Annotated in this window: 99 protein-coding genes and 1 pseudogene (1 of these 100 running past the window's edge); 39 read left to right on the forward strand and 61 right to left on the reverse strand. The window is 38.1% G+C overall.

Annotated elements, in window-relative coordinates:
- From ACSZOX_RS17520 to ACSZOX_RS17540, 5 genes and pseudogenes are all read right to left on the reverse strand, one after another.
- Positions 1-281, reverse strand: a pseudogene (locus ACSZOX_RS17520) (hypothetical protein); the annotation flags it as partial.
- A gap of 85 nt (positions 282-366) precedes the next feature.
- Positions 367-1,095 carry a LytR/AlgR family response regulator transcription factor gene (locus ACSZOX_RS17525; protein ID WP_437921463.1) on the reverse strand — a complete coding sequence of 243 codons (729 nt, stop codon included), beginning with the start codon at positions 1,093-1,095 and terminating at the stop codon, positions 367-369.
- 11 nt (positions 1,096-1,106) lie between these two features.
- A complete protein-coding gene (locus ACSZOX_RS17530; RefSeq protein WP_437921465.1) occupies positions 1,107-2,147 on the reverse strand; it encodes a hypothetical protein in 1,041 nt (346 codons plus the stop codon).
- A 32-nt stretch (positions 2,148-2,179) separates the two neighbouring features.
- Positions 2,180-3,079 (reverse strand): hypothetical protein, encoded by a 900-nt coding sequence (locus tag ACSZOX_RS17535; RefSeq protein WP_437921467.1) that lies wholly within the window; start codon positions 3,077-3,079, stop codon positions 2,180-2,182.
- A gap of 96 nt (positions 3,080-3,175) precedes the next feature.
- The gene (locus tag ACSZOX_RS17540; protein WP_437921469.1) at positions 3,176-3,319 is read right to left on the reverse strand and encodes a hypothetical protein; all 144 of its coding nucleotides are present in this window, start codon (positions 3,317-3,319) and stop codon (positions 3,176-3,178) included.
- Between the two features lie 278 nt (positions 3,320-3,597).
- On the opposite strand from ACSZOX_RS17540, the gene ACSZOX_RS17545 reads away from it, so the two are divergent.
- From ACSZOX_RS17545 to ACSZOX_RS17555, 3 genes are all read left to right on the forward strand, one after another.
- A complete protein-coding gene (locus tag ACSZOX_RS17545) occupies positions 3,598-4,614 on the forward strand; it encodes a helix-turn-helix domain-containing protein (protein ID WP_437921471.1) in 1,017 nt (338 codons plus the stop codon).
- Between the two features lie 9 nt (positions 4,615-4,623).
- Positions 4,624-5,550 (forward strand): hypothetical protein, encoded by a 927-nt coding sequence (locus ACSZOX_RS17550; RefSeq protein WP_437921473.1) that lies wholly within the window; start codon positions 4,624-4,626, stop codon positions 5,548-5,550.
- 378 nt (positions 5,551-5,928) lie between these two features.
- Positions 5,929-6,285, forward strand: coding sequence for a hypothetical protein (locus ACSZOX_RS17555; protein WP_437921475.1), 357 nt, complete (start codon positions 5,929-5,931; stop codon positions 6,283-6,285).
- A gap of 45 nt (positions 6,286-6,330) precedes the next feature.
- Here ACSZOX_RS17555 and ACSZOX_RS17560 read toward each other — a convergent pair whose 3' ends face one another.
- The 3 genes from ACSZOX_RS17560 to ACSZOX_RS17570 are packed head-to-tail and all read right to left on the reverse strand — an operon-like array spanning position 6,331 to position 12,057.
- The gene (locus ACSZOX_RS17560; protein ID WP_437921477.1) at positions 6,331-7,584 is read right to left on the reverse strand and encodes a TlpA family protein disulfide reductase; all 1,254 of its coding nucleotides are present in this window, start codon (positions 7,582-7,584) and stop codon (positions 6,331-6,333) included.
- Entirely contained in the window at positions 7,574-8,950 is a 1,377-nt protein-coding gene (locus tag ACSZOX_RS17565) for a RagB/SusD family nutrient uptake outer membrane protein (RefSeq protein ID WP_437921479.1), read from the reverse strand. The genes ACSZOX_RS17560 and ACSZOX_RS17565 overlap by 11 nt, the downstream gene beginning before the upstream one ends.
- A gap of 5 nt (positions 8,951-8,955) precedes the next feature.
- Positions 8,956-12,057, reverse strand: coding sequence for a SusC/RagA family TonB-linked outer membrane protein (locus tag ACSZOX_RS17570; RefSeq protein ID WP_437921481.1), 3,102 nt, complete (start codon positions 12,055-12,057; stop codon positions 8,956-8,958).
- A gap of 1,040 nt (positions 12,058-13,097) precedes the next feature.
- On the opposite strand from ACSZOX_RS17570, the gene ACSZOX_RS17575 reads away from it, so the two are divergent.
- From ACSZOX_RS17575 to ACSZOX_RS17595, 5 genes are read left to right on the forward strand one after another with little or no spacing between them, the layout of a single operon-like run.
- A complete protein-coding gene (locus ACSZOX_RS17575; protein ID WP_437921483.1) occupies positions 13,098-13,571 on the forward strand; it encodes a hypothetical protein in 474 nt (157 codons plus the stop codon).
- 46 nt (positions 13,572-13,617) lie between these two features.
- Positions 13,618-13,968, forward strand: a complete 351-nt coding sequence (locus ACSZOX_RS17580; RefSeq protein ID WP_437921485.1) for a hypothetical protein — start codon at positions 13,618-13,620, stop codon at positions 13,966-13,968.
- A 3-nt stretch (positions 13,969-13,971) separates the two neighbouring features.
- A complete protein-coding gene (locus ACSZOX_RS17585) occupies positions 13,972-15,216 on the forward strand; it encodes a hypothetical protein (RefSeq protein ID WP_437921487.1) in 1,245 nt (414 codons plus the stop codon).
- On the forward strand, positions 15,206-16,609 hold the full coding sequence (locus ACSZOX_RS17590) for a hypothetical protein (RefSeq protein WP_437921489.1): 1,404 nt from the start codon (positions 15,206-15,208) through the stop codon (positions 16,607-16,609). The genes ACSZOX_RS17585 and ACSZOX_RS17590 overlap by 11 nt, the downstream gene beginning before the upstream one ends.
- A 4-nt stretch (positions 16,610-16,613) precedes the next feature.
- A complete protein-coding gene (locus ACSZOX_RS17595; protein ID WP_437921491.1) occupies positions 16,614-16,796 on the forward strand; it encodes a hypothetical protein in 183 nt (60 codons plus the stop codon).
- A 278-nt stretch (positions 16,797-17,074) separates the two neighbouring features.
- Here the strand turns inward: ACSZOX_RS17595 and ACSZOX_RS17600 are convergent, their stop codons facing one another.
- From ACSZOX_RS17600 to ACSZOX_RS17620, 5 genes are all read right to left on the reverse strand, one after another.
- On the reverse strand, positions 17,075-17,971 hold the full coding sequence (locus ACSZOX_RS17600) for a hypothetical protein (protein ID WP_437921493.1): 897 nt from the start codon (positions 17,969-17,971) through the stop codon (positions 17,075-17,077).
- 9 nt (positions 17,972-17,980) lie between these two features.
- Positions 17,981-19,117, reverse strand: a complete 1,137-nt coding sequence (locus tag ACSZOX_RS17605) for a DUF3696 domain-containing protein (RefSeq protein WP_437921495.1) — start codon at positions 19,115-19,117, stop codon at positions 17,981-17,983.
- Complete coding sequence (locus tag ACSZOX_RS17610; protein WP_437921497.1) at positions 19,110-20,846, reverse strand: DUF262 domain-containing protein; 1,737 nt, start codon at positions 20,844-20,846, stop codon at positions 19,110-19,112. The genes ACSZOX_RS17605 and ACSZOX_RS17610 overlap by 8 nt, the downstream gene beginning before the upstream one ends.
- A 50-nt stretch (positions 20,847-20,896) precedes the next feature.
- Positions 20,897-22,372 carry a DNA (cytosine-5-)-methyltransferase gene (gene dcm / locus ACSZOX_RS17615; RefSeq protein WP_437921499.1) on the reverse strand — a complete coding sequence of 492 codons (1,476 nt, stop codon included), beginning with the start codon at positions 22,370-22,372 and terminating at the stop codon, positions 20,897-20,899.
- A gap of 869 nt (positions 22,373-23,241) precedes the next feature.
- Positions 23,242-24,198, reverse strand: a complete 957-nt coding sequence (locus ACSZOX_RS17620; RefSeq protein ID WP_437921500.1) for an HNH endonuclease — start codon at positions 24,196-24,198, stop codon at positions 23,242-23,244.
- Between the two features lie 275 nt (positions 24,199-24,473).
- Between ACSZOX_RS17620 and ACSZOX_RS17625 the strand changes: the two genes are divergently transcribed.
- Positions 24,474-25,319 carry a restriction endonuclease gene (locus ACSZOX_RS17625; RefSeq protein WP_437921501.1) on the forward strand — a complete coding sequence of 282 codons (846 nt, stop codon included), beginning with the start codon at positions 24,474-24,476 and terminating at the stop codon, positions 25,317-25,319.
- A 54-nt stretch (positions 25,320-25,373) separates the two neighbouring features.
- Here ACSZOX_RS17625 and ACSZOX_RS17630 read toward each other — a convergent pair whose 3' ends face one another.
- The 7 genes from ACSZOX_RS17630 to ACSZOX_RS17660 all read right to left on the reverse strand — a co-directional run bounded on the left by ACSZOX_RS17630 (position 25,374) and on the right by ACSZOX_RS17660 (position 33,785).
- Positions 25,374-26,834, reverse strand: a complete 1,461-nt coding sequence (locus tag ACSZOX_RS17630) for a 5-methylcytosine restriction system specificity protein McrC (RefSeq protein WP_437921502.1) — start codon at positions 26,832-26,834, stop codon at positions 25,374-25,376.
- 11 nt (positions 26,835-26,845) lie between these two features.
- Complete coding sequence (locus ACSZOX_RS17635) at positions 26,846-29,134, reverse strand: AAA family ATPase (RefSeq protein ID WP_437921503.1); 2,289 nt, start codon at positions 29,132-29,134, stop codon at positions 26,846-26,848.
- A 194-nt stretch (positions 29,135-29,328) separates the two neighbouring features.
- A complete protein-coding gene (locus ACSZOX_RS17640; RefSeq protein WP_437921504.1) occupies positions 29,329-29,793 on the reverse strand; it encodes a hypothetical protein in 465 nt (154 codons plus the stop codon).
- Between the two features lie 217 nt (positions 29,794-30,010).
- Positions 30,011-30,997, reverse strand: coding sequence for an HNH endonuclease (locus ACSZOX_RS17645; RefSeq protein WP_437921505.1), 987 nt, complete (start codon positions 30,995-30,997; stop codon positions 30,011-30,013).
- A 10-nt stretch (positions 30,998-31,007) separates the two neighbouring features.
- Complete coding sequence (locus ACSZOX_RS17650; RefSeq protein ID WP_437921506.1) at positions 31,008-31,445, reverse strand: hypothetical protein; 438 nt, start codon at positions 31,443-31,445, stop codon at positions 31,008-31,010.
- Between the two features lie 29 nt (positions 31,446-31,474).
- The gene (locus ACSZOX_RS17655; protein WP_437921507.1) at positions 31,475-32,707 is read right to left on the reverse strand and encodes a DNA cytosine methyltransferase; all 1,233 of its coding nucleotides are present in this window, start codon (positions 32,705-32,707) and stop codon (positions 31,475-31,477) included.
- A 4-nt stretch (positions 32,708-32,711) separates the two neighbouring features.
- Positions 32,712-33,785 carry a DNA cytosine methyltransferase gene (locus ACSZOX_RS17660; protein WP_437921508.1) on the reverse strand — a complete coding sequence of 358 codons (1,074 nt, stop codon included), beginning with the start codon at positions 33,783-33,785 and terminating at the stop codon, positions 32,712-32,714.
- A gap of 311 nt (positions 33,786-34,096) precedes the next feature.
- On the opposite strand from ACSZOX_RS17660, the gene ACSZOX_RS17665 reads away from it, so the two are divergent.
- Together ACSZOX_RS17665 and ACSZOX_RS17670 are read left to right on the forward strand one after the other, a co-directional pair.
- Entirely contained in the window at positions 34,097-34,579 is a 483-nt protein-coding gene (locus ACSZOX_RS17665; RefSeq protein WP_437921509.1) for a very short patch repair endonuclease, read from the forward strand.
- 50 nt (positions 34,580-34,629) lie between these two features.
- Positions 34,630-34,974 (forward strand): hypothetical protein, encoded by a 345-nt coding sequence (locus ACSZOX_RS17670; protein WP_437921510.1) that lies wholly within the window; start codon positions 34,630-34,632, stop codon positions 34,972-34,974.
- Here ACSZOX_RS17670 and ACSZOX_RS17675 read toward each other — a convergent pair.
- Positions 34,923-35,360 (reverse strand): virulence RhuM family protein, encoded by a 438-nt coding sequence (locus ACSZOX_RS17675; protein ID WP_437921511.1) that lies wholly within the window; start codon positions 35,358-35,360, stop codon positions 34,923-34,925. The two genes, ACSZOX_RS17670 and ACSZOX_RS17675, sit on opposite strands and share 52 nt — an antisense overlap.
- Positions 35,361-35,363: 3 nt before the next feature.
- Positions 35,364-35,570, reverse strand: coding sequence for a hypothetical protein (locus tag ACSZOX_RS17680; RefSeq protein WP_437921512.1), 207 nt, complete (start codon positions 35,568-35,570; stop codon positions 35,364-35,366).
- 664 nt (positions 35,571-36,234) lie between these two features.
- Between ACSZOX_RS17680 and ACSZOX_RS17685 the strand changes: the two genes are divergently transcribed.
- Positions 36,235-37,140: an Abi family protein gene (locus ACSZOX_RS17685; protein ID WP_437921513.1), complete on the forward strand. Its 906-nt coding sequence runs from the start codon at positions 36,235-36,237 to the stop codon at positions 37,138-37,140.
- A 14-nt stretch (positions 37,141-37,154) separates the two neighbouring features.
- Here the strand turns inward: ACSZOX_RS17685 and ACSZOX_RS17690 are convergent, their stop codons facing one another.
- The 4 genes from ACSZOX_RS17690 to ACSZOX_RS17705 form a co-directional block, all read right to left on the reverse strand.
- Positions 37,155-38,114 (reverse strand): HNH endonuclease, encoded by a 960-nt coding sequence (locus ACSZOX_RS17690; RefSeq protein WP_437921514.1) that lies wholly within the window; start codon positions 38,112-38,114, stop codon positions 37,155-37,157.
- Positions 38,115-38,274: 160 nt separating this feature from the next.
- Positions 38,275-39,420, reverse strand: a complete 1,146-nt coding sequence (locus ACSZOX_RS17695; protein ID WP_437921515.1) for an AbiH family protein — start codon at positions 39,418-39,420, stop codon at positions 38,275-38,277.
- A gap of 82 nt (positions 39,421-39,502) precedes the next feature.
- Positions 39,503-40,267, reverse strand: coding sequence for a hypothetical protein (locus ACSZOX_RS17700; protein ID WP_437921516.1), 765 nt, complete (start codon positions 40,265-40,267; stop codon positions 39,503-39,505).
- A gap of 12 nt (positions 40,268-40,279) precedes the next feature.
- Complete coding sequence (locus ACSZOX_RS17705) at positions 40,280-41,260, reverse strand: hypothetical protein (RefSeq protein ID WP_437921517.1); 981 nt, start codon at positions 41,258-41,260, stop codon at positions 40,280-40,282.
- 482 nt (positions 41,261-41,742) lie between these two features.
- On the opposite strand from ACSZOX_RS17705, the gene ACSZOX_RS17710 reads away from it, so the two are divergent.
- The gene (locus ACSZOX_RS17710; protein WP_437921518.1) at positions 41,743-42,012 is read left to right on the forward strand and encodes a hypothetical protein; all 270 of its coding nucleotides are present in this window, start codon (positions 41,743-41,745) and stop codon (positions 42,010-42,012) included.
- Positions 42,013-42,014: 2 nt separating this feature from the next.
- On the forward strand, positions 42,015-42,995 hold the full coding sequence (locus ACSZOX_RS17715; RefSeq protein ID WP_437921519.1) for a hypothetical protein: 981 nt from the start codon (positions 42,015-42,017) through the stop codon (positions 42,993-42,995).
- 383 nt (positions 42,996-43,378) lie between these two features.
- Here the strand turns inward: ACSZOX_RS17715 and ACSZOX_RS17720 are convergent, their stop codons facing one another.
- Complete coding sequence (locus tag ACSZOX_RS17720) at positions 43,379-44,344, reverse strand: hypothetical protein (protein WP_437921520.1); 966 nt, start codon at positions 44,342-44,344, stop codon at positions 43,379-43,381.
- Positions 44,345-44,964: 620 nt separating this feature from the next.
- On the opposite strand from ACSZOX_RS17720, the gene ACSZOX_RS17725 reads away from it, so the two are divergent.
- A complete protein-coding gene (locus ACSZOX_RS17725; RefSeq protein ID WP_437921521.1) occupies positions 44,965-45,396 on the forward strand; it encodes a nuclear transport factor 2 family protein in 432 nt (143 codons plus the stop codon).
- Positions 45,397-45,628: 232 nt separating this feature from the next.
- On the opposite strand, the gene ACSZOX_RS17730 is transcribed toward ACSZOX_RS17725, so the two are convergent.
- Positions 45,629-46,858: a hypothetical protein gene (locus ACSZOX_RS17730; RefSeq protein WP_437921522.1), complete on the reverse strand. Its 1,230-nt coding sequence runs from the start codon at positions 46,856-46,858 to the stop codon at positions 45,629-45,631.
- A 253-nt stretch (positions 46,859-47,111) separates the two neighbouring features.
- Here ACSZOX_RS17730 and ACSZOX_RS17735 point away from each other — a divergent pair, with 253 nt between their 5' ends.
- On the forward strand, positions 47,112-47,543 hold the full coding sequence (locus ACSZOX_RS17735) for a nuclear transport factor 2 family protein (protein WP_437921523.1): 432 nt from the start codon (positions 47,112-47,114) through the stop codon (positions 47,541-47,543).
- A gap of 395 nt (positions 47,544-47,938) precedes the next feature.
- On the opposite strand, the gene darG is transcribed toward ACSZOX_RS17735, so the two are convergent.
- Entirely contained in the window at positions 47,939-48,985 is a 1,047-nt protein-coding gene (gene darG / locus ACSZOX_RS17740) for a type II toxin-antitoxin system antitoxin DNA ADP-ribosyl glycohydrolase DarG (RefSeq protein WP_437921524.1), read from the reverse strand.
- 2 nt (positions 48,986-48,987) lie between these two features.
- A complete protein-coding gene (darT, locus tag ACSZOX_RS17745; protein ID WP_437921525.1) occupies positions 48,988-49,626 on the reverse strand; it encodes a type II toxin-antitoxin system toxin DNA ADP-ribosyl transferase DarT in 639 nt (212 codons plus the stop codon).
- Between the two features lie 694 nt (positions 49,627-50,320).
- Here darT and ACSZOX_RS17750 point away from each other — a divergent pair.
- Together ACSZOX_RS17750 and ACSZOX_RS17755 are read left to right on the forward strand one after the other, a co-directional pair.
- Positions 50,321-50,752: a nuclear transport factor 2 family protein gene (locus tag ACSZOX_RS17750; protein ID WP_437921526.1), complete on the forward strand. Its 432-nt coding sequence runs from the start codon at positions 50,321-50,323 to the stop codon at positions 50,750-50,752.
- A gap of 521 nt (positions 50,753-51,273) precedes the next feature.
- Positions 51,274-52,395: an AI-2E family transporter gene (locus tag ACSZOX_RS17755; protein ID WP_437921527.1), complete on the forward strand. Its 1,122-nt coding sequence runs from the start codon at positions 51,274-51,276 to the stop codon at positions 52,393-52,395.
- 387 nt (positions 52,396-52,782) lie between these two features.
- Here the strand turns inward: ACSZOX_RS17755 and ACSZOX_RS17760 are convergent, their stop codons facing one another.
- On the reverse strand, positions 52,783-53,715 hold the full coding sequence (locus ACSZOX_RS17760) for a hypothetical protein (protein ID WP_437921528.1): 933 nt from the start codon (positions 53,713-53,715) through the stop codon (positions 52,783-52,785).
- Between the two features lie 721 nt (positions 53,716-54,436).
- On the opposite strand from ACSZOX_RS17760, the gene ACSZOX_RS17765 reads away from it, so the two are divergent.
- The 3 genes from ACSZOX_RS17765 (at position 54,437) to ACSZOX_RS17775 (ending at position 56,839) form a co-directional block, all read left to right on the forward strand.
- Positions 54,437-54,910: a hypothetical protein gene (locus ACSZOX_RS17765; protein WP_437921529.1), complete on the forward strand. Its 474-nt coding sequence runs from the start codon at positions 54,437-54,439 to the stop codon at positions 54,908-54,910.
- 298 nt (positions 54,911-55,208) lie between these two features.
- Positions 55,209-55,640 (forward strand): nuclear transport factor 2 family protein, encoded by a 432-nt coding sequence (locus ACSZOX_RS17770; RefSeq protein ID WP_437921530.1) that lies wholly within the window; start codon positions 55,209-55,211, stop codon positions 55,638-55,640.
- 212 nt (positions 55,641-55,852) lie between these two features.
- Positions 55,853-56,839, forward strand: a complete 987-nt coding sequence (locus ACSZOX_RS17775) for a DUF7003 family protein (RefSeq protein WP_437921531.1) — start codon at positions 55,853-55,855, stop codon at positions 56,837-56,839.
- Positions 56,840-57,064: 225 nt separating this feature from the next.
- Here ACSZOX_RS17775 and ACSZOX_RS17780 read toward each other — a convergent pair whose 3' ends face one another.
- The gene (locus ACSZOX_RS17780) at positions 57,065-58,264 is read right to left on the reverse strand and encodes a hypothetical protein (protein WP_437921532.1); all 1,200 of its coding nucleotides are present in this window, start codon (positions 58,262-58,264) and stop codon (positions 57,065-57,067) included.
- Between the two features lie 461 nt (positions 58,265-58,725).
- Between ACSZOX_RS17780 and ACSZOX_RS17785 the strand changes: the two genes are divergently transcribed.
- A complete protein-coding gene (locus ACSZOX_RS17785) occupies positions 58,726-61,485 on the forward strand; it encodes a UvrD-helicase domain-containing protein (RefSeq protein WP_437921533.1) in 2,760 nt (919 codons plus the stop codon).
- Positions 61,486-61,918: 433 nt separating this feature from the next.
- Positions 61,919-62,350 (forward strand): nuclear transport factor 2 family protein, encoded by a 432-nt coding sequence (locus tag ACSZOX_RS17790; RefSeq protein WP_437921534.1) that lies wholly within the window; start codon positions 61,919-61,921, stop codon positions 62,348-62,350.
- A gap of 73 nt (positions 62,351-62,423) precedes the next feature.
- Here ACSZOX_RS17790 and ACSZOX_RS17795 read toward each other — a convergent pair whose 3' ends face one another.
- Positions 62,424-63,338 carry a helix-turn-helix domain-containing protein gene (locus ACSZOX_RS17795; RefSeq protein ID WP_437921535.1) on the reverse strand — a complete coding sequence of 305 codons (915 nt, stop codon included), beginning with the start codon at positions 63,336-63,338 and terminating at the stop codon, positions 62,424-62,426.
- Between the two features lie 51 nt (positions 63,339-63,389).
- Positions 63,390-64,226: an SDR family NAD(P)-dependent oxidoreductase gene (locus ACSZOX_RS17800; protein WP_437921536.1), complete on the reverse strand. Its 837-nt coding sequence runs from the start codon at positions 64,224-64,226 to the stop codon at positions 63,390-63,392.
- A 411-nt stretch (positions 64,227-64,637) separates the two neighbouring features.
- Here ACSZOX_RS17800 and ACSZOX_RS17805 point away from each other — a divergent pair, with 411 nt between their 5' ends.
- Positions 64,638-64,829, forward strand: coding sequence for a hypothetical protein (locus ACSZOX_RS17805; protein ID WP_437921537.1), 192 nt, complete (start codon positions 64,638-64,640; stop codon positions 64,827-64,829).
- 129 nt (positions 64,830-64,958) lie between these two features.
- Here ACSZOX_RS17805 and ACSZOX_RS17810 read toward each other — a convergent pair whose 3' ends face one another.
- Positions 64,959-66,425, reverse strand: coding sequence for a magnesium chelatase (locus ACSZOX_RS17810; protein WP_437921538.1), 1,467 nt, complete (start codon positions 66,423-66,425; stop codon positions 64,959-64,961).
- Positions 66,426-66,571: 146 nt separating this feature from the next.
- On the reverse strand, positions 66,572-67,693 hold the full coding sequence (locus ACSZOX_RS17815) for a vWA domain-containing protein (RefSeq protein WP_437921539.1): 1,122 nt from the start codon (positions 67,691-67,693) through the stop codon (positions 66,572-66,574).
- Positions 67,694-67,983: 290 nt separating this feature from the next.
- Between ACSZOX_RS17815 and ACSZOX_RS17820 the strand changes: the two genes are divergently transcribed.
- Complete coding sequence (locus ACSZOX_RS17820) at positions 67,984-68,364, forward strand: (deoxy)nucleoside triphosphate pyrophosphohydrolase (protein WP_437921540.1); 381 nt, start codon at positions 67,984-67,986, stop codon at positions 68,362-68,364.
- A gap of 29 nt (positions 68,365-68,393) precedes the next feature.
- Here ACSZOX_RS17820 and ACSZOX_RS17825 read toward each other — a convergent pair whose 3' ends face one another.
- Together ACSZOX_RS17825 and ACSZOX_RS17830 are read right to left on the reverse strand one after the other, a co-directional pair.
- The gene (locus ACSZOX_RS17825) at positions 68,394-68,924 is read right to left on the reverse strand and encodes an SMI1/KNR4 family protein (protein WP_437921541.1); all 531 of its coding nucleotides are present in this window, start codon (positions 68,922-68,924) and stop codon (positions 68,394-68,396) included.
- Positions 68,925-69,270: 346 nt separating this feature from the next.
- Complete coding sequence (locus tag ACSZOX_RS17830; RefSeq protein WP_437921542.1) at positions 69,271-69,729, reverse strand: DUF2721 domain-containing protein; 459 nt, start codon at positions 69,727-69,729, stop codon at positions 69,271-69,273.
- A gap of 229 nt (positions 69,730-69,958) precedes the next feature.
- Between ACSZOX_RS17830 and ACSZOX_RS17835 the strand changes: the two genes are divergently transcribed.
- Positions 69,959-70,390 (forward strand): nuclear transport factor 2 family protein, encoded by a 432-nt coding sequence (locus ACSZOX_RS17835; RefSeq protein ID WP_437921543.1) that lies wholly within the window; start codon positions 69,959-69,961, stop codon positions 70,388-70,390.
- A 68-nt stretch (positions 70,391-70,458) separates the two neighbouring features.
- Here ACSZOX_RS17835 and ACSZOX_RS17840 read toward each other — a convergent pair whose 3' ends face one another.
- Together ACSZOX_RS17840 and ACSZOX_RS17845 are read right to left on the reverse strand one after the other, a co-directional pair.
- Positions 70,459-72,033 carry a RagB/SusD family nutrient uptake outer membrane protein gene (locus ACSZOX_RS17840; RefSeq protein WP_437921544.1) on the reverse strand — a complete coding sequence of 525 codons (1,575 nt, stop codon included), beginning with the start codon at positions 72,031-72,033 and terminating at the stop codon, positions 70,459-70,461.
- Between the two features lie 49 nt (positions 72,034-72,082).
- Positions 72,083-75,067, reverse strand: a complete 2,985-nt coding sequence (locus ACSZOX_RS17845) for a SusC/RagA family TonB-linked outer membrane protein (protein WP_437921545.1) — start codon at positions 75,065-75,067, stop codon at positions 72,083-72,085.
- A gap of 713 nt (positions 75,068-75,780) precedes the next feature.
- On the opposite strand from ACSZOX_RS17845, the gene ACSZOX_RS17850 reads away from it, so the two are divergent.
- Positions 75,781-76,653, forward strand: a complete 873-nt coding sequence (locus ACSZOX_RS17850) for a response regulator transcription factor (RefSeq protein WP_437921546.1) — start codon at positions 75,781-75,783, stop codon at positions 76,651-76,653.
- A gap of 309 nt (positions 76,654-76,962) precedes the next feature.
- Complete coding sequence (locus ACSZOX_RS17855; RefSeq protein WP_437921547.1) at positions 76,963-77,628, forward strand: hypothetical protein; 666 nt, start codon at positions 76,963-76,965, stop codon at positions 77,626-77,628.
- A gap of 195 nt (positions 77,629-77,823) precedes the next feature.
- On the opposite strand, the gene ACSZOX_RS17860 is transcribed toward ACSZOX_RS17855, so the two are convergent.
- Entirely contained in the window at positions 77,824-78,378 is a 555-nt protein-coding gene (locus ACSZOX_RS17860; RefSeq protein WP_437921548.1) for a DUF1572 family protein, read from the reverse strand.
- Between the two features lie 431 nt (positions 78,379-78,809).
- Here ACSZOX_RS17860 and ACSZOX_RS17865 point away from each other — a divergent pair, with 431 nt between their 5' ends.
- From ACSZOX_RS17865 to ACSZOX_RS17875, 3 genes are all read left to right on the forward strand, one after another.
- Positions 78,810-79,544: a phytanoyl-CoA dioxygenase family protein gene (locus ACSZOX_RS17865; protein WP_437921549.1), complete on the forward strand. Its 735-nt coding sequence runs from the start codon at positions 78,810-78,812 to the stop codon at positions 79,542-79,544.
- 137 nt (positions 79,545-79,681) lie between these two features.
- Complete coding sequence (locus tag ACSZOX_RS17870) at positions 79,682-82,375, forward strand: DEAD/DEAH box helicase family protein (RefSeq protein ID WP_437921550.1); 2,694 nt, start codon at positions 79,682-79,684, stop codon at positions 82,373-82,375.
- 115 nt (positions 82,376-82,490) lie between these two features.
- On the forward strand, positions 82,491-83,111 hold the full coding sequence (locus tag ACSZOX_RS17875; RefSeq protein WP_437921551.1) for a hypothetical protein: 621 nt from the start codon (positions 82,491-82,493) through the stop codon (positions 83,109-83,111).
- 230 nt (positions 83,112-83,341) lie between these two features.
- Here the strand turns inward: ACSZOX_RS17875 and ACSZOX_RS17880 are convergent, their stop codons facing one another.
- The 3 genes from ACSZOX_RS17880 to ACSZOX_RS17890 form a co-directional block, all read right to left on the reverse strand.
- Positions 83,342-84,439 (reverse strand): glycoside hydrolase family 88/105 protein, encoded by a 1,098-nt coding sequence (locus ACSZOX_RS17880; RefSeq protein WP_437921552.1) that lies wholly within the window; start codon positions 84,437-84,439, stop codon positions 83,342-83,344.
- Between the two features lie 421 nt (positions 84,440-84,860).
- Positions 84,861-86,051 (reverse strand): hypothetical protein, encoded by a 1,191-nt coding sequence (locus tag ACSZOX_RS17885; protein WP_437921553.1) that lies wholly within the window; start codon positions 86,049-86,051, stop codon positions 84,861-84,863.
- A gap of 245 nt (positions 86,052-86,296) precedes the next feature.
- Entirely contained in the window at positions 86,297-89,356 is a 3,060-nt protein-coding gene (locus ACSZOX_RS17890) for a beta-L-arabinofuranosidase domain-containing protein (protein WP_437921554.1), read from the reverse strand.
- Positions 89,357-89,647: 291 nt separating this feature from the next.
- Here ACSZOX_RS17890 and ACSZOX_RS17895 point away from each other — a divergent pair, with 291 nt between their 5' ends.
- Positions 89,648-90,343, forward strand: coding sequence for a DUF1905 domain-containing protein (locus tag ACSZOX_RS17895; RefSeq protein WP_437921555.1), 696 nt, complete (start codon positions 89,648-89,650; stop codon positions 90,341-90,343).
- On the opposite strand, the gene ACSZOX_RS17900 is transcribed toward ACSZOX_RS17895, so the two are convergent.
- The 10 genes from ACSZOX_RS17900 to ACSZOX_RS17945 form a co-directional block, all read right to left on the reverse strand.
- On the reverse strand, positions 90,333-91,934 hold the full coding sequence (locus ACSZOX_RS17900) for a DUF4139 domain-containing protein (RefSeq protein WP_437921556.1): 1,602 nt from the start codon (positions 91,932-91,934) through the stop codon (positions 90,333-90,335). The genes ACSZOX_RS17895 and ACSZOX_RS17900 overlap by 11 nt on opposite strands.
- 259 nt (positions 91,935-92,193) lie before the next feature.
- Positions 92,194-93,033 (reverse strand): glycine betaine ABC transporter substrate-binding protein, encoded by an 840-nt coding sequence (locus ACSZOX_RS17905; RefSeq protein ID WP_437921557.1) that lies wholly within the window; start codon positions 93,031-93,033, stop codon positions 92,194-92,196.
- Between the two features lie 12 nt (positions 93,034-93,045).
- On the reverse strand, positions 93,046-93,882 hold the full coding sequence (locus ACSZOX_RS17910; protein ID WP_437921558.1) for an ABC transporter permease: 837 nt from the start codon (positions 93,880-93,882) through the stop codon (positions 93,046-93,048).
- 6 nt (positions 93,883-93,888) lie between these two features.
- Positions 93,889-95,133, reverse strand: coding sequence for a quaternary amine ABC transporter ATP-binding protein (locus ACSZOX_RS17915; RefSeq protein ID WP_437921559.1), 1,245 nt, complete (start codon positions 95,131-95,133; stop codon positions 93,889-93,891).
- A gap of 501 nt (positions 95,134-95,634) precedes the next feature.
- The gene (locus ACSZOX_RS17920; protein WP_437921560.1) at positions 95,635-96,183 is read right to left on the reverse strand and encodes a YbhB/YbcL family Raf kinase inhibitor-like protein; all 549 of its coding nucleotides are present in this window, start codon (positions 96,181-96,183) and stop codon (positions 95,635-95,637) included.
- Between the two features lie 88 nt (positions 96,184-96,271).
- Complete coding sequence (locus tag ACSZOX_RS17925) at positions 96,272-97,108, reverse strand: helix-turn-helix transcriptional regulator (RefSeq protein ID WP_437921561.1); 837 nt, start codon at positions 97,106-97,108, stop codon at positions 96,272-96,274.
- 26 nt (positions 97,109-97,134) lie between these two features.
- Positions 97,135-97,470, reverse strand: coding sequence for a hypothetical protein (locus ACSZOX_RS17930; RefSeq protein WP_437921562.1), 336 nt, complete (start codon positions 97,468-97,470; stop codon positions 97,135-97,137).
- A gap of 154 nt (positions 97,471-97,624) precedes the next feature.
- Positions 97,625-97,921 carry a GNAT family N-acetyltransferase gene (locus ACSZOX_RS17935; protein WP_437921563.1) on the reverse strand — a complete coding sequence of 99 codons (297 nt, stop codon included), beginning with the start codon at positions 97,919-97,921 and terminating at the stop codon, positions 97,625-97,627.
- 29 nt (positions 97,922-97,950) lie between these two features.
- On the reverse strand, positions 97,951-98,742 hold the full coding sequence (locus ACSZOX_RS17940; protein WP_437921564.1) for a DUF3050 domain-containing protein: 792 nt from the start codon (positions 98,740-98,742) through the stop codon (positions 97,951-97,953).
- Positions 98,743-99,130: 388 nt separating this feature from the next.
- On the reverse strand, positions 99,131-99,517 hold the full coding sequence (locus ACSZOX_RS17945; protein WP_437921565.1) for a response regulator transcription factor: 387 nt from the start codon (positions 99,515-99,517) through the stop codon (positions 99,131-99,133).
- Positions 99,518-99,848: 331 nt separating this feature from the next.
- Here ACSZOX_RS17945 and tyrS point away from each other — a divergent pair, with 331 nt between their 5' ends.
- The 3 genes from tyrS to ACSZOX_RS17960 all read left to right on the forward strand — a co-directional run bounded on the left by tyrS (position 99,849) and on the right by ACSZOX_RS17960 (position 105,149).
- Positions 99,849-101,057, forward strand: coding sequence for a tyrosine--tRNA ligase (gene tyrS / locus ACSZOX_RS17950; protein ID WP_437921566.1), 1,209 nt, complete (start codon positions 99,849-99,851; stop codon positions 101,055-101,057).
- A 127-nt stretch (positions 101,058-101,184) separates the two neighbouring features.
- Positions 101,185-103,419, forward strand: coding sequence for an ATP-binding protein (locus tag ACSZOX_RS17955; protein WP_437921567.1), 2,235 nt, complete (start codon positions 101,185-101,187; stop codon positions 103,417-103,419).
- Between the two features lie 254 nt (positions 103,420-103,673).
- Positions 103,674-105,149 carry a PLP-dependent aminotransferase family protein gene (locus ACSZOX_RS17960; protein WP_437921568.1) on the forward strand — a complete coding sequence of 492 codons (1,476 nt, stop codon included), beginning with the start codon at positions 103,674-103,676 and terminating at the stop codon, positions 105,147-105,149.
- Here ACSZOX_RS17960 and ACSZOX_RS17965 read toward each other — a convergent pair.
- The 6 genes from ACSZOX_RS17965 to thrS all read right to left on the reverse strand — a co-directional run bounded on the left by ACSZOX_RS17965 (position 105,146) and on the right by thrS (position 109,554).
- Positions 105,146-105,733, reverse strand: coding sequence for a 2'-5' RNA ligase family protein (locus tag ACSZOX_RS17965; protein WP_437921569.1), 588 nt, complete (start codon positions 105,731-105,733; stop codon positions 105,146-105,148). The genes ACSZOX_RS17960 and ACSZOX_RS17965 overlap by 4 nt on opposite strands.
- A 55-nt stretch (positions 105,734-105,788) precedes the next feature.
- Positions 105,789-106,172 carry a DUF3060 domain-containing protein gene (locus ACSZOX_RS17970; RefSeq protein ID WP_437921570.1) on the reverse strand — a complete coding sequence of 128 codons (384 nt, stop codon included), beginning with the start codon at positions 106,170-106,172 and terminating at the stop codon, positions 105,789-105,791.
- A gap of 201 nt (positions 106,173-106,373) precedes the next feature.
- Complete coding sequence (gene rplT, locus ACSZOX_RS17975; RefSeq protein ID WP_437921571.1) at positions 106,374-106,718, reverse strand: 50S ribosomal protein L20; 345 nt, start codon at positions 106,716-106,718, stop codon at positions 106,374-106,376.
- A 100-nt stretch (positions 106,719-106,818) separates the two neighbouring features.
- Complete coding sequence (gene rpmI, locus ACSZOX_RS17980; RefSeq protein WP_172391125.1) at positions 106,819-107,019, reverse strand: 50S ribosomal protein L35; 201 nt, start codon at positions 107,017-107,019, stop codon at positions 106,819-106,821.
- A 37-nt stretch (positions 107,020-107,056) separates the two neighbouring features.
- Positions 107,057-107,581 (reverse strand): translation initiation factor IF-3, encoded by a 525-nt coding sequence (infC, locus tag ACSZOX_RS17985; RefSeq protein WP_437921723.1) that lies wholly within the window; start codon positions 107,579-107,581, stop codon positions 107,057-107,059.
- Positions 107,582-107,628: 47 nt separating this feature from the next.
- The gene (gene thrS, locus ACSZOX_RS17990; RefSeq protein WP_437921572.1) at positions 107,629-109,554 is read right to left on the reverse strand and encodes a threonine--tRNA ligase; all 1,926 of its coding nucleotides are present in this window, start codon (positions 109,552-109,554) and stop codon (positions 107,629-107,631) included.
- 422 nt (positions 109,555-109,976) lie between these two features.
- On the opposite strand from thrS, the gene ACSZOX_RS17995 reads away from it, so the two are divergent.
- Both ACSZOX_RS17995 and ACSZOX_RS18000 read left to right on the forward strand, forming a co-directional pair.
- Positions 109,977-110,600, forward strand: coding sequence for a 7-carboxy-7-deazaguanine synthase QueE (locus ACSZOX_RS17995; protein WP_437921573.1), 624 nt, complete (start codon positions 109,977-109,979; stop codon positions 110,598-110,600).
- Between the two features lie 60 nt (positions 110,601-110,660).
- Positions 110,661-112,556, forward strand: a complete 1,896-nt coding sequence (locus ACSZOX_RS18000; protein ID WP_437921574.1) for an OmpA family protein — start codon at positions 110,661-110,663, stop codon at positions 112,554-112,556.
- A 30-nt stretch (positions 112,557-112,586) separates the two neighbouring features.
- On the opposite strand, the gene ACSZOX_RS18005 is transcribed toward ACSZOX_RS18000, so the two are convergent.
- The gene (locus tag ACSZOX_RS18005) at positions 112,587-113,657 is read right to left on the reverse strand and encodes a Gfo/Idh/MocA family protein (protein ID WP_437921575.1); all 1,071 of its coding nucleotides are present in this window, start codon (positions 113,655-113,657) and stop codon (positions 112,587-112,589) included.
- Between the two features lie 220 nt (positions 113,658-113,877).
- On the opposite strand from ACSZOX_RS18005, the gene ACSZOX_RS18010 reads away from it, so the two are divergent.
- Both ACSZOX_RS18010 and ACSZOX_RS18015 read left to right on the forward strand, forming a co-directional pair.
- On the forward strand, positions 113,878-115,143 hold the full coding sequence (locus tag ACSZOX_RS18010) for a DUF819 family protein (protein ID WP_437921576.1): 1,266 nt from the start codon (positions 113,878-113,880) through the stop codon (positions 115,141-115,143).
- A gap of 40 nt (positions 115,144-115,183) precedes the next feature.
- On the forward strand, positions 115,184-115,343 hold the 5' portion of the coding sequence (locus ACSZOX_RS18015; protein WP_437921577.1) for an acyl-CoA thioesterase. Its footprint extends 287 nt past the window's final position; the window shows 160 of its 447 coding nt (coding positions 1-160); the start codon lies at positions 115,184-115,186; its stop codon lies off the right edge, out of view.

Consider the following 115,343-nt stretch of genomic DNA (forward strand, 5'->3'; position numbering starts at 1 on the left):
TAGCATCTGCCCTTATTCCGGCTCTCTTCCATAGCCTTCAGAAGATCCTCTTCGAAGTAAACATCCGTCCCGTTCAAACGCATGGGATTGAGCAATCCCGAGCGGACATTCCGCTTATAGGTGCTTTCGCTCATACCCAATTTGTCAATCACTTCCTGTTTCGTCCATAGCTTTCTATCTTCCAGAGGCAAGAGTCTCCTTTCATAAGACGGCTTATTATCCTCCAGCGAATTGAAGATCTTATCCAGTACAATTAAAATATTCTGCATCCATATTTTCATAGCATAAATTGGTTTGTATAGTCAGAAAACAAGCACTTCACATAGGCAGGCCATCGTTATTCGTAACAATCATCACTCGAAGACATCACATCCCTGTTAACCAAGAATCAATCACCTCATATGCCGGTGGGTAGTGAATCTCCAAATGAATCTTTTTACCAGTATCTAACTTGATGGTCACCATATTTTTGTTGTAAGCCACGATAACATCACGCGAGATGATGTGTTTTGCAGAGATTCGAATAAAACGATACTTAGGAAGATCGTCATGTAACTTGCTTAACGACGATTGAACAGGCACCGTTTCGCCATCCCTTATGAAGACCGTAATATCCTTGTCCTCTATTTCCGCATAACCAAACTCATCAAGGTTTATAATTTGGTTCAATTTGGTCGCAAAGTTTTTTACGATGATATAAGAACGTTTATTTTCCATCAGCTCATCACGGAAATCGACCTCCCTTATTGCATTTTCCAAAGTGATCCTCACCTCCTCTCTGGCCGGCATTTTAGATAAGTATCCTTTAGCTTCGATTTCATTAGCACGGTAAGCCTCTTGATGTGCGCTTACAATAATAATTACAGGAGGATCTTTTAGAAGCTTTGCGAATTCCCAACCCATCGACTCGGGCATTTCCATATCCAAAAACAAGATATCAATCCTTTGATTTTGAAGAATCTGAAAAGCCTCCGTCATATTATCGATCCGATAGTCTATCCTGACAAAAGAAAATTCCTTCATCACCGATTCAAACCATTTGAGCGTATGCAGAAGATCATCTAATATCATTGCAGTATAGATCTTTTTCTTCATATTCGATATTACTAAATTTGGCCAGTCATTTTGAACACAAACATATCACCATCTTCGACAACCATTATACGAATAGGCAAGCTATCCAGCGAAATACGTTCTTTCATAAGTGCAATCCCCGTTTTGCCTGATACCATTCCTTCCCGTTTTTTGTGTGAGAACCGATTTATAATCGAGAAAGTCCATTGCTTATCTGTAGCCGTCAAACATATCCCTATCGGAGACCTCGACGAGATAGCACCATACTTAATCGCATTTTCCAATGGCATCAGTAACAAACCTATCGGTATACAAACCTCCAGTTCTTCTTTCCGCACATTCAATCGAATAGTATCCTTCCCATAGTACGCCCTCACCAAGTAAATCAACTTCTTAAAATAAGTCCACTCGATAGACCAAGCCTGACTTTTTGTACTATCCTGCATTTCGATTGCATACCGCATCAAATCAGCAAGATGCTGTAGATTATCAAAATATTCTTTTTGGTTTCCATGCGTCAACTGCCCCAAAGAAATGGCCATAATTCCTTCAATAAAATGGGGAGATATATATTTTGCATGCACTCTCTCTTGTAGTTCCCTTACACTATAAGCCAACTCCTGTCTTCTAAGTTCAGCCATCCGTAGTAACCCCCTATTTTGGAAAACACGTATCACAGCCACCATCCCTCCAGCAATTGTCAAAGTCGCTAGATAACCTCGCACCAGTCTTTGCTGAAAGACGAGGAGATTAAACTTTTTACCCGGGTAGTGAAAATCTATCCCAACCGCTGGCAACCATTTGTAAAACAAACTATATCCATAATACACGAGAAAAGCCACAGAAAAATAAAGGATCAATAGACCCAGCCCTACATTCCCTCCCACAAAAATCTTCCAGATTGCGATAAAGAGAACAATATAATAGAATCCAAAGAGCCCCCCAGAGGTAATAATATGTATAAAAGATATTGGAACCTCTGCAAAAAATGTATTAAGCACGTAGAAAATCAACGAAAATGCAACTACACTCAGCACATTCCAATACGACGCCTTGGTGAGGAGTTTATTCATAATTAGCTAGTAAAACTTCTAATATACATTTTTTAAATCTTTAAGGCAAGATTTAGGCGCTGCGTTGTATAAAACCTACGGTCAAAAACGCAATAACGATCTTCGAAGGGCAATATCAAGAAAGGTTCCTGTCGACGACCTAAATCTGCTGTCTCATCGCCCAATTTCAACATCCCATTCTGGTGTAAGTAAGCCCAGCACTCCCATCGTGGCAAATCATCTTCAAGCAAGATTTCCAATTCGCCGTACAACTGTTTTAATGCTCGGAACACATATTTCTCTCGATTTTCACATGATCGCTGCCGAATTGCCTCAATCCCGATAAGTCCCCATCCCATTTTGTCGGATCGATCCAATAGTGGGTATATAGGAACCCGAAATAGAAAGGACATATAAGGAATACCTTTTTTTAGGTGTAAATGGCCTTCAAAAAAAGAAATAGCCACGCGATCATCCTTTAGATCACACTTTGTTCCCGAGGCGCCATCCGCAAAGACCAAAAGATGTCGACCTTCATTCAGCGTGCTGCGCACCTTTGTCAGAATTGAACTGTCATCGCTAAACAAAAAGCGATGTTCCGTACCATGCGTTGCCATTTGTTGCTGCAAGTCTAAAAACAAGAAAGGAGCCCTGTTGTAGACTTCTCGATCTAAAATTACATCAAAGCTAATAGATAACCCTGCCAGCTCAATAGGCCATCTCATATGGTTACCCAAATGAAACATCACAAAAATACCCGGACTACGCTGTATGAGTTCCTCGGCCTGATATATATGAAAGCTCTTTTGAAGGCTTTCGTTATTCTGTTGATGCACATTTTTCCACTTTTGAAAAAGAATTTCATGTTGCTCCCACGACATCGCAGGAATGATTTGCTTCAGATTAGCGCTAAAGAAAGCGTAATCCCAATTACTTAAGATCGGTAAAAACATAATAGGTCTATACTATTAAATATGAAGAGTAGCTGTCCGCTATTGCTGTAGAGCACAAGCGCGAACAGACAGCCTACTCCTCAAGTTAACAATGCATTAAAAAGTCACAATCGGGCATTTCGCTTCCGGTTCCAAACTGTCCCATTCCAAAAAGTTGTTTAAACTTGCCAGCGTGATCACTTGGTCTTCCAGCATCATTGTCGGTTGATTAATCAACACCTCTTTTTTCCAATTTTTCATAATAATAAATTTAAATTTACAGTAGCATCTCAAACAAGGTATTGGCCAATTCCCTGGTTAAAGATCTTTTTGACAGTGACAAATTGCGACATATTTCCCCATCGCCAAAGGACAGTTCGTACGAAGGAAAAAAAACAACTTTACCCTCAAAAAAGATCCCGCAAATCCGTTCACGATAAAAAAGAGGCATTTACGAAAAAAAAGATATAACGTACGAAAAGCCCATTCAACATTCGCCCAAAGCCCATATATTAACCGCTTAACCATTATTACAAACAATGAGAAAAAGCCTATTTATGGATTTGGAAAGTATTTTTGGAACAGCGCTACCAAAAGAGCAGATCAAGAATTTAAAACCTCGATTACCTTTTCAGGAAGGTGTAATACGTTATTATCAAAATGCAGAGAAAACCTGTATAGAGCAAGAGTTCAAAGGAAGGCTCGGGTACTTGCAGCAATATGATATCGCGCTTAACGAACCAGTAGCCATTCCGATCAAGATAACCCAGCACGATCTCTATACCGCCTATGTTATGCAAGCGACAAAACCCATTTCGCTCGCCAATACAGAAAAAGACCTTCTGTTAAAGATCCCCGAGCGCAGGGCTTTCTACATCTACCTGCCCTCGGGCAACTACAGTTTGCAGCTCGCTGCCGGCAGCTATCAACTTTTCGGATTCTATTTTGATATCGGCATTTTTGACGACGGAGCAGACCGATCCTTTGATTTTCTCCAACCCCTATTGGAAGCCCATCGTACAAAACTGAACAGCCACTTAAAAAGCATAGACTTTATGATCGGACCGATCACGAAGAACCAGGTAAAGAAGCTCTGCAGTAGCCTCAAGAAAGGAGATCTGGACAGCCAGATCTACATCATCCAGCAACTAAAAGACCTCATCCAACTTTCAAAAATAAAAATCGCATGGGAGAAAGAAGGCATCAGTAAAGACGAATATTATGTACAGCTCTGCAAGAAACTTATCCAGGAAGGCGTCAAAGCAGAAGGGGTAACCTATCGTCTCAGCAGTCTAAGTGCAAGCCTCCCCTTTTCACGGGGGCATATGGAACGTATATTAAAAAAATCAACACAAATCCGTTTGCTTACCTTCCGAAACAACTGCATCATCGAGATCGCCAAAGAAGCACTGCAAGAAGGCCAATCCATCTGGCAGGTTTCGCTCTTGCTGAAATATGCCGAAGAACGCAGCTTTCGTCATTTTTTCAAAAAACAAACAGGAATAAGTCCTCAAGAATATCAGCAACAGTATAAAAATCAAACAAATAATTTGTAATTTAAGCCTATGGTCGGACCTTTTTTTTCAAACGATTATAACTTTAAGTTATTGCGCGAGCACCTGGTAAAAACCCTTGTGACCCTAGCACAACAGGCAGACGAAAACATCATCGAACTCAGCCCCGAAGGGTGGAGCTATTCTCCGTATTCAAACCTGCTCAACCTTCCCATGATCGACCATATGGAACACTACCTCGATGCACTGAGCAAACAGCGCTGGTATCCAATGGACTATAAGGATTACCTACGCGATGTATTAAAGACTCCACCGCCCCAAATAGTTTTAGTTAAGTATTTCGATTATCCCTTCGATCCAAAAGACGTAGAATCGACGATTCCTTTCTTAACACCGAGACAAGAGCTATTAGTTTGCTATAGCTGCTTATTATATTTACTCTACAAGCATCCCAGCTTAAACGTTTCATTTCAGTATCAATCTGATGACACAGCAAAAATTCTATCAAAAATCACGCTGCAAGTTCTTGAAGCAGCCCTACCTGAACTTGACCATACCTACCACAGAGAGAGCAAATTCTACCTTTATTTTATTAAGGTATTTTATTCCCGCTACCGAACCGCTTCTTTCTCATTCAAACCGCTTCTTAAACAGATTTTTAGTATAACCAAAACGTTTGATTTCCCTTGGAATTACAAGAGCTACATTTTGACCAAACTACATTACATAAAAAAAGAGCAACGCGTAGCAGCGCACTTTCCGAAAGACTCTGACATGCAAGCCAGGTTTCTTGAAATTATTCAGGATATGAAAGAAAATATCGATATCGATGGGAACGATAATCTGCTGGATGAGCACAGTATCTTTGGCATACTCTCCGCGCTTCATCCACCCGACACCGTCTTAACCTACCAAGAAGTGTACGGACAATGGCCTAAAGGATACCCCTTAAATCTGGACGACTACCAAACTCTTTGATACGTGCATTTAGGGGGATAGAAACCTGCACGTTTCTATCCCCCTAAATGCACGTTTCTATCCCCCGACGCAGCCCCTTTCCACCATACCTTTGTTTTGTTAGCCTGTCGCTAGCAAGATAAAGGTATTCGTCATGAAAAAGACACAGATTATAGTATACACGATCAGCGGCCTGATTATTCGGGAATGGTTTCCACGTAAATTCGCACTCTTCCCGGGCAGGCCGGTAGCGATGAAATAAACATACGTTCGCCGGATCAACGTCAAAAATCCGGTAACCTGTTCACTGTCCCCACAACAAAAGTTAAAGGACAATATTTTACTAACCAAAAGTTTTTTGAGGTAATCTTTTTTTGCTATTAATAAAAAGGCCACAGGATGAAAGCTATCAAATTCATCAAATCAAATATGCTTACTGCGATTGCTATCGCCGCAGTAGCCTCCATTATCGGTTTACAGTCTTTCCGTGACAGCAGCACAGTAACGCTCGACAACACGAAAGCAGAACCAGCACTGTATTGGTACGAAGTCGATCTTGTAAATAATGAACTGGGTCCGCAGAAGAACTCTTCACCACTTACCAAATCACAGGCCATGTCCAATCCTTCGATCACAAGCTGTAATGATGCAGCTTCGACGATCTGCTTAAGAGGTTACGAGACAGAACAGAATGAGGGCGATCCATTTACGGCAGCACCGACAAGTGACCACCGTATAAACAGGTCTAACCCCTAATTCCAAAAAAGAGGTGAGCGAATACGCTCACCTCCACTTACTCCTCTACTTTCTTCTTATCATGAGCACCGGCTGCTTTACAGTTTGCTCCTCAAGCTTCAGCCCATACCCTTCCAGCGCTTCCTGCAGCATATCCACGGAAAAAAAATCAAAAACCAGGTAATCAAAAGAAACATCCACATTCCCTACAAAATTTACAGTGTCACGGAAAGGAAGCTCCATGTTATTTTCCACCAGATTACGGACAGCGCGTGAAAACTTCTCGTAAGGCTGGTTGACAAGAACCCTGTTCGAAGTACCAAGGATAGTACCGCTGACGATACGCGGAGTAGCCCTAAAAGTATTTTTTGCCTTTCCACCTTTAGAACGGAGTTTTAGGGTCTTATCCGAACGCACGAGAACCATGGTCCTCAAAGGCACGGAATCTATTGTTGCAGATACGTAAAAGTAACGTTCCAGATCTTCTTTCATGCGATCGAAAGGATTTCCACGATCCCGGGACGAAAGCTTCATGGCGTAGTCGTATAAAATAGGGTGTCCATCTTCATTTATACGTCCTCCAATCGCACTGTCAGCATGCACATGCCATTTCCGCAATAGATCGTAGCGTCCATCTCCCTGGTACGCATAACGGAAGAGATCTTCCATGGAACTTCTGTTCACAACGATATCCTGTCGCAAGCTACCCCCACCGGCAGCACTTCCGATCGTCACCCTGTGCTGCGAACGCGAAATCATACTGAAAGCTTCCAGGTTATCCTCGTATTCCGTGTCAAAAAGCGAGCTGACATACCGGGGAGACACGTACTCCCCTTCTTTAAGAGAACCTCCGGCAAGCAGGCTACGGATATTATCCTCCTGGAGCTGTGAACCTTCGCTGAACGCCCGCACGGTAAGATCGCGATCAAGCCAAACAATAAACGGAAGACCAAAATATGCAAAACTTTCCAGGATAGCCGTATTTCCCGATATCAATGGAACAGACGGCCTGGTTATCCAATCGCGCGTATCGAAAAGTCTATCTGTAGAATCGGCCGGCTCACTGTTTACCAGCACAATATTCACCCTATCACCGAACAGCTCCTTCAACCTATTGATCTTGGGAAACGATGCGATACAGCTTCCGCAGGAATGGCTCCAAAAATCCAGAACCGTCAGTTCATAGCGATCGGGTACGATCACAGCATCCCGTTTCCATAGAAAATCAGGTAACCTATCCCCTATACCGAGCTTCTGACCGTAGCATAAGGATGCGAAACACAGCCCGCCGATCAGTCCGATCAAAAATCTAGTCCCCATAGCCCGGATTCTGTTCAAGAAAGACATTCCGCTGTATCTGATCGTAAGGTACCGGCATCAGTTCCGCATGAGCCGACCAGGTCGGTTTCACCGCAGACAGCACGGTCTGCAGCTTCCCCCAACGCTTGAGATCAAACCAGCGGTGCCCCCACTCCGCAAAGAATTCACGCCGTTTTTCGGCTTCGATATATGCCATGACCCCACCAGATAGGCCATCATCCAAAGCGGATAACCCTGAACGCATACGGACAGCATTGAGATCTTCCAGTGCCCCATCCGTATCCTGCAGACCATTTCTGGCCTCTGCCCTCATAAGATAGGCTTCGGCCAACCTGAATACAACATAATACTCCGTGACCGGTGTAGTGGTACTCCGGTTCTGGTATTTATAGGGATAGCAGTAGGTAACGCTACCGATCACGTTTCTACCTACCCATTTGGAAAGACGCAGATCCTCCGGGCCAAAAATTGACAACAGGCTCTCTGAGAGGTAAAACAGCGGGGTGCTGCTGCTGCTCGAAGGCACGAATGAACGCGCTTCCGCAACATTACGGTATTCATTGGTCAGTTGCCAGATCGACTCGCGGCTGCCTGTTTTAAATGCCGTATCCATATCTTCCAGAACAAAGCCACCCGCAGAGATCACCGTATCACAGGCCGCGGCCGCAGCTCCATAAGCCCCCAGTAGAAGTTCGGTCCTTGCACGTAGGATCTGTACCGCAAAATAATCGGGCATCGCCTTATCCGCCCGCGTATGCCTGCCGATCAGCAACGCTGCATCAGAAAGGTCACTACGTATCTGTGCAGCTACCGTTTCATAGGCCGTACGCGGCATTACGGCATTCTTCCGGTAATCCGTATCCAGTACCAGCGGCACATCGCCAAAAAGCTGTAGAAGATAGAAGTAATAAAAAGCCCTTGTAAACAGGGCCTGCCCCGTAAAATCAGCTGTCGTTTCCCTATCCAGAACACTGTTCGACTCGAGGTTTTCCAACAGAATATTTGCCCTGTATATACCATCGTACGCCAGCGACCAGAATCCCGACACCACCGAATTGTCCGACAGCAACGAATTCTGATAAAAAGCCTGGTAATTGACACTGGTAGACCGTGGCACAAGGTCGTCCGCGGCAAGCGCCATATAGAGTGAAAGACCTCCGCTGGTGAGCGAAAGATTGGTGAACAACATGTTCTGATAGATGCCACGTATAGCACCTTCATATCCGTCCTGCGTCGAGAAGAGTATCTCCGAATCGATCGCATAGGCAGGACTCTCTACCTCCACCAGCTTGTTACAGCCCTCCAGACCAAGCAACATCAACACGGGCAGAACGATCCTGCCCAGAAAAGTGTATATCTTTTTCATGAACGTTAAAAGTTAAGTTTTGCTCCCAGCATAAATGTCCGCATGGGAGGTGTTGTAAAAATGTACTGTATCTCCGGATCCGCACCCACATAACCACTTAGCGTCCATAGGTTCTGTGCACTGAGAAAAAGGTTCACGGACTCCGGTAAACCCACGCGGTGGAATATGTGCGTATAGGAAATATTGAGATTCCGGAGTTTCAGAAAAGATGCATCCGATACCGCTCCCTCCGAAGAGATAAAATGCTGCATGGCCGTGTACGCAGGATCCGAAACCGAGGCCACATAACGCTGGAACGTGGCCCGGTCTCCCGGCTGTTGCCACCTGTCGAGGACCGCGGCAGGCTGGTTGGTTACACCGTAGCCCGGAGCAGAAGTAAGTGAGGCCATATAAGAACTGCCCTTCTGTTTTTTGAAATCGAACAAAAAAGACAGCTGCCATTTTTTATAGCGGAAAGTATTGGTAAGCCCACCAAAAAACACAGGATCGAAATGGGTGATCACCGTTCTGTCATCACTGTTAAGCTCACCGTTGCCGTCCACATCTTCAAAGCTATAGATCCCCGTCTGCTCGTCCACTCCCTGATAGCGGTACCAACGTCTTACGCTCAGAGGCTCACCCAGCATCCAGGTGCCCGCATAGGACGACTCCTCCAGTCCCGGAAAACGCACAAGCCTGTTCTTTGGCATGGAAATATTGAACCTGACGTTCCATGAAAGATCCTGTTTGCTGATCACCCTGCCATCCACCGTCCACTCCCATCCCTCGTTGATGACCAGCGCATCCAGATTCCGGTTTATACTCGCAAAACCCGTCTGTACCGGAAGAGCATAGGCAATCAACTGGTTGCCGCTCCTATTCCGAAAAAAAGCCAGCCCCGTCAGTATACGGTCACCGAACAGCCCAAGGTCAATCGCCAGCTCCCACTTCCTGTTCTCCTCCCAGGAATAATCCGGGTTATAGAGCCCCGTTGGGTTAACCGGGAGCATATCCGCATAGCGTTCCGCTCCGCTCGTCCAGTTATCCATAAACTTATAGTCCCCTATCTGGTCATTTCCGGTGACGCCGTAGCTGCTCCTTATTTTGCCGTATGAAAGCAGCGGTCTGAGCCATTCCAAAAACTTTTCACCGGTGAAGATCCAGCCCGCACCGACCGAGTAAAAACCCGAGAAGCGACGCCCCGATCCGAACCGGCTCGATCCATCCCTGCGCAGTGCAAAATTCAGCAGGTACCTCTTATCATAGTTATAGCTTACACGGCCAAAAAGCGCGGCATACTTATAGGCAGATTCCATATAGGAAGGCACAACCGTTCCTGCGGAAGCGATATTGCGGAGTAGATTTTCATCCGTATAACCGTTTCCGGTCAGGCTTATCCCCTCATTAACGCTCTGCTGTATGCTTGCCCCCAGAAGCAGCCCCAGCGTATGCAGCCCAAAAGGAGCATCATAGCTTATCTGCGGTTCAACGATCCAGCTGCTGGCACTGCTTGTTCCCATACGCGCAGAAGGCAATGTGCCCGATGCCGGATTGATCCCCGCCGAAGGATACATCGCATATTCATCGCCCGTGTTGTGGGTATATCCCGTGGATACTTTTGCCCGCAGTTCATTCCATAAGCGATAGCTCAGCGATAGATTGGCAAAAAGACTCCTAAAATCCCCTTTATAGGAATTTTCCAGCTGTCCATAGGGATTTGTCAGCCCGACCGAACTGAAATTCTGTGGCCCGAGCATCCAGTTCAGGCTGCCATCCCCATTGTAGAGTACCGTGTGGGGCGGTAGCGCTAAAAAAGCGGAAGGATCAAATACGGTAAGGTCTGAACTGTTCTGCGAAAAATTCGCGGTCAGGTCAAGCAGAAAACGTTCGTTCGACGACCTGTGGCTCAAGCCCGTACCGAAACTGAACCGGCGGGAGTCCTGATCTGAATTCACCTGAAAATTCTCCCGGTAGAAACCCGCATTGATCCTGAAAGACGTTTCCCGCAGGCCGCCCCGGAGGGTAAGATTCATATTTTCCGTACTATTGGAAGAACCGCTCAGAAATTTTCTGAAGTCGGTATACCTCTCATCGCTCCAGTAGATAAGATCCGGAGCGTTGGCTTCATTAAGCTCCAGGCCACTGTTATCCAGCGCCTCTGTACGCATCATAAAATATTCCCGCGTATCCAGCATTTTCATCGTGCTGCCGGGCGAGGACACACCCGAACCCCAGGAGAAATCGATCTTGGTCCCCTGCTGTCCGTTTCTTTTCGTCGTGATCAGGATCACGCCATTGGCCCCCCTACTCCCGTATATAGCCGTGGCATCGGCATCTTTCAGCACTTCGATACTTTCAATATCCGCAGGATTGATACTATTGAAGATACTCAGTCCCGATGCGGCATTGGAAAGCATGGACACCTCCTGGCCGCTTACGGCAATAGGGTTACCATCAAGGAGCACCAATGGCTCACTTCCCTGGGTAAGGGAATTCGTCCCACGCACTTTAAGATCGACCAGTGCCCCATTTATCCCGCTGCTCGGCGTGACCTCCAGACCCGGAACCAGCCCCTGAAGGGCGAGCATAGGATTGGATACAGGCTGACGCCCGATCTCATCGGCAGTGACCTTCGTTATGGATCCCGTGGCCAGACGGCGCGTGGTGGAACCATAACCGATCACCACAGCCTCATCCAGTACATTTTCCAGCGTATCGAGCGCGATATGTATAGCATCGGTTCTATTGGACAATATGTACTCCTGGGTTTTATACCCTATCCGAGAAAAGCGTAACAACTCTATATCAGCGGAAACAGCAAAACTGAAATGGCCATTTCCATCCGTGCGACCGAGCACCAATCCCGACTTCGTACGAATGGATACATCCGCCAAGGGTAATTCCGATCTCGCCGAGATCACCTCTCCCTTCAATTGCCGTAACGTTTGCCGCCCATCGGCCCCGCTGTCCTTGCGGGGCTCCTGAGCAGTCAACTGATTACTAAACAACAAAACGAAACATACCCCGAAGCTGAACAGCGTCCGGCTCCGGTTATTCTTTGATTTAAACAGGTGGAATATCCAGTCGAAATAAGACATATCTCTCCCACCCTTATAAAAATTCTTCATTTTTTAAGGAATTTATGGTTTTTTAATGGCCTTAAAGAACTCGCAAGCGAGGTTTTTAAGATGTTGTGCGAATTGGCATAAGAATGGCAAAAAGCCCCTGCAGTGGCCTAAAACAGCCTATCCATTACCGCTTCGCGGTTAATAAATAAATGGAAAGGAATACGAAAGCAGCGGGTTTCACTGGAATCAATACGGTTATGCATGTTTCGTATTCTTAAAGAAACCGACCTCAGCATAATTCAAAAAGAAATATTTTGTACTAAACGAAAAGAAATATTTGCAAAGCAATAGAAGATTTCATAATTTTAAGCTGCAACACTTTTTACGTCGTGAAACCGATCTATTGACCAGGAAAAACCCATTTTGTTTTATACAAGCAGAGGTCGGTAACAGGCTGTTATTTTAAGAAGGAAGAGAAGGCAATCTTGTGGCCTTTCTGCCGAAACGACCGTATCCAGAATACCTTTGCCTGCGATCAGCTCGCATGCCCGGTTCTATGTCCGATCGATCAGAACTCCCCTTACTGTTAACACCTGTCGCTTATGCACGACCTATTCCGGTGGCGCAGACACGTTCTTTATCAGAAGTAAGCAAGAGAACCGATGACGCTGATCATTGATCGGGTCTTGGTGGGTTTCTGTAGTGTTTTTTAATCGTCTCATAATCATCTATTTTGGTTTATGAACGATGAAACTCGACAAAGCTTAGAAGGATACTAGTTGGTAGAAAATCCAACGGAGCGGGCTTCTAATGCTTCGTACATGGTACCGTCAAGAACCTTAATCAAATGATTAATTGCCACAAAGACTGAAATAGAAGTCCGCTCCACTGAATTATTCGTATACGAATATACAAAACTCAATGGAAAGCGAACTCCGATTCAACTTACAAGGCAAAATTTGACGGTTTCTGTTTGCAAGTGACATCGCTAGGAGTTACTAATCACTCCTTACTGTCGCTGTTAATATCAATACAAATATAACACAAAATGAAAACTTTGACAAATAAAATAAACAAAAGTTTTCAATAAATATCAAATAATGGGAACACCTTTAGGAAAGTACATAGACAGTTTAAAAGCCAATAAAAGTAAAATTGCTGATTTAAGTAATCTCAAGAGACAGAGAGTAAGCGATCTTTCCAATAAAGAAAATACTAAAGCTACACCTCTCGAGTTCTATAAAATTGTAATCACTGCAATACTTCTAAAAGACCTACCAGAGGAGGAATTTTATAATGCAATAAATGAAATATTCCCTAATAGACCTAAAGTAGACTTTCTAAATGAATTCGAACATCTTTCACCAGAAGTTAGATTTATACAGAAACACTGTCTAACACAAAAACGAATTGAGGACAATATTGGTATGTCTGACGGTAAAATCAGTAGACTAGGTAGCGAGGATGTTAAGGAAATTTTAGCGGTCGAACTAATTTGCTTTATCGAAGGATTGGGATTAGACGTATTAGAGACTTTCAAAGAAATTTATGGGGATGTAAAGGCGGGAGAATAATCGCGTAAGTAGATATTTTAAAATTATCTTTTATAAACCAAAAAATATGGATAAGAATTATGAAAACTTAAATTGGTCCCAATGGGAACAATTGCCATCTCCAGAAAACTGCAGACAAATTGACGGTCCAAAGGGACCAGGTGTATATCAAATCCGTAACTCCAAAACTAGACAGCTTATACTATTCGGTATAGGCATAAAATGTCGTAATCGCATGAAATCAATCTTCCCAAAACCTTATGGTACAGGAACTAGAAACAACGAAGATAAACGAAATTTTGTATTAGAAAATTGGTGGGATTTGGAATACAGGACACTAGAAACTGATACAAGAGATGAAGCATATGGAGTTGAAAATATCATTAAATCCTTTAGAGATCATCTGTTTAACACATAAAAAATGAAAGTAACCATATTAGATATTTTCAATGAGAATTCAGGTAGTGTTTGCTATTTATCAAAATCTACATTGGAAGAATACATTACTTCTTTACCGGAAGGTTACAACCAATACGATGTCCAAAGAGAAATTGTAGGCCATATCTATTTAGACAATCTAGTCTACTCACTTTTAGAAGGAAAGCATATTCCACCAATTGTATTGATAGATGAGAATGGATCGAGTTCATATGTGGGCAATGAAAGAATATTAGTTGATTTTAAAATACTTGATGGCCTACAAAGAACTTATCGTCTCAAATATTTATATGAAACCATTCAATTCTTTTTACAGAAGGATCTTGTTACCGATTTTCAAGGGAAAAATCGACTACAATTGTCTAAGCAGTTTAAGGCGGAACTTTTCAAAATAAACAGCAACGTCAACATCCTTGCGAAATTAATAGAATATGCTAATAAACATAAAAATTATAAGGAGTATTTCGAAACCTTGTTCCAAAGAAATCAATGGTTCGAAATTTGGCAAAATTTAACTCCTCAAGATGAGGTAAACAAAATGCTAATTCTTAATGCGGGACACAAAGCTGTTTCCTCTAAACATCAAATTGAATTGTTATTCAGTTACGCCTTACCAACATTAAAAAAACTTGCTGGTAATGGTAACTTATCCATAATCCGAGAAAAGGAGATGAATTCCATGAGATTTAGTAAAGAAAGACAAGAATCTCAATTCCATCTGTCCCATATGATTACCGGTCTACTCTCATATTATGAAGGAAAAATACTAACGTCCAATACCCAACTAATACAAAATCAGCAAAATGAAACTGATTACGCTCAAGAAGAAGTATTTTTGAACTCAGAGTTATTAAAATTATTTCTTGATACACTAATAAAATTAGACAAAAATCTAACAAAAAATTTCCCAAAACAAGGTGTTAAATGGTTAGGAAGGGAGATCTCTTTAGTTGGAATGTTTGGTGCATTAGGTCGATTTAGAATTACGAAAGAATTAAGCCACGAAAAGGCTTTTGAAGAATTTTCAACATTAATAGTTGGTAATGCTTATATTCTAAACATTGATGATTTTGAAATACAACGAAATAGTCAGGAACTTTCTAAAATAAACATCGGAATTGTAAATAAAAAAGCTGTTTTTAATGCTACATTAGACATATTAATTAATAGTTCCTCTAATAATATTGATTGGAAAAAGTACTTCAAAGGAGGCCAATATGATAATTAAAGATGTACTTTATAATAATCTTAAAAAACTCCTTTTAAATCTATCTACAGACTCTGACAATATAACACCTTACTCAGATAGTCTTGGAAACCCGGATAAAGAAGAAGAACTGACCAGTCTCGCGGAAAATATCGAAATACAACTTATCAAGAAACTCGAGGCATCCGAGAACGGAGGTACATTAATGTTAATAGATTCTTCTCATCTTGATCTAGTAAAAGATTATAAAAATAATTTCTCTCAATACCCGGAAGCTAGATTTGATGAGATTTTACTTTTATTGAGCCTAATCAACTCGCTTAATAATCTTCTGCAAGAAGAACTTGATTTTGGGTCTAATGTTGATAATTCTATATATTCACTGATTGATTTCGATAACGATAAATTTGGAACAACCGTATTTCACTATACGGATCCCGATCAGCCAAACAATAGTTTTATTTTCTTCAATTTTTCAGAAATTGAAAAAGTTGAAGAATATCTCCGAAATCCTAGTATTGCGATATCAACTGACCTAATTATTCAACTTATCTCCAATATAGGCAAAGAAGATAAAATGCTAGAGTCTAAATATTACGCATTAATATCCCACGACACTGCCCAAAACAAGCAAAAAAGTAAAGCATACGTAGCACTCAACTTAGTTTTAAATGGGAAAGTTTATCACGAACCTTATGAGTATACAGGAACTATGTCGCAGGATTCTCGTAGAGCAATATCTGTCTCAAACAATTATCATCAATTCAAGGATATACTTACTATATTAAGTGAATACAATTCTCAAAATGATATACTTGACAAATTCTTACGGCTATACCATGTTGTAGAAAATTTCATGTTTAAATCCCCTTTAGTCACTTTAGAGCGCAAACAACAGGGAAAACCATTTTCCTTTAGGGATTTTCAAAGGATACACAGCAATATCAGTCGGTCAGAAATAGATTCCTTAAAAAAACTAATTCAAAAGGTATTCGCTCTCAATCAACAAGCTGGTGTTACTTTTGAAACATATGCTATTAACAAATTAAATGATTTAATACTTACTCAAGCCTTAATCACAGAAGATAATTTCAACCACCTACTCTCCTACTTAGGCTTAGAAAAAAAGAACGGAGATAACTTAAAATTCGCTGACATACATAATGGTTTTCCTAAAGCATATACAGAAATCCTTTACGCTATTAGGTGCTCAATAGTACACAATAAAGAATCAGAGTTTCATCTAACCCACGATGTTCTATTTAACCATGACGTTATTGGAGATACCACAAAAGTTTTATTAAAAGAATTCCTGATAACTACAATGGAGGAAATTATTATTTTCCTTATAACTGAAAACGAAAATGATATCGTATGGTTTTCTAACCATAGTTTAATGTTATGGGAAAACTAAAACGATGTTATCAATCATACCCGGGGCTACTATTCGCAGAACAAGGCATTGGATTGAGAATACTTTCGACATGGCTTACCAACATATCTATTATCCATTGCGTGAGATGACTTTCTTCTCGCTTGAAGATCTTAACTGGGAAATTGGCTTTTTGTTGGAACATTGCAACAATACCACATTATCGTAATAAACTTCCGCCGATTTGCATACCAACATGAACAGAAGGGTGATGATTGGAGTGTAGGGTCTTTTTGCTTTGTTTTTTTAAGTTGGTACAGCTCTTTGCCACCTCAGAAACGAGGATGGCAATATGCTGCTGAGCTTTAGCAAAAAACAACGTAAAAAGTAGACAGTTGCAAAAGGCGGTAATGACACACTAGACAGACGAAGAGATAGCTTTGTCCGGTTGGGTCTGGCTAAAGCCGTATTTTGTTGTGTGTGTGGGGGGGGGAGAGCGTTAGTTTTTTAATTTAATCTTTTTCTATATTCAATAATTGCTATTACACGAGAAGTAATCCTTCCTACAGCTAATATATCTCGATTTTGATTATTATTGTGTAAAACAAGATGATAGGCATGATATTGATTTTGGGGATTGTCTCCTTCATATTCATACCATATATATTCATCCTTTTCATCATCAAAATTGACCAAATCATTTACATTATCATTTCTTCTTTTATCCCCCAAAGCATTCTTAAGAAGTTCAGAAGCTTTAGGTCTCGCTGCAATACCTCCTAATAATGGTGATTTCCCATGTATGTAATCAGGACTTCCTTGTATATGACGAGCATCAGTATTATTGAAATTTCTTTGTACTCGATTATTTTCTAACCAAGTATCTAATTCTGTAAAACTTGTAAAGTGTTCTATTTGAATTGGAGTAACAGAGGCCCCACAGTGTTTTAAAAGTAATATTGGATTTTGAGAAAAGAAAGCACTGAATAAATTCAAAATTATTTGTCTATCGGGTTCGACGGTATAAGCATGCTTTCTAACAATATCATAAAAAATCAATGGTAAATTATCAACAAAATAACCTCCATTGGCTTGGTAAGATCTAACTTCACACCCTTCAATTATACTTTCATTTACAGCATTCACTTCACCTTCATTAAATAGAGTATTAACGACTGTTTCAAAATCATAACTCCCAATCGTCATAAATTCTTCAAGAACTTGAATATTTCCGAAAAAATTATCCTTATTGGTTTTACTATAGTACAATTTTGAACCTTTTTCACAATCAGCTAAATCAATAGCCATCTGAAAATCTTTCAAAAGCTCCAATCCTCTTTCTCTAGACTGAATATCATCGTCTAGATTCTCAGGAAAATGTATATATGCGTGAATTGTCTGCATTCTAACAGTTTAAATAAGCTTTCTTAAATCCTTACCAATCTGATCAAAAAAACCTGTTGCTCTGTTTTTTAATCTTCCTCCTTCTTCAATCTCAATCGGAATAGCAACAGCTTTATGCTCTGATTCATCTCTGTTAAAGTGATATATCTTCACATTTGATTTATCAACACCTAAAGTTCCTGAGGTGTCTTCGAAAACTTTACACTGAACTAAAGTTCCATTAATTATATGATCTGAATGAGTTTCTACAATAATCTGAACACCTGCCTGAACTGCCAAACACATTAATTCTGACAGTTTTGCTACACCATAAGGATGGATATGTGCCTCCGGATTTTCGATTAAAATTATTGAACCTTCTTTGGCAGACAAGATTGCTACAATAACTGGTAAAACATACGAGAGGCCGAAACCAACATTTTTCTTTGAGAGTTCATCAACAGGTCCTAAAGAATTGTGAACATTAAAAGAATACCTGATATCGTGACTATCTCCGCTCTTTACAGGTATTACATTAACATTAGCACTAATCTCTCTTTCCCAGGCTGATACCTGACTAAGTAAAAAATCATCTGCCTCTGATTCATGTTTTAACCCTGGTAAAACTTTTATTTTATTTCCGAATTCACTTAAAAAATGTGCAACTAATTCACCTTTACCTTCATTTAATGAAATCTGCTTTTTCACCTCTACCTCATAGTCATCGGTTATATATTCAATATTTCTGTATGCACTTAAGTACTGAAAATCAGTTCCGAATAATGATAAATTTTCATATCCCTCACTATCACTTGTATCATTAGTTCTCTTAAGATATGTCGCGTTTTGATTACCTGCATCTTCAAAAATCCAGGAAAATTCTGTTTGAGCTTCATCTGCTAATACTACTCTTATCTGATTTTCAAATTCTTCATTGGGAAAACGATAAAGAACATCATTTGCACGTCCCACAAAACATAAAGGTCTGTTCAGTTCTAACACTTCATGTAAACGATGTTTCTCATGAGTTTGTCTGAGTAAAAGTAATGACTGAATAATTGAAGATTTACCAACTCCATTTTGTCCCGATAATATGGTTATATGACCTAAATCCAATAACGTATCCTTATGGGATTTGAAATTTACTAAACGTATTTTATTAATCATAAGTAATCGTTTCTTGAATGATTCTTTCTATTTCTTTAAATCTTTTAGACACATTATCCTTAATAGCTGTTCCCTGGGAGATGGCTCTTAGAAATAGCGGATCATGATGAATTTCTATGAATTTCTCTTTAAAACTTATCATCCTTGCTTTAAGTAAGTTTCTCTGTGTTTCAGACATTTTAGCGAAAGAAACACTCAATACTTCAAACAAAGCTTTATTTATAGGCTTTCTTCCGTCTTCTTCTGAAAATCTTTTGCGAAAAGCATCATTACCAAATATTTCATAGGCTAATTTCATAGAATTATAGAAATCATTTTTCAAGGTGCTGATCTGATCTGAATTCTGATTTCTTATGGCAGCCATCCCTTTATTCAGGAACGTATCCAAATTAGGCTCATAATCCTTATAATCAATCAAATAAAAAGAAACAAACCTTGTCACAAAATCTCTATCCTCCATTCTGAATGTACCAATTCTGTTGTCTGTTGCCTTAACGAATTCCCGTCCTTCACGAGTAGCCCGAAGCTCGATTATATGGTTGTCATGGTTTTTGCGTTTTCTTATCTGATTATTTTCATCAAAGTCATCTTCACCTCTTACTAAATCAGCAACTAATTCTGCAGGCAATCCCTGATTTATAGCATGTCTTATTTCCTGTTCAGTTAATTCAAGTCCTCCTGTATTTACCCTTTTAAAAATATTATATTTTACCTCATCCGGTGTACCTTTTTCAATAATATAAGTAGTTATAGGAAATGTTTTTATCCTTCTTTGAAAAGTAGAAGGAAGTGCAGAGTAGGAACTTCCATTATATTCTTTTAAAAACTCTAAATCTGATAGAACAAAGTTCTGATGAATAACAAAATTTTTTATGGTACTTATTCTTTGCAATCCATCTATCACTTCCAAATTATTCTCTTCTTTCTCGTTGAAATAGAATGCCGGAATAGGTAATTTCAATAATAGGGACTCGATAAATCTGCTCTTTTTAATATTATTCCATAGATTAGGAAGCCTTTGAAATTCAGTGTCAAGATCTATGAAATTATCCTCTAAATCATTAATAATTTGTCCAATACTAGATGGAGTCGTTCTTACTTTTATCTTATTGGGGTCAAAAGGAACCTTGATAGTTACTGTATCATTGAGTAGTTCTGATTCAACACCATTATCATCTGATCCGGGAATAAATTTTTCTATTTCTGAATTTTGTTCATCAGCTTCATTAATAGATGATTCTTTTTCAAGGAGATGTAATGTAAAATAATATAACAGTTTTGAATTGCTATTTTCAATTTTATAAATATCAATATACGATATAATCGGAAGTGGTAATTCTCTTAATAAAGCATAATTTAAGTGATCTGTTTTTTCTCCTGAGGCGTTTATATATACTCTAGGACCTTCTAACTGATTCTGATCTTTAACTTTAAAATTTATAAGAGCATCTTTATTATTAATATCATCATACCTTTTTTTCCACAGTTCAGGCAAATCAGTTTTTCTTCTATATTCCATAGAAGGCTCATTATATTCCCGAAAGGCAGTATCCAAATAGTTTTTCAAATTATATTTTGAAAGAACAGCATCAACTTCAAAACCTCTTTGTCCAAAAAAATCAGTTATTTCAACAGTGTTCTGACCAACATATAATTTAGCTTCTCCGTTGCCTCCACCTACTTTATTTGATGGGACAACAAAAGAGTCTGCTACTGAAATTTTCTCCATGACATCAATTATTTTGAATTCTTGATTATCAATAATTATCATATTATTCACTATTCCCCGAATTTAGTTATATCCATTTGTTTTAATAAGGCTATAAGTACGTCTACAACAATACTATTACCTGCCTGTTTGTACATTTGAGTGTCGCTGACTACCTGTTGAAAATCATCGGTAAACCCCATTAAACGTAAACATTCCTTAGGTGTCAATTTTCTGATTCTACCTGTATGTGTTACATAATTATCAACTCCTGCTCTGTGCATTTTATGCATAGATTGTAACAATGGTCTTGCAACAGGCAAATCTGTCTTAGTCGAAGTTTTAAAGTTTTTAGTACCGCCGGCTAAAACATAATCTCTTACTTTGTCCGAAAGGTAATATTTTTCTTCAACATCATTAACGTCAAAAATAAACTCATCGAAACGTTCTGTTTCATCTTCTTCAAAAACAAAATCACCATGCCAGTTAAACTGTTGATTCGCTTTCTGACACAAAGCAATTTCGCCATTAATCTGTGTATACCTTTTTTCTCTATTTTTAGAACTGGTAACGAATTTTATGCCCTTATCTTTCAGATAATATTTACTATCTGTATAATCTTCAAGGAAATCCTGCATCTGATGCTCTAGAGTAACTGGTTCAGGAAAAGAAAAGTTTACCGCATTATTCTTAAATCCGATAATGAAAATTCTTTCTCTATGTTGAGGAATACCATAATTTTTAGCATTCAGAACCTGACAATAATATTTATATCCTAATTCCTCAAATGTTGCCTTTATGGTTTCATAAGTATTACCTTTATCATGACTGATTAATCCTTTTACATTTTCGAAAATAAACACTTTAGGTTGGGATTCTTTGACAACTCTTGCAAATTCGTAAAAAAGTGTACCCCTAGTATCTTCAAATCCTCTTCTTTTCCCTACCATTGAAAATGACTGACAGGGGCTTCCCCCGACCAAGAGATCCAACTGATTTTTATATTTCAGACCATCAAGCTCCTTAACGTCATTGAACCAATCTTGTTCTTCAATATCATAATTTGCAAAGTAACTCTTTTTTACATAAGCATCAATATCACACGCAAATTGAATTTTTGTATTCAGGTTAAGCCTTTTAAAGGCATATTCAATTGCACCAATTCCTGAAAACATAGTTCCTATACGAATAGTAACATCAGGATTTGAAAACTCCTTTTCTCTCCAGTCTGAAATAAGATTTGTTTCTTTATGTGACAGATACAAATCCAATTGTTTTTTCACTATTTCCAGTACATCTTCATAGCCAGAATAATCTTTAATCTCATCTACTATCTTTTTTGAATAAAAATAATTTAAAAGGGTTTTTTTATCCGCTTCAAGAATAGAGGAAAACTTATCAATATATTCTATCTTTGAACCCCTTTCATCTTTTTCTATTTTACTAAGAGTAGATGTATCTATATCCAAAAAAGAAGCAACTTTTCTTAGAGGATACCCTAATTCATTTCTTTTCAGCCTAATATATTCCCCAAAAGTGAATTCCATATTTTTTGACAAAATTTTTATGACTATTTTTGTCCAAATAAACGGAATTTCATGGAATTATACAACTTTCATATAGGAAAAATCACTTTTAAAATATACTATAAATAGCTATTCAAAACACTTAATTTATTTTTACTTTTCCATAAGATTACTGGTTATTCTTTATAAAAGAACACTTAAACTATCTTCTCTATTTTTTAGCTTTCAGCTCGCATTCCCATATTTCAATCACATTCCAACACATTTTTTTTTGCAGTTCAAGATTTACTTTATGACCTCGAGATATATTAGTATCTATTTCTTCCATCTACCATTCAGTTCTTGTCTTAGTAGGAGTAATGAAACAAGTTGCTCCTTTTTCTTTTGGAATATTAAGTTAACTCGATTTATAATACAGCATTATCTTTTCAGATAATAGCTAATGGTGTTCATCTCTTTTGTGTTCACTCCTTTTGCTTACATTTATCTAATTGTAGATACAGGGATGAATACGACCTTTACGTAATGTTTTTGATTTCCGCTTCGAAACAACCAGTTGAACCGTCCTCTAATATTAACTTATCCCTTTAAAGATTCTAAGCATCAATTCTATTAGTCGATAAGTTTTTGCCACCATCTTTAATAATAACATTTTCGTCCCCATATTGCATTTGGCATCAGACCTTCTTAGTCGCGTTGTACCCATGGTCTATTAGGATAACAGATTCTAAGTTATAGACAATACTGTATTCTATACTTTTGTAATCGTCTGAAAGCTGTGTTTTTTGATTGAGATAATTGTCACACCTAAGTTTTCTTTTCTATTACTGTTATGCAACGGTATAGAGATAGCTAGACTACGAGATATTTACTTTTAAAGCTGTATTGTATTATACCTTAAATACCTCTTCCCTATGCCATTTCAGATTTTCTTGTGAGGGTTGATATTGAATCTGCTTCGGTAAAATAATAGGTTTCCCTGAAAGTTGATTCAAACTGTAGGGATGAGTCACATCTTCCTCGACATGCGAAGAAACCAAAATCCGATATTCGCTATCCACACTCACCAAACCACGATCGAATGCTCGGTGTAAATTTGGGCACAACGCGATACCGTTCGTAACTTTGTCGTCATGCGTCACCGCGAAAGGAACAATATGACAGGCATCAATAAAATTGTATTTGAAAGTTGACCGCATACGCATACCCGTCATAGCACAAGTATCTTGGTATAATTGTGGTATATAACGTTTAAATAAACCTGAACGAACAAAAACATCCTCCTCAGTTTGTATAGAAACGTGTTTGTAATGTACTTCGGGTTCGTTCAATACGAGCGATTGTACATCATGATAAAAGCCATCATTCAACTGCTTGTGGATATAATATTGTTCACATTGGTCTGGAAAATAATTGGCTAGTATTGCATCGCGAATAATATTGCGATTACTATCGACAATCATCAATTCAAACAGTTCCGTAGTGAAACTGCCATAAGCAACTGTTTCTGCTAGCGTCTGCACGCTTTTGATATGCGCATTGACCGAAAGACTAGAATAACAATGAAGCTTCCAAAATGGATGACCTTTCACTTTATCAGACTGCAGATAATAAAATGGTTGTGTGAAATCGGGCTGGTGTGCTGTATTTACTAGCAGACGCCAGTTCTCCTGAAACAAGCCAACGAGATCTACGTCAACTTTGAATCTATTATCGAGAACCAATCCTTTCTCAACTAACTCAATCAATGTTAAAAGTAAAACGGGCTTATGCGGAGCTAATCCATATTTAGTTACCCCGCGCTTTAGCCTACAAAAAGAGTGAATATAGTCTTGAATATACTGCATAGAATATTCAAGATAGAAAAGTTTTTTGACATGTATGGCTTAGAATGACATCATGTATAAAAATTGTGAAGGAGAAAGAAAGTAACCAGATATTGGGTTATTTATTTTCATAAATATGCACGATTGATTTAAATCATTAATGTCTGCTCAAAACTAATCCAAATACTATATTTTCTTCAGAAAAATATGCAAATCTTCCTGACTTGTTAATGTCTCTCGAAAATTGACTATCTTCCTTTCTTCAATCTAAAGAAAAGAACAGACCTTAATAACAAATGGAAAAATCAGATAGCATTGACTGGAAGATATATGAAGACATCACAAAATATATTTACGAGACATTGGGCAAAAGATCTGGAATCAAGATCGACGGCTATGGTGACAGCTGTAAAATAAAAGGAAAATCTGGCGTAAAGCATCAGATAGATGTCGTAACCTCGCAACCTGACGGAATAACTACGGCTATCGAATGCAAATATTGGAACAAAAAAGTAACTAAAGACACTGTGATGAAATTATCCTGTATTATACAGGACACTACAATAGATAAGGGCATTATCGTATCAAAAAGTGGATTTACAAAAGATGCTATGCACTTTGCACAACATCACAATATTGATATCGTAGAACTAAGAGAATATGATGAGAACAATAAAGAGACGATATCAAAGCAACATGAAATTGCAACAATTATCCCAATCATAAACTCTACTATTTGGCGTCCTGAAATATTGAAAATAGCAGTTCATCCGCCTGAAAAAGAAATAGAACTGACCGATATGTATCAAATACAAATCTCGATAGGTCCAACTATAAAATTTTCTCTACAAAGGTATATCGAAATATTTCAAGATAAACTGCGTAGACGAAATAAAACATCTGAAATAATGACAGAACGATATGATGTTAATGCATATTTAAGCCATTTCAAAGATGACTATCCGATAAAAATATCTGCACTATCGTTTACTGGTGTCTTAAGAAAAATAGAATCGCAATACAGACAAGAACTATCGCTAATAGAAAATGTATCACTAATCATGAAGTCAATATTTGAAGAGAGAACATTTAGCATTTCTGAAAACGGAATCATCATAGAACATTTAAACGAGGTAAAATAGATTTAATTTTACAGTCTCAATTTTACGCAGAAAGATCTTTCGAACTATTTTGTCTTAGACCTTCTCCAAGAGAACTGGCAACTTTACCCCTATCTTGTAAACTTTATGATAAGCTTTCACTTGATGTTCTGAGATTGCAAACAACCCGCGAACTATATTAAGTGCAAATTGTTCATGTATTTTTTTCTTAGTCCCTTCTAGATTTAATCCATCCACCATATCTGGATAGATAATCAAACAAGGCAGTAAGGTATCCCTATCAAACTCATTATTACCCATTGAAACTTCATGCAGAACCCTATTTAATCTAGCATATCCCGCTACCTGTCTTATATCTTCGTGCACAAGATGGGATTTATACTGTAGCTTGTATTTTGCATCGATGATCATGGAATTCTCCCCGTCCTTGACTAGAATATCCAAAGAATTACCATAAGTAGAATACTGATATTTGATCTTTTCGGTATTATGGCCGTTAGCTTGTAGCAGCTTTTGATAGACGTAAAGTTCAAATAAGCGAGGCATATCGATCCAGAATGGTGGTGTATCGACTCGCTCATTGGCAGTGGTACGGCTGATGTTATATCCGAATCGTTTGAGAATATATCCACCGATCCGAACTGCCTCTTTGTATTCCTTAAAGAATGGGTTATACTTAAAATACCGAAGGGTATCCTCATCTGCCAAATTGCTAATATGTTCAAATGATGGCCTTACATAGTTTATTAATTCTTCCAGATACTTTCCGTTACCTTGAAAGAGACTTTGATGGTTTCCGATATATGCACTGACAAAGTTTAGCACTTTCTTTAGAAAACGATTTTCGATGTTGTCTTCACCAAAAACTTGATACTCACAATAGGTTTTAGTGAATCTATTTTTCAAGATATTCTGTTTGACCTGCTGCCCTACAAGGATCTTCCCCTTCACACGGTTGTTGAGATTTTCGCGCTCTTTATAATATGATTTCTTCAGCCCCTTTCGGACTATCTGTCTTATCAGTTGCAGGAACTGTACCACTAAAAAAGGAGTAAGGCTGTCATCCTCTTGTTCGATGTTAATCGGTTGGTCTTCCCATTCAATCCTTACGAGGTCGGCACATTCTTTGGCAACGATAGGATCGGACATGGCATCGAGCAGCATCTTAAGATAATTGACCTGGATATTATTTGCCTCGTCATTTAGTTCTTCGGATTCATTAACATCGGTTTGCTCTTCCCTAGTACAATTTTCCGCAAACTTTTCAATTACATATTTATTTAGCTTAGGCTGGACATGAACATATTTCTCTCCAACAACCAACCAGTCTACTCCTATATGGTAATCTGCGGTGAGTTCTACTTTGTTTTTGGAACTGATCACATGAAAACAATTATACTCCTGCCCTCGTCTATCTTTATACATCCGCGGGACACAGGACGACCACTTCAACATTTCATCTGTGCTATTGAGGTTTCCGTCAGTATCGGATTCAAATAAAATATGCTTGACGTGTTCGTACAACGAGATCTTCATCTGCCTGTCTTTTATTTAACCTGAATTTCGTTTGGTAGTGCGAGAACGTGTGGACGTGCTTCTTCTTTGAGCACGCCGTCCTTGATATATTCGAGCAGGATAGGCTTGATCTCATATTCCAGCCGCATGTCCATTGTTGCACCTTCTTTTTCAATAAAGTACGAATGTCCCAACCATACATCTTCGGGACGAAATTCTGGAGAAAGGTAAATGCTATTCTTTAACAGATCTCTTTGTTCACTGTAATCAACTGTTGGATTATAATCTTTGACAAAGAGTTTAGCTACATTGTTAAACAGCTGCTGATCGAATCCATCTCCCAATTCCGAATTAAGATTGCGGGGCAATATGTCAACAAATGCAAAACGTCGCCGAATTGCATAATCTATATGTCCGACACTGCGATCGGCTGTATTCATGGTACCGATAATGTAAAGATTATCTGGAAGGCTGATCTTAGTAGAACCATCTACCTTGTACATTGATTCTACAGATTTGCACCGGTATTCTAGAGCGTAAATCAACTCTCCTAATACGGCAGAAAGATTCGCACGGTTGATTTCGTCTAATATGAGTATATAATTTTTTGACGGATTGATGATCGCCTCATTAGCCATGAGAACTAACTGTTTATTTTTGGCTACATAGGCCAATTTATCGTCCTTGATCTCTGTCTCGATGCCCCGAACGAAATCTTCATATGTGAAACTGGGGTGAAATTGCATAATACGCAGACGATCACTGCTTTTACTATTTTCATTTTGCTCCACCGCATCTATCTGCTCATAAATATATTTAGCAATCGCCGCTTCGTAGGGATCGTTTCCGTATTTAATAGTTCCTACTTTAGACCAGGTTTCGTCCTTGTAGTATTTAATAATGTTATTAAAACTGGCAGAATATTCTTTGCCCGTAGAGTGGGTTTTTACGGCAAAGCTTCCCCCCTTTACTTGGGTTATCTCGTAGTCGGTATAGTCTGTAACGCTTCGAAGTATCAACCCTTCTTTAACAAATAGCTTTATACTTTCAATTCCGATCTCTGTTGGCTTTTTTAGAACTGTTGTGTGACTACTATCAAACAGATTTTCGGCTATCTTTTCTGCCATTCTCGTTTTCCCTGTGCCAGGAGGCCCTTGAAGGATGATCTGCTTTTTATATTTTAAAAGTTCTGTTGCTTTATTTATATTTTTTTGATCCATTATTTCACTTTTTGTCGTGTAGGAAACAATCGGCGTCTGGCTACCTACGCTGGGGTATCCATATGTGCCTTGAAATTCAAAATCTGTATAATGTATCAGTGGTTCTGCCTTATAGAACTTATGCGCGAGGTAGACGATCTTTGCATTTTTGTTGTCATCATGGTAGTCTTCAAATTTATCGAAGTAATTAGTAATTTGACCGTACCGTTCCGGCCAACCAGCCTCTTCGAGTTCTTTCTGGCTCACGACAAAATCTACGACTTCAGCGATATATTGTACATTAAAGAGCGTTGTGTAATATATTTTGAAACTCCCATTTTCCTCTAAGGATTCTCTGAGTAATTTTATCGTTTTATCTGTTCCAGTTGGTCTTTTATGATTCCAACAAGTAACAAAATTGGATTCTTCTTTTCCTTTTATAATTTCCGCCTGCCATTCTGTTGAATCGGCAATCATCAATCCTATCAGATTTTCTTTCCACTCTTTGTCTATGAAATAGCAGATACGACTTAACAGATGTGTATAATTTTTCTGATTATTGACCTTGAAAGCAAAGGGGCGGAAGTATTCCAACAAGTCATCAACGACATTTGATTTTTGATATGTTTTCTCAAATAAACCTTTAACCAATTGATCACGATGGTTCTCACTAAGCATGGTAAAATTTGATATAGGATCCTGTAAGTATGTAATTGCATTCTTAGGTGACCCATCCGGAATAGTAAGATTAAATTTGAACGCCAGCAACTGTTCCACCCAATTATTCATTCGAACATAAGCTAGAGCGAGTACACGTTTGTCAGGATAGGCGTTGAGCTCCTGTTTACGATATGCATTGGCATCGCAATAGCTAACTATTGTAAATATTAGTGTGCCTATTTCTTTATACTCCCCATCTTGCTCAAAACGCTGCTTGAGAAGATTATAATTTTTGATATTTTCGTTCAAAAATGTCCTTTGACTTTCAGTTAATTCAAAAGCGAGGAAATCGTCTAATACGTCCTTTGCTTTTTGAAAATAAAACTCCTCACACTCAATGATACTTAGACATCTTTCATTGGTGTAGGCATTTTGTATTTTTTGTTTTATAGCGTCTGTCATCTTAATTGATCATGATCATCTTGATAAACCTGATGATGTCTCATTATAGCATAGTTAAAGCGATCTACTATTTGGAGACTTATCAAGAATTAATAGTTGTGCTAGATTAACCTTTATTTAAACAATGGTTTGTCATTTACTAAATTAGTATTTGTTTTATTGAAAGTCAACAACAAAACAAATAGTGTTGAATATTATCTTAATATTGCCATTCCACTTGCGGAATAGCCTACTAATACCATCGGTTGCCCTTGATTATTCCGTCCTGTTTCTGTAAAGCTCGATATCTTAAGATTAATAATTCCATTTGCACCAAGTTCTTGGGCTTTCTCATACAGTTTATCCAACGCTACCTGTGATGAAGCTTCAACAAAGTCTTTCATAATTAATGTTTGCTGTGTTGGAAGTTTCTTTGGTTTAATGGTTTCTACAGAGGCATCCTTACTCTCCGAATACCCTGACTTAACAACGGCTACTACCGACGAGACAGGCTTGTAGTCAAAGTTTACAGAATTTGACTCGGTAATAAAAAAACCTTTTTGTGTGTATGGCCTATAATCGACCGATGATGCGAATGCTGTATAAAGTGATTTCTGTGGACCACAACTTAAAAGCATGGATATAATGCCCATGCTGTAAGCGAAATATTTGATTTTCATTTTTACCGATTAATAATATATTATGAGCGGCAAATTTAGAATCAGCAATGTTATAAACTCTACGGGATCCCGTAAAATACAGAATAAGTTTTCTATTATATAAATCATCAAATGGGAAGAAGCCTTGATCGAAAAGATTTCTAATATTAAAATTTCCAAAGACTCTTATAAGACAAAAACTTGAGTTTTGACAAATGTCAGCATTTATATAGAACACTTAAAGTGATCTGATCATTCCCGAGTAAAGGAATAAGCCAAACACATTTACTCTATGATGTCTTAGAAACTTTTGCTCCGGTTGAAAATAAGCGTCGAATGGTATATTTAGCTTTTTTCCATGATATTCTCCAAGAAAAGAGTTATGTAATTCTTCATGTACGATAATATAATACTCTTCATTAATCGTGAACATCCCCTTGTCAAATGCCCAGTGCATGTCTCGAGACAAAGCTATTCCATTGCATGGCAAGAAAGTTCCTGTATGTGCTCTCGGTTGTATGTGAGCCGCTTCGAGATTATTTAGTTTTTTGTAAGAAATAACACTACCGGTTACTGCACATTTGTAACCATAAGCGTGCATCACAAAATCCCGAAAACTCACGGCGTTGAAAAGAGAAGCGCCTCTTATATCTTCAATTTCGTTCTCAACAATCTCCTCTTGTTGTTGCTTTACAATCTTTTCAACATCCTTCGGTATTACAACCCCAAGTTCATCTTCTTCTACAAGGTAGGAAGCTAGACCTAAAATTTCCCCATCTAGGATCGCATGGCCTCCTCTAGCAGGCGAATCCTCAACTAATTTATTTAGAGATATGTACAGAGGATCTTCGTTATTAAACCTATAAGTTTTATAAATAGGCATAACTTCTCCTGTATTAACTCTCTCAATTACTACAATATCATTCTGTTTAAAATAGTACTCAGGATCAATCTCCTGATTTAGATACAAACGAAATTCATCTCTAGTCCCCCCTTCTGTGTTCCACTTATCGTTATGATATACTAAAGCACAGTAAACTTTTTCATCTGCAAACGGAGGAACGATGGGAATTAACACATTATCATTCCTAATATTAACCGACAAAGGTGGAAAAAAATCTATAAATAACTTTGACAAATAAAAGTATCGGCCTCTAGCAACAGAACCGTCAGCTCTCAATCCTAATTCTTGTTTAGTTAGTCTTTTAATGTAATAAAGCCCCATTTAGAATTACTTATACGTGGAAATCTGCCGTATATTGATCCGGTCCAACTAAAACTAAATCAACATCCGTTCTTCCATAGTTGTTCAAATCGGCCAGTGTTATAAAATGCACAGCAGCTAGCCCCATTCTATTTCTCAAATAAAGTCCTAATGTATTTTTGTTTGGTGTAGAACTTATTTGCTTAGGATAAACCAAGTTTGTCCTAGAATCAGGTAGATTTCCCTCCAACAAACAGCTCATCACTGTGCCGTCATCCCAGGTAATCTGGATCCTATGCCCTCCGGCTCTTTTAGGAGGAATTAACCCAGCGTTTCGTCTTATAGTTGCAATATGTAAAGGTATGTATGCATCGAACGGAGTTGTGTGATTGGAAGAGTTCCCTCCCCAATTAACCCCTGCAGCATTATGTACAGTTCCCTTGGTTGTTAATAAAGTCAATTTTGCCATAGTAAACTACAATTAGGTTCTATATAAACCTAACAAAATTCTCGCATAAAATCAATAAGGGTCTCAGCTATAATATTTGATAGTTTCGGAGGGACAGCATTCCCAATCATTTTATACTGATCGGTCATACTTCCAGTAAACACATAATCATCATCAAAAGTCTGTAAACGGGCGGCTTCCCTAACAGTTATCGACCTTGCTTGATCAGGATCAGGGTGAATATGACGCAATCCATCCTTATAAAGGTGAGCGGGTATTGTATTACTCGGTTTATCCCATTGTAAAACGTGATATTTATGTATATTAGATTGCTTTCCTGTTAACTCGAAATAAAGTTGTTTTAAGGATTCAGCACTTAAATACTGCATCCTACCTGACAAAATATCATCTGCCAGTAATCGGAAAGTTTCAATATCTCTCTTGCTATGCAATCGAGGAATGTGATTTTCAACATTTGTATTGCCGATATGCCTAGTTTTTTTGCCTCCTTTTTTTACAACATCTTCGGTTGGATAAAATTTAGGAAGATCTTGTATAGCATCCGCTACAGTTTTACCTCCAGATCTTTTTTGGGAATTAAGTTTTTTATAAAATGCTTTGATTGCCTCTTCACTGCTGCCTTTTAACTGTCTGTCGTCAACTCCAATAATAATTAACCTTTTACGTTGTTGAGGGACACCAAAATCCGCACAATTAAATAGAGCATCTTTTTTCAGATCCTGAGATATTGTATAACCGATATCTTTAAATGCTTTCGTAATTCTATCAACAATTGATATCCCCCCCGGCTTGGCGCTTAGCAACCCCTGCACATTCTCAAATACAAAAACTTTAGGTCTGTAACGGTCGACAACTTTGACATAGGATTCGAAAAGATAATTTCTGTAATCATCATGCATTCCATTTACATCTCTAATTCTTCCTGCTACAGAATAGGCTTGACAAGGTGGACCTCCAATAACAATATCGACACTTTTATTACCAATAACAGCATCTAGACCTTTATGTTGCCCATATATAACGTCGTCAGACCAACCGTTAAACAATTCATCGGTACGTTGTATGTCAAATCTAAAAACTATATCAGATAAATTTTTATAACCATATTTATCTTTTAGTCGTTTCATCAGCGTATTACAGGGCTCTATCTCCCATTCGACACAAGCCAAAGACTCAAAATGCCCCGATAGCTCGAAGCCATCAGAAAGCCCCCCACAACCTGCAAACAGGTCTATTGCATTAAATTTTTTGAAAGAGGCCATCTTCTTATTCTCCTTTTTTATCCAAATAAGTTAATAATTTCTTGGCAATATGAAATCCTAACAATGGAGGAACAGCATTACCCACTTGTCTATATTGTTGAGTCTTTGTTCCCAAAAAACGGAAATTATCTGGAAATGACTGAAGTCTTGCATTTTCGCGAACGGTTGGCACTCTATTGTACTTATAGTGAAAATGGTTTCGATGTCCAGTGTCGATAGTCTTTGAAGGTTTATTACTATGATACCTAGTCCAAGCTTCGTTAAATTTCCGACTATCTCCTACACCGGGAGGAAGATCTCGATGATTCCCCCCCTCGGGAACCTGCGAAATAACATTTATTACCAAATCTGTATGTTTAGTCCCTACATGATTAAAGAGGACATCGTTCCCATTTCTCATCATCGTTTGATATTCCGATTCAGCAGGTTTATCATAAGAGTCGATTTCTTCACCTAAATCATCCAATCGAGAAGGTAGATCACCTATTGCTTTAAGGCAGGTATTGTATTTTCCTTCGGAAAGTATTTTTTCAGGAAAATCAAAAACACCTAACTCCTCAATCAAACCAACAAAGAAGATCCTACGCCTAATCTGAGGCACCTCATAATCAGGAGCATACAGAACCTTGAAATTTTTGGTAAGCCCCAAATTATCAAACTCCTCCAATATGGCCGTTTTTGCACGTCCTTCGTACAAAGTAGCTAATCCTGGAACGTTTTCGATGATCACAGCCTTAGGTTTTAGGCGATTGGCAAGTTTAAAAACCGAATAAAAGAGCCTATTACGGTCATCATTCGCTTTCCTAGATCCTGTTAAAGAAAATCCTTGACAGGGAGGCCCCGCTATAATAACATCAATTTGTTTCCCACCGATCTTGTTTTCAATTTCGTCTAATGTAGAATCTAAATGAAGATCACCAAGAATAATATCTGAATTTTTGTGATTCAACTTGAAAGTATCTAGCGCAGCTTTGTCATTATCAACGCCTAAAACCACCTCAAACCCTGCTTTTTCAAAACCGTATGAGAAACCTCCACAGCCTGAAAAAAGATCTACAACCTTTAACTTACTAGACATATTTAAAAACCTATTTGTTTATCGTTTTCTGCGAATATACTAAAAAATATACAGGAAGATTTTACAGTCCGGGACTCCATATTGTCCTTCAGTTTTTCACATCAATATAATATATATGAGAATCAACAAAGTAAAATAAAGCTCCTATTGCATAAATCTTCTTGGCACGATGCTATCGAAAATTATTACAAAATGCAAATTTAACAAAAACATCAACAAACTAATATTTTTAGTTTGTTTTTAAATAAAAAACTATTCTAATACTCACTAGTCATAGGTTGTAAAAGCAGATTTTTAAGTAACTTAGTAGCATGCAAGGCTACGAAGAGGATGAAGGAACGATCAAAGTTCCGCGGTTTGCGGAATCGGCAGGTTTCTACACAAGTAAACAGCGTAGTTATAACATGTCTCGCATAAAAGGAAAGAATTCTAAACCGGAGATCATCCTCCGAAAAGCACTATGGGCTAAAAACATTCGTTTCCGACTACATGATCGATCACTCCCGGGCAGGCCTGATATTGTAATCAAAAAGTATAGATTGGCCATATTTGTCGATGGTGAGTTCTGGCATGGCTTCGATTGGAAAAACAACCGGGAAAGGATCAAATCTAACCGCTTATTTTGGATTCCGAAGATCGAACGCAACATGCAAAGAGACGAACGTACGAATCGTGCACTACGTGATATGGGCTACACGGTATTTCGCTTCTGGTCGCAGGATGTAGTAAAGAACCTCCCTACGGTTATCAACCAAATTGAGTTATTTCTAGAAACAAGAAAATTATATAGATAACGTTTTTGTAAAACTAATATTTTTAGTATATTTAATAAAATATTAGCGCTATGAAAATTGTCCAAAAACACTATTTCGCACAACAGGATTCAGAGGTTTTATCTCAACAGGAAAGACTATCGGACTGGCGGCACCAACTGCTGGATTTACCGGAAGACAAGCTCTTGGAACTTGTGAGATCAATGCCTCGCTTGAAACTGATAGAATGGTTGGCTTGGAATGATATACATGGGATTTTCCTAGACGAGGATGCCATTAGCGAAGGTTACCCACCGCTTACTAGAGAACAGGCTATGATGTGTGTATTCGCAGTAGTGATGCGCAACCGCGATGGATGGAATGGCTACATGGGAGATGTGAATTTGAAGGACCTAGATCTTGCAGTGAGTTTGTAATACCGAATGGATAAGCCTCTGACAATATACTCCCGCAAGCGTGCTGTTGCCCACTGGCGAAACTTGGTTCCCTGATGACTCTTGACACGGTAGCCTACGGAGATAATGACATCAAGATTGTAATATTTCACCTCACGTTCTTGTGTTTTATCTTCGATTGCGCCGTGCTGAGTGGTATGTCGGAAATACCGACATACCACTTCCTCCTCTAATTCTCCCTCTTCAAAAATATGCTTGATGTGCTCTGTAATAGTCGTTCTACCTTTTTGAAAGAGATCGGCCATTTGCGCCTGTGTCAGCCATACCGTTTCGCCCTCTAATCGTGTCTCGATGCGCGTAACGCCATCTTCACTTTGATAAATAAGTAGATTACTTTGTGGCTCCATAACCTAGAAGTTTAAAATATTTTGCAATAAACCATCGGCCTGCTCTTCTAATGCCAAGAGATCTGCCTTAACCTCTTCGATAGAACGTAATGGTGTATGCTTATAGAAATATTTATTGAAGGAGATCTCATAACCGATCTTGACAGAATCCAGATTGATCCAAGCTTCCTCAACATGTGGAAGCACCTCACGCTCAAAATAGCTGATCATGGACTCGTCCAATGGGATCTGCTCGCTGTCTCGCAGGTCACTTTCGGTCTCGTAAACGGTGTACTCTCCAGTGTAAGGTTGATATTAAGGAGAAGTAAACTTTTCCAAGACATCCAACAATACATCTTTGTTGGCCATGTGACGTATCTGCTCACTTGTGAGTCATGCGTTAAATAATCACGGTTTTCTCCGCACATAGCGATTTTAAGGTGATTAATCAACGCTTTTTGTTTAATAAAAACAGAAAATTTATCTGAAGAAAGTACTGAAAGATTAATTGAAAATTATCTTTTTACAGAGCGAGAACCGTTACGTAAAGAAGTTCTCGCCCTACGGGTTGAAGGAAGGCCCAGTTTCCTAAGATCTAAAGAAATTGGTGACCGTATTTTAAATAAAATCGTTGGGTTCGTAGATACTTTTGTTAATGGAATAACCGGGATATAATTAATTTCTTGTTTTAGAGAAGCTAAGGAGGAGTTCAACAGACAAATTAGATACGCAGAAAGTATTCGGCGTCATATTGTACTTTTTAATATAAAATTTTGCAGATACAAGTATAACTACGTATATTTGTATCAACAGTACACGCCACGCTACCCATAAGAACAGCGTCCCAGGGCGTGTCTTTTGCTTTATAACCAATTTATAACAGTTACTACCAATTATGTATAATAAAGAGGCTTTTACGATACAGCAACAAATTGACCGTTTAAAAGATAGAGGGCTATCTATTAGCGATTCCGATGATGTGTCACATTATCTTTCTCATATTAGTTATTACCGACTTGCGGGGTATTGGTGGCCCATGCAACAAGATAAGATAAACCATATCTTCAAATCAGGCAGTAAATTTAATGATGTAGTTGCTTTGTATAACTTTGATAGAGAACTGAGGTTACTATTATTCGATGTTATTGAAAAAATTGAAATAAGCTTAAGGACCAAACTGATATACCATTTATCGCATGAATTTGATCCATGGTGGTTTCAAAACTTTACAATTTTCCAAAGTGCACCTGATCTTGTAAAGACACTATCTGCCATAGAGGGAGAAATCGAACGTTCAAAGGATGTATTCATTAAAGAGCATAAAAAAAAGCATAAAGATGACGGGAGATTTCCTCCGGCTTGGAAATCCCTAGAACAAACCAGTTTTGGAGCATTATCCAAACTGTATGGAAATTTAAAGAATACCGTAGCGGCAAAAGATATTATCGCTCAAGAATTTGGAACGGTAAACCATACTTACCTCCCTAGTTGGTTACAAACAATAGCACAAATAAGAAATTATTGTGCACACCATAGCAGATTGTGGAATAGAAATCTACCCGGAAGCCCGAAACTCCTTAGCAATCCGCCACACGCATGGGTAAAAGATATCCCTAGGTCTAATGAATTTCAATTTCTATACGTTCATCTCTGTTGTATGAAGTACTTACTTAATGTGATCCAGCCGGAGAACCACTTTGCTGAACAGTTAAGTAATTTGTTGGCTAAATATCCTAATGTCGATCCAAAGGCATTAGGTTTAAAAGAAAACTGGCAGGATGAATCATTATGGAAAAAGTAAAAAACAAAGCAGGATTAATCCCCTTTAAACACCTCTTCCCTATGCCATTTCAGATTTTCTTGTGAGTGTTGATATTGAATCTGCTTCGGTAAAATAATAGGTTTCCCTGAAAGTTGATTCAAACTGTAGGGATGAGTCACATCTTCCTTGACACGGGAAGAAACCAAAATCCGGTATTCGCTATCCACACTCACCAGACCACGATCAAATGCACGGTGTAAATTTGGGCACAAGGCGATACCGTTCGTAACCTTGTCGTCATGCGTCACCGCGAAAGGAACAATATGACAGGCATCAATAAAATTGTACTTGAAAGTTGACCGCATACGCATACCCGTCATGGCACAAGTATCTTGGTATAATTGTGGTATATAACGTTTAAATAAACCTGAACGAACAAAAACATCTTCCTCTGTTTGTATAGAAACGTGTTTGTAATGTACTTCGGGTTCGTTCAATACGAGCGATTGTAAGTCATGATAAAAGCCATCATTCAACTGCTTGTGGATATAATATTGCCCACGTTGGTCTGGAAAATAATTGTTTAGTATTGCATCGCGAATAATATTGCGATTACTATCGACAATCATCAATTCAAACAGTTCCGTAGTGAAACTGCCATAAGCAACTGTTTCTGCTAGCGTCTGCACGCTTTTGATATGTGCATTGACTGAGAGACCAGAATAACAATGAAGCGTCCAAAATGAATATCCGTTCACTTTATCAAACTGCAGATAATAAAATGGTTGTGTAAAATCGGGCTGGTGTGCTGTATTTACTAACAGACGCCAGTTCTCCTGAAACAAACCCACGAGATCTACGTCAACTTTGAATCTATTATCGAGAACCAATCCTTTCTCAACTAACTCAATCAATGTTAAAAGTAAAACGGGCTTATGCGGAGCTAATCCATATTTAGTTACCCCGCGCTTTAGCCTACAAAAAGAGTGAATATAGTCTTGAATATGCTGCATAGAGTATTCAATATAGAAAAGTTTTTTGACATGTATGGCTTAGGGTAGTAGTAAGATGCAAAATAATGTAACCAAATAGATATCCACACACATGAAGCAAGGAAGAAACTATAGTCCAACTTTTAAACGAAGGAAATTACTCTACTTTCCTGTCTAAAGACTAACTCTGAGGCAAAGCAGCACAATAGGTTTTATTAAATACTCGATTACGCATCTTAACCTTGTCCTTAAAATGGCGAGCGATATTCTGCGTAATCTCTTCAAAGTTATCTCTTCCACGCTCTTGTTGATGATAAAACACCTTAATGCCAGCACAATTATCATGCTCGAAGATCATATTGAGCAGCGTACGATCTGATAGTCCACATGAGTGCCCCCATATGTAGATGATAAATGGTTCTGAAGAAATAAAATTCACAAGTTTCGAATAATTGTCTGTACGAAAATAACCAAACGATTTAATATGCTTAAAGTAATCATTAATATTGGTTTTCTCCATTTCATGATAGGACTCATCAATCTCATCTCCATAACCGAAAATTAAGGGATTCTTTTCATTTTCAAGAGATCCATGTATGTGTATAAATCCAATATTGATTTTAGATTTCAACTTCCTCACCAAGCCTGTATAATTAAAATCTAAAATTTTCACCGCCTTGGTAGTAATTCTATATAGAGGCTCATAAACAAAATGATGTTTTTCTAAAATGGCATTTGGATTGATATCCTCCTCTATATATTCTGCAAAATCAAGGTTAACTTTAGCACCTCGTGATACTTCTATCAGATACAACGAAAGTTGGTTCTTCAAATCATCTAACTCACAATTTAAACATTGAAGCAATTTTCGACGTTCTTTGACAGAAAGAGTCCCTCGATCCCCTGTTAAATAGGCATGCCTTTGGTTTAGAACTTCCTTGAGCTTGGCATAAAAATTATTTTCTATATCTACCCAATTATATTCACGGTAATTAATTAATAGATCCCTCAGTAAAGAAGACTTTATTACTCCTCTAATAGTGTAGAAATCATCTTTCAACTTTATTGCCATACCTTCCTGCCTCAGGTCAATTTTACCTAACAAGAGACCTTCGACAAGATCCTCAACACCATCAAATGAACATGGATTGACGCTTGTAGGAATATTATCCAACGTCATTTCTAAAATATGCTGACACGTAGGTTTTAAATTATTTATAGCTTCACTAAAACATTTTGTGATAAACCAAGTAACAAACGAATTGTAATCGGTCTTAAGACCGTGAGCTAGATCAAATCCGTTTCCTATAAGAATAAGCTTATTCATTATTTTTTTTTAGATCGTTATGTAAATTAAATTTTGCCATAAGTTAGATGATTATGTATCTGCTCTATCTACAATTGAAATATTACTTGCCCCTATTTCTGAATTTTATATACCTACTCCCTATATATATACTATCTTTTTCGAAATAAATATCATCTGCTTTTTTATGCTTTCGGACCAACATAATAGGTTTTATTGGCTGAAGATTCACAGAACCATCTCCTAATTTTGAAAAGATCCAAAATGGGGCATCTAATTTCTTGTAAATTTGATCAAACTGGAGAAAATCAATTACAGCCACCACGTCATGATTTGATAAGGTTACACTATCGACTTTAATCTCATCGTCTTGCAAGTTAGCACTTGTAGTCCAATAACTTCTCGGCGCAAATTTAACTTTGCCTTCTGAAGTATAGTGACCGCGACGGAAAAGGTTAAAAAATCTTACATCAATCAAATTTTGATTTTCAAAGTAGGATCTGGAAAAAGCAGAAAATCCGCATCTTCGGCTTCTAAAAACATTCTTCTTATATCTTGAATAATATTTTATAGGGGATATAAGAACGACATCTTTTGGGAAAGTATCGCTTTTTTTGACAAGCAAATAGTTGATTCCCAAACGTTCGTTGAGTCGATTCGTGAGATCTCTTTGGTCGGTTCGGGAAAAAGTGTTAAAGTTGAAATACTCATGTTTAGTGTAGACGTCATATTGCGTTAGATCAATTGTATCCAGAGCTTTTGTGTTTAGCACGCGGTTTACATCTGAAAACTTTTTGGTACAGGAGGACACAACGATGAATATGAGGAGAATCGAAAAGGATACCGATAGATGTTGCTTTGTTTTCATAGACAGCAGTATTTATTTTTTTCTGACATTGGATAAAACGCCTATCGATCTTTGCAAGTCCATGCCCCAATGCTCCATTGTACTATTGATGTGATAAGGCATATTACCGCCATAATGGATTAGGTTTTGAGGATCTAAACGATCGTTAGAATTATATTTTCTAATCGATATTTCTGCAAAATCATTGAATTTAACACCAAACCCGACAAAGCTCAGATTATATGCATATTGATCAACATCTTTGTAATCGACGGTATTATTCCTTAAACTGGATGCGACTTTGTAAGCCCTATCATAGTCACCGGTAAACTTATTGAAACTGAGTGATAAGGTATTGACATGGCCAAAATTGTTGTTAGCTAAATGATAAGATATTAACATGCTGCTTGTATAGAAGCGGTCTTCTTCTCCTTCGATCAATGCTTTCCCGAACCATTCGAAAGGGCCTGCTCCATCATTTTGGTAATATAGTTGGGCGCGATAAATCTTTATATCTAAAAATCCAACGCGCTGATGTTTGAATCCTTTATCATCGTTCAGATAAATGAGCTCTGTGCCCATTGAAAAACTGCTATGGAAGGGATGCATTAATGGGGATTGGTTAAGATTTGCATAGAGATAATAGGGCTGCCCGAGATACGCATCTTTTGTCCACGTGGATCTGCTGTTCCATGGACCAAACCGGAAAGCATTTGCTGCGCCTAAGATAAACTCGAAGGAATGATTTGATTTGTATCTCTTCTGATTTTTCTTTTCCTGTCTTGTAGATAGCGTTTTCAAGTTTAAAGCGGTACCGACATGGACATTGGGAAACAGACCATTCATTTCGTAGCCATATCCACAATTACCAAAAACTTTCAACATGTACCCGGTTTCTTGTCGCATCCCCACCTGTAGTCCCAAATTAAAGCCTAATTGGTGCCGACTTCCATAATCTTGGGCGTGCAGTACGGTAAAAAATAGAAGTATAAAAACTAGGGAAACTACTTTCATACGAGTATTAATAATATGGTGTAAAACAATAATAAATGGCTAATAAATCATATTCTGCAGCAATGATTCGATCTGTAATCTTTGACGTAGAAACACTGTATTAAATTACATAATATGATTTAATAATTAAAATATTTTTTCACTATAGCGAAAAATAAATCTAGTAATCATCTGATTTACAACACACTTTCAAACAATCAAATAGATAAAAAAGGGAGTAACACTTCAATAGTTGATTTTAAAAAAAAGAATATAGGATTTGCACAACAATATTTTTGAAGGAACACCTAAAAGTCTCTATGAATTAACCAAATTGATCCGCACTCACCTATTAAACACTAGCTTTACGGCCATCTCACTATACTAAAATTACAGAAATTCATTATTGATAGATAAGTATTAAATCTTTCATGTTAAAAAATCAAAAAACATTTACAAATTACATAAAAAATAATATATTAGAGAATTAAAATTATTCAATTATGAAAATAAAACACTTATTAATTACAGTCTCTTTAGGGCTTCTCCTCATCTCATGCAGTAAAGATGACAAACCTGTGAATGAAAATCTTCCGGAGAAGGTTCTTCTTAAAAATGGCAAAGAATATTTAAAAGATTCTGTGCTTAACAAACTTTCACTATATACACAAGTTCAATCAGATAGTATAGTATATGATAGCGAAAAACAAACCTTCTTCTTGAAGGATTCTAATTTTGAAATTGATGCAATCTTCTACCTTCAATTAAAATAATTATGTCAAGACAAAAGCACTTTTTATTTTTACTTTGCTTTACTTTTTTTTCATATTCAAAAAGCATAGCTCAATTTAATAATATAATTAGTTCGGTTAACATCGGAGTAAATAGCCAATATTTAGAAGAAGGGGATATTAAAGTTTACAATACCAGTATAGCAGATAACGTACCAATAAAATACTCAATAGGGCGTTATGCCGACGCTACAAGTAAAACACTAGTCGCCAAAGCTATATTTATAATTGATATCTTAGGAGCTGAATATGCAGTAAGCGATACCATACAAATCTCAAATGCCGATTTTACAGGCACATCAGTAGGTAGCAAAATTCTTGACGCAACGATCACATTACAACCTAATTCCAAAATAGGAATCGTCAAATTGAAATATACAGAACAAATAGATGGTACATGGTCAGCCTTCAAATACTCTCAAGAATCTATTAGAACGACATATGGTAGATCCTTCTATGATATACAGGGGCCAGATAAAATCTGTACAGAGGAAACCTACAAAGTAAACTATACCGAAGGCTTAACGTTTGAAGGTAACGGAATTGCAACAGTGGCTTCATTAGGAAATGGCGAGTATAAAATTTCACGTATAGGAACGAATTCGGGTATAATTACATTCAGTTCGAAAGCGAATGGAAAACAATATACAAAGACTATCGAGATTGGAGCATATACTGTCGGCACCATAACCGGAAACGCTAATTTAAAAAAGGGAGAATCGTTAACTTATTCGATTCCTTTGAATGGTAATTTGGATTATCTTTGGAGTTGCTCTAATCCTTACGTTACAATAACAAAAACTTCAGCCAATACAGTAAAGCTAAGCACGACAAGCAACATGCCAGCAGGTTATTCTGCACAGACAACCTTGTATGCAAAAGCAGTAACTAACTGTGGTACAGCAACAAACTATGTATCTAAGAGCATTTTATTATCTGCCGATTTAGATCCTCGTTTAGACTAGGTTAAAAAAGTAAAATGGTATAGACCGGATATTTTAGCAAAGGTCCGAATACTAAAAAAAACACCTATAGCATCTGTGACTTTAAAGCCTGCATTTTTGCAGGCTTTCTTTTTGTATACGATATCACAATGGGATGTAGAGGTTAGATTTTTCTTACCCCTCAGATCGCAAACATTATCGTTATTTGTCATGCTACGCAAGGAGAGATCTACCAACGACAGACTCTTCCGAACGGCGGGATGACAACTTTCAAAATCCTTTTCTTACCCGATTATTAAGATTCTTTTAACGGTATGTGAGCCCCCCAATTTGAATAATGTTGTATCTGTATATTTCAAATATTGGTTAATAATTCGGTAGTTAAAAAAAAGGATGATAAAAAACTATATCTTAATTTGTTTCATATTTCCCCAATTTTTCTCTGCAGCGAGTAAAGAATGAAAAGTATCATTTAAAAACACTACATGCTTTTTTACAAAAGGATTAGGAACTGAGAAATTTAAGGAGGATGACTCGAACGAAATACCAAATACTTGAAAAGCTAGAGAAATCTTACCTCCAATAGCTATCCCTTTTTCGTTATCGCCCCACCCACGTATAAAATTATTTAGTTTCGCCAATCGATCAATTGCTTTGGTGTCTCCTCTCAAAAGTGCATCGGTAATTTCTGCAGACCACTCTCTAAAATGTTGTAGAATGCGTTTTTCTCTAATTAAAGATATCGCTTCGGTCCAGCTACCACATTTAGTTGCTGTGTCTAATACAAAACTTGCAATGGGAGGAAGTTGTGCCAAGGCCATCTTAATTCCACTTTCCTTTTCGACATTTTCCACGTATTTATTCGCGGATTTCACAACATTCTCAAGAAGTCGCAAAACAACTCTATTATCTTCATTTTCAACACCTTCAATACCTGACAAACTTTTAAAAAGTTCATTTCGAAAAGCAGAAGGGCTATAAGTTGAGCTTATTTCGTTAGAAACACCAAGATAGAAGAGCAACCGTTTAATATTGCTTCTTACTTGATTATTTCGAATATCAGAAAATTCTAGATTGTCCAATTCAGAAATCTTCTTATCGGCATTTTGATTAATTTTTTTTCGAGTATCGGAATCCAAATCTATTCCCTCTACATTATTGAAATCATTTAATAGCTTTTGTGCCCAATTATTCCCTACAAATACATTGTTATCAACAACCATCTTATCATAGAGAACTGAATTTTCTATAAATTTTAACCAATTAGGCAAGATACTTTGGGAAATCGCATAGTTATTTTCCAAAGCATAAAATCCAATAGCAGCGTCAGATAAAGTTGCATTATCGGTAAGTAACTTCTGTTGTAACATAATAATTGCTGTATTTACTCTATATAAGGTTAATAAATATTAAATTACAATTTTATTTGTTATAAAAAAAGTAATTAAAAGATTTCACATTTTAAATATCCATTTAGCAATAGACTGCCATTTTCATTCTGTTTTTTTTATTACTGACAGAAAAGCTGACAAAAAACATGAATTTTTGTCAGAGTGAAGCAAAAGACTGACATATTGTAAAAACGCTAGGCTTGGCAGTTTTGACGGCATGCCATTCAGCTGAGTAAACATGGTCTATGCCATGTTAAAAAGCGTTAAATGGAGGTTTGTTGATCGGTATGGCACAGCCTTTGAATATGTACTAGTATTCATAATTTAGGTTAATAATTGGTTAGTTAGTAAAAATCCTGAGGCTCCCCGCTTCAGGATTTTTTATTTTGCACTTCAATGTATGTCTTTTCTTTAGACGGCTGCATCTACTATTCCAGACTTCTTAAAAAGTATCCGCATACTTCACCGATTTTTCCGCCGCCTTTACCGAGATTATACGTACATACATCTAATTGCTGTTCGGCTCCTCCCGCTTCTGCCCTACCTTTGAGATATCAAATAAGAAACAGAGATATTTAAAAACATAAAAAACTACTACCATGAAAAAGACTTTAACAACCATCGCCGCAGCATTCATCATGATCTCTTCTTTCAGTGCTTTTGCTGCTGAAAACGCAAACCCGCTTAAGAATGTGGAATCGGACAAGATCGTGACAACTTACCTGGAAGCCACTACGCTGGGAACTGTTGAACTGAACAAATTTCTATTCGCTGATGATTTTGAATACAGCAACACCGCTAACGGGGACAGCTTCAACAAAAAGCAGTACACCAACTTCCTGAAGGCACATAAGGGGGTGAAGTTCGACTGCGAGACCACTTACGAGATCCTGGATCAGAGCGGCCAGGCCTGTGTGGCGAAAGCTACGATGAAGTTTGCAAACTTCACCCGGGTGGATTACATCACCTTGAACCAAAGTGCGGAAGGCTGGAAAGTGAGCAAGGTAGTAACCGGCTATCCCGGTAAATAAATATATATAGTTTATTTCGTTCTGGAGCCTGCAGTGATGCGGGCTTTTTTATTTGTCTGCTGTTAAAGTTCTGTTAAAGGTGGTTGGCCAGGCAACTTTACAGCCTGAACAGCGTTATATTTGTACATTCATAATTTAGGTTAATAATTGGTTAGTTAGTAAAAAATCCTGTGGCTCCCCGCCTTAGGATTTTTTTTGATATGTAAACTTGCATAGTTATGATATACAATGGCTATAGCCCGAAAGTCAATCCTACTCCATATTGTTGCTGTTTAAGGAAGCGTTCTGTGAACAACTCTATAGCTATGTTTTTTACGAAAAAATTATTGATGTTTGGATAGATATTCATCCCCAACTCATAATCTGTTCTAGAATTAAATATGGATGTTTTTCCATAAACATTTAAGAACTTCCAGGGCTGATAAGTGCCATGTATTCTTACTCCAAGTATTTTATCTAAAGCTACAGTAAGATGGTCGGCTCCTAGTCCTAGAGTTATTTTTTTATAACTCACTCCGTACATGAGCTGCAAATTTTGCGCATGTACTGTACCTGAATCTATTTCTAACTTTCTCTTTCTATAGCCAGTGGCAAGAAAATCAACTGTTTTTTGCTTTAGTAGTAATTTAGAAAGATGGGCTTCTAAAAGGATATCATAATTCTTCTGCTGTTTTGAAAATCGATGATGTGCATGGAGCATAAGATAATTTTTGTTTTGGAACACCGGAAAACCTTTTGACAAAGAATACCCTATTGGGCTTGTGTTCGTCGCAGAATATCCGATGTATAATGGGGAGCGATGGTAGCATATCGTCATCATATTTCCTATAAGATAACATCCTTTATGCGGTAAAGATTGTTTAAATTGATCGAAATGTGAGGTTAAACCTAGAGAATCATCCAACTGATTAATGAAATCACGCAGCTGCTGAGCTTCTGCCGAGTGTTGTGATTCTGGCGACCAATATGATGCAATTTTTGTTTGTTTTGAATTGCTAAATTCAAATGTATAGGTTGCACCGTCGGCTCCTCTCTGCCATGTTTTGATATCCTTTTGCGATGGAAGTGTATCTATCCGATATTTATGCAGCAAATATTCCAGCATTTCGACATCTTTGATACTTAGATTGATTTTGCTGTATACTAGATTGGATTTATAATTTTTACGCTTATAATGATGGATGTAATTAACAAGGCGAGCCTCTGTTTTTACATCAGTTTTCACCAACTCTATGATTTGATTCTGGTCCCCGTAACGAAATAGTTCTCCCCTAAAAGTGTCTTGCAATGACGTTAACTTAAAGTGCTTGATCAAAGGTATAAACCTTTCGTAGCTGACGGAATCTCCGATTAAAATTTGATTTTGCGAGAAGCTAGGTGATACCTTACAGCCAAAAATCAAACAAAGTAAAGAAATCTTCTGTAATACTGATAAGATGTAGGACGAAGCTGATTTTCTCACAATTTCTTTTGGCTAATTTATACGACAAGATAGCGTATGTTATGAATATTTCAAAACATTGACAAGATAGGATTATAGCACATCTTTCCAATGAGATCAACACACTTCACCGATTTTTCCGCCGCCTTTACCGAGATTATACGTACATACATCTAATTGCTGTTCGGCTCCTCCCGCTTCTGCCCTACCTTTGAGATATCAAATAAGAAACAGAGACATTTAAAATATTTAAAAACATAAAAAAACTACTACCATGAAAAAGACTTTAACAACCATCGCTGCAGCATTCATCATGATCACTTCTTTCAGTGCTTTTGCTGCTGAAAACTCAAACCCGCTTAAGAATGTGGAATCGGACAAGATCGTGACAACTTACCTGGAAGCCACTACGCTGGGAACTGTTGACCTGAACAAATTTCTCTTCGCTGATGATTTTGAATACAGCAACACCGCTAACGGGGACAGCTTCAACAAAAAGCAGTACACCAACTTCTTGAAGGCACATAAGGGTGTAAAGTTCGACTGCGAGACCACTTACGAGATCCTGGACCAGAGCGGTCAGGCTTGTGTGGCAAAAGCGACAATGAAGTTTGCAAACTTCACCCGGGTGGATTACATCACCTTGAATCAAAGTGCAGAAGGTTGGAAAGTGAGCAAGGTAGTAACCGGCTATCCCGGTAAATAATATATAGTTTATTTCGTTCTGGAGCCTGCAGTGATGCGGGCTTTTTTATTTGTCTGCTGTTAAAGTTCTGTTAAAGGTGGTTGGCAAGGCAACTTTACAGCCTGAACAGCGTTATATTTGTACATTCATAATTTAGGTTAATAATTGGTTAGTTAGTAAAAAATCCTGTGGCGCCCCGCCTCAGGATTTTTTTTCAATTATGTGAGTTCTGCTATCTCCTATAACGTAAGCTTTGTAAATTTAAACAATGACCAACAATGTATTATACACAAATGGGGACATCCTTGCAGAAGTAAAGATAAAAAAGGGAAACCTTGTGAAATACGAACATATCGCAAAACATGTCATTTTCACAGATAAAATATTTACAATAGTCGCTCTAGTGTATTGAAATTTTAGAAATTCAAAGTGTACTGATAATCCTTCAAGTGTGTATATGCTAATTCTATATGCTCGGCCTTGAAGAGATTAGATTTTCTTTGATTCCATTTTTTAATATGGTTTTTGATATCTTCAACCGTTTTTACACCTTCCTGCTTACTAGAAAAGTCCACTGATGCCAACAGCTCCAATGCATACGTTGATTCAAACCCTTTGATCAATGCTAAAACTGACTTTAGACGATCTCGCTGCTGCTGTTCAAGTTGACTATGTACATACACCTCCACCTCTTGATATTTTTCATAATTAAGAAAAAGTGGTTCAAAAGCCTTTGCTTCATTCTGTTCCAATCCCTTAAGATAAATACCATTAATACTGTATAAAACATGATTCAACTGTACGGCATATGGTCCATAATGATGAGCTTGAAAGTTTAACTTCAAATTCTCTCCGCTTTCCTGTAAAAAGTACGCCAACTTATTTGCAGAAAATAAACTACTGATATCTCCGACTGATTCGTAATGAAACATCAAGTACAAAAGCATGGCTTTACCAGGAGTCAATTTTGCATTTTTTGTCTTTTTCTCAGATTGGAGTATATTTTTGATTTCTAAATTCGGTTCGTAAATATAAATATCAATCTCAATATCTCCTAAAGCATCAATAATCATTGGTTTGACAACATTCCAATCAAGGCCTCCATTCCCACACCCTAAAGGTGGTAAAGCTATACTTGTAATATTGTATTCTTTGATGGATTTTTCTAAAGCTTTAAGTCCTTCCTGAATATAGGATAGCTCTGAAGGTGATCGCCAATGTTCTTTGGTTGGAAAATTGATAATGTATTTTTCACATAATATATCACCATCTTTGACAACTAAAACTTCTCCAACTTTCAATTCACCTTTTTTACAAGCCTCCTTATAGACTTTATAATTATGTGGATATTTGTTCTTGAATTGTAAAGCAATTCCTTTACCCATCACACCTACAGTATTGACGGTATTTACTAATGCCTCGGCATCTGACTGTAATAAATCCCCTTTCAAAAACTTTATCATACCTAATAATATAATCTACCCTCAACTGCTACAACAACCGGTACATCTAGCCCTAAGTTACGGACAATATCTTCTATTTCTATTTTTTTGGTTTCGTTTTTCACAACAATCTTATCGATGTAACGAACAGGAATGTGACTCTTTACTAAAAACTCAGCCTGCTTAAAGTCTCTTCGCTGAAAATCGTCCTCTGTGTTGCTCCAATCCTTAGCCCTAATAACATCCCATCTGAGTCTATGTAAATCACTTGGATTTGTAGAAAAATTTGCCAATTTTACTTTAGCATGCCGATCAGTAAAAACATATTGGAAACCATCGCTTATAATATGAGCACTGTCAACAATAATAAATACAATATCTTCCTGTGGATAACGCTGTACACCTCGATGTCCATTAGCTATCATAAATAACATTGGGGAATGCCCCCAGAAATAGAACGGAATATATTCACCTAGGGTGCCATAGCCATTAATAGGAATGACATAATCCTCACGATCTACAATCAATTGTTGATGCCCAATACTAATGTAATTAGGATCGACATTTTCATGATTTTTACAGCATAGACCATGAGTCAAAATATATTCGATATTCTGCCAATGCACCATGCGAAAAAGGTAAACTGGATCAGGTGTAGCCATACTGAGAACAAAGATATAAATTATTAAATACTCGGCATATTATTCAAAAATTCTTCAGATTGCTGTACCCTTAGACTAACGCTATAAACCGATGTTGATTACATGGAGATTGGAAGAACCGCTCCCGGAGTACTTATGGACGGCTTCGGCGAAAATGTCTGTTGGCTAGCCTGTCGTAAGACATGGCTTTTGGAGATTTTGAGTTGGCTACTGACAGAAAAGCAGACAAAAAACAAGAGTTTTTGTCAGAGTGAAGCAAAAGACTGACATCATGTAAAAACGAGCCACATGACAGTTTTTGGCGACATGCCATTCTGCTGAGTAAAGATGATCTATCTTATGTTAAATATCGTTAAATGGAGGTTTATAGATCGGTATGGCACAGCGTTTGAATATGTATTAGTATTCATAATTTAGGTTAATAATTGGTTAGTTAGTAAAAATCCTGAGGCTCCCCGCTTCAGGATTTTTTATTTTGCACGTCAATGTATGTCTTTTCTTTAGACGACTGTATCTTCTATTTCGGACTTTCTTAAAAAGTATCCGATTACTTCACCGATTTTTCTACCGCCTTTACCGAGATTATACGTACATACATCTAATTGCTGTTCGGCTCCTCCCACTTCTGCCCTACCTTTGAGATATCAAATAAGAAACAGAGACATTTAAAATATTTAAAACAAAAATTACTACCATGAAAAAGACTTTAACAACCATCGCTGCAGCATTCATCATGATCACTTCTTTCAGTGCTTTTGCTGCTGAAAATGCAAATCCGCTTAAGAATGTGGAATCGGACAAGATCGTGACAACTTACCTGGAAGCCACTACGGTGGGAACTGTTGACCTGAACAAATTTCTATTCGCCGATGATTTTGAATACAGCAACACCGCTAACGGGGACAGTTTCAACAAAAAGCAGTACACCAACTTCCTGAAGGCACACAAGGGGGTGAAGTTCGACTGCGAGACCACTTACGAGATCCTGGACCAGAGCGGTCAGGCCTGTGTGGCAAAAGCTACGATGAAGTTTGAAAACTTCACTAGGGTGGATTACATCACCTTGAACCAAAGTGCAGAAGGCTGGAAAGTGAGCAAGGTAGTAACCGGCTATCCCGGTAAATAAATATATATAGTTTATTTCGTTCTGGAGCCTGCAGTGATGCGGGCTTTTTTATTTGTCTGCTGTTAAAGTTCTGTTAAAGGTGGTTGGCCAGGCAACTTTACAGCCTGAACAGCGTTATATTTGTACATTCATAATTTAGGTTAATAATTGGTTAGTTAGTAAAAAATCCTGTGGCTCCCCGCCTCAGGATTTTTTTTCAATTATGTGAGTTCTGCTATCTCCTCTAACGAAGGATAGCATAAAAGTACCATCTGATATCGCGGAGGTGTATGGCCGAAAAGGTTTTGATTTGATTGAAAAAAACTTTTATTGAAATTTAATGTTTTCGTAATATCTGTTTGATATTTTTTCTTTGCTTTGTAAACACGTAATAATAATCTCATTGTGCATTACTATACTGTAAATCTTGTTCCCGAGTTCAGGAGTATTAAGATCTAGCACTTCGCTCAAAGGAGCATCCAGAACGGGATGATATATGGAAAATGTACAACGGATTAACAATAGACTAAAATAGATTCGTCATGATGTCGAGATTCTTTGATTTACCATTTTATTTAAAGCTTACATGCAGCCTGATAACGTTGATAGCGATTTTTTACATTGCTAAAGTAGGGCAGACTATTATCGTGCCCTTTATCTTGGGGAGTCTTTTTGCGCTGTTGCTGACGCCGTTATCTAGCTGGTTGGAACGTAAAATAAGGATACCAAGGGTGGTTGCTGCATTATTATCGCTGTTTTTGTTCTTTTCCTTGATTGTGGGTGTGTTTACACTCTTGGGATCGCAGATGACTAGCCTTAAACAGGATTTACCTGCTTTTGAAAAGCAAGTGGTCGATGGTTTTGATGTGATACAAAATTGGGTTTTTGAAACGTTTCATATCGACTACTCGGCACAGGTCGGTTACATCAACGATACACTATCAAATTCCGTAGGACAGGGCACCGCTATTCTCGGTGTGGCATTGCTATCGATGTCCTCTACATTGATTCTTTTGATATTCACATTTTTCTATACCTTTTTTATGCTTGCCTACAGGGGGCATATTGTACGATTTTTATTGTTACTGAACAAAGAGAACGACCACAGTATTGTCCTCGAAATAATTTTTCAGGTGCAATATGTGGTAAAAAAATACTTGATAGGGCTTTTTCTTCAGATGATCATTGTCGCTATCCTAACATTTATTGCGCTAAGCATTATTGGTGTGAAATATAGTCTTATGCTAGCGATATTCACTGGTTTTTTCAATGTACTGCCTTATATCGGGATTTTTTTAGCGCTTTTAGTGATCTCCCTGATCACATTTGCTACCTCTTCTTTTTTACATGTACTTTTTGTGATCCTGGCTATTTTTATCATTCATTTTTTCGACAGTAATTTTGTGGTTCCGAAAATCGTCGGTTCAAAAGTCAAAGTTAATTCTATGGTGGCTATGATGGCTATATTCTGCGGTGAGCTGTTGTGGGGTATTTCGGGAATGTTCTTAGCTATACCTGTACTTGCTATTGTAAAAATTGTTTTTGACAGAATACGACCGCTTAAACCTTGGGGATTTTTGCTAGGAGAAGACGATAATAAGGAACAGTATGAGGCGTTGAAAAAAGAGATTTGTGCAACCAATGAATCCGGCAAGCGTAAATAATAGGAACTTATAAAATAGCTTAAAGATTTTTGGCACTTCCTTTTCTCCTTTACACAGAGGGTGACATCTATTCATCGATATATCCTTCCGAACGGCATAGGGTGAAAACCTCTACGTTTCCCTCTTATGAAGTACTGTTAAAGTTCTGTTAAAGGTAGTTCGCTAGGCAACTTTATCGCTTGAATAGCGTTATATTTGTATATTCATAATTTAGGTTAATAATTGGTTAGTTAGTAAAAAATCCTGAAGCTCCCCGCTTCAGGATTTTTTTATATATAACCTACTATACTGCATTACAAAGGGGGGGTACTCAATTTTGCAACAAATAAAAAAGCGCCTCGATCGAGAACGCTTACTATATTTAAAATACCTTATTGATAACCGAACTTACACGAGCTGATCTATCTCTTCGGCAGCTAGTCCCGTAGCTCTGGCTATATCAGAAACTGACACACCTAATTTTTTAAATTCCAGTGCTATGGCACGTTTCTCCATCTCCGCTTTTGCGCGTTCCTCCAACATCCCTTCTCTCTTCCCTTCTAGTTTTCCTTCTGTCTTGGCCTTATCCAATAGATATTCTCGTGTTCCCATAGTGGTATTCCTTCCTATTTTGGTTTCTATCTCTCTTTCAAATATACTAAATAATGTTTCATCTTGGAAGCTGACATAACGAGACAAAAAATCATAAATACCCTGACGGGTATACTTATCCATAGCTCGTTTAGTCATCTCATCATATAGATCGTGCTTGATCGCCTTGAGTGCCTCGTCTGATATATTACGGTAGACAATCCCCTGTAGAGCAGTGAGTGCAACAACGGCGAAAGGATTCATATTCGCCCGAAGATCCGACTCAGAATGATCCAAGATTTTGTAACTATTGAACTTATAACTAAGGCTTGTGCCCATAAATTCTTGAAGGTACATACTAGGACGATAGCTCCTATTTTCATCGGCAAGGATCGCTATCGCTGTTATAGGAACCCGATATTTGTCTCGTATGCGATAGAAATATTGGAACATACGCTCGGCCAGGTTTCCCTTTCCCCTACTTGACTGTACTTCTATATGGCACAGTACGAACTTCTCGCTACCATCATGCAGGTAAACTTTAGCCAGCTTATCAACATAACGTACGCCTTTGCTACTGGTCTCGGGAGGAAAAAGTTGTTCAAACTCCTTATCCATATATTCGAAACCGCGATTGAAGTCAAAGATCTTCTCCGCCTCTGGAAAGAAAAATGCCAGGAAATGCTTGAAAGTGTGTTCGATGATGGATTTCCATAGCGGATCGTCCACACGACGTCTTAATTGGCTCATAGCACACAATTTATAAATGGTTTTATAAAACGAAGATAGATTTTATAAACCTAAAAAACTAACAAAATTAGTAATAAAACAAAAAAAAAGTATATCGGAAGATTTAACGATCCTTTTGATTGACTTTTCTGTTGAATCCAGCCTAAAAATGACCAGTATTACAGACAGGTGATAACCTCTACATTCCAAGAATGATTGATGAAATAAGAATCCTCGTAGTTTTTTGGGCACTTCGACTCTTACTTACAGCAACCCGAACCCATAAGCGATTGCCTACAAAAAATAACTCATAGCTATCTTAAAAATAAATATGTAACAAAACGTTAACGTAGATAAATTGGCACAGCATTTGAGCATGTATCAGTATTCATAATTTAGGTTAATAATTGGTTAGTTAGTAAAAATCCTGAAGCTCCCAACTTCAGGATTTTTTTTGTTCAACCATGTTTTTTTTAATCTTTTTAAGATTTTTGATAGATAATAAAAATATATTCACTTCGGTCTGTTTGGTTAATACGATTTATACCTTCTATAATCTATACCTGATTTTTCAATAGCATAAACTCCTTTAACCTTATTTACTTTCGATTGACCTCCGTCGTATAAATGGATAAAAAAAAGAATTATTCGATTAAAAAAAATAAAGATCATTATATTTGAGTGAGTCAGTAAGACATGTAAAAAATCATAACCAAACTAAATTAAAAACGGAAAGACACGAATGAACAATAAACTTAAATGGCCGATATACCTGCTTTTTACTGTATCACTCTTGAGCGGATGTAGTAAAGATGATGCGGATCAAAACGAGGAATACATCTTAAAAAACAGTACTTGGGTTGCTACAACTGTGGATGCCAATCCTGACACGAACCCTCCTGGCCAATTCGGAGCAAATGGTAACAATAATTATTATCCTTGGTTGGATTGTCAACTCGACGATTCATTTACGTTTTCGCAGGGAAATTTAACTATTGACGACAACGGAACAAATTGCGAAGTTGACTTCGTTATCGATAATAAGGTTCAAGCTTTCTCATACAACGCAGAAAGCAAACAATTAACGGTAGGCGAAGGACAAGATCCAATCATCTTCACCGTATATGAACTCAACAAAGATAGACTCAAATTAGGATTATCGTTGGTTGCACCTGGAGGAGGTGCCAATCTTGTATTTCTATTTAAGAGAAAATAGCGTAAACAATTCTTTAGAGAATTCGTAATCATAGAGGAAGCCCCTGAAGTTTGACACTTCGGGGGCTTTTGTTTTAGATGTATCAATGTACAGCATTCTTTTAAGTGTATGTATTCCTTATTCTGGGCCTTCATAAAAAGTATCCGCACACTTCACCGATTTTTCCGCAGCCTTTACCGAGATTATACGTACATACATCTAATTGCTGTTCGGCTCCTCCCGCTTCTGCCCTACCTTTGAGATATCAAATAAGAAACAGAGACATTTAAAATATTTAAAAACATAAAAAACTACTACCATGAAAAAGACTTTAACAACTATCGCTGCAGCATTCATCATGATCACTTCTTTCAGTGCTTTTGCTGTTGAAAATGCAAACCCGCTTAAGAATGTGGAATCGGCCAAGATCGTGACTGCTTACTTGGAAGCGACTACTTTGGGGAGTGTTGAACTGAACAAATTCCTTTTCGCTGATGATTTTGAATACCGTAACGCGGCAAACGGAGACAGTTTCAACAAAAAGCAGTATACCAACTTCCTGAAAGCGCATAAGGGAATGAAATTTAATTGTGAAACGACTTACGAGATCTTGGATCAGAGCGGGCAGGCTTGTGTGGCGAAAGCGACGATGAAATTTCCAAACTTCACCCGGGTGGATTACATCACCTTGAACCAGAGTGCGGAGGGGTGGAAAGTGAGCAAGGTAGTAACCAGTTATCCTGGTAAATAATATATAGTTTATTTCGTTCTGGAGCCTGCAGCAATGCGGGCTTTCTTTTTGTATACGGGATGCCAAGGTTAGATCCTTCCTGTCGGCAGGACGACAAAATAGTGTATACCTTTTTCTCTTGCATGATAGATTTTTCGCATATAAAATTGTATAATTACTGTTGATTAAACATCAAAAAGAATCAATTTTGAACTACATTAAATGTCCTATAAATGAGAATATGGATCATCTTATCATTTCTTTTCCTCATAAACACGCGTATTTTTGGGCAAGAGCAAGAAATTTCATCTTCAACTAAAACAACACCTATGACCGATGGATTTCAAAAGAAAATAACTGAAGAAGAGATATTAAAAACATTGGATAGTTCCAATGACGGATACTACTGTTCATTTGTTGACCTTGGGCACGTTTACTCCTATCTTATTGACACCCGGTTAAATGTTTTCCGCGGTAAGGACGAACAATGGGCTATCGCTATCGAAAGATTAGGGTATAATCCACGTGCTGGAGCAGTAGTTTTAGAGATTTACTATTATGGGAACTGTTTGAAAAATCTTGAGATTTATAATAATAGACCGTTAAACTATTATTCTGTTTATCCTATAGACAATGACAATTTCAACGAAACAATTGATGGTGAAATACTAAAGCTAGACGCTAAGTTTTGGTTGGTACGTGGTCAGCAAGTTCCGATAAGTCATAATAAAAAACTGTATATCCGAGCTGGAATTGAATTAAAGGAATATGCCCCAAATGAAATTAGCATCGAAGAGGCTGGCAGACTAGCTGTCCTACAAAGTCGAGACTTATTTCGAGCTACGGACGAAGAATTATATAAATCTATTCCAAAGGGCCTCGCAAAAATATTGGTACTTGACCAATGGTTTCATAAGGATTTTGATTTACAAATTTCGCCAAAAATGACGGATGAACAACTGCGACAAACTTATGAGTTTAATAAGAATTTAACCGGACTGGATGAAATGAGTTTTGAAACTTTCGCACAATCAATCCGACAACAAGAAGTTTTTAAGGACGAATGGGACATCGAAATGTGGGAAAACAACAGACCAAGTTCTTATGAAACTTGGCAATTGATTGCAAAGGTGATAGCAGAAAATGCTCCGGAGCAATATAAACCTACGTTAAAACCAAATACTCATTGGTCTAATTGGCCAGACTCGGGAACAATGTAATAAATAGCAACGATTATGAGATATATGCGAAGGGCAGAAAAAAGATGAGGTAGAAAATATTTAGTTAAACTTCTGTTAAAGACGAATCTAAAAACAACTTTGATGGTATTACAACGTTATATAAGTAATTTCATAATATAGGTTAGTAATTGGTTAGTTAGTAGAAACTCCTGAGGTTCCCCATCTCAGGAGTTTTTACTAACTATAAATTCCACGTTCTATTTATTAATTAGCAATTATTCTCGCATTTTCGTTTGTCCGGTGCCCTTCATAGAACCAGGGCATCCCCAATCTTCCTTTCGAAATCTTAATCTCTACACGTGCACTGTGTTCCCAATCCTCTGCTTTCAGAAAGAATAATCCCATCAAACGTGTTCCCCACTTTTCATTATCAAAAACTACTTCATCCGGATCGATTCCAGGCATATAGACTAACCAATGACGATTGGCAGTAGCTTTCTCCCAGGTAATGTGCTCTGCACTATCTATCATGTTACCTACCTTTAGCGCGGTAGAACAATATATAGTAAATAAAACAAACAGAGCGGGATAGATGACTAACGCATAGTTGAGTAGAATTTTCTTCCAGCCTCTGTTCAGAACAAAGTATAGACTCAACGTCATGAAAAGCGCAAATACCGCTCCCCACTTCAAAAAGAATAGTTCACTTTCTACGGTTATAACATTATACATGAGCACCGCAAAAAGTAAGATAGAAATAACAGTAGATCCTAAAATAACATTCGGAAATAAAAATGATTTCCTGTCTCCGTAATCTACCAACATATGGATCTGGGCGGCTATACTTACACAGAAAAAGATAAACAGAGGTAGACTATCGAAAAACAGACCGAATGACCAACATACAAAAATTAAAACTGTTATGAAAAGGGCTATTGTTGATGCTAGAATCTGAATAGGATGAGCGAGCAATAAACTTTCCCCAAGTAGGGGTACTTCTCGAATATACAACGAGGGATCTGCCTCTTCCAATTCATTACAGCTCTCCTCTTTTAGATTCACCAAATAAGAATCTATAAGGATTTCCTTGCCCCGAATCCAGCGGCTCAGGCAGTAAATATCACTATCAAAATCATCCAAACGGGAACATAGTGCAACAGAACTATTCGTCTTGATGACCCGATGGCCTTCTTTCCAAATAAATTTCTTTTTTTCTCCTGAGGGAAGAAAAATGGTACATCCATCCTGATCAACAAGTGCTTTCCAGATACAAATATTCATAAAATGGATTACCAGAAAGAATATAATGACGAGGAGAAAAAAAGATTTTTCGAGTGTCATATCGCCTTCTTGATAGTGGCTGTAGAGATAAAAAATAGTCGCGATAAAAAGCAACAGTATCCCAAGAATGGATAGACGGTAAGCTAATGCATAACGCAGTGTTTTTGGTTTTTGTATATTCATAATATATCCCAACTGGCTGTTTATAATGTCTCTAAATGGTTAAACCAAATGTACAAAATTATTTGAAATGAAAAACTTTGGATTATAGAGATTTTTTTTGAAAAAATTCGGATCTACACACGAACGTAATAGCGGAAGATGATATTGAAGTGATGCAACAGCTAAACTATTCGGTGTATATCGTTAAAATATGTTAATCATACATAAAAAGCATTTACTAACCGCATATAATACGTATATTTGTGCATTCATAATTTAGGTTAATAATTGGTTAGTTAGTAAAAAATCCTGAGGCTCCCCGCTTCAGGATTTTTTTATGCATGAAAGATTTTTAAGAGATAGTATGGCTGAAAAAAAAGTTCTATGTATCATTGCAAGAAATTCACCAAACGACGGAATTAGTCTGTAAAGTCCTATACTGAGTTTACACGCAGAGCGTGGAAACATAGTTGTAAAAATGAATGAACATACCGATCACAATAGCATTACTCCTACTTGTTGGGATAGTAGCCATATGGATACGTTACCGCTATTTTCATAAGAAAAGAAAAAATAACGATGAAGAGGCATCTGCACATAAAGTTTACAGTGATTTTCTGGAGAAATATGCGAAAAAGATTAACCTTGCTGCGAAACAATCGCTCTCTTCGCCTAAAAAATATATTTCATGGACAGATCGCCAACATGAATTGACAGCTATTAAAGCTGCTGTTCCCATGATGAGTATCCCCAAAGGTTATAGGAGTAAGGATGATCTGCATCACCAATACCGTGCCCTACGCAACTACATTGTCAAGGCAGAACCTCTCCGAGTAGCCCATAATAAAGCATTTGTTGAGCGTGAAGCATCCCGATGCGAACAATACTTTCGGAAGATACTCACGACCCCGCTTGACGAACAACAGATCGATGCTATTCTCCACGATGACGATAATACACTGATTATTGCTGGAGCGGGATGTGGCAAGACAACTACCGTACACGCTAAGGTTAAATATATTCTCGACAATCGATTGGCAACAGCATCCGAAATATTACTGCTGTCTTTTGCGAAGAAAAGTGCCGACGATCTTAAAATAAAATTAGGGTATCTGGGTGTCGCTTGCAAAACTTTTCATGCACTCTCTTATCAGATTCTCTCCAAAACTGAACGTCGTCCTGACGTTTTGGCTCCCGATGAAGCCGAACAAATGATCATAGATAGCCATTGTGAATTGCTTAAGAACACTTCCTATTTGGCTTCTTTCAATGATTTGATCTTGAATGGCCTACGACCAATAAAGAATGAAAACGAATTTGAATCCTATAAGGACTATATTGAATATCTACGGGATAGTGAGTTTGAATCGCTGAAGGGTATAGTATTGAAAAAGAAATTTAGCCAGGGGACGAACAAAAAAACCTTAAACAGCGAATTTATTAAGAGTGCTGAGGAATGTTATATAGCGAATCTACTCTTTTTGAATGGTGTGGAATACTGCTATGAATCGCCTTACCTCTATCAACAAGAGATTGATGAGGATGAACGCTTTGATAAACATAAGAAAAGGTATAGGCCTGATTTTACGATTTTCTTAAATGGTTATAACCAATATAGCATTCGTGATTGTCCTAATCCGCAAGATAATATAGTATACCTGGAACATTACGGTATTGATGCGCATGGAAACACTCCTAAATTTTTTGAAGGAAATGGAGAGCTTTCGGCATCAGCATACTATAAAAGTATCATGGACTGGAAAGAGGAAATCCATCGTTCTTATGGTACCGTACTGATCAAATCCTACAGCTATGAGTTCAAATATAAAACAATTGAAGAGAACTTAATTCACAACTTGATTAAACAGGGTGTGGTACTTCGTCCTAAAACGAATGAAGAAATATACCATCTCTTGGAAGAGGCTTATTCAAAGGAACTGGATGCTGTGATGAAATTGGTCACCACATTTATTAGCCTTCTTAAATCGAACAACAGAACTTTTAAAGAGATCTATCAAACAAACAAAAAGACTTTCAAACAAGATAGGGATATACTTGTAAGAAATGAGCAGTTTCTAAACGTAATAGCATCCATCTATAAGATTTATGAATCCCGTTTGCGTAAAAATGCGAAGCATGATTTCAACGATCTCATCAATAAAAGTATTGATAAAGTAAACGGGAACCAATTTTTACATCATTATAAATATATAGTTATCGACGAATTTCAGGATATATCTATAAATCGATACCAACTGCTTCATGCCTTGAAGAAGCAGAGCTACTTTAAATTATTTGCTGTGGGCGACGATTGGCAATCCATCTATAGATTTACGGGAAGTGATCTGACCTTATTCAAACGCTTCGAAGCTTATTTCGGATATACCATCGCGAAAAAGATTGAAACAACATACCGGTTTGCCAATCCACTGATCGACATATCTTCGAACTTCATTCTAAAGAACCCTAACCAAACGAAGAAGTCACTTCGATCTACAACGTCGAAACAAACGGAAGTTCTTTTTGATTTTAGTAAGAGCGACGAGAAATCGCTTAATGAAATTCTTCGGAGCATTTTAGAAGACTTATTCATAGCGTATGGGGAGACACTTGAAAACAAATCTATTACTTTAATTGGCCGCTACAACCATGATTTGGATCAACTGACGTCAAAGGATGGTATATTAGTGGTTAAGGATCAGGCATACATCCGGATGAGAACTATTCTTAAAGACATCAAAATTGATGAACAGGGAAATACGATCAGAAATAATACGCTTCGACTGGACAAAAAAATTGACTTTATGACTGTTCACAAAGCGAAGGGACTGGAAAGTGATATTGTTATTCTTATAAACTGTGAAACGGGTAAATATGGTTTCCCGGCGGAGTTAAGTGATGATCCAATACTTAATCTTCTTCTTAGCGGCGACGATCGCTACCCGAATGGCGAGGAGCGTCGTGCATTTTATGTGGCCCTCACTCGTGCCAAAGAGAAATTCTATTTCTTAGCCAACAAAAGCAAACTTTCTAAATTTGTACGCGAGGTATATGCTGAAAATGTGAAGCAAGAAGAAGTGACACAACGATGCGCAAAATGCGAATCGGAACTGCGTTATATAAAAGATGTTAATAGCAGGTATGGTGTATCGCAAATGTTCGGCTGTACAAGTTTCAAGTATGGTTGTGATTATACCATATTCGTTAGCAATTCGGACTTAATTGCTTCAATGGCTCCATAGCTTAGTAGAAGATTCCTCTACTATTCTACAATGTTAAATCTTGTTAATTTTAATCCAAGAAAGGAGATTTACAAAAACTAAGACGTACCTTTGAGTATTCATAATTTAGGTTAATAATTGGTTAGTTAGTAAAAAATCCTGAGGCTCCCCGCTTCAGGATTTTTTTTGAGTACGCTATTTACGTAGAACATACCGAACTTTCATCCCTTATTGGCAATGATCTAACAACACCTATTTGCAGCCATCTTCTCTCGTCCGATAGACGTTACCAACATAAGAAAAATAATTCACCGATTTTTTCGCCGTGTTTACCGAGAATATGCGTACATACATCTAATCGCTATTCGTACCCTCCCTATTCTCTTCTACCTTTGAGATATCAAATAAGAAATAAAGACATCTAAAATATTAAAAACATAAAAAAACTACTACCATGAAAAAGACATTAACAACCATCGCTGCAGCATTTATCATGATCACTTCTTTCAGTGCTTTTGCCGCTGAAACTGCAAACCCGCTTAAGAATCTGGAATCTGCCAAAATTGTCACTACGTATCTTGAAGCAACAACTTTAGGTAGTGTTGATATGAACAAGTTTCTTTTTAGCGATGACTTCGAATATCGTAACACTGCAAACGGAGACAGTTTCAACAAAAGAGAATACACTAACTTCTTGAAAGCGCACAAGGGAATAAAATTCGACTGTGAAACGGCTTACGAAATATTGGATCAAAGTGGACAAGCCTGCGTAGCTAAAGCAACTATGAAATTCGCAAATTTTACACGTGTAGATTACATCACCTTGAGCCAAAGTTCAGAGGGCTGGAAAGTGAGTAAAGTTGTAACAAGCTATCCCGGGGAATAATACAGCATATAATATTTAATTGTTTAGTTTAGTTATAGGCCTGCAGCGATGCAGGCTTTCTTTTTTCTTCTTATCAGTTAAACCCAGCTCTAAATGCCATCGGACTTTGACTAGTTTTGCTTTTAAAGAGTTTACTGAAACTTTGCGAATGTTCAAACCCAAGTTCGTACGCGATTTCTGAAACGGAGAGCTGTGTTGTGCTCAAACGCATTTTAGCATATTCGATTACCTTATTCTGAATATGTTGTTGCGTGGTCTGCTGGGTATAGATACGAAGCAAGCTTCCTAAATAATTAGCAGAGATATTTAACTGATCGGCAAGCGTGGTTACCTGCGGAATGCCTTGTTCCACTAACCTATCGTGTAAAAAATGTTGGGCAAGAATTTGTTCAAATCGAGTAACTAACTCGTGATTCGATTTCTTTCTTGTGATAAATTGCCGCTCATAGAAACGTTCGGCATATAGTAGTAAGCGTTCAACTTGTTTTATAATGAGATCTTGACTGAACTTATCGATGGCAGACTGGTACTCACTTTCAATACCTCGCAATATATCGACAATGGTTTGTTCTTCTTTATCGGAAAGGAAGAGTGCTTCGGTAACAGCATATTTAAAGAAATCATAGGATTTGATCTTTCTTGCTAATTCACTGCCCCACAAAAAATCGGGATGAATTAGCAATAGCCAACCGGTCGGTTCTGCTTTTGCTTCGGGGTTGACTTCTATTTTCAAAAATTGCTCGGGCGAAACAAAACAAAGAATGCCCGAGTCAAAATCGTATTGCTGCTGTCCATAATTGAAACGTGCATTCACATTTCTTTTTAAACCTATAGAATAAAAATGCTGTATCCACTTCAGTTCCACATCATCTAAGGGATAATTTACCTGACTGTAATCAATCAGGCTAATGAGTGGATGTTCTGGCTTAGATAGTCCACAGAATGTGTGAAAATCTGCCAATGACTTAAAGTGGTGTGTATGCTTCATCAATGCTAATTTAATGTTTTTAGACTTTATGGCTGCTTTTCATTTTTTAAATTAATATCCTGTGGAGATCGTATATTCTTTCCATTTGGAGATCTCCTCGACAAGTGTATTAATTTTTTGCTGAGCCATACCATAGGCATCTTCACCCATCAAAAAATGGACTGGAGGATTTTCCATCTGACTTACCTGTATGAGTAATTCAGCTGCTTTTTGTGGATCGTTTGGTTGATTGCCATTGATTTCATGTAAGTGGGCCTTTTCTACTTCTCGTGCAGCTACATAGGCGTCTATTGGATTCTGCGCGGTCTGTGCTGATCCTTGGGTTAAGAAATCTGTCCTAAAATAACCGGGATATACTAAGGTACTGTGGATACCGAAAGGTTTCATTTCAACAGCCAATGCTTCTGTAAGACCTGCTACGGCGAATTTTGTAGCACAATAAACCCCAAACGCCGGAAAGCTACCGATCAGACCTCCTATAGAAGCAATATTGAAAATATGTCCGGATTGACGTTCGCGAAGATGTGAAGCCACATTCCTGATAACATGTAGTACCCCAAATACATTCACATTAAAATTCCTTTTTGCTTCCTCGTCGGTAAGTTCTTCTAATGTGCCTATCTGACTGTAACCCGCATTATTAACGACTACATCTATTTGTCCAAAATGACTGATAGCTGCAGCAATGACTTCGCGGACATGATCATCGCTCGTGATGTCCATCTCTAAAGGCAAAAACCGTTCATGTTTTCCAACAGCCTCGATCAAGTCTGCTTGTTTTCTAGAGGTTGCAACAACGTTGTATCCTTGTGCTAGAAGCTCCTTTACGAGAGTGAGTCCTAAACCTTTTGAAGCGCCGGTTACAAACCATACTTTTCTTTTTTCCATCTTAAATTTCGTTTTAACTATTAATGAAACAAAATTGAAGTTAAAACGGGAAGAGGATGTATCCGAATCAGGAAACCTTGTAGCTAAATCGTGAATGGGAAGATAGACATATACGCTAGAGCCCTATATTGTTAAAGTTCTGTTAAAGCGCATTCCGCACACAACTTTAGCTTGTGAAAGGCGTTATATAAGTAATTCATAAATTAGGTTAGTAATTGGTTAGTTAGTAAAAAATCCTGAAGTTCCCCGCTTCAGGATTTTTTTAACATCGCTATGTAAGACTGATTCTTTTTCGCATATCACGCTATTCTGAAAAAAAACATGAATAAACAGAAATGAAAATCAGGAATAATACCTTATGTTTGATGAAACAATCAAACTAACACCAAGTATTCATAATAACAGTAAAATATGGAAAAGAATCAGGCACTTTTATTTGTTTTTAGTGTAATAGCTGTAATATTGGGTTCAGCATTATATAAACAATTTGATTTTGAGACTTTCAAATTTGAAAAACCTGCGTTGGCAGCAGTTTATATTATTACGTTCGTGGTCTCCATTATTGTGATTGTAAAAAACTTAAAAGCAAAAAAACAAGCGTGATTACGTCAGCAAATGGACTAATGTATAGAAATTGATTTCGGGTAGGAATGTAAACAGCTTTCCAATGCTTGTTTAGGTAAAAGAGAAAACCTGAAGTGAAGTACTTCAGGTTTTTTGACGCTTAGCCGCTTATATATTATTCCGAAGATATCCTTGGAAGTTATCCTGGAACTGTAATCCATTACCCAAACGGTATTTACTCAACTTATTGTATAAAGTTAGTCCCCAGAGGACGAACTCACTTAGAAAATACACATCCTCCGTTTTTGTATCTGGTTGATATTTTTGTATCAAAGCACGAACAGCATCTAATTGACTCAAAGTCTCTTGATATGCTTCATCCTGTAGTTCGTCAGGCAGCTGAATGCCGTCAGAATTTAAAAACCATTGGACAATATCATCATAGGGATATCGTTGATTTTCTTTTTCCAACTTTTCAACTTTAGGAAATAATGTCGGGAACAAGGTCTTCACCGCGCTTTCGATTAAATGCAACGCTACCGTAGACGCACCTTCCTGTTCTCCTTCATAAACTAACTCTACTTTACCGGTTATGGCAGGAACAATTCCCATAAAATCACTCAGACGGATGGTCGTATTGCTATCTCCATTTCGGAGCATACGCAATTCGGCAGTACTCAATAAATTTTGGAATGCCGTGATCCCCATCCGGGCACTGACCCCACTCTTGGCATCGATAAATTCGCTTTCCCGCGCCTCAAAACTAATCTGCTCTAATATATCACGCGCCAATTCTGGCACATATATATGTTCCTTTTGTTCTTTCTCCAGATTCGCTTCTTGCTTGGTTATAGATTTAGCGACAGCTATTGAACTTGGATAGTGGGTCAAAATCTGCGAACCTATACGATCTTTTAAAGGCGTAACAATGCTTCCCCGGTTCGTATAGTCTTCGGGATTGGCGGTAAATACAAATTGCAGATCTAAGGGTAATCGTAACTTAAACCCGCGGATCTGTATATCGCCTTCCTGTAGAATGTTAAATAGAGCCACTTGAATTCGCGCTTGTAAGTCTGGCAATTCATTGATTACAAAAATAGAACGATTGGCACGCGGAATCATACCGAAGTGAATAACGCGATCGTCGGCATAACTTAATCGTAAATTGGCGGCTTTGATCGGATCGATATCACCGATAAGATCGGCTACAGTAACATCCGGAGTGGCTAATTTCTCTGAAAAACGTTCGCTTCGATGAAGCCAGCTGATAGGCGTACTATCACCTTGTTCTTTTAGCAATTCTACAGCGTAGCGAGAGATAGGTTGATAAGGGTCATCATTAATTTCTGAACCCTCCACTACGGGTATATATTCATCCAAAAGATTAACCATCAATCGAGCCAATCTTGTTTTTGCTTGACCGCGCAGACCTAACAGATTAATATTATGTTTGGATAGGATGGCTCTTTCTAACTCAGGAATAACCGTGTCCTCATAACCGTGTACACCTTCGAACACGGTCTCTCCGGCACGTATTCTGATAATCAGGTTCTCACGTAATTCTTCTTTTATATTCCTAGGGGTATAACCGGCTTTCTTGAGCTCCCCGAAAGTTTTAATTGTCGTGTAATTCATTTGTCTTCATTATAAATATGACCTACCCTTTTGAATCGTATGTTGAAGTTCTTCTGTTGCTAAGTATTATAACCTACCTGGATAAGCTTTAATAACAATTACCATAAGAGGGTAAGCAATAAGCATTCGTTATTTTCTCTATCTGTTTATCGTATTCGTTTTTTCCGATTGTCCTCGTAGTCTTCAAATATCATCTCTCCCAAGCCACCAAGTCCAGTATAATAGGCCTTCCCTCTATTCGATGCAGTGAATTCGTCAACAAATTCCTGAAGGTAAGGATCGGAGGTGATCATAAATGTGGTAATCGGAATACCTAGCTTACGAGCCTGTGCAGCCATGCTGTAACATTTACTGGTGATCATCGGATCCAAGCCCATAGGATTTTTGTAGTATGTGCCATCGGCCATTTTTAGACAGCTTGGTTTACCATCTGTAATCATGAAAATTTGCTTATTGGCATGACGTTTTCGCCGAAGAATATCAAGAGCCAACTGTACACCTGCAACGGTGTTGGTATGGAAAGGTCCGACTTGCAAATATGGTAAATCCTTAATCTCTATAGACCACGCGTCATTACCAAATACAATCACGTCCAAAGAATCTTTTGGATAACGTGTGAGGATCAATTCAGAAAGTGCCATTGCTACTTTCTTTGCGGGAGTGATACGATCTTCGCCATACAAAATCATGCTATGACTGATGTCAATCATCAGTACAGTACTCATCTGCGACTTAAATTGGGTATCCTCTACAACTAGATCATTCTCCGACAGGCTGAAATCACCTACGCCATGGTTTACCTGTGCATTTTTCAGACTTTCTGTAATGGAAATTTTGTCTAAACCGTCGCCATATTGATAGCTTCTGAAATCGCCTGTATTCTCATCACTTCGTCCACTATATTTCGTTTTGTGATTCCCCGACTTGCCTTTTTGCATCTTACCAAAGATTTGATTTAACGCATTCTGACGCAATGCTTTTTCCATCTTAGAACTGATATCCATACCTCCACTACCGTCGAAATTGACACGCTCCACAATATACCCTTTGTTCTTTAAATCTGCTATAAAGTCATCTACGGTATACTCCGGTGTAGTCAGCTTAAACTCTTTATCAAGTTGTCGTAACCAATCGATAGCTTCGTCAAAATCGCCTGAAGTATGGGTAATGAGCTCTTGAAAGATTTCGAACAACTTATCGAAAGGGCTCTGAAAAGGTTTCTCATATTGCTTAAAGACAAATCCTTTGTTTCTCTTCGCATTTTCCATAAGCTAAATTTACAACTTAATAATTCTTATTCTGTCGTTGAAAAGTAACAATATCTCACGCAATGCATTTATTATACAGTAAAAATAGAGCCATAAAAAAAAATGAAAATATTTTCATCAGCACATAATATTCGTGTCATACTGACGTTATATATATAATTTCATAATTTAGGTTAATAATTGGTTAGTTAGTAAAAGTCCTGATGCTCCCCGCTTCAGGACTTTATTTTTCTAGTTCCCACTCGAGGAAGCTTCCTACGAAATCCATTGTTTTTTATTACCTTTCCCTCATGCTAGAAGTGACCTGTGCTCTCATTGAACACGATAAAAAAATATTAGTCTGCCAACGTTCCGAACAGATGAAAATGCCTTTGAAATGGGAATTTCCTGGCGGAAAGATAGAAGCTGGAGAAAGTAAAGAAACCTGCTTGAAGAGAGAAATAAAAGAAGAACTTGGATTGACAATAGAAATAATAGCAGCGCTCACCCCTGTTTTGCATCACTATCCTGAATTCACGATCATGTTACACCCTTTTCGTTGTAGATTTATTGATGGAAAACTGCTTTTAGCGGAGCATGCTCAAGCTGCTTGGATACCAGCGTTTGAGCTAAAACAATACGATTGGGCTGAAGCCGATATTCCCATTGTAAAAGAATACCTGGCTTTATAATTATGTTTACAAACAGCTTTCAAAACGCATCAGTATTTTTTGCTAAGGCATCGAAAAGTTTTTGGCAGCGGTTGGCTGGAAAAGGGTAAAAAATTCCGAAAATTACTTTCTGTCAAGTTGTCAAACAATTCGTTTAAAGACTGCCCCACTTTTCGAAAGCCTATCCCCCTAAAATCAGTTATATAGATATCAAATTCTTGATCTCCATCAGACGATGGATCCCAAAAGAGATACAGTCCGTTGTCACTGGATGCAAATGGAAATAATCTTTTTAGTAGATCGGGCGAGCCATCTGGATCCAGGTCAAACCAGATATCATTCTCGTTGACATCATTAATATATGTATTTTGTATTTCTGAAGATCTAACGAACAAAGAATCGCCATAACTTCCCATGGGTAGGTAAATATGAAATTCACCTAAGGCTACCCCATAGCCATATTTTAAGACAAAGTTCTTGTATGATGTAGGAAACCCTAGACCGTTTGGAAACCGAAAGTTCTCCAAAGTGTTTAAATCTCCAAACTCGGTGGCAATTCCTATTTGTGTTAAGTCCTCCATAATAAAATAGTTTACCGTTAATTATCAAGCGTATTTTTCATACCCTTATATCTACCTATCACGAAGTTAAGATATAATTCGGACACGTCTACATATCTCGAATCGTGAATTCATTTCGCCTGGCACTCCTGACCTTTGTGTGATAAACACATTGCTAAAAGGTTAAAACATGTTAATCTTAAATCTACTTTGCTTCTTTTTGAGAATTAACCCTTAACTTTGGGTATTCATAATTTAGGTTAATAATTGGTTAGTTAGTAGAAATCCTGGAGCTCCCCGCTTCAGGATTTTTTGTTTTTGCAGCTATTATTAATAACACCAAAATCTGTAGTATTCTCAATAGTAACTACTTCTTTTCCGCTCTATTTTTGTTATCAAATGTCTTCTTAATATATTGAACGAATGAGGGGTCACGATCGTTCTCCATATCACTCAGTTCCAATTCGAGTGCTCTATTGCTAAAATGAATTTCTACAAATGAAATCAAGAGAGATACGACAAAAAATAAAAGACTGACTGCGAAACAAATTTCGGTAAGGACCACACTTTCTAAGTAAATGCCATACATACACAGGATACAAGATATAAAACTCAACACGCCCATTCCTTGCATCTGCCTCAGTAATTTTAACCTAAAACGTAAATTTCCAATCTGCCCTTCTAGCACGCCTTCTTTATTATGCTCAAGGTACTTTGCATGTAAACTGCGTACCAAAGCGGCTAATGCTAGAAATCGATTGGTGTAAGCAAGCATAATCAAACTTATGGCGGGGAATAATAAGGCGGCAGTGTTATATGTTATCATGGGCTTAACGATCAATTTGTATAAATTACTCCACGAAGGGACAGCAACCAAACATACAAAAAGGGATTGTTAAACACAACCCGCTTATTTTGTTCGCCGATTTTTCCCCTACATTCACCGAGAATATGCGTACATACATCTAATCGTTATTCGAGACCTCTCCGTTCTAGCCTACCTTTGAGATATCAAATAAGAAACAAAAGTATTTAAAACATAAAAAATTACTACCATGAAAAAGACACTAACAACCATCCTAGCCGCATTCATTATGATAACTTCTTTCAGTTCTTTTGCTGCAGATAATGCGAATCCCTTAAAAAAGTATGATTCTTCAAGTATCGTTAGCATCTACCTAGAATCTGCTGTTTTCGGCAACCCTTCGTTAAACAGATACATTTTTGCAGATAACTTTGAGTATACGAACACTGCAAATAATGACAGCTACGGAAAGAAAGAATATATGAAATTCTTAAAACAGACAGAAGGTGCAAAATTCGACTGTACAACAGACTACGAAATATTAGATCAAAGTGGACAGGCTTGCATCGCGAAAGTGACACTGGATTTTAACAGCTTTACACGTGTTGACTATATCACCTTAAGTCAAAGTAAAGATGGCTGGAAAGTAAGCAAAGTGGTCACAACTTATCCTGAAAAATAGCATAAGGTATTTCAAAAAAGTCCTAAAGCTTTTCAACTTTAGGACTTTGATTTGACCACTAACAGCTCTTAGTACCCTGAATTTTGAACAAGATTGGGGTTAACGGCAATCTGTTGACTCGGAATAGGGTATACCAATGTCTTCGGATCGGGATCGGCAGCTTTTTCCTGCCATGCTTCCAGAAATTTACCAAACCGAATCAAATCTTGTCGGCGCCACCCTTCCCAATACAATTCGCGAGCGCGTTCGTCCAAGAGATTATCCAAGGTTAATGCAGTGAAAAGCGTCACCCCGCGATTGACGCGAATGTCGTTGACTAAATCAAGAGCTTCAGCTGCCGTACCAGTACCTCCTCTTAACATAGCCTCGGCTTGCATCAACAAAACGTCTGCGTAACGAAATACGACCCAATCGTTGTTTCTTTGTCCTGTTACGGCATAATCAAAAGCATATTTCACAGGACGAATTCCGGCGGTCTCCAGTGTAGCACCTGATGTACGTATTGTGACTTCACGTGTAAAAACTAATGGTGCGGTGGATGGATTTCTTGCCATCAACGGTTGATTTGTTGTCCAATTGTATTGCTGACCAGCGAAAAAACCTACATTCTGACGCTTAAAATTCTTGCTCCTATTCGATGTGGTATCTGCAGCATAATCGTAATAGATTCCTCGCCTTTCATCTCCTTCAGCAAATTTGTCGTAATAATCGGATAAGGTACACCAACCATTCCATCCACCGGGTCTCATGTTATAGTGAGCAACGGTGTTCCAGGTTCTATCCACGTTTCCTCCTCGCTCTCCGTTTTTATTAAATAATGTAAAGATATTTTCGGTCGACTTGGTATCATTGTCTGGCGCAAAATTATCAAAATACTTTCCCGCAACTGAGAGTGTATACTTCGCTGAATTGGTTATTTCATTGGCCAACGTAATAACCTGATTCATATCTTCTGCGGCAAATGTAGGAGACTGCCTGTTTATGAAGGTTCCCTTGTTCAGGTAGACCTTCATCAGTAAGGTTCTTGCGGCGTTCTTATTTGCGACATAAGCTGCTGTAGGCCCATTGTTAGGCAAATCAGTTATTATTTCATTTAGTTCTTTGACGATGTAATCAATTGCTGCTTCTGGTTGCAACACCTCAGGCGCAATCCTGAAATCCTCTAATGATTCCCCTTCCCGAATAGGCACCACGCCATACAAATCCAACATATCGAACATCGTTAACGCCCGTATAAAACGAGCTTCTGCTATTTGTTGATTGCTGGGATTGAATCGCAATACATTCGTTGCATTGTAAATTGCTGTGCCCAAACTAACGAAGGTATTGTTCATATATCCGTTGTCTGCATTCCAGGTGTGTAAGTGGATAGCACGGTGCATACCATTATCATCCCAGTCTCCGCCACGGGTCGGCGCCATGGCAGCATCGGTTGAGATTTCTTGCAGTACCCAACGTTGTTCTTGCTGATAAGGTGTATTTAAGGAACTATAAGCGTTAATCAGTAACGCTGCAGGATCAATATTGCCTGCATCAGCTTCTTCCAATTCCCCACGAAATTCCTCATTTAGCTTCGTGCAGGAAAATGTTGTCGCGATGAGGGTTCCCGTAAATGCTATATATAGATATGATCTTAGTTTCATCTTTTTATTTTTTTATGTTATCAATTAGCTGCTGTTATCCTCTGTCTCACTAAAGCGAGAAATTGACCCCTAACAAAATATTTCGCGACGGTGGATAAGGTAAATACTCTATACCCAACGAAGGAATACCATTGCTAGATCCATCTGTATTGACTTCAGGATCGAAACCCGTATATTTCGTGATGATAAAAAGGTTTTGACCGGTAAGTGAAACGTTGAAATTCTTAAACATTTTCCCAAAATCGCCAACAGCATAGCTTAACGTAAGATTCGCTAACTTGAGGTAATCGCCCTTTTCGAGATAACGTGTAGAAGGTGCTGATGAATTGGATGTAGACTCTTTGACAGAAGTATCAAAAAATGCAGATCCGATATTACGTGAAGACAAATTACTTATACCTAATACGGTCGCTGCTGTATTATTGAAAAGATAATGTCCCATAGCACCATTCATATTGGCTCCCAAAGAGAATTTCTTATAACTTACGTTCGTAGAAATCCCTAACAATGTAGTTGGATTTGGACTATTGGCGTAAAATTTATTTTCAGCAGGATCGTTGTCACTGCTAATACTTCCGTCAAGCCCACGATACATACTCATCCCTGTTTGAGGATCTATACCTTCATATTGAGCCAAATACCATACATTTAATGGTTGCCCATTCACCATACGTTGCCCAAGCACACCAGAGAATCCCTGACCTCGCAATGCACCGGTTTCGTAGTATCCAACGAGACCGCTCACGCTATTTTTAAGGAAGGTGGCATTACCTGTCAGATCCCAGTTCCAATTATCGTTTCGAACAAGTGTACCCGTCAAAGAGATCTCGACACCTTTGTTTACTATTTCTCCATCCAAATTGACCCATATACGACCTGCTGGCGCTGGTTGAGCAAGAGTTTGTTCAAACAATGCATCCGTTGTCTTTTTGTTAAAGAAATCGATCGAACCATAGAGTCTATTTTTCATAAAAGCAAAATCGATACCTGCATTTATGGTGGTGGACGTTTCCCATTTCAAATCTGGATTACCGTAATTGACTTGATTGGCACTTTGATTATCAAAAACAATCCTATTCAATGATGCGCCAGAGGTAAATTCCTGATTGCCGGTACTACCCCAACCTACACGAACTTTCAACTGATCAAATAGTTCGTTAGATGCTAGAAATTTCTCTTCGGCGACGTTCCAAGCTACCGCGATGGAGGGGAACATTGCATATTTGTTATTAGAACCAAATTTTGTGGAACCATCTCGCCTTACTGTAGCAGTAAGTAAATAGCGGTTTAAGTAGTTGAAACCACCTCGCGCAAATAAGGACTGCAACTGATTCGTAGGACTTCTATATGACGATACTTGCCTTGTAGCAACGGTAGAATATTGTAAATAATCGAAATAGTCAAGTCCCAAGTAACGGAATCCTCCACCAAAAGAGATATTGTTTCTATAGTCATAATTGAGATACTCGTAACCTATAACGGCATTCACATTCCAATCTTCATTAATTTGCTTATTGTAGGAAAGTGTATGGGTCATCTGTAAATTTGTCTCTCCATTATTAGAAATAAAAGCTTCTTCATTGCTTGAATTCGAGGGATCAATCAATCCTGCACGGTACATTCCCTGCCGATTACCGGTTTGTCTCATCGCACTGTAGATAAAACGGTACTCCAAATCATCGGTAATTTTGTAATAAGGAGCAATATTCACTACCATCGTATTTGTTGTCGCTACATCTTTAAAAGCTTCAATACTTGTTAAAGGATTTCGTGTAGTGGTGCTGACGAATGTTAAGTTCCCTTGATCATCGTGCAATGAAAGTGTAGGGTTCCATTGCAAGGCCTGAGATATAACGTTTCCTTCAGAGCCTACCGTAGCATTGATAGGGGCATACCTATTGTCTAACTGGGTTACAAATAAAGAGAAATCCAATCCAAGTCTCTTATTTTCTAGAAACCGGAAGTTACCTGTAAAATTACCCGTATATTTTTTTAATTGCGACCCATTTATAACACCGTTCTGATTGAGATAGCCTCCAGATAGGCGATACTTTCCGTGTTCGGTTCCACCGGATACATCTCCGTAATAGTTTTGTGTAACCGCCTGCCGTGTAATGGCTTTGAAGGCATCCTCACTACCTCCAAAATCGGCATTTGCAGCTTCGGAGGGTGTATAATAGTTTAGTGCTTCACGGAATCTACTCGCATTAAGTACATCAGGATATTCCCGCATTCCCGACACGCCAGCCGAAGCGCCTATAGAAACTACAGGAGATCCCACAACTCCTTTTTTTGTACTGATAATCACGACTCCATTTGCTCCTCGCGAGCCATAAATAGCGGTAGCAGAGGCATCTTTTAAGATATCCATACTAGCGATATCGTTTGGATTTAAATAGGTTAAGGGGTTACCTCTATCGGAAGAAAAACCTCCACGTCCTTCAGGTAGCGGTGAATTTCCCGACATCGGGACACCATCTAAGACGAATAAGGGATTGTTACTTGCCCGAATGGACGAGTTCCCCCGAATCCGTACTGTAGCCGATCCACCGGGTTGTCCTGTATTATTGATAACCATAACTCCAGGTGTTTTCCCTTGTATTAACTGATCAGGACTTGTCATCAGTCCTTTGTTAAAATTCTTTTCAGCTATAGTAACCATGGCACCGGTAAGGTCTTTTTTACGCGCGGTTCCGTAGCCAACCACAACGACTTCTTCCAGATCCTGGTCTACATTGGGTTGAAGCTGTATATTGACTTCACCGCCTGAAATTGGGGCTTCTTTAGCTTGATAGCCAATATAAGAGGCTTCTAAAACTTGAGCATTTGCGGCAACCTCCAAAGAGAAAGTTCCCTGTAAATCTGTAGTGGTCCCCTCGCTACCTCCTTTCACCTTTACAGTAGCTCCTACAAGAGGGCTTCCTGTTTCATCTACTACCTTTCCTTTTATTGTTCTCTGTTGTGCAAAGATCAGTTGGGATACGAGTAGTAGCGCTAGCGTCATGACGCATTGTACAAGTAGTTTATTTTTCATATAAATATTATTATTTATGAGTGTTAGATTTCATTGGAATAAATGAGCTAGTTTCACTCGGTTTGTTTTTTAATAGCCTTATGGAATGTCCAGGTTGAAATACCGCGCCTATTTTAATTTTAGTTATTTCTTTTTTATAGACTTATCCCCTTTCGTCAATTTGCAGGGAATGTCCGTAAAATGAGGTATTCCATATGGATTAAACACAAGTGATTTGGTCAGGATAAATACCCTGCTTCGGAAATACGATTCCGACTGGCCATCAAAGATGCTGGATTGGGACTTCGAACAACGATAGTCCAGATTTTCTGGGTTAAAATTCTTTGGTAGAACATATGTTTATCTTTGGTTATATCAAGTATATAAAAATCAACAAATCTGTGGCACAACATCAATCACAGCGTCTCAATCTTATATCATTACGTATCAAGATTTTTCTCTGGTTTCTCACAAAGAACAGCAGCAACAGGCCTGTCCGCTAACTTTTAAAAGAAAGTAGAATTTAAGTTAACATGCAGCGAGGTTTGGCACAAAAATGGCTTCAAATTATATTGTATTTATTTTATAAGATTTTATCCTACTGACAACCAAACATGTAGAAGAGTCTGCCTTTAAAATATGCTGACCAAAATCGAATAAAACAGATTACATTTTCAATGGATAGAACACCATCCATTAGCTGGCTAAACTTATAAACGAAAAACCTATTGAAAATGAGCTTATCTTTTACAAAAACAATTGCTAAATCCTTAAATCTAAAAATTAGCGATGATCATCATCCAACTCTTAGTTCTTGTTATAAGCGAGAAACCACAAAACCTGTCATTTTATTGGTAGAAGACGACAAAGAGGTATTGGCTTATTTAAATAAGGAACTGAAGACTGACTATATGATTTTGAGAGCGACCAATGGAAATGAAGCACTGGCTATACTTGCAGAAAATGAGGTACAACTTGTGATAACGGAGATTATCACCCCAATCATAGACGGTATCACCCTCTGTAAACATATAAAAACGGAGGTGTCCTACAGTCATATCCCGGTTATTTTTCTTACGGCTCAAAATACCCTTGAAATTAAAATAAAAGGATTGAACAGCGGTGCAGACGCTTACATCGAAAAGCCTTTTTCTTTGGATTTTTTGTTGGCTCAAATGCAAAATATCCTGAATAATCGAAAAATTGTAAGGAATTACTTTGCTCAATTCTTTTCACCAAACCAACATAATTCTGCAACTGTCGCAACGGAGGACTTTACCGAACAACTTAACAAGATTATCTACGCAAATATCTCGGACATCGACCTGAATGTAGACGAGTTGGCCAAACTCATGAATATGAGTCGCCCCACTCTTTATAGAAAAGTTAAACAGTATTCGGATTTAACCCCGAATGAAATGATCAACATCGCTAAACTGAAAAAGGCGGCAGAATTGCTCGCTCAAAAGAAATATAACATTACACAGATCGCAAATATGGTCGGTTACAGTGTACAATCGAATTTCTCAAGGGATTTTCATAAACATTTTGGTATTCCACCAAGTATTTATACCATGGGGATAACGAAGCAGCATGACGTTGCTTAAAGCGTTATGCGCATCGCAAATGGAAAAAAAGATTAAATCTATATTTTGTGCCAATTCTAGCTTTTGTCGCGGGCGTCAAAAGTTGATCTGAGGAAGGAGGATTGTTCATGAAAATTTTATCTTTGCATGCGAAGAACTTATAATTATTAGCTTACACGATCATAGCATAAACTATATTATTTATTTTGTAAATAGATTTTTTAGGACAAGTTTAAGAGCTTCTAAGACGTGAGGTGGTAGATTATCAGGCAATAGACTACTTGAAAAACTCTCCACCACCATATCAATTAATATTAAAATCTTAAATAAATGGACAACACTTTTGTCGTATTTCGTAAGTTTCAAACATTTAAAGAAGCTGAGGAACTGCAAGATTTTCTTCAAAAAAATGAAATCTCTGCACGTCTCAATCAGAACAGTCCTCCAGTGGATATTACATTCACTGGTCAGACAGCAGCGTATGCCTTCGAACTATTAATACACCAATCCGATTTCACTCGTGCCGAACTCGCAATCAAACATGAAATTCAAGACAGCATCACCGTTGGAGATATTGAGAACGACTACTATCTCTATCAGTTTACAAACGAAGAACTTTATGATATTTTGTCGAAACCTGATGAGTGGGGAGATTTTGACTATATACTTGCAAAGAAGATTTTACAGGAGCGAGGAAATGTTATTGACGAAAGCTATATACTTTCACTTAAGCAAGATCGATTAACTGCACTTTCTGCCCCAATCGAAAACCAACAAAAATGGGTGGTACTGGGTTATATATTTGCCGTATTTGGAGGATTATTAGGAATAATTATTGGATACGTACTCGCTAGTTCTAAGAAAACTTTACCTACTGGTGCAGTTATATACGCTTACAGCGAAAGAGATCGATTACACGGCCGAAATATTTTTCTTATTGGATTGCCTATATTTCTTTTATCACTCTTTTTCCGAATTTACCAACAGATTGTGTAAAGTAATGTCACGGGTATGTAAGCTAGGTTAAAAGATGTTAAAACACCAGATATGATGCGTTCGATAAGCGAAATACTGCCTATCTTTGGTCATTCATAATTTAGGTTAATAATTGGTTAGTTAGTAAAAATCCTGAAGCTCCCCGCTTCAGGATTTTTTATTTGGTATCGCTCCTATATACCAATTTTGATAGCCCTATAAATCATCGGTAAAATGCCTTCTCTGTTTGCCTTGTTCAAATTTACGGTCGTTATAGTCGTTCGATCGATGACGAGCAATAGATAGTGTCTTCCACTGTTCATTTTTTACCATTTTAGCGATAAACACGAGTTGTCCGATATGATACGGATAATGTGCAAGTTGTCTATTTATTGCCTCCGTTACTGTATGTCCATCATTTCTAATATAAACTATCGACTCTAAATCACCTTCTTTTAAAGTGTCCAAAGCAGCAAACAAACAAGACCATCCTTTTTCCCAAATCTTTAGTAATTCTTCTCGCGTCGTCAATATAGCCTCAAATTCTGAATCTCTATTTCGCCAAGATTTCTCTCCATCTGAAGTCAAAAAATCAGTAAAACGTGACAACATGTTTCCTGCAACATGATTAACAATCATAGCGATGCTATTGCTCTCCGTATTGTACTGCAAAAAAAGACTTTCGTCATCTAATTGAGCTATGGCATTTTCACCTAGCATTTTGTAATAAGCAAATTGTTTGATGACACTGGAAAGATAGGTACTGTTCATGACGATTATAGAGTTAATTTTAAACAAATAGAATAGACAATGGTAGCATATGCCTTACGTTTGGTATTAACGGTCAAGCCTAAATTGAAAAAGCAACGATCGTTCTTCGTTAACGATTAAATCGGAATCCGTAGCGGGATTTTCTTCTCTTTCACGAGGCAAAGTTAATTTATTTTCTCATGCAAAACCACAATGATAACTCACTTATTAACAAACAAGTACTATCTAAAAACCATTTCCAGTCAATTATTTAAATAACTGAAAAGCCTATATCCCTCCTAGATAGAATGTGGAGGCCAAAGATTGTATTAAAATGAAAAAGTTGACCAACGTAAACATTAGCTAATCTTTTTTCTTATTTTCATTCAAATAGAGTGGGCGACAAAATTGCTTAGTCTTAAACAGATTATCGAAGATTAGTTTTAGAACGAATGGGTTTTACGTTATCAAAATATGTGCAAGAAATTGCCGAGCGAGGTTTTACAATTATAGAAGAGATCTACAGCAAACAGGAGATTAAAAACATCATTAATGTTATTGAACAAGCCGATAAATCAAAAGAAACGTTCCGAAAGTCTATGGATTTATTTGCCATCCGACAGTTCCTTAAAGAAATACCTGAAGTTGAAAAACTTATCTTTACAGAAAGAGCGAAGAAAATAGTATCTAGCTTATTCGGAGAAGATTTTTTCTGTATAAAGAGTATCTATTTTGATAAGCCTGAGACTTCAAATTGGTATGTAGCGTACCATCAAGACTTAACGATATCGGTCGACAAAAAACGAGAGATTGCAGGCTTTGGTCCATGGACCAACAAACAGAACCAGTTTGCAGTACAACCTCCAATAGCAATATTAGAAAATATCTTTACGCTACGTATCCATTTAGATGACACAGATCATGAAAATGGAGCCCTTAATGTAATTGAAAAATCACATCTTAAACAGATTTATAGACCAGAGAATATCGACTGGGAAAAAGAGACGGTAAAAACCTGCGTAGTGCATCAAGGAGGAGTGATGATTATGAAGCCTCTCCTACTCCATAGTTCAAGCCGGACAACCAACGGAAAAAGACGTCGCGTTATTCACATCGAATTTTCAAATCAAGAGTTACCCGCCGGTTTAAATTGGTCCGAACGAACAACAAAAGACATTACGAACTAAAGGATACAGTTCATTGGCAGCGATCAAAACAATATACGTACAAACAATTGACCGGTACAAGTGCTCAAGTATTACGTCATCGATTTTGAATCGTAAAGAGACTTTCGTATTTTGGACTTTCATCAGGTTTCCAATAATTGAAAGCATTTCCCAAAACGATACAATTTAAATACCCTTGGCGTGCCTACCAGCAACGTATATTAGATAATCTGTCGACACACCTCGAAGATAGACATTTGCATATAGTTGCTCCTCCGGGTTCTGGGAAGACTGTACTTGGCTTAGAAGTAGCCATTCGTCTGAATAAGCCCACCTTGATTTTAGCACCGACAACTGCAATAAAGAATCAATGGATCCAACGTTTTTGCGATCTTTTCTTACAAGAAAACGATAAACCAGAATGGCTGTCTACAGATATTCGTTCGCCTGCTTTCGTAACGGTGGTGACCTACCAAGGATTGCATGCCGCTTGCGCCAAAGAAAAAGAGACTGTAACACAAGTGTCGTCAGAAAAGGGATCAATAGGCTTAAAAAGCGTCGTTAATAAACTAAAAGCACAAAACATAGCTACGCTTATATTAGACGAAGCACACCACCTTAAAAATGCCTGGTGGGAAACCCTCTTTGAGGTAAAAGAAGCGCTCAAACCTACGGTTGTCGGACTAACGGCCACACCTCCATACGACGTATCTGTAGCGGAATGGAGGAGATATATTGACCTCAACGGTCCTATAGATGAAGAAATATCTGTTCCAGAACTCGTTAAAGCAAATGATCTGTGCTTGCATCAGGATTATATACACTTTATGCTTCCTACCTCACAAGAAAGCAAGCTTATTAGCTTGTTTCGGGAAAATGCATCAAGGATTTTTAACGAGTTAAAACACGATGAGGTTTTAATCGCAGCAATGGAGCAGCATCCTTATTGGCATTCGCCAGAGGCACACATAGACGCCATATATAACGACATGTCATCGTATTCGGCATGTTTAATTTTCCTGTTCTCAAATGGACGAGAGTTGCTCGATACACATTGGGATATTATAGGCGATAAAGATTTTACGGTACCATCGTTTGACTATTCATGGATGGAAAGGCTCTTGACGTTCTATCTCTATAAAGAAAACGTCTATTTCCAACTTTTCGAAGAACACAGGCAACAAATAGAAAATAGACTTAGACGTAAAGGAATACTCGAAAATAAACGTATTGACTTTTTAAATAATCAATCGGTAACTACAAGTTTGACAAACAGTATCCGGAAACTCGACGGTATAAAAGAAATTGTCGATTTCGAGCACAGCCAACTGGGGAATAAGTTGCGTCTTGTCATATTAACAGATTATATACGAAAAGAGTTTTTTCTCAAAAATACAACGAACAATGTGGAATTAACCAAACTTGGTGTACTCCCGATATTTGAGAAATTACGAAGAGAGAATGTAAATCAAAAAAAAATAGCCGTATTAACAGGTTCCATTATCATCATTCCATTGTGCGTACAGCGCAACTTTGAAGACCTCGCCGTACAGCTAGGGGTAATGAACAGCAAATTCACGAATGTTCCCTATGACAGGAACTATCTTTTGGTGGAACTATCGGAACGTTTTAAACATCAGGCTGTTCATATCGTTACCCAACTTTTCCAAGCAGGTGATATTGAGATTTTAATTGGAACAAAATCGCTTTTGGGAGAAGGTTGGGATGCACCAGCAATCAATGCGCTAATATTAGCTAGTTTTGTCGGCTCATTTGTTCTTTCAAATCAAATGCGCGGCCGCGCAATCCGCAGTCAGAAAATGAATCCGAATAAAACAAGTAATATATGGCACCTCGTCTGTTTAGACCCTACCCTTCCAAATGGAGGTACCGATATGGATTTGTTAAAAAGAAAATTCAAAACATTTATAGGTCTGTCCTTTCAGGCAGACAGTGGAATTGAAAATGGGATTGGTCGGCTTGGCCTCCCTCTTGATTATCGTACGCAAGAACATATAACAGCTGTTAATACAGCTATGTTTACCGCTGCATCAAATCGGGAGAATCTAAAAAAGAAGTGGGACGAAGCATTACTAAAAGGGGTATCTCTGGTTGAAGAGATTAAAATACCTTTTCGAGAACGAAAAACCTATGAACAGACTAAATCACTTTACTTAAATAAAACAATCTACAACCTAACAGCAACACTAGCTACATCTGTATTAGGATATCTAGAAAGTATTTTAAACAACATCGATCGTATATCCGAACACGTCAACAATCGACAAGAACTCTATTGGGTATTGACAGCCATAGCTGTAGGCGGAGTAATATTATTTGGACGAAAAACCTATATCGCTTTTCGGTTGTACCTCCAGTATAGAGACATTTCAAAGGATATTCGACATATTGGAGAAGCTTTACTAGCAACGCTTCATCAGGCAAAGATCATACAGACCGATTTATCTGTACTCGCTATCGACACGCATATCGATGCCGATGGTGCTATTTATTCCCATTTGAATGGGGGAACAACAGTTGAAAAATCAATGTTCATCGAAGCCATGCAGGAAATTGTAGAATCAATTCAGAACCCAAGATACATTCTTACAAGAGAAAGTCGCCTCTTCAAATGGCGGGAACAAATAGATTACCATGCCGTTCCTGAAATCATAGGGCGAAACAAATCTACGGCACAATATTTTGAGACGCAATGGAGAGAAAAAGTAGGTCCAACTTCCTTATTATTCACCCGAAATCTTAAGGGTAGAAAACTACTATTACAAGCTCGTCTGAAATCTTTATCGGCTCAATTTGAAGTCAGAAGCGAACATGTAAGCAAATGGCTTTGATACAACAAGTCTCCTATCCCCCACCAATAAACACAAACGCTTCCTATCTACAGAAAGAAACAACTATAATTCTAGCATTATTTTTGTAATGCTAGAATTATAGTACATAAATAACATGATCACAAACAATCGATTTAATCATAAATTAGCTTCTTACTCATTTTTAGCATGCGTTACGCTGTCCTTTTTCTTGATTTCGTGCCAACAAGAAACAAGCAACGCACAATCGAACAGTTCGGCAGACACGCTTCTGAACAAGAAATCAGCAGTTTTAGATACAACCTCAATTGCTCAAAATGTAGACCTAGCGACTGCAGAGATCGATTCGCCAGCACCGATCACCCCGAAGTTATTTAAACCTATACAATGTGATTTAGATGGAGATGGTATATCGGAAACGGTTAGTCTACTTTTAGACCCACACACCGGAAAAAGTGGACTACAAATCAAATTTGGTGGCACAGAAAAAATTGATTCATTGGGATTTGGGAAGGATGTATTAGATCGAGGATTTGACGACTTAGAATGGGTCGGTATTTTTGAGAAAGCGCCAAAAAATGAAGTCTACTTTGATAACGTGAATGAAGAAGGAGAGATTATTGGTGAAGATGAAGTAGATGATGCCGATAAAATTAGGCTGGAAAATGACGGTATATTTATCCATGCAGCAGAAAGTTGTGGAGGAGGTGTTATTTATTTGCATAAAGAGCAATATCATTGGATACAACAGGAATAATCTTGTTCTTTTAAAGCTATTTCAGAGAAATTCCACAAAAATAAAATTCGCTTGGCAACTAGTTTCTCAAAAAATGGGCACCAGAAATAACACTAGCCATCTTACACTAATGTATTAGCCAGCCCCTTTTGCAAGGCTGGCTAATACGTCATAACTATTTACTTCGGATTTGCCTACTTATCTTCAAAGCTTGCTTGTCTCAAATTGTCCTCTTCCTGTAGGCTGCTATTTTACAGAAGTGCTACAGCACACCATAAATACGGTGCTTGTCCGTGAAAATCTCCCGCATTTCGTGGACGTTCATAATAATATTGTTTATCATCCTTCTTGCCAGTTCCAATGCAGACCTCTGTTACATTGTTCCGTTCATCAATATAGGGCACCAACGCTTCCCACGCTTTTTTTGTCGCTATACTATACTCATCAGCATCCAACCATCCCTGCTTTACCCCCATGATAAATCCGTAAGTAAACATTGCTGATCCAGAGGTCTCAGGCCAGAAATCAGATTGATCAATCAGCTGGTTCCACATCCCAGAGACCTGTTGATAATCTTTTAGATTTTTCATCATATCTAAATATCCTTCCATAATCCGTGGACGATCTTTATGCCCCTCAGGCAGGTGAAACAATAGATCTGCCATACCAACAGACATCCACCCATCTCCCCTTGCCCAATAATAGGGAACATCAGGAGCATGATAAAATAAACCATTTGGTCGTTGAAGTTCGTCGAGATACAAAACCATTTCCTTTGCCGCCCGATCGATATATTTTCTATCGCCCGTCACTTTAAAAGCTTCCATTTGAACAACAGTAATCATATACATATCATCTATCCATAAACGAGTCTGCCAAGAGTAACCTTTGTCTGCCCAAGCTCTTTCTTCGGGCTTCGCGTTTTCAGGCAAAATCCATTGGGAATCGGCATAAGCAAGCCCCATATCCTTATAACGTTGATCTTTTGTTACTCGGTAGAGCTTTAGCGCAAGACTTCCAAACATGTTGTAATCGACATGATTTTTAGGAGGTAATAGCGCCGCTTCCCTAGAAAAAAAGGGCTCGAATTTATTGACTAACAATTTTAAGAGTTGTTGATCTTTTGTCTTCAAAGCGAACTCAACCGCTCCGTTCCAAGTACATACCTCCGCATAATGTATCCATCGTCCTGCATAGAGATCGTGTCTATCGTCAACAAAATGATATGCCAATTTTTTTCCAACAACCTTTGGATCAAAAGATTTTAAAAACTTAAACTCATTTGTCTGTGCAGACACCAGCATAACAGATAATACGAATGAAAATAAAATGCTATTTTTTTTCATCATAACTAATTTTGGGTTATTAAAATTGAACGATAATGCCTCGCAGCGAAAACACAGCTGCCTGCCCGTTTATTAATTTGATCAGCGTTAAATCAATTGCAATTTCTGCAAACTTATCGAGCAATCATCCACTTATAGTATCAATAAATCACCAAATTGTATCATCATGTCAGAAAGAATTCTGATCATTCCGTTAAAGTTCCGTTAAAAAATATTTCCGGCACAACTTTGCGAAATGAGAAGCGTTATATAATCGATTCATAATTTAGGTTAATAATTGGTTAGTTAGTAAAAACCTGAAGTTCCCCACTTCAGGTTTTTTTTATTCCCTCCTTGCTAACTCAAAATTAATTCCAAGACGAAAACAATTTCTCTTGAAGAACAATCTTTCAAACTTCTACAAACCACGCTATACGATTAAAAATCAAGGCTCTATCAGCATCGCATTTTCAACCCCGATATGAAGTTTTTCACCATAGAACCAACCAATTCCTAGCTTGCCTTGAAATAGCGACATCCGTACAGCCTTCCCATCTATTGGAGATGATTCCTCTCCACGATACGACGCTTCATCAGGTATACTCAGCTGCCAAAAATTCTGCGAATGGCTTTTTGGCGCAGAAGAATCACGTTCCGCATCAATCATATTACCTAATTTTAATGCGGGAATAAAGTACATACTTAACAAAAGGAACAAGATTGGATACAGTCTGATACGAGAAGTTAAAACGCTACTTTTTTTATCGGAAGGCAAAAGACATCGAATTCCTAAAGTCATTATAAATGCAAATACAGCTCCCCAGCGAAGAAAGAAGAATTCACTCTCGACATGAACTAAATCAAAAATCAAGATATTCCAGAGAATAATAGAAAAACTCGCACAGCCTATCAGCAAGCCAAACCATATAGACTCGAATACTTTCCAATACCGAACGACAAGATGGATTTGCGTTGCCAGTGCAACACAAATCAGTATCTGTACAAAAACTCTATCGGGAACTGAACCTAAAAACACTAGTGCAGCAAGCCATAGTGTAATAAAAAAGGTATACAGAACAATAAATAAACGCCTAATCAGCCCATAATTGAACCGTTTTTTTCTTTTTACCTCAAGAGCATCACTAAACGGCGATGCTACAGCAACACCTGCTTTCTGAGCTAAATCATTCCACCGTGCATGTAAATATCTAAAATGGGAATCAATAAGTTGCTGTTTACCTGTCACCCAAAGACTTAACTGATAAGTCCTAAAACTTCCATCTTTTAATTTAGCGGCTAACGCTAACTGATGCATTTTGCCTAACACAATATCTCCTCTGTCCCAATAATACACCTGGTTACTGCGAACAGGTAAGATAATAGTACATCCATTCTCGTTGATAATAGCTTTCCATGTGAAGACATAGTAAGCATATTTCGCTAAGAAATAAATGACTGCAATTGCTAAAACTAAAATAGCAATTTGAGAGAATCCAATAAATCCGCTACTTGAGTTTAACGTACTTAAATGGAAAGGTCTATAGGCAACAAAAGTGACTATGACTAATAAAGAAGCTAAGATGAATAAACGATAGCCCCAATCATAACGAAGTGTTTGTTCTGTTTTCTTGCTCATAATATATTTTCAATTGGTAGTGTGATGTATTCGTAATTTAACGAAGTGGTTAAAACAAATATACAAGAACATTTGAAGTAGTTAAATGTTTTCGATTTTCATCGACTTCTCTTCAACATAGAAGAAAACATAGCTTCGCCTTGAATAGGCAGGTATGAACAAGACATTTTCAAACAATACAAATAGAAATGCAAAAAGGCGTCCTCTGAATTAAGAGGACGCCTTTTCAACGAAAAATCATTTCTTTATTTTAAGGTAACATCTAAGTAAACAGAATGACGTCCATAGGTTTCATAGAAAGGTTTGAACATCACATCGCCAATAGTGAATTGTAAAGATTCTGGATTACCTTGAATTGACTTACTGATATCCTGCGCATCGAGCGTAACCTTACGCCATTCTTTACGAGCTTCAGATTCCTGTGCAGCCAACAGCACCGGCCCATAAAATAGACTAGCCACATTTTGTTGATCCATCACCGGATCAAGATGGAATTGGAAAGGCATCTGTAGATCAATCACATCGCCATCATTCCATTTGCGGCTAAGCTTTAGATAACTACCTGGAGTGGCCTGAATCTTTTGAGATTTACCATTTATTTTCACAAAGAATCCTTTAGTCGCCCAACCGGGAACGCGGACATGTACATCAAATTTTCCTTTCCCTTTTATCGTCAACCGTGTCTGGTCTTCCTTTGGAAAAGCTGTAGTCTGTTCTATGGTTATCCCTCTTTCGGTCCATTGCAGTGTCGAAGGAATATATAAATTGACATATAGGGCTTGATTATCCTTACTTTTGAAGTAAATTGAGTTCTGTAATTTGGTGCTACTTTCGATTGCTGTACCATTACAACAGGTAAAGCCTGTCATGTTAGGATTACCGAATTGCTTGATAGAGCCGGGCCGAAGCGGAACATGATAGGTATTTGCAGGACTATTCTCCGCCACGGAAGCCAAGATGTGATTATATAATCCACGTTCGTAGTAATCCATTAATTCCGCTCGCTGATCAAACAAAAAGAGGTTACTCGTCAACTTCAGCATGTTGTATGTTGCGCAGGTTTCATTTTGTCCTCCTGCAGAGAAGCCATTCTCATATAAAGTGGCAGGCTGACTAATGAAACATTCAGCATTGGCTGGATTACGGGCACCTGCGACACCTCCAATGCTATACATATAGTCATTGACAGCCTTATACCAAAAGTTATCAGCAATCTTATAATAATCAGGATCGTTGGAAACACGATACATCTCTATACTACCTACAATTTGAGGAATGTGCTGATTCGCATGCAAACCGCGAAATGTATCGACGTTTTTCGCTAATCCATGTGTATGTTTTGCATCGCCAAAAAACATATCGATATTATCGAACAACTGAGCGGTTTTCAAATAATTCGGCTCGTTCGTTATTCTATAAAGTCGGGCCATAGCTTCATTCATTCCACCAAACTCTCCCGCTATGTAGGTGTTCCACATTTTAATTAATGTTTCTGTCGGAACTTTACTGAGGCGTGTATATACCCAGTCACTCATCCCTCTCGCTACCTCTAGGGCTCTTTTATTACCACTTACCTCATACACATCCATCAAGCCAGCCAAAATCTTATGTAAAGTATAGTAAGGTGCCCAAACTTGGTTTTTCTGTCCACCGTACTTAGCTCCTCGTTCTAACATAATGAACTGATCAGGCGGATATGCACTGATAAACCCTACGCCCCAATTCCAATAATCTGTTCGAATCCCCTCTTCACTAAGATCTGAATCATAATCGGACTTTCCTGGACCATAAGGCACTGCGCTTGGATCAGCTACAAATGTACTCCCTCCATCTTTTCCTTTTCCAGATAATTGCGACAACTCATATAAGGTGTTAACCATATATTCCATTTTATTCAGAAAATTTGCCTGCAGAGCTTTATCATATCCCGTACTAGCATATGCTTGTGCAATAGCGGTAAGATAATGTCCTGTAGCGTGTCCTCTTAATTTCGTATCCTGACTATCCCACACACCAAGCGGCTCTGCCCCGGATGGTTGCTGCTGACCAAAAGCATGACGAAACATATACAAAAAAGAGTTCGGATCTGTTTGAGCAAGTGTATTTATAAACTTATCGCGGTTTTCTATGAATTTTGTATCATGTTGATGACTATCATTATCTAAGGAAACTTGATCGAGATGGAATGTTTCTAGCTTGGAACTAGGCGAAGTCGGCTTTTCAAATCCCTTTACGGTAATTGTAGCTTTAGGCTGCAAATCTGTACCGGGAATACGTCCTGTTATTGTATATTTTCCTGCCTCAAGTACCGCATCGTTGTCAATAGCAGAAGGCCACAAAACACGGACTTTAGGCCCTACCATCGCATCCCGATAGGTACCTTGTACATAACTCGGTAAACGTGGCAGATTGCCAATTTCCGTTTCCACCTCTACATCAGCAACGCCCAACAAGTAGGCATTGTACAGTTGAGCCTGTGTAAGCGCAAATGTCGGAAGATCATCTTCTGCTTTTCCCATATTGGCAGTGTCCTCATGCACATCTTTCAATGCATTGGCATAAATTCCTGTCACTTGCTTTGGACTTAAAGCAACCCGATAGATCCTAAAATCATGGAACAATGCGTTCAGGTTTGGATCATCTGCTGCTAAAGATCGTCCAATATAAAATAGATTTTTCTCTCCACTTTTCTGTCCCAGTACTTGTGACAGTTCGAAAGTTATATCTTTTGCTTCCCCAACCGGTTTACTATCCACGTATGTCCTGAGCGATTTCGAGGCGACATCAACCACAATAGCAAGATGAACCCATTTGTTCAACGCAATTGCAGAAGAAATAGCGCTTTTATTGGAACTTCCTTGCCGATTAATAGACGATTGAAAACCTGTTTGATTTTTAGTACCAAATGGCGCAGCAAAGAAATGTGTTGTCAAATTTTTTCCAAAATCAAAGAATCGCTGTCCTACGGCAGCCGAGCGCAAGTATACCCATCCCGAAATACTAAGTGATTCGATGTCGTTGAGTGCTTCACCTGGAATAGAAACAAAATCCTGACTTGTCCCCGATAGAGATAACACCTTCCCAAACTGTTCATCATGGACAAATTTTGGTTCCTGCGCTTTACCATGTAAACCATTCCGAGACCAATCCTTAAGGTCTCCGTCAAATACGTAACGCGCGATCATCCCTGTTTCTCCAATACCGTCCAAGATCTGATCTCCATTTTGTGCTTGAACAATATCAATATTCTCCACAAACACAACTGCGAGAAAGAGGACACGGAAGATTAATTTATTTATTTTCATATTATATCATTTTCAACAGAACCTTCTTGAAATGGCCTGTTTATTCAATAGTATTTTTTCATCCACAAAAACAGCATGGCACAATGTCAATCTTGTTTATCGATATCACTGAATTGAAAAACATAATTTATCATTCGCTAACTTTTTATAAAACTAGATAGAATCCGTATACTTCTATAGGTCTATTTTAGCTAATAATTACAGGATATTAACCGATACTTTTTTTAGTACAGCTCTGCTTTTGTCTCTTCATAAAAATACAAATAAATACAGTCTGCATCCTGCTACCTTATGTTTTACACACCAAAATTCGGTAACGTATTCTTCGAAAAAGAAAAATGCCCCTCCACGAGCAACAATAAAAAATCTCCTTTTATTAAATACCCAAACACGCGCAAAAAAAAAAAAACAATGCCTGCTGACATAAAGCTGTCCCTCGACATTATTAATTTTGCATCATCGCATAACGTACAAATGGGCAAACAACAAAATAAAGGGTCAGGTATTTCATTAGTTGATTGCATGAAAGATAAATTACTAACAGACAAAATTTATAAAATAGAAAAATTCGCTGGAAAAGGAGGCTGGACCATTGTAAAGCTTCCAGAAATTAAGATAATCAAGAAAGTAGCCTTTGGTTGGCTGACCGTAAAGGGACAAATTGATAATGTTGAAATCAGAAATTTCAAATTGCAGTCAATGGGAAATGGCGTACTTTTTCTATCGTTGAATGCCCACTTAAAGAAGAAAATCAAGAAACAAGAAGGCGATTTTGTTCATATCCTACTGTATGAAGACAACAAGCAATTTGAAATACCAGAAGAACTAAATCTATGTTTATCGTTTGAACCGAACGCTTACTCAATTTTTTATTCCTACAAAGACAATAAGCAAAAAGCAATTGTCGAATGGATATATTCAGCAAAGAGTGAAGATCTTAAAATTGAAAGAATGGCACAGTTAATAAATGATTTACTTAAAAAATAATTCTACTGTTTTTAGGAGACTTAATTTGGAAACTAAATTTAATCGTTTTGCTCTCTCCTGGCTGAAGATTAAGATTCCAAGAAAGTACTCCGGTTTCTTTGTCTACTTCCGCATTTCCACTATTATCCAAGCTAACATCTATACTCTTATCTGTAGAAATAGGATATTGATCCTCCAAAAGTAATTGTACCGGTACAGACTTGTTATTCTTCACTGTCAATTGATAACTATAATGCTGCCTTTTACCCCCTACAATCGTTTGATTATTCCGCTCTTCCACAATCCGTTCCCGATCAATTTTAATTGCTTTATCTCTTCCCATACTAACACGTAAGGTATCAGAGGTGATATTAGCATCAATCACAGATTTCCCTACATACATATTTTCGAAGAAGACGTTGGCCTCTCCTGGAATAAGATTCAATCTTTCATAGTCTTTTACTTCTGCTACTAAGAAAGCATCTTTATCAAGTTTTGGGACAGCATAATACTTGAATTCGGCAGGATGTGTAAATGCATTCAAAGACACACTATGCGATTGCCCATTAGATAAAATATCTTGTAAGGCTTCAATCTCAAAATTTTTACTCAATTGATTTTCCGATGCAGTAGCAGCGGGAACAGCTAAAAGATCCACTGTTTCCTTTTCCTCTTTTGATCGAGTAGCTTTCGAATTAACCATTACACCAGCAACACGTCCTTGCAAGGCATCGTTGACCTGCATCTCGGCATTCCGCCTTTCAACGAAATAACCTGCATAACTGGGTTTCAAAACAGGAGCATCTCCACCTTGCGACGGATTCGCAGACGATAAGATAAGTTTCACATTCTTCCAATCGACACCTGTGTTTTGGTAGATATAAGCTTTATGGATAAAAGATAGGGGCTCCTTTATAGATTTCGCACGAATGTCATAATAAGGAGTCCATTGTGCTTCCTGGGTTTGATAACTTAGCCGAATTGAGATATTGCCAGCAATCTGACTATTCAAATAAACAATAAGCTGTTTGCTGCTTCCAATATAACTTTGAATACGTGTAGCGAGCAACGCAATAACGCTATCTAACGACACAATTTTCTTATCCAAAGTACTGGATTCACTTCCCAGATCTACGCTTTTCTTTTGGTAATAGTCTAACAGGCCAGAAATTGAACTAATATCTAGCTTCGTTTCCCCATTGGGTATCAATTTATCATTGTTTAATATTCGTTGCGCACCTTCATTAGCAGATTTCTTGATGATAAATAGTTGCTTTTGTTTATTTAAAAGATCTAAACTATCCTGCAACTGCTTATGTGTAGCATTCGCTATGACTGGTGTAGCAGCCTCATCTAAAGAAACGGAATTAACAGTTATATCTGAGGGACCACCTAATTGTACACTACGAATATCCAGATCATTCGCTATATTATGTATTACCAGCTTCACATTTCCCCGAGGAATACTCGCATCTACCGTGTTCACCATCTCCGCGCCATTCGTAAACACCGTCACCTCTTTTATCTTGGCAAACGACACAACAGCAGACTGTGCAGTAATATCCTGTACAATACATAATACGAAAAACAAAACAAGCAATGATCCTTTCATTTGTCAATAATTATTTATTCATTAGTAGCCATTTAACAAATCAATTCCTACGGCATTCTTCTGCAGGAATATGAAATTTATTTGATATGAATGAGTGCGTTAGCCTCGATTTACTATCATAAACACGTCATCCTGTAAATCCTATCGTATTAAAGATAACAAATCCTATGCTATTGTTTTATCTAAAATTGTTTTTTTTTATCGACTAACTGTTTTTCAATGCACAACCAATCCTATTGCAAAACGACCGATTTGCCAATCAAGAGCCGATCCATTGTGAAACCAATACTGTATGTTCGTCAACCCATTCTTTCGCTACAGTCTTTTTATTTTTATTTTTTTGCATCCTATCTAACAACTCGGTCAATAAAAGATCATCAAAATAAATACGTTGAAATATACCATAAACCTCCGCCTGTTCTTTTTCAAAATTTTGCCGAGCATAAGTCTCGATTCGCTCGGCATCTCCAAAAGATTTTTTTGGATCTTCCAAAAATTTGAGATCATAGCTGGCAAACATCCAATGGGGCTTCCAGCTACTCACAACAATCCAACGTCGTTCCTTTATCGCCTTATCTAGTTCCGCAATCATAGCAACCGACGAAGAATTCAGCTGATTTAAATTCAACTTGTAATCTTCGATAGCCTTATTTGTGCTTTTGGTAAGCCCTGCCCCTAACTCTATCCCGACAATACGATCTTGAAATGCCTCACGATGTAAGTTTAATTCCTCAATAGAATCGATCGTAACATATGTCGGAACCACTAATCCGATTCGGGCATTTTCATAATTGACCCTAATTGATTGTATTTTTTTAAATCTTGCAATTTTATGTCCGTGGGTTTCCGGAAGCCATGTATCCATAAACAGATCCGTATCTCCATTGTCCATTGATGCAAATATCAGATCAGCAGATGCCCGTTGAATCACAACATGATATCCCTGTCTTGTCAATATCTCTTCTGCAACAAGTGTCATAGCTTCGTTTTGAGCCCATCCATTTACCATTCCGATCGTGATACGCTTCCTATGATAATCCTGACATCCCATAGTAAATACACCAACAACAATAAATAGCAATATAGATTTTATCTTCATTTATCTCCTTTCCTACTTCGTTAAACCTTTGGGTTTATTAAATGATTGCGTGATACGGTCCAGAATAATAGCGAGTATGACCACTGATATTCCAGACTCAAATCCCAAACCTACATCGAGGTTACTAATTCCTTCCAAGACTTTTTCACCAAGCCCCCCTGCCGCAATCATCCCCGCTATCACGACCATCGATAACGATAACAAAATGGTTTGGTTAACTCCGGTTAATATCGTTCTTAGGGCCAGAGGTAGTTCCACTTTAAGTAAAACCTGCCTATTTGTTGCACCAAGTGATCTACCCGCCTCCAGTACATCTTTTGGCACCTGTTGAATCCCCAGTGACGTAAGCCTTACAGCCGGCGGCATAGCAAAAATAATCGTCGCAAACGCGCCTGGAACTTTCCCTATACTAAAAAACAATACCGCGGGAATAAGATATACAAAGGCCGGCATCGTTTGCATCAAATCCAAAATAGGCCTTATAATTCGCTGTGCGGAGCTGTTCTTTGCAGACCATATCCCAAGTGGAACGGCCAATGCTAATGCAATCACCGTCGAAGAAAGAATAAGTGCCAGCGTCTGCATTGTTGCAATCCAGTACCCCATTAAATAAATCAATCCTAACCCCAATAAGGTAAAAACTGCAATTCCTTTCCCTGCACGTTTAAAAGCGAGAAGAGTAAAAAGAGGGATCATAAGGTAAAACGGGATGCTCACAAATATCCATTCTATTCCTTCGATAGATGCATTTCCTGTATTTTTAATAAAATCAAAAAAGGGTCTACCATGTAATCTTAACCAATTGACGAATTCTGTAACGTATTGTCCTATATCTATAATTTTCTCCATGTTATTTTAAAAATTGTTCGCTTGCTCTTTTAGCTTATGAATATCTTCCTGGTTGAAACGTGTAGCTTCGATAATTAAAGCACTTTGAGCTATTATTCCCAAAAGTTTTTTGCTAGCCTCCTCGACTACTGCAATCGGTGACTTTGTTGCGGCAATCAACGGCAACATTTCTTCCACTGTAGCTTCCGTCGTAACGGACGGAACACTGTCTTGTATAATACGTGCTACTGTAGGCTCCTCATTTAGAGCAGACTGTATAGCATCAGCCAACCACACGAAACCTAAAAAAGTGTTTTTCTCATCAACTACAGGAAGAACGTCAAGACCAGTGGTTCGCATCTTCCGCAATGTTCCTTCAGGTCCATCTTTTTTGAAGCGTACAGCAGTAGGCTTTTCATACATAAGTGTGCCAGCGGTAATAATCGTTTTGCGATCCACTTTCTTCACGAAAGCCTCTACATAGTCACTGGCAGGATTGGTTAAGATCTCTTCCGCTGTTCCAATCTGCTCAATGACCCCGTCTTTCATAATTACAATACGCTCACCGAGTTTAATCGCTTCATCCAAATCGTGGGTAATGAATACGATGGTCTTCGAGAGCTTATCCTGAAGTCCAAGAAGTTCATCTTGCATTTCTGTTTTTATAAGCGGATCGAGGGCAGAAAAAGCCTCATCCATCAGTAGGACTTCAGGATCATTGGTCAATGCACGAGCTAAACCTACACGTTGCTGCATACCTCCAGAGAGTTGAACTGGCAACTGATGTTCAAATCCACGGAGACCTACAGTATCCAGAGCTTTTTGTGCCTTTACCTCGCGCACATCTTTCTCCTCTCCTCTAATTTCCAATCCAAATGCTGCATTCTCCAACACAGTACGATGTGGCAACAGCCCAAACTTTTGAAACACCATACTCATCTCGGTTCGCCGCAAATCCAACAATTCCTTATTATTCTTTCGCGTTACATTATCTCCATTAATAATGATATCTCCGGCAGTAGGTTCTATTAGACGATTTAGACAACGTAGCAAGGTTGATTTACCACTCCCCGACAATCCCATGATAACAAAAAACTCACCCTCATATATTTCAAAACTCGCGCGATTTACACCAATAGTACAATTCGTTTCTCTTAAGATTTCTTTTTTAGATTTCCCATCTTTGAGCATCTGGAGTGCCCGTTCTTTATTCTTACCAAAAATCAAAGTAAGATCTTCGACTTTTATTTTTACTTGTCTATTTTCCTTCATATAGTTTGCTGTAAACGTTAAAGAGTATTATCTCACATGGATAAAACAAGGTTGGGAGCAAGTCCCTTTGTTGTCTAAAATATGGTGCTTTCGAGAAGGCTTTTAAACAACAATACCGATGATGTGCTGCAAAACTACGAATTAAAATAAACAAAAACAAGAAAACAGGTATTTTTCAGAATTTAATTCTGTTTTAATCATCAAATTTGAATGAAAATTCTATTAAAAACAACCTTTCATAAACACATCAAAAAGCAAGTAGAAAAAGACCTTCTTGAAAAAATCAAAGGCCCCTTCTGAAAGATTAATGCTGTAGAATTAGCACACCAAATTATTTTAAAAAAATTGACAAGAAAGCCTCTGTTTTGAAAGAATTGAACCTCGGCCTATAGAAAAATTGTTGCCTAATCAAGAAGAGGGCCTTCATCGAAATCACTGAAGGCCCTCTCTTTAATGGCAACTGTAATTATATAAATTTCTTTATCAGACTTTACAATAGTACTATCGCTTGTAATATGTGACAATACTAGCTTTCGCCAACGTCTGATTCCAAAGAGTAAAGCCCACTATTGCAGGGTTTGTATTTTCATTCAATCCTAATTTATCAGTTTTTAACGCATAAACAGTTATGATATATTGATGAAAACCATGTCCGACAGGAGGACAGGGACCTCCGAATCCTCTGATTGCATAATCAGTTACACTTTGGATAGCGCCCTTTGGAGCTAGATGCAACGCTATATTTCCTGCGTTTGTCACCAATTCATTTACGTTTGCAGGAATATCAAAAACAACCCAATGCCAGAAACCACTCCCCGTAGGTGCATCAGGGTCATACATTGTCACAGCGAAACTTTTCGTCTCTTTGGGTGCATTTTTCCACGACAACTGAGGCGATTTATTCTCTCCTGAACATCCAAATCCTCCAAATTCCTGTGTCAAAGTCGCTTCACCTCCTAAATCACTACTCGTCAAAGTGAAAGTCGTCTGACTAAAAACAAACGTTGAACAAGCAACGAACAAAATTAAGATTAAGTTTTTTTTCTTCATTTGTGTATATAGTTATATATACCACAAAGTTAATGGAGACAACCCTGTATAAATTATTCCTTTTGGCTCAGAAAGTGTTGAAAAGTGTTCAACTTTTTCTTCGGGTACGGGGAGTAAGACCATATTTAGCTTTGTAAGCCTGAATAAAGCTCGACAAACTTTCATACCCCACTTGCAAATAAATCTCCGAAGAGAGCCGACCTTCTTGTTGAAGCAAATAATCGGCATACTCCAATCTTTTATTTTGAAACCACTTCATTGGAGACTCCGTATAGTATTTCTCAAATTCCCGTTTAAATGTAGACACACTCATATCACATAAAAACGCGAGCTCTTTCAAAGATAATTTCCGCAACTTGTTGCTTTCAATGGTGGTCGTAAACTTTTGGCCTGCGCTGTGGGCATTATTACTTAATTCCTCAAGAAAATCGGTTCCATACAAACCTATAAGATACAGCATAATCTCTTCAAATTTCACAGCTAATAACTTTTCCTGCAAAAATTTAGAAAGACGGGAAACATCCATTAGACTTGCCACAAATCGTTGAATAAATGTATCATAAGAGAAGGAAAAGACAGACTTATAATGGTCTAATTCCGTTCTATCAAAATTAAACTTCCGTATGAATTCCAATAACATTTCTGTGGAGAAAAAAAACAAAACACTATGATAATTCGCACCTAAGGACAGATTTTCTGTCATAAGGCAATGTCCAGATTTCATAATGACGAAACTAGAACTATCGATAGACAGCAAGGCGTTGTCGAAAATAACCTCTTTTGTACCTTCTAAAAGAAAACTAATCGTATTCTTGTTTAGTGTAATCTGTTGCTTTGAAATCGGATTCGAGCTAATGTACTCGTAAACTTGCACGTGACATAATGCATCAAAACCGAATTGATCTGGAAGTGTAATTATGCGCATAATTAGAAAGACTTATCCTTTTACCACTAAAAAGGAAGTTCCCCTTGCCATTCATCGGTATTATCCGAATCCTCTCCAGTCTCCTGCTCCTCTAATTCCTCTGAAAGAATGTTATTGGTATCCTTAATTTCCTCATAAAGCTCTTCAACCTGTTTGATCAGGTGTACTAATTTCTTAATATTTGGATCTTTGAGATCAGCAACATGTTCCAATTGAAAATCGTAGCTATCGCCCTCTTCAAAAGCATCCATAATATCACGTAATTCACCTGCAGTAGCAATATTCAATACATTACCAAATAGCAAATTTCGCGTATGAACCAAGGACTTCAAAGTTTTGATTATTTGTGTTCTATATTCCATTTGATGAATTTAGCCCTTAATTTTATCATTCAATTCTTATTCGTGTACATAATATCACATGTCTTGCTCCCAAAAGCCCGCAAGAAAAGTGTACAAAAATACCTCTATCGCCAAAGACCAGTCAGTCTTGGTTAATCAAGCACCAAATTATGTGTTATTCATCTTTCAACCATATATCCTGATATTCGTCAGGATGACGCTTGAACTGTGCATGTACATACGGACACAAAGGCTTAATTTTTAAACCGTCGTTCCGCGCAGTTCTCACCAGCTCACTCAACAATAATTTCGCATAGCCCATACCTTCAAATTGGGGATCGACTTCTGTATGATAGACTGTCAACACATCGGAGTGTATGGATATATCCATCTTACCCGCAGCAACATCGTCGGCCAACAATCTTAATTCCCCTCTTCTATGTTCATTTAATACAATTTCAAATCTTTTCATAACAATAACTTCTCTAGTTAAAAGTTGGTTTAAATATTGCCCAAAGCATTTTCGCGAATGATTACCTCTTCAATAGCATCCCAGAAAGCAATCCGTTTCTTTAATGCCTCTTTAGCTGTTTTTTGAATATCCAACCACTTTTCCTCATCGTCTCCAGCTAACTCTAAGATCATTTTCATCGCTAACGGACCATGCTCATCAGCGTCAAGCTCAATATGGCGTTCAAAATAATACAGTAATTTACTTAAATCTACAGCTGGCGCTCCTCCTTGAATTCCTTTCAAAATAGACGTAAACATATCTGGTATAAGATCTTCACGACCAAAGGTAAATGCAGAAGCTATTTTATGGAGTTTACCTTCTTCGATAGTAGAGAAAGTAAAGTCTAAAAAATCTTTTACTCGTCGATCTATCGATAAATTATCAATAGCTTCCTTTAATTCTTTTTTCGCCTTCAAATCTTCCAACAGCATAAGAATAGAACGTGTATCAGCACCAATCCCCAACATAGCGTCTAAATACATTTCAAAATGGCTCAGTCGCCGACCATCTATATATTCATCCGATTCTTCCGCAAGAACAATTTCATTAATTAGATAACGTGTTGTAGGAAATTGGCTTGCAAACCAAGGAACTTCTACACATGTTAACCCTATTTGTAACGCCTTCAATAAAGACATGAAATCCCATACGGCATACACATGCGTTTCCGTAAACTTCTGAAGATGTTCGACACGCGTTATCTTATTATAGAGCGGGTGCTTTAAAAGCTGTTGGCGCTCTTCGGCTATGTAAGCATTAACATCGTTAATTTTATTCATATACACTAAATTTATTTTAAAAGATCATATGGAATATCTCGCTTCTAATCTAATCGAAGAACTCACTACTGTTTTTATTTCACGAAACATAAGTACTGATACCGCATACATAGCTATCCTTAGTTTAGCGATAGTACATCTGTAAGTTCAATCGATGATTTTCTTATCGATCAATTTTTAATCATAGACATTCACCTCGCCAAAAATAAGAACATTCCGTCCACTTATGAAAAATAAGAATATCTTAAAAAAGAAGCGGTAAAACAATAGTTTTTTCTATTTGGAAAATTAAAAAGAATTACTACCTTTGCAGGATCATAATTTAGGTTTATAATTGGTTATTTAAGGTTTTCATTCTCCCCGTTTGAAAACCTTTTTTTATAATATTTTATTTGACACAAGCGTTACAAGATATTTCCCTTAATAAGGCTGTAAGTTCATTCTTAGCGTATATTTTATGAAAACCTGCTGCGAGCATCATTTCCTTCTCCTTCTCATCACTAGAGGACGTAAAGCCATAAACGGTAATCTGTGGGTACCGCTTTAATAACACTTTAGTTGTTAAAATGCCATTAAGCTCTGGCATATGTAAATCAATGATGGCCACGTCCGGAACTTCCTCTTCATTCTCCAGCGCTTCTAAAAGCAAAGATCCATCCTTCGCTTGATAAAGAAGCTTTAGATTTAAATACCTCTTTATTAAATTTTCAAGGATCAGATGATGAATTTCCGAATCGTCAGCAAATACTACTTTCGTATATCTTTCCTTTTCCATAAATGCTTCTCATTGGTATAGTTACCAAATATAATCTATAATTCCAATAGTTTTATTCAACCTTTACAATAAAAAAAACAACAACCCGAAATAAGTCATTATTTCATTAGATAACAACAATTGATATACAATAGATAAAAATATTTCTTTACCTTTGCGGAGGTGAAAACATTAAACCACATATTGCGTCTTCCTTTTTTTAGCACTTATTATCGTCTAATAGTTGCTCGGCGCTTTGTTGTGTACGTTTAGACCTACTACATTCTGAAATTACACTTAGTTTTATAGCAGCCCGAGCAATTCCGCTCGGGCTTTTTTTGTTTATATAGTTATGGAAATCATAGAAAAGCTGACTGAAAATGTCGAAATCATCCTTCCCACAAAGGGGATTTTAGAAAAGTTAGAATTAGCGCAAGAGGAACAAAGACCGCTAAGAATCAAGCTAGGGTTTGATCCTACTGCTCCCGATTTGCACTTAGGACATGCCGTGGTGCTGAAAAAGCTCAAACAGTTTCAAGATCTTGGCCATCAAATCGTCATTCTCGTGGGAAGCTTCACGGCAAGAATAGGCGATCCTACAGGTAAAAACAAATCAAGAAAGCCACTCAGTCTTGACGACGTTCAAACAAATGCGCAAACCTATATCAATCAACTATCTAAAGTGATCGATGTTGACAAAGCACAGATAGTCTTTAATTCAGACTGGTTAGATCATTTGCCTTTTACAGAGGTCATCAGACTTCTTTCTAATGTCACAGTAGCACAACTCATGCACAGAAATGACTTTAATAAACGATTCACCGAAAACACTCCGATTGCCATGCACGAACTAGTATACCCTATCCTACAAGGATTCGACTCCTTAAAGATTAACTGCGACATCGAAATGGGAGGCACAGATCAACTTTTTAACTGTACCATGGGCAGACAGCTTCAGGAAAGTTTTAACCTCCCTGCACAAGCAATAATGTGTTTACCTTTACTCCGAGGCCTTGACGGTAAAGAGAAAATGAGCAAATCCTTAAACAACATTATTGGTCTCACAGATCATCCCAATGATATGTTTGGCAAAACGATGTCGATCCCAGATCATCTTATAGAAGAATTCTTACGCTTAACTACCGATTTTACGATATTAGAACGGGAAGAAATAATGATGAGACTCTCATCGGGAGAAAATCCTATACACAGCAAAAAGAGCATAGCAAAAAATATTGTTGAGCAATATCACGGAAAAGAGCTGGCAGAATCAGCACAAGCCTTTTTTGAACAACAATTTCAGCAAAAACATTTCTTCGATAAGGTATTTACACCAATATCCATAAAAGCTAATCCAACTTACCAAAAAGAGAATTCATTATTAAATATTTGTTTTCGACTCGCAGAAAATCAATCTAAATCAGCGATACGCCGACTTATCGAAAGCGGAGCTATACAAGTCGACAACAAAAAAGAAACCGATCCCGAGTTTTTGATCAAGCCAACAAAAAACATGAAAATCCGCGTCGGTAAAAAGAACTATTTTGAATTCAACGATTAAGCCATCATCTAGAGCAAAGCTATAGATGTTTTTCAAAGCATCTTTAGATTTGCTCTAGATTTAGATTCCCACCATATTCTGTATCTTAGCAAGGTTGTGGTCACCCTATGCACATTTACACAAAAATATGGACAGAAACACGATAAAAATTCTTTGCATCTTCCTGACAATACTACTATCCCACAGCTTTTGCCAAGCACAGCAAATTATTACAGATTGGGAGAAAAAATATACAGCAACAGCTGCTGGAAGTGAAAGTCGAGCGCAGATAGCAGGTAGATACGCGCAGGCATTATTTTTTAATCAGCAAACAGACAAAGCTCTTCATATCCTTAAGGACAATCTAAACGCAGCAGAATCATTCAAAGACAGTAAATATGCGGCTTATTTATCGGCCATTCTCTCGATGAACTACCGTATTATGGACGATATTGTTCAAGCAAAGAAATACAGCAGACTAGCCACTTCCTATAGCTTAAGATCTACTGACCGCGAAATTAGAGGGTATGTATGTTATACCATAGGCTGGCTGCATGTTCGCAACGGAGAGGAAAACGATGCCGTCAAATCCTTTCTCGAGGGACTAAAATGGCTGGAAGAAGCTCCTGTATCCGAAACACTATATGCTAGAAAGTCCTCCATTTTAACAGAACTGGCCTCTATATATTCCGACTGGAAAGAATTTGGTCTTCAAGAAAAATACACCACATTGGCTTTAGATGTCGCTATCAAACAAAACGAACCATCGGCCATTTTCAGTAGCTACATGTTAATGGGCAACATGTACGAGCAGCATTACATCAACAATACGAACGAGATCAAAATGCGGGATCTAGCTGAAGAATATTACAACAAGGCGATTAGTTTTCATCAACAACACGAAACAAGTATTCCTTTTGGCTCAAACTTATCCTTCGCAGCACTAAACCTTGCAAATTTGTACATGCGCTACTATCCAGAAACTTTCAAAACAAAGGCACTTTATTATGCTAATCTCGCTATAGCCAAAGCCGAAGAGACACAACATTACACACAAATCGCATCGGCCTACGGCATATTAGCTGAAATAGAATTAAGAGAGAATAATTTAGCCAATGCCAAGAATTACCTGCTAAAATCTCTTTCAGAAATCATGAAGGATCCACTTGCTGATGAAAAGATTCTCATGAACATCAATTTAAATTTATCAGAGATCTATGAAACAGAAGGAGATCTAACGAAAGCCATTCATTATTACAAAGATTATATACAGCTTTTTTCATCGGTATATGATACAGAAAAAATGGAACAAGGAAGACGTATCGAAGCGCAATTTGAAGGAGAGCGGAAAGAACAACATATGGTACGGTTACAACTTGAGTCAGAAAAAAAAGAGCAACAGATCAAACTCATGCAAGTGCTAGCCTTACAGCAAAAGCAAGAACTTCAGAACTCGAAATTAAACGAAGATAACCAAAGAAAACAATTAGAACTGGCCGATCTAGAACGTGAAAAACAAACACAGGAACTGAGATTATCCCGTTTAGAATCACAACAACGTGCACAGGATATTTTAAATGTACAAAACCAATTATCATATAAGGATAAACTAAACAGAAATTACAGTATACTCGCCGCAGTATTGTTCTTATTTATCTTAGCGCTCAGTTATGCTTACAGAGAACGTTCGAAAAGCATGCTCCAAAAAGAAGAGCTTCATCTTCTCGCTTTAGAGAAAGAACGACAAAATTCTAAAATTTCTACGTTGACAGCGATGTTGGACGGACAGGAATTAGAAAGAGGCCGTTTAGCACGTGATTTACATGATGGATTAGGAGGTTTATTATCTGGCACAAAAATAAATTTATCACAAGTTGTAGATAGAATCAATGTCCCCGCTAAAAAAGAAGTACAAGAATCCCTAGATCAACTCGATATCGCAGTAAACGAACTCCGGAGAGTTGCTCACAACCTTATGCCTGACCTACTGAAAAAATACGGTCTTGAAGAATCCTTATCAGACTACGCCCAAAGAATGTCGCACGCAACGTTGGATGTCAGTGCACAATTTTTACATTACACAGGACGATTATCGGAAGAACAACAACTGATAACCTATCGTATTATCCAAGAATTGGTTAACAACGCTGTTAAACATGCAGATTCCGATCAAATATTAATACAATTGGTTGAAGAAGAGAATACAATACATCTGACTGTGGAAGACAATGGCAAGGGATTCGATGTACCTTCAACGACCGAAAAAAAATCTGCAGGACTAATCAATATCCAATCCCGTGTAAATTTCTTAAAAGGTAACATGCAGATACAATCCTCTCAGGAATTGGGAACAACTGTAGAGATAGATTTCCCTTTCGGATAAAAAAGCAAAAAACTGTTTCCTACATTGTGAAACACAAAATAGAAAACAGTTTGAGCACGAACTACTATACTATATACTTTAATTATTCCAAAAATAGATACAATTCTTAAACGACTCAATCCCTGAAAATGGGGATATTGCATACATCAAACTTTTATCACTTGCTTAAAGGATGTATCTTTTCACAGATTCACTTTCTTCGATTTGAAGTAAATATGTTATATTAAGCGCAAGCAAAGAAGACTGTTTATCATATGGCTAAATCAGCAGCAATTCCATTTGGAAACTTTATCCACATTGATCGAAACGCATTGACGCCGATCTATATACAGATTGCAAATCAACTGATCAAAGCTATTCAAAGAAATCTTCTACCGCCAAACACAAAACTTCCAGGCACGAGAAGCATGAGCCTATTGTTGGATGTACATCGCAATACCATTGTTGCATCCTATGACGAACTCACCTCGCAAGGTTGGATTATAGCAAAGCCAAATGAAGGCACCTTCGTCGCTACAATCCTTCCTCAAAAAGACATCAACTCATCAGAACAGGTACAATACCCAAAGAAAACTGGATTCTCCTATAAGCGTTCCATATTATTGGATATTCCACCAGACAGACATAACTGTGAACATGTATTCAACGATGGCGTACCCGACATACGTCTAACACAAGTGAGTGAACTATCAAGATTATACAGTGCCGTGTTAAAGAGAAAAGGAAATCGAAAAAAGATGGGCTATCACAACAGTGAAGGCAGCGAATATTTTAAAGATCAACTGTCGATCTACCTTCGTATGTCTCGCGGCCTGTCCATTGCTTCAGAAAATCTTCTTATTACACGCAGCACGGAGATGAGCTTATTCATTATCTCCGAAATCTTACTGAGTACAAACGACATTGTGGTCGTAGGGGCTCCAGGATACTTTTCAGCCAATATGATCTTTCAGAAAAATGGAGCTCTAATACGCACCGTTCCAGTTGACGATCAAGGTATAAACACAGACATACTAAGGGACATATGCCGTACAACGAAGATACGAATGTTGTACGTAACGCCGCAGCAACACTATCCCACCACAGTAACATTAAGTGCCGAAAGACGGGCTGCCCTTTTATTGCTCGCCCAAGAATTTAATTTTGTTATTGTGGAAGATGATTATGATTATGATTTTCATTATGAAAAAAAGACGATTCTACCGCTAGTGACTGCCGATTCTACAGGCATGGTAATCTATGTAGGTTCCTTTGGAAAATCACTTGCTCCCGGGTTCCGAACAGGATTTATAGTCGCCCCCGCCGACATTATGGTAGAAATGCGTAAACAATTGGGAATTATCGACCGCCAAGGTGATATCCTCATGGAACAAGCCTTGGGCGAGATGATCGAAGAAGGCGGAATCGATCGACATTTAAAAAAATCCTTAAAAATATATCAGGAAAGGCGAGATTATATGACCACGATATTGCATAATGAATTTGCTTCTTGGTCTCAGGTGTTAGTTCCTTCTGGCGGACTCGCCATCTGGATGCCGTTTCATACCGCTGTAAATCTTTCTCTCCTACACCAATCCTGCTTAAAGAAAAACCTCTTTATTCCTAGAAACACGTTATATCAAAACCAAACCATAACAGCTATGCGAATTGGATTTGGACATTTGGATTTTACGGAAATGGAAACTAGCTTGGTAATATTGAAAGAAGCGATTGACAAGATAGCCCGTTAAAACCCAAAGCTAAGCTGCCCACCCTCGAAACTACTTGCCTTTTCATTTCCGAAAGGAATTTCTAGGAAAGCTTCATATTGCATTATAGTAGGGTTAAACTTACGTAGCGTTATCCCTTGACAAAAGAAATCAAAATCGATCTGTTGAAATTCTTCCGCCGAGCGCATAGCAACCAAATTTTGAGGATCTAGACCTCGACTTATAGTCAAATGGGGTTCAGCTATTCGCTTTGCAGAAACAACTTTCTGCACTTCCTCCGCTACCTTTCGCATTTTATTTTTCAGGAAAGCTTTGGATTGTGCCGTAGGGTCGATAAAAAAGGTACCAGACGAAGGAAAAGTCGCAAAATTATCAAAGTAGATATGTTGTGCATGTTCGAACCGCAGTCGTTCTGATAACAAGCCAATAATACGTTGCAGTTCCTGTTCAGAAACCTCTATTTTACAGATACTAATATGCGCTTTGGAGTTACAACTTGGATACCGTTGATTCAATAAACGCTGCACCAATTGCTTTAAAGACGCAATGAAGCGAATCCCTTTTTCACAGGGTTGAAAGACAATTGAAATCGTTAACTTCTCCATAAATAGCCTCCATCTTAGTCTTTACAATATAAAAAATAAAACAGAAAATAAAAAGCTATTTTGTTTTTACGATATCATTATTATAGCCCTTCGACACTACACGCGGTTTTCCTGAAAGGTCTGCAGTCATCTTATAACTAACAAGATTATTTCCCCCCTCAATTTTCACATTATTGATACGATCTACGTATATTTCGTTGTTCATACCGTTAATGATCAAGGATTTCAAGCCGCCTTTTGCGTATATTATATTGTTAGAACCTGCAATCTGTAAAGTTTCCTCTCCTGTAGTGCGGACTGATTTTTCATTACTTTCTCCTTCTACCTTAATAACTTTGCCATGTTGAAATATAACAATGAGATCATTTTTCGGAGGATCTATTCCTTTCTGGCAAGAGAGAGAAGTTGCATTACTCGCTGTGGCTGTAAAAAGCCCCATTAATAGAAAAAAAGCAGATATATATTTCTTTTTAAGAACCATTTTAGGACATTATTTGATGGATTAGCTATTCAAAACTAGCTAATTTCCAACAAGTAACCATAGAAAAAATTACAATTAACAATTTTTAACGTAAATAAAAAAGGAGCCTCGAGGCTCCTTTTAAAAAAATATCTAACAAATTGACTGTGGTTAAAAACTCTATTTTACTGCGTCAACAACTGCTTTAAATGCATCTGGGTGGTTCAATGCTAAGTCAGCCAATACCTTACGGTTTAAACCGATATTTTTAGCATTTAATTTACCAATCAACTGAGAATAAGAAATTCCATGTTGACGAGCACCTGCGTTGATACGCTGAATCCATAAAGCTCTGAACTCACGTTTTTTGGTTTTACGGTCGCGGTAAGCGTACTGTAAACCTTTTTCTACTGTATTTTTAGCAATAGTATAAACTTTGCTTCTTGATCCGAAATAGCCTTTAGCTAATTTCAAGATTCTTTTTCTTCTTCTTCTAGAAGCTACTGCGTTAACCGAACGTGGCATATGTATTAAAATTTAGTTTGGCATGAGGTGTTACGTTTTTCAGCAATCTTACAACCTAATCCCCGGTTAAAAAATATTTATTAAAAAAATTGAAATAAAACTATTTACCAATTGCAAGCATACGTTTTACGTTGCCCAAATCAGCATCATTAACATAACTTGTTTGTGTCAAATTACGTTTTTGTTTTGTAGTTTTTTTCGTCAAGATATGGCTTTTGTAAGCACTTTTTCTTGCAATTTTACCTGTTCCAGTCAATTTAAAGCGTTTTTTCGCGCTGGAATTGGTTTTTACTTTTGGCATAATTCTATTAAATTTTATATCAACCTGTTAGACTCTTTTATTTCTTTACTGCTTTTGGAGCAAGCGTTAAAAACATACGCTTTCCTTCCAATTTAGGGAGTAATTCTACTTTACCATAGTCTTCCAAAGCTTGGGCGAAACGCAATAATAATATCTCACCTTGCTCCTTGAATACGATAGCTCGTCCTTTGAAATGAACATAAGCACGTACCTTTTCTCCACTTTCCAGAAACTTTATGGCATGCTTCAACTTGAATTCAAAGTCGTGGTCGCTGGTATTAGGTCCGAAACGAATCTCTTTGATAACAGTTTGCTTAGCGTTAGCCTTAATTTCCTTTTGTTTCTTCTTCTGCTCGTAGATAAATTTACTATAATCTATAATCCTACAAACAGGAGGAACTGCATTTGGCGAAATCTCCACTAAGTCAAGTTCCAACCCATCAGCAAGTTCCAATGCCTTGCGAGTAGGATAAATTCCCTGTTCTACATTATCGCCTACCAGACGCACCTCTGGCACTCTGATGAATTCGTTAATGCGATGTTCTGGTTCTTTCTTTCTCATTGGCGGTCTAGGACCACCACCTCTTGTTAATGCCAAATGTTTAAAAATTAAACGGTTATTTCTTTAATTAATAATTCCTTAAATGCTTGTGGATCCAATGAACCCAAATCCAAAGACCCATGTTTACGAACAGAAACTGTGCCATTTTCCACCTCTTTTTCCCCGACAATCAACATATATGGGATTTTTTTCACTTCCGCATCACGGATCTTACGGCCCACCTTTTCATCTCGAAGGTCAATCAGTCCGCGAATATCGGAATTATTTAGAGATTCTAAAAGATTTTTTGCATAATCTTCATATTTTTCTGACACTGGCAAGACGATAAACTGCTCTGGAGCAAGCCATAACGGAAATTGCCCCGCACAATGCTCAATTAGAACGGCAACAAATCTTTCCAACGACCCAAACGGCGCACGGTGAATCATCACCGGTCTATGTTTTTGATTATCGCTACCTGTATATTCTAATTCGAAGCGTTCCGGTAAGTTGTAGTCTACTTGAATTGTTCCCAATTGCCACTTACGACCTAATGCATCCTTCACCATGAAATCCAACTTCGGTCCATAAAACGCTGCTTCACCATACTCGACCACTGTTGGCAAATCTTTTTCTGCCGCTGCCTCTATAATCGCAGACTCTGCAAGCTGCCAATTCTCATCGGAACCTATGTATTTCGATCTATTTTCAGGATCCCGCAGCGATACCTGCGCAGTGAAATCTTCAAATCCTAAAGCACCAAACACATACAATACCAAGTCGATAACTTTCTTAAACTCTTCCTTCACCTGATCAGGACGACAGAATAAATGGGCATCATCTTGTGTAAATCCACGTACCCGAGTCAATCCATGCAACTCTCCCGACTGTTCATAACGATACACAGTACCAAATTCGGCAAAGCGTACAGGTAAGTCTTTATAAGAACGAGGCTTTGTCTTATAAATCTCACAGTGATGCGGACAGTTCATAGGCTTCAAGAAAAATTCCTCCCCTTCAACCGGTGTATGAATAGGTTGGAAAGCATCCGCGCCATATTTTTCGTAATGTCCTGATGTGATATACAATTGTTTATGGCCTATATGTGGTGTAACCACCGGCTCATATCCAGCCTTCACTTGCGCGCGCTGTAGAAAATCCTGCAGTTTTTGGCGTAATGCAGCTCCTTTTGGCAACCACAATGGTAATCCTGCTCCCACTTTTTCAGAGAACGCAAAAAGTTCCAATTCTTTACCCAGCTTACGATGGTCACGTTTTTTCGCTTCCTCAATAAACTTTAAATAATCCGACAACTCAGAAGCCTTTGGAAAAGTGACACCATATATACGAGTCAACTGTTTCCTGCTCTCATCACCGCGCCAATAAGCGCCAGCAACATTTGTCAGTTTTATTGCTTTAATAAATCCTGTATTCGGAATATGCGGGCCACGACATAGATCCGTAAAATTCCCTTGTGTATAGAAGGTAATCTTACCATCCTCTAGATCTTTGATAAGATCTAGTTTGTACTCATCCCCTTTTTCTGTAAAAAATGCAAGCGCATCCGCTTTTGAAACGGCGGTACGGGCAAAGACTTCTTTCTGCTTCGCCAATTCCAGCATCTTGTCTTCAATAAGCTTAAATTCATCCGAAGAAAATTCCCGATCCCCAAAATCTACATCATAATAGAAGCCTGTCTCAATAGCCGGGCCAATACCAAATTTAATTCCCGGATACAAAGCTTCCAAAGCTTCGGCCAACAAATGGGCGGAAGAATGCCAAAAAGTAGATTTACCTTTCTCATCATTCCATGTCAGAAGCTTCACATTGGAATCACCCTCGATAGCACGAGAAGCATCCCAAATTTCACCGTTAACTTCGGCAGCTAACACGTTTCTAGCTAAACCTTCTGAAATTGATAGGGCAATCTGCATGGCAGTAGTTCCCTTTTCATACTGACGTACAGATCCGTCAGGCAATGTAATGTTAATCATCTACGACTATGATTTATATAAATTAATATGTTAATAATGTGATAATTACACCAGTACAAACAAGCGCACTGTTAAGTATTTGAACGATCAGTATACATGAACCTACAAAAACAGCTGTAATAACACGTTGACAATTTTTCAAAGATACCTTTTAGACAGGTAAAATAAAATTTAATGTTTCGTTTTACGCTATTTTAAGATGACATATTCCGCTATTGAAAGACAAGTAAAAATGAGGTATTGCCCCATTGTAAAAGTAAGTCTTTCCAATAAGCGGCTCTTATTTCTGCAATCGTACCGGATATGGCTAAGCACCAGCACTCTAAAATTCTTCACTTTAACGTCATTTCCTTTTGCAAAAAAGACTCGTCACACTTTTATCGACCTATTTTTCGTACCTTTGTACTCTCAAAATTTAAAACATGTCAAATCAAGTCCCAGAAGACGGCACTTTACTTCCTCTAATGGAGGAATTTTACACCATCCAAGGCGAAGGATATCACACAGGAAAAGCAGCTTATTTCATACGTTTAGGAGGTTGTGATGTCGGTTGTCATTGGTGTGATGTAAAGGAGAGTTGGGACGCGGCACTGCACCCACTGACAGCTGCAGAAACAATTGTTGCTAATGCAAAATTACATCCAGCAAAAACGGTTGTCATTACTGGAGGAGAACCCCTAATCTACAATCTGGATCACCTCACAAGACGCCTGAAAGAAGAGGGAATACAAACGTTTATCGAAACTTCAGGAGCCTATCCCCTATCTGGTTATTGGGATTGGATATGCCTATCACCTAAAAAATTCAAAGGCCCCCGACCAGATGTTTTAAATGCGGCAGGAGAGTTAAAGATTATCGTTTTTAACAACAGTGACTTCAAATGGGCTGAAGAACATGCCAAATTTGTAGGAAAATCATGTAAGCTCTACCTACAACCGGAGTGGTCAAAAGCAGCGGAAATGACGCCACTTATTATTGATTACGTGAAAGAAAACCCACAATGGGAAATCTCCTTACAAACGCATAAATATCTCAATATTCCCTAACGCAGAAAAATTTATTCCTTGCGCGCTTTGTAGTTTTCTTTAGATAAAGCATCTTTGATCATGGATTGGAGATTTTTACTTTTATGCCTTTATCTCTGTACGACAAATGCTTTCGGTCAGAAACCTTCGCCCAATAGACGTGCACAAGCTGCTTATGTCGAAGCCAACAAAGCTTTACGTATCAATGCTTTTGAAAAAGCCATTCAAGAGTTACAGTCTGCAATAGCCTATGACCCTTATTTTGCTACTGCACAACAGCAACTGGGTGATATATATCGTAAGCAAGAACAATATAAAGATGCAGCAGAAGCCTATTTAAACGTTCTATCGATCGATCCTAACCTCACGCATTTCACGTACTTTGGGCTCGGTGAATCACTCCTATTCACGGGAAAGTACGCGGATGCTGAAAAGATGCTCCATCGTTATATCGCATCTGCCAAATTAGATGACAAGCAAAAAGTTAAGATAAACAAATACCTAGCAGATTGTCAATTTGCAAAAAACTATATAGGAACAGACTTCCCTTACCAACTAACGCTGCTGCCTACCAGCATCAACACCGTTGATGATGAGTACTTTCCTAAATTGACTGCGGACAATCAACGAATAATTTTCACAAGAAAAACGCAACAACAAGAAAACTTTTACGAAAGCATATGGCGCGATGGCAGGTGGAGTGAAGCCACAAAACTAGTGGGCCAAGTGAACTCTGATAATTACAACGAAGGTGCCCACTGCATCTCTCCAGATGGAAAGCACCTCTTTTTTACAGGTTGCAATTGGCCCGACGGACTAGGGAGCTGCGACATCTATGTGTCAAAATTTGAAAACGGCGCTTGGGCCACGCCACACAACATTGGCCAACCTATAAATTCAAGAGGCTGGGAAGCACAACCCGCCATCTCCGCTGATGGAAAAACACTTTACTTCGTCAGCAATCGTTTGGGCGGTTTCGGAGGATATGATATTTATAAGTCTACACTGAACTCCGATGGTACATGGGCAGCTCCAAAAAACCTAGGACCACAAATCAACACCCCTTTTGACGAATCAGCACCTTATATTCACGCAGATTCTAAAACATTATATTTCACATCAGATGGCTGGCCGGGGTTTGGACAGAAGGATATCTTCATGAGCAAACTAGACAGTATTGGAAACTGGAGTACAGCCTTAAATATGGGTAATCGGATTAATAACTTCAGAAACCAAACCTCCCTGCATGTGAGCATGAATGGAAAAATTGGACACCTTTCTTCAGAAGATAGCACCGGTCAGATCGATATTTTTTCATTTGCACTCGCCACAGAAACTAGACCTTATCCCATAGCCTATATTCAGGGAGTCGTAACAGATGCCATCTCCCAAGAGCCCATACAAGCCAAAATACAAGTCGTTGAAACATCACAAGGTAAAATCATCATTGACGACATAAGTGACCCCGAAGACGGAACTTTCCTCATATCCCTTCCCATCGGACAAAATTATGCCTTACAAGTGCTGAAAGCTGGCTATATGTTCGAGTCACAACAATACGCGCTCGATGACGATCGATTTACCGATGAAAAATTTAAAACAACAATACTTCTTCACCCCATCAAAAAAGACGCAGTGGGCACACTCAACAACATCTATTTTCCACTAAACAAATATGATATTCTGCCTGAGTCCCTATCCGACCTTCAGTTACTCCAACAGTTTTTAAGAAACAATCCCACAATCAGGATAGAAATTGGGGGGCATACAGATAATACAGGAAATGATGCGAGTAATCAGGTCTTATCCGAAAAACGAGCTTTAGCGGTAAAAAACTATTTAACCTCTGCCGGAATCAACGACAACAGACTCCAAGTAAAAGGATATGGCTCCTCCTTACCGCTTGCAAAAAATGATGATGACGAAGGCCGACGCATCAATAGACGAACCTCATTTCGTATCCTAAATAGTCCATAGTTACGTTCTCTTTCGTGACATAACAATCATCTAAAGAGATATCGCATGCCCAACTCTAATAGACTCATCACAAGCTAAAGCAATTCGCAAGCTATTCACAGCATCTTGCATCGATTTAGAAAGATCAATATTTTCTCGTATTGCGCGAAGAAAATAAGCTTGTTCACGGTTGCATAATCCCTGATGATCTGGTTCATCTTGGAGATCAATCCACTCATCGGCACGAATAAAACTATTATTCTCATCCATATCGGCATAATGTACGCGTATAGATTCTGTTCTTGTATGCGCTTCGACAAGATCCGAATTACCTGAAGCGGCAGCGTCTTTGGCAACAATAGAAACGGAACCGAGAGGTCCTATGACATCTTTCACAAAAAAAGCAGCTTCGCTTATCATCGGTCCCCAACCAGCTTCGTACCATCCTACGGAACCATCATCAAATCGAATTTGAAGCTGTCCATAGTTATAATTATCCTTTGGAATATCATTCGTCAATCGCGCTCCTATAGCAGATACCTGAACAGGATTCGCGTCAGTCATCTGACACATTACATCAATATAATGCACACCGCAATCGACAATGGGACTAAGACTCTTCATCAGGTTTCGGTGCACATCCCACATATATCCTTGACTTTGCTGATTTAGATTCATCCGAAACACGAGTGGTGTTCCTAATGTACGTGCAACCGCAATAAATTTATTCCAAGAGGGATGGTATCTCAATATGTAACCAATAATCAACTTCTTATGATAGAAATTAGCAGCTTCTACAAGACGTACAGCCCCTTCCACTGTAGTCGCTATTGGTTTCTCTAAAAAAACATGTGCTCCACTTTCGAATGCACGTAGGGCGTAGGCCTCGTGGGTGTCTGGATAAGTTGAGATGCAAACAGCATCAGGTTTAGTCTGCGATAGACCTTGCTCGTAGTCATCGAAGGTGGGATATGCCCCTCCAAGCCGAGCATTGAGCTGATCTTTACTAGCCCCTCGAGCGACAAGCCCCACGATTTCGAATCCTTCCATTTGATGATAGGCAAGGGCATGCGATGCCCCCATATTCCCACAACCAACAACCAAAACTTTAATTCTATCCATATGACTATCGCAATTATTCTTAATCTTCACTCGTCTAACTTCTCCTTAAACCGATTTAACAATTTTGCCTATAAAAACATAAATATACACCAATAAAACTGCACTTATACCCATATTTTAAAACAAATAACGCAACTTCATGCAAAAAAAGCAATAAAAAGATGGTTGTTCCGAAATATTTATCTATTTTCACTTCCAAAATAGCAATAACCATCAAATTATGCAAGCTACTAGCAACGAAGTCACCCCTCTCATCAGCGATCATGCGGCCGTTTTCGGGCTTTTAATGATGGTACTGGGTTTAGTTTTTTACAGTTCCAGCTTAAAAAATAAATATATCCAAGGATTTTACGCCGTCATTCCACCGTTACTCATGTGTTATTTTCTACCGGGAATTTTAAATTCTCTACACATCATTGATGGGCAAAATTCCCCACTTGCAGGGATAGGAAGTCGCTATTTTTTACCCTCCTGCTTGATTCTTTTTACACTCAACCTAGACCTCAAAGAAATATGGAACCTGCGCAAACGTGCAGGACTCATGTTTATCACTGGTACAGTTGGTATTATCCTAGGAGGTCCACTGGCCGTGTGGGTTACCTCTCTTATCGCTCCACAGGCTGTTGGTGGTGCCGGTCCTGATGAAGTATGGCGTGGGCTAGGTGCACTAGCAGGATCTTGGATTGGAGGAAGTGCCAACCAAGTCGCGTTACGGGAAATACTACAACCTTCTCCTTCCTTATTTTCAGCCATTATAGCTGTCGATGTATTTATTGCCTACATATGGATGGCCTTATTACTATATGGAGCTAATAAAACGAAGTTATTGGATCGCTTTTTTAAAGCGGATGCATCGGATGTGCAAGAGCTCACCAAACGAATGGACGAACAAAGCAAAACACATAGCCGAATACCAGAAACCAAAGATTTCATCTTCATGCTTAGTTTAGCATTAGCGGGAACAGGTTTAGCAACCTGGTTATCTACACCAGTAGCAACCTATATGACCGAAAATTTTCCTCAATTGGAAAAATTTTCACTTACCAATGGCTTCTTTTGGATCATTCTTTTTGCAACAATTATTGGCATCGGACTCTCTTTTACACCAGCTCGAAAACTAGAGCATGCCGGCGCGTCCAAACTTGGGACAACACTTTTATATATGCTTATCGTAACAATAGGCATGCAGATGGATATATCGTCAATTTTGAGTAATCCTGGATTATTTCTAGTAGGCTTTCTTTGGATTAGCTTTCATGCCTTACTACTTATCATTGTGGGTAAAATTATCAAAGCTCCTTTTTTCTATCTCGCTGTGGGAAGTATGGCCAATGTCGGAGGAGTAGCTTCAGCAACGGTAACTTCAGCAGCATTCCACCCTTCTCTCGTTTCCGTAGGTGTCATATTAGCCGTTTTTGGATATGCCATAGGAACTTATGGAGGTTGGCTCACGGCCATTCTTATGCAAATGGTATCTCCCCTTTAAAGAGAAAAATAAAAGAGATTTTCTTATCTTTATATAACGTATGGACAAGAAAAACAGCTTCTTTGAAGGTCAGGTACTATGGTCGCAGCTCGATCCCAACCGGCATTTAAGACATTCGGCTTATGCTGACTTTTGTGCGCAAGCCCGCGCAAACATGCTAAAAAGCTTGGGCCTGTCACTTGATGAATTTGCAAAAAAAC

Origin of the sequence: Sphingobacterium sp. LRF_L2, from assembly GCF_965644235.1 — a bacterium.
In the GTDB taxonomy this organism is placed as follows: Bacteria; Bacteroidota; Bacteroidia; order Sphingobacteriales; family Sphingobacteriaceae; genus Sphingobacterium.

Coding starts and splice junctions, on each gene's coding strand:
- ACSZOX_RS17525 (WP_437921463.1), bottom strand. CDS start 1,095: ATGAAGAAAAAGATCTATACTGCAATGATATTAGATGATCTTCTGCAT.
- ACSZOX_RS17530 (WP_437921465.1), bottom strand. CDS start 2,147: ATGAATAAACTCCTCACCAAGGCGTCGTATTGGAATGTGCTGAGTGTA.
- ACSZOX_RS17535 (WP_437921467.1), bottom strand. CDS start 3,079: ATGTTTTTACCGATCTTAAGTAATTGGGATTACGCTTTCTTTAGCGCT.
- ACSZOX_RS17540 (WP_437921469.1), bottom strand. CDS start 3,319: ATGAAAAATTGGAAAAAAGAGGTGTTGATTAATCAACCGACAATGATG.
- ACSZOX_RS17545 (WP_437921471.1), top strand. CDS start 3,598: ATGAGAAAAAGCCTATTTATGGATTTGGAAAGTATTTTTGGAACAGCG.
- ACSZOX_RS17550 (WP_437921473.1), top strand. CDS start 4,624: ATGGTCGGACCTTTTTTTTCAAACGATTATAACTTTAAGTTATTGCGC.
- ACSZOX_RS17555 (WP_437921475.1), top strand. CDS start 5,929: ATGAAAGCTATCAAATTCATCAAATCAAATATGCTTACTGCGATTGCT.
- ACSZOX_RS17560 (WP_437921477.1), bottom strand. CDS start 7,584: ATGGGGACTAGATTTTTGATCGGACTGATCGGCGGGCTGTGTTTCGCA.
- ACSZOX_RS17565 (WP_437921479.1), bottom strand. CDS start 8,950: ATGAAAAAGATATACACTTTTCTGGGCAGGATCGTTCTGCCCGTGTTG.
- ACSZOX_RS17570 (WP_437921481.1), bottom strand. CDS start 12,057: ATGAAGAATTTTTATAAGGGTGGGAGAGATATGTCTTATTTCGACTGG.
- ACSZOX_RS17575 (WP_437921483.1), top strand. CDS start 13,098: ATGGGAACACCTTTAGGAAAGTACATAGACAGTTTAAAAGCCAATAAA.
- ACSZOX_RS17580 (WP_437921485.1), top strand. CDS start 13,618: ATGGATAAGAATTATGAAAACTTAAATTGGTCCCAATGGGAACAATTG.
- ACSZOX_RS17585 (WP_437921487.1), top strand. CDS start 13,972: ATGAAAGTAACCATATTAGATATTTTCAATGAGAATTCAGGTAGTGTT.
- ACSZOX_RS17590 (WP_437921489.1), top strand. CDS start 15,206: ATGATAATTAAAGATGTACTTTATAATAATCTTAAAAAACTCCTTTTA.
- ACSZOX_RS17595 (WP_437921491.1), top strand. CDS start 16,614: ATGTTATCAATCATACCCGGGGCTACTATTCGCAGAACAAGGCATTGG.
- ACSZOX_RS17600 (WP_437921493.1), bottom strand. CDS start 17,971: ATGCAGACAATTCACGCATATATACATTTTCCTGAGAATCTAGACGAT.
- ACSZOX_RS17605 (WP_437921495.1), bottom strand. CDS start 19,117: ATGATTAATAAAATACGTTTAGTAAATTTCAAATCCCATAAGGATACG.
- ACSZOX_RS17610 (WP_437921497.1), bottom strand. CDS start 20,846: ATGGAGAAAATTTCAGTAGCAGACTCTTTTGTTGTCCCATCAAATAAA.
- dcm (WP_437921499.1), bottom strand. CDS start 22,372: ATGGAATTCACTTTTGGGGAATATATTAGGCTGAAAAGAAATGAATTA.
- ACSZOX_RS17620 (WP_437921500.1), bottom strand. CDS start 24,198: ATGCAGTATATTCAAGACTATATTCACTCTTTTTGTAGGCTAAAGCGC.
- ACSZOX_RS17625 (WP_437921501.1), top strand. CDS start 24,474: ATGGAAAAATCAGATAGCATTGACTGGAAGATATATGAAGACATCACA.
- ACSZOX_RS17630 (WP_437921502.1), bottom strand. CDS start 26,834: ATGAAGATCTCGTTGTACGAACACGTCAAGCATATTTTATTTGAATCC.
- ACSZOX_RS17635 (WP_437921503.1), bottom strand. CDS start 29,134: ATGACAGACGCTATAAAACAAAAAATACAAAATGCCTACACCAATGAA.
- ACSZOX_RS17640 (WP_437921504.1), bottom strand. CDS start 29,793: ATGAAAATCAAATATTTCGCTTACAGCATGGGCATTATATCCATGCTT.
- ACSZOX_RS17645 (WP_437921505.1), bottom strand. CDS start 30,997: ATGGGGCTTTATTACATTAAAAGACTAACTAAACAAGAATTAGGATTG.
- ACSZOX_RS17650 (WP_437921506.1), bottom strand. CDS start 31,445: ATGGCAAAATTGACTTTATTAACAACCAAGGGAACTGTACATAATGCT.
- ACSZOX_RS17655 (WP_437921507.1), bottom strand. CDS start 32,707: ATGGCCTCTTTCAAAAAATTTAATGCAATAGACCTGTTTGCAGGTTGT.
- ACSZOX_RS17660 (WP_437921508.1), bottom strand. CDS start 33,785: ATGTCTAGTAAGTTAAAGGTTGTAGATCTTTTTTCAGGCTGTGGAGGT.
- ACSZOX_RS17665 (WP_437921509.1), top strand. CDS start 34,097: ATGCAAGGCTACGAAGAGGATGAAGGAACGATCAAAGTTCCGCGGTTT.
- ACSZOX_RS17670 (WP_437921510.1), top strand. CDS start 34,630: ATGAAAATTGTCCAAAAACACTATTTCGCACAACAGGATTCAGAGGTT.
- ACSZOX_RS17675 (WP_437921511.1), bottom strand. CDS start 35,360: ATGGAGCCACAAAGTAATCTACTTATTTATCAAAGTGAAGATGGCGTT.
- ACSZOX_RS17680 (WP_437921512.1), bottom strand. CDS start 35,570: ATGATCAGCTATTTTGAGCGTGAGGTGCTTCCACATGTTGAGGAAGCT.
- ACSZOX_RS17685 (WP_437921513.1), top strand. CDS start 36,235: ATGTATAATAAAGAGGCTTTTACGATACAGCAACAAATTGACCGTTTA.
- ACSZOX_RS17690 (WP_437921514.1), bottom strand. CDS start 38,114: ATGCAGCATATTCAAGACTATATTCACTCTTTTTGTAGGCTAAAGCGC.
- ACSZOX_RS17695 (WP_437921515.1), bottom strand. CDS start 39,420: ATGAATAAGCTTATTCTTATAGGAAACGGATTTGATCTAGCTCACGGT.
- ACSZOX_RS17700 (WP_437921516.1), bottom strand. CDS start 40,267: ATGAAAACAAAGCAACATCTATCGGTATCCTTTTCGATTCTCCTCATA.
- ACSZOX_RS17705 (WP_437921517.1), bottom strand. CDS start 41,260: ATGAAAGTAGTTTCCCTAGTTTTTATACTTCTATTTTTTACCGTACTG.
- ACSZOX_RS17710 (WP_437921518.1), top strand. CDS start 41,743: ATGAAAATAAAACACTTATTAATTACAGTCTCTTTAGGGCTTCTCCTC.
- ACSZOX_RS17715 (WP_437921519.1), top strand. CDS start 42,015: ATGTCAAGACAAAAGCACTTTTTATTTTTACTTTGCTTTACTTTTTTT.
- ACSZOX_RS17720 (WP_437921520.1), bottom strand. CDS start 44,344: ATGTTACAACAGAAGTTACTTACCGATAATGCAACTTTATCTGACGCT.
- ACSZOX_RS17725 (WP_437921521.1), top strand. CDS start 44,965: ATGAAAAAGACTTTAACAACCATCGCCGCAGCATTCATCATGATCTCT.
- ACSZOX_RS17735 (WP_437921523.1), top strand. CDS start 47,112: ATGAAAAAGACTTTAACAACCATCGCTGCAGCATTCATCATGATCACT.
- darG (WP_437921524.1), bottom strand. CDS start 48,985: ATGATAAAGTTTTTGAAAGGGGATTTATTACAGTCAGATGCCGAGGCA.
- darT (WP_437921525.1), bottom strand. CDS start 49,626: ATGGCTACACCTGATCCAGTTTACCTTTTTCGCATGGTGCATTGGCAG.
- ACSZOX_RS17750 (WP_437921526.1), top strand. CDS start 50,321: ATGAAAAAGACTTTAACAACCATCGCTGCAGCATTCATCATGATCACT.
- ACSZOX_RS17755 (WP_437921527.1), top strand. CDS start 51,274: ATGATGTCGAGATTCTTTGATTTACCATTTTATTTAAAGCTTACATGC.
- ACSZOX_RS17760 (WP_437921528.1), bottom strand. CDS start 53,715: ATGAGCCAATTAAGACGTCGTGTGGACGATCCGCTATGGAAATCCATC.
- ACSZOX_RS17765 (WP_437921529.1), top strand. CDS start 54,437: ATGAACAATAAACTTAAATGGCCGATATACCTGCTTTTTACTGTATCA.
- ACSZOX_RS17770 (WP_437921530.1), top strand. CDS start 55,209: ATGAAAAAGACTTTAACAACTATCGCTGCAGCATTCATCATGATCACT.
- ACSZOX_RS17775 (WP_437921531.1), top strand. CDS start 55,853: ATGAGAATATGGATCATCTTATCATTTCTTTTCCTCATAAACACGCGT.
- ACSZOX_RS17780 (WP_437921532.1), bottom strand. CDS start 58,264: ATGAATATACAAAAACCAAAAACACTGCGTTATGCATTAGCTTACCGT.
- ACSZOX_RS17785 (WP_437921533.1), top strand. CDS start 58,726: ATGAACATACCGATCACAATAGCATTACTCCTACTTGTTGGGATAGTA.
- ACSZOX_RS17790 (WP_437921534.1), top strand. CDS start 61,919: ATGAAAAAGACATTAACAACCATCGCTGCAGCATTTATCATGATCACT.
- ACSZOX_RS17795 (WP_437921535.1), bottom strand. CDS start 63,338: ATGAAGCATACACACCACTTTAAGTCATTGGCAGATTTTCACACATTC.
- ACSZOX_RS17800 (WP_437921536.1), bottom strand. CDS start 64,226: ATGGAAAAAAGAAAAGTATGGTTTGTAACCGGCGCTTCAAAAGGTTTA.
- ACSZOX_RS17805 (WP_437921537.1), top strand. CDS start 64,638: ATGGAAAAGAATCAGGCACTTTTATTTGTTTTTAGTGTAATAGCTGTA.
- ACSZOX_RS17810 (WP_437921538.1), bottom strand. CDS start 66,425: ATGAATTACACGACAATTAAAACTTTCGGGGAGCTCAAGAAAGCCGGT.
- ACSZOX_RS17815 (WP_437921539.1), bottom strand. CDS start 67,693: ATGGAAAATGCGAAGAGAAACAAAGGATTTGTCTTTAAGCAATATGAG.
- ACSZOX_RS17820 (WP_437921540.1), top strand. CDS start 67,984: ATGCTAGAAGTGACCTGTGCTCTCATTGAACACGATAAAAAAATATTA.
- ACSZOX_RS17825 (WP_437921541.1), bottom strand. CDS start 68,924: ATGGAGGACTTAACACAAATAGGAATTGCCACCGAGTTTGGAGATTTA.
- ACSZOX_RS17830 (WP_437921542.1), bottom strand. CDS start 69,729: ATGATAACATATAACACTGCCGCCTTATTATTCCCCGCCATAAGTTTG.
- ACSZOX_RS17835 (WP_437921543.1), top strand. CDS start 69,959: ATGAAAAAGACACTAACAACCATCCTAGCCGCATTCATTATGATAACT.
- ACSZOX_RS17840 (WP_437921544.1), bottom strand. CDS start 72,033: ATGAAACTAAGATCATATCTATATATAGCATTTACGGGAACCCTCATC.
- ACSZOX_RS17845 (WP_437921545.1), bottom strand. CDS start 75,067: ATGAAAAATAAACTACTTGTACAATGCGTCATGACGCTAGCGCTACTA.
- ACSZOX_RS17850 (WP_437921546.1), top strand. CDS start 75,781: ATGAGCTTATCTTTTACAAAAACAATTGCTAAATCCTTAAATCTAAAA.
- ACSZOX_RS17855 (WP_437921547.1), top strand. CDS start 76,963: ATGGACAACACTTTTGTCGTATTTCGTAAGTTTCAAACATTTAAAGAA.
- ACSZOX_RS17860 (WP_437921548.1), bottom strand. CDS start 78,378: ATGAACAGTACCTATCTTTCCAGTGTCATCAAACAATTTGCTTATTAC.
- ACSZOX_RS17865 (WP_437921549.1), top strand. CDS start 78,810: ATGGGTTTTACGTTATCAAAATATGTGCAAGAAATTGCCGAGCGAGGT.
- ACSZOX_RS17875 (WP_437921551.1), top strand. CDS start 82,491: ATGATCACAAACAATCGATTTAATCATAAATTAGCTTCTTACTCATTT.
- ACSZOX_RS17880 (WP_437921552.1), bottom strand. CDS start 84,439: ATGATGAAAAAAAATAGCATTTTATTTTCATTCGTATTATCTGTTATG.
- ACSZOX_RS17885 (WP_437921553.1), bottom strand. CDS start 86,051: ATGAGCAAGAAAACAGAACAAACACTTCGTTATGATTGGGGCTATCGT.
- ACSZOX_RS17890 (WP_437921554.1), bottom strand. CDS start 89,356: ATGAAAATAAATAAATTAATCTTCCGTGTCCTCTTTCTCGCAGTTGTG.
- ACSZOX_RS17895 (WP_437921555.1), top strand. CDS start 89,648: ATGTTTTACACACCAAAATTCGGTAACGTATTCTTCGAAAAAGAAAAA.
- ACSZOX_RS17900 (WP_437921556.1), bottom strand. CDS start 91,934: ATGAAAGGATCATTGCTTGTTTTGTTTTTCGTATTATGTATTGTACAG.
- ACSZOX_RS17905 (WP_437921557.1), bottom strand. CDS start 93,033: ATGAAGATAAAATCTATATTGCTATTTATTGTTGTTGGTGTATTTACT.
- ACSZOX_RS17910 (WP_437921558.1), bottom strand. CDS start 93,882: ATGGAGAAAATTATAGATATAGGACAATACGTTACAGAATTCGTCAAT.
- ACSZOX_RS17915 (WP_437921559.1), bottom strand. CDS start 95,133: ATGAAGGAAAATAGACAAGTAAAAATAAAAGTCGAAGATCTTACTTTG.
- ACSZOX_RS17920 (WP_437921560.1), bottom strand. CDS start 96,183: ATGAAGAAAAAAAACTTAATCTTAATTTTGTTCGTTGCTTGTTCAACG.
- ACSZOX_RS17925 (WP_437921561.1), bottom strand. CDS start 97,108: ATGCGCATAATTACACTTCCAGATCAATTCGGTTTTGATGCATTATGT.
- ACSZOX_RS17930 (WP_437921562.1), bottom strand. CDS start 97,470: ATGGAATATAGAACACAAATAATCAAAACTTTGAAGTCCTTGGTTCAT.
- ACSZOX_RS17935 (WP_437921563.1), bottom strand. CDS start 97,921: ATGAAAAGATTTGAAATTGTATTAAATGAACATAGAAGAGGGGAATTA.
- ACSZOX_RS17940 (WP_437921564.1), bottom strand. CDS start 98,742: ATGAATAAAATTAACGATGTTAATGCTTACATAGCCGAAGAGCGCCAA.
- ACSZOX_RS17945 (WP_437921565.1), bottom strand. CDS start 99,517: ATGGAAAAGGAAAGATATACGAAAGTAGTATTTGCTGACGATTCGGAA.
- tyrS (WP_437921566.1), top strand. CDS start 99,849: ATGGAAATCATAGAAAAGCTGACTGAAAATGTCGAAATCATCCTTCCC.
- ACSZOX_RS17955 (WP_437921567.1), top strand. CDS start 101,185: ATGGACAGAAACACGATAAAAATTCTTTGCATCTTCCTGACAATACTA.
- ACSZOX_RS17960 (WP_437921568.1), top strand. CDS start 103,674: ATGGCTAAATCAGCAGCAATTCCATTTGGAAACTTTATCCACATTGAT.
- ACSZOX_RS17965 (WP_437921569.1), bottom strand. CDS start 105,733: ATGGAGAAGTTAACGATTTCAATTGTCTTTCAACCCTGTGAAAAAGGG.
- ACSZOX_RS17970 (WP_437921570.1), bottom strand. CDS start 106,172: ATGGGGCTTTTTACAGCCACAGCGAGTAATGCAACTTCTCTCTCTTGC.
- rplT (WP_437921571.1), bottom strand. CDS start 106,718: ATGCCACGTTCGGTTAACGCAGTAGCTTCTAGAAGAAGAAGAAAAAGA.
- rpmI (WP_172391125.1), bottom strand. CDS start 107,019: ATGCCAAAAGTAAAAACCAATTCCAGCGCGAAAAAACGCTTTAAATTG.
- infC (WP_437921723.1), bottom strand. CDS start 107,581: ATGAGAAAGAAAGAACCAGAACATCGCATTAACGAATTCATCAGAGTG.
- thrS (WP_437921572.1), bottom strand. CDS start 109,554: ATGATTAACATTACATTGCCTGACGGATCTGTACGTCAGTATGAAAAG.
- ACSZOX_RS17995 (WP_437921573.1), top strand. CDS start 109,977: ATGTCAAATCAAGTCCCAGAAGACGGCACTTTACTTCCTCTAATGGAG.
- ACSZOX_RS18000 (WP_437921574.1), top strand. CDS start 110,661: ATGGATTGGAGATTTTTACTTTTATGCCTTTATCTCTGTACGACAAAT.
- ACSZOX_RS18005 (WP_437921575.1), bottom strand. CDS start 113,657: ATGGATAGAATTAAAGTTTTGGTTGTTGGTTGTGGGAATATGGGGGCA.
- ACSZOX_RS18010 (WP_437921576.1), top strand. CDS start 113,878: ATGCAAGCTACTAGCAACGAAGTCACCCCTCTCATCAGCGATCATGCG.